Source organism: Chlorobaculum parvum NCIB 8327, from assembly GCF_000020505.1.
In the GTDB taxonomy this organism is placed as follows: Bacteria; Bacteroidota; Chlorobiia; order Chlorobiales; family Chlorobiaceae; genus Chlorobaculum; species Chlorobaculum parvum_A.
Genome location: NC_011027.1, coordinates 1 through 110,000, shown reverse-complemented (window position 1 = coordinate 110,000; position 110,000 = coordinate 1). Strand labels below are relative to the sequence as shown.

Here is a 110,000-nt window from a genome sequence, read left to right as displayed (position 1 = left end):
TAGCCCGAGCTCTTGGCCAGAATAACCTGATGGTCGCCGTCGGTCAAGCGCGCCTCGATCAGTTCATCGCCCTCCTCGATCGTAATGGCGTTGATGCCGGTACGTCGCGGATTGGAGTACTGCTTGAGATCGGTCTTCTTGACGATGCCGTTGGCCGTAGCCATGATGATGAAGTGCGGATCGTCGAAGTTCCGGATGTTGATGTAGGTGCGGATCTTCTCGCCGGGCGGCAGCTCCATGATGTTGGCCAGCGAACGGCCACGCGCCGAACGTCCCGCCTCCGGAATTTCGTACACCTTGAGCCAGTAGCAACGACCAGCCGTGGTGAAGAAGAGGATATAGTTGTGCGTCGAAGCGATGAACATGTGCTCGATGAAATCCTCGTTCTTCGCCTGCGCTCCGGCAACGCCGCGTCCACCGCGATGCTGACGGCGATAGCCCGAAACCGGGAAGCGCTTGATGAAGCCGTCGTGGGTGATGGTAATGACCACATCCTCCTGGGCGATCATGTCCTCGATCGAGAAGTCGCCCTCCTGAGGACGCATCTCGGTGCGGCGTTCGTCGCCGTAAACCTCGCTGACCTTGAGCAGCTCCTCCTTGATAATTTCCATCTGCTTGGCCGGGCTCGCGAGAATCGATTTCAGCTCTTCGATAAGCGCCATCGTCTGCTTGTACTCGTCGTCGATTTTCTGGCGCTCCATGCCGGTCAGGCGCTGCAAGCGCATTTCGAGAATCGCCTTGGCCTGCACTTCGGTCAAGCCGAAACGGTCGATCAGGCGGCTCTGCGCAGTAGGAGTATCGGGAGACTGGCGAATGGTGGTGATCACCTCGTCGAGATTGTCGAGGCAGATCTTGAGACCTTCGAGGATGTGCGCACGCTTTTCGGCTGCGTTGAGATCGTATTGCGTACGGCGCAGCACGATTTCGTTGCGATGCCGGATGTAGTACTGCATCATCTCCTTGAGATTGAGCACTCTCGGCACACCATCGACCAGAGCCAGCATGATAACGCCGAAGGTATCCTGCATCGGAGTGTGCTTGTAGAGGTGATTCAGCACCACCTTCGGCACGGCGTCGCGCTTCAGCTCGATCACCAGACGCATACCTTCACGGTCGGACTCGTCGCGGATGTCGGCGATGCCCTCGATCTTCTTGTCGTGCACCAGCTCGACAATCTTCTCGATAAGCCTGACCTTGTTGACCTGATAGGGAAGTTCGGTAACGATGATCGACTCGCGACCATTCTTCTGCGTCACCTCGACGACGGCCCTGGCCCGGATAACCACCTTGCCGCGACCGGTCAGGTAGGCCTGACGAACACCTTCGTAGCCGTAGATGATGCCTCCGGTCGGGAAGTCGGGCGCAGTCACATATTTCATGAGATCGGTGATCTCGATCTCCGGATCGTCGATCATGGCGATCAGTCCGCTGACCACCTCGCGCATGTTATGCGGCGGAATATTGGTTGCCATGCCGACCGCGATACCCGAAGCACCGTTCACCAGCAGATTCGGAATCGCCGAGGGAAGCACCGTCGGCTCTTCGAGCGAATCGTCGAAGTTCAGCGCGAAATCGACCGTCTCCTTGTCGAGATCCTTGAGCATTTCGCCTGCGATCGCCTTCATGCGCACCTCGGTGTAACGCATCGCCGCCGGAGAGTCGCCATCGACCGAACCGAAGTTACCCTGGCCGTCGATCAGAGGATAGCGCAGCGAGAAGTCCTGCACCATGCGAACAAGGCTGTCGTAAACAGCCGAGTCACCATGCGGATGATACTTACCGAGCACCTCACCGACCACGCGAGCCGATTTCTTGTGAGGCTTGTTTGACTGGAGACCAAGCTCGTGCATACCGTACAGCACACGGCGATGCACCGGCTTCAGGCCGTCGCGCACATCAGGCAGCGCTCGACTGACGATGACCGACATTGAATAATCGAGATAGGCATCCCGCATTTCCTCTTCAATGCTGATCGGCAATATCTTTTCGCGCTGCATAATCGATACCCTGACTTTGATTTACCGTGACAAACAACGGCTTAATGTATGAAATAGCTCGTAAAAACATAAAGCTCTTTCCCTCCGGCAAGCGATCGCTTCAGCCTTCGGACGGCTCTGAAAATTCATTGGACTCCGGCAGTGTGACCGTGCTCACCTTGGCATCCGACCAGAGCGACTCCAGATCATAAAAACGGCGATCGTCCGGCTGAAAAACATGCACGACCACATCGATGTAGTCGATCAGCACCCAGTGAAGCGTATCGAGCCCCTCGACGTGCGCCGGGCGCTCGTCCTCTTCGCGAAGCTCATCGACAATGAACTCGGCAATAGCTTTGCTCTTTCGCTCCGAGTCGGCGGTAATAATGACAAAAAAATCGGTGACACTCGTCAGGCCCCGAACATCAAGAATCTTGACCTCTTCACCTTTCTTTTCAAGCGACAATTCAGCAACTCTCCTGGCAAGCAGTTCACTCATAGCCACTTCGCGGGCTTCAACCCCGGAAGAGGCGGCATGTTCCGAACGGGACATAAACATCCGTTTTGATGATAAAAAATCGTTCTGGCGAGAAGCATTCCCGCGTCATAATATAGTCAATAATGGGCTCGTTTGAACACCTTTATTTATGGGCAAATGAGAAATTGAAATGCTTTTTTACAAAATAGTTACATCGGACGATACGTTCTTTTGAAACCATGCAAGTCAAAGAAAAAACACAGGTTGCATCATGAGCGCGCCTGTTTGGGCACAAACGCCTGGCGATACTCGGGCGTCGCATCGGTGCTCGATTCGCCACCGCCTGCCGCGAACGCCTGTTCGGCAAAAGGCAACAGCGCAGATGCGGTGAAAAACGAAGCCTCGATGCAGCGGGAAGCAAGCTGCGGAACCTCATCGGCAAGCGTTTGGACACCCCGCCCGACAATGACGAACGCTCCGCCAAGCGAAGCCAGACGACCGGGCAATTTGGCGGCATCGCAACGGAAGTTCTCGATCTCGGTCAGCGCTTTGCCGTCGCGCCGGTAGATCGCCGCGAAATACTCGCCTGCCCTGGATGGAATAACCGGCACGAGGTTGGCAGCCTCGGTATGCGGCAGGGCTGCGGAAGCCAGCGCGATCATGGTAGGAACCGGCAAGAGCGGCAAATCCGCACCGAAAGCGATTCCCTTAGCCACCGACATGCCGATGCGCAGGGCGGTGAACGAACCGGGACCGGAGGAGACCGCGACGCCATCGAGTTCAGCGGCGGACGGAATCCCCGCCTCCGCCATAACCTGCATCACCAGCGGCACCAGCGCTTCGGCGGTTTTCTGCCACTCGGCGAGGCGCTGTTCAACAATGGTGCCGTCTCGGCTGACCGCGACGCTGGCAAATCCGTGGGTGCACTCGATGGCAAGAATCTTCATGGACTCAACTCAACTGATGACGATTTTCCGCTGCTCGTCGCCGGTAATGAGCAGCTCCACCCGACGGGTGTAGCGCCGGTCGAGCGACGAAAAACGCTCGCCCCACTCGACCACCGACAGAAACGGCCCCGAAAGATAGTCGTCGAACCCCGCCGCGTCAAGCTCCTTTTCCGATTCGATCCGATACAGGTCGAAATGGTGTAGTTCGACCGGGCGGCCACGCATCGAGCCCTCGTAGATATTCATCAGCGAAAAGGTGGGGCTGGAGAGCTGCTCCTCGCAGCCGAACACTTCGGCGATGCCCCGCATGAACTCGGTCTTGCCCGCGCCAAGCGTCCCGGTCAGGCAAACCGTCTGGCCCGGCCCGAGCCCGGAAGCGAACCGCCGCGCATACTCGCGGGTCTCGTCAGCCGAATGCGACAGAAACTCGCCCCTCATCTCCTGAGCCATCATGCATCCCCCTCCAGAGAGCGGAACACCATGCCGGTCATCACCTTGGGATAGAACCATGTCGATTTCTGCGGCATCGCCTCACCCGACTGCGAGACCGACATCACCTGCTCGGCTCCGGTTGGTCGAAGCACGATGCCGACCTGCGCCTTGCCCGACGCAACGGCGTCAAACACCTCATCCATACGGTTGGCGTAGGTCAGGTTGCTCTCCTTCTCGACCGCCTCGGCCTCGATGCCAAGCATCTGGCCAAGTACGAGGTCGTGCAGCACCACCACATCGAGCCCCTGCAACGCCTCGGGCACCGGCCCCGACAACACTTCCGAAGGCTTCGCATCGAGCGAAACGCCGAGCACCATCTCCGGCAGCACAATTCCGTAGCACGGCTGCTGTCCGCCGGTGGCGAGAAACTCGTCGAGCGCCCCCCTGCCGGGCAGCTCCCAGACGGTAAACGCGCGATCGAGACTCGCGATGAAAGCTTCGGGATCGAACGATTCCAGTCCGTGCACCAGGCGATGAATCGGCAGGATCAGCAGCCCCTCGTCGTAGATGTTCGACAAATAGGCCATGATATAGTTATAAGGCTCACGCCCCGTATGGCCGGGATTGGCGGCAGCCCGTTCGTTCCTGTACGCCAGCCCGGTTTCATAGCGATGATGCCCGTCGGCGATGTACACCTTCAGCGCATCGAGTTTGGCGGCGAACCGGGCGATCAGCGCCGGATCGCTCATGCGCCACATGCGACTCCGCACCCCGTCGAACTCGGCATCGAGAACCGGCTCGCGCCCTTCGACGAACTCATATAGCAGCTTGTCGGTGCGTTGGGACTGATCGGCATACAGCCCGAAAATGCTGCTGAGGTTCGCCTTGGTCTCACGAAACATCTTCAGCCGGTCGGCCTTCGGCCCGGAAAGCGTCCGCTCGTGCGGCAGCACCTTCTGCTCGGAGGGCTCATACAGTCGCAGCGCAGCGAACAGCCCCTTGCGCGTGCGGCTTACGCCCTGCTCGTCCTCGAAGGTCTGAAAGCAGGGGTAGAGCGCGGGCTCATCGTCCTGCACAAGGACCGATGCGGCAAGCCATTCGTGGAGCCGGGCTGCCGCAGCGGCATAGCGGTCGGCTTCGGCAGGCAACTCCAGACGAACCGCATTGTAATCCGAACTCTCGTACAGCGCTCGCTGCAGGTCGGCAGATATGGCGTCGTAAGGCGGGCAGATAAGCTTCGAGGCTTCGCTGGCGACATCGGGGCCGTAAACAATCCCCTTGAACGGCACAATCTCGGGCATGGGCTTATGGGTTTAGGCGGTTAATCGACGGGCTCTCGCTGTGAAATCCAGAAATCGTTGACCCCCTCCTTGATGATGACGGAAATTTTATTGTTCCGACACAATTCGAGCACGGCCAGAAAGGTGACGACAATCACAATCGCCTCGCGCAGTTCATCGAACAGGGAGGTGAAGGAAACCTGCACCCGCTCACCGAGGCGCGTCATGATGAGGGCGCTCTGCTGCTCGATGGTCACCGGCGCGTCTGAAACGTTCTGCGTCCTCGTTTTCGGCATGTTGTCGATCACCGACTGGTAGGCCAGCATGAGGTGGTACAGCGTCGGACGGTTGACCGGTTCGTCCATCTCGTCGATCACCTCCGGTTCCAGCTCCTCGAACACGCCGCGCGGAAACATCCGCTCACGATCCAGACCCAGCAACTCAAGCTCGGAAGCCCCCTCTTTGATGCGCTTGTATTCGAGGAGCCGCTGCACCAGCTCGGTTCTCGGGTCGAACTCGCCATCGTCGCCAGCCTCGGGCTCCGGACGAGGAAGCAGCATTCGCGCCTTGATGCTCATGAGCATCGAGGCCATGTAGATGAACTCGGCGGCGACCTCAAGATTCAGCCGCTGCATGGCATGGATGTAGGCGATGAAGTCGCCGGTAATCTTTGAAACCGGAATATTGTAGATGTCAAGCTCGTCACGCTTGATAAAAAACAGGAGAAGGTCGAGCGGGCCTTCGAACTCTTCCAGACTGATGCGGAACATGCAGTACCTGTTGATTTCGAATTGAGATGTGGGCAGACAACGATGCCTTCTGAAGAGCTTTCAGTAAGGCGATGCTACCGTTTTCAAGAGATCGCCATACAGCGCCGGCCTTGACGGAAGGCCAATCCGAAGCGCCGCAGCTCTCCGCGTACCCCTACAAGGTAAAGACTTTCCGTTTAAATTTTTGAACCACGATCGGTATTTTTACCCCGACGGCCCTCGTTTGCCGCAATAACGCCGAACTCTCCCGCGCCACTTGACGCTCAGGAAGTTCGACAGCAAAGCAAACGGAGCACGGAAACCGGAATCCCCGACAAACCGGGATGCGAACTTGTTGCCACCCGATGCCGTTATCGGTGTTCGGAACCAATCCATAAAACACCCTCCATTCATTCGATCACTTCCTTATGAAGCGCCGTGCTGCTACACCCATGCTTGCCTTCGCCATCCTGGCCTCGCTCGCCTCGCCGTGCGCGGCACAATCGGCCGAGGAGTACTACAACCAGGCGCTCTCAAAGCAAAAAGCTGGAGAGCTGGAAGAGGCAGTGCGCCTTTACACCAAAGCCATCAACAAAGATGATCGCATGATCATGGCCTACCAGATGCGGGGTGCGGCATGGCAGAAAATGCGGCAATTACAGCAGGCCTTCGACGATTACACCATCCTTATCGAGCAGGACGATCCCTACTTCCGGGCCGTCGGCTACTTCAATCGCGGCATCGTCAACGACATCGCAGGCCGTCACACCGAAGCGATCAGCGACTTCACTGGAGCCTTGAAGATCGACTGGAAAATGGGAGCAGCCTATTTCCACAGAGCCGTCGCCCGCCTCAAGAGCAGAGACAGCACCGGTGCTTTCAAAGATTTACACCAGGCCGCCCGGCGCGGTGACACCGATGCAAAAAAATGGCTCGACCTCCTTTCGCCCAGCTGGCGAGAAGCGAAACCATGAACACCGCCAAGCCTGAACGCATTTGAGCTGAAAAGCAGAAGCCGCCGGAGAACGTCTGTCTCCCGGCGGCTTCTGCTTTCATTAGATAATCGGTGCACGAACCGTGCTGAATCAAGGCTCAGATAGCGCTTCCTCCGCGCTCGTCAGTCCTGATCCTGATGCACTGCTCCAGCGGCGTAACGAAAATCTTGCCGTCGCCGATTTTGCCAGCGGCATGCCGCGCGGCTTCGATGATGGTATCGATGGTGGTATCGACATATTGATCGTTGACGGCGATATCCAGACGCACCTTCGGAATAAGGTTCGGAGCGATTTTCTGGCCACGATAATACTCGATATCCTCCTGGCGGCCGTGGCCGCTCACGCGGCTGACCGTAATTCTGGTAATATCGGCCTGTATCAGCGCTTCGCGAACGTGGTCAAGCCTGTCCGGAGGAATGATAGCGGTAATAAGTTTCATACTGTTTTCTATCAGTTAGGATTGATAAGGCCGTATCCCTGCTCACCGTGCATGCTGTGGTCAAGGCCGGACATTTCATCGCTTTCGCCGATACGCAAACCGACGGTTTTTTCCACAATCACCAGCAGCACCAGCGAAACGACAGCGGCAAACACCACCGTAACGCCCACCGCCGTAGCCTGAACACCGAGCTGCTGCCACACCGTCCAGGAACCGCCGGCAGCTTCAGCAGCCTCGGCCATCCAGGAGGGACGAATGAAAAAGGTGAGGAAAAGAGCGCCGACAATACCACCGACACCGTGCACGCCGAACGCATCGAGGCTGTCATCGTAACCGAGCTTGTTTTTGAGCGTAATGGCCATGTAGCAGATCAGAGCAGCAATGGCGCCCAGCGCGAATGCACCGAAAGGCGGCACAACCCCGGCGGCCGGAGTGATTGCAACCAGACCGGCAAGAATGCCCGATGCCACGCCAAGACTGGTGGCCTTGCCGTAGTGAACGAGCTCAACCATCATCCAGGTGAACGCACCGGCAGCGGCGGCCATCTGGGTCACGGTCAGGGCACGGGCGGTGGCAAGATCGCTCGAAATGGCGCTGCCGGCGTTGAAGCCGAACCAGCCAACCCAAAGCAGACCGGCGCCCATCAGGGTCATGACCAGATTGTTCGGATGCATCACATTCCTCGGGTAACCACGGCGGGCGCCGAGGTACAGCGCGGCAACCAGCGCCGTAACACCGGACGAAATATGAACCACCGTGCCACCTGCGAAGTCGATCGCACCGGCAGCACCGAGGTTGAACAGAAAGCCGTCAGCAGCCCACACCCAGTGGCAGATCGGCGTATAGACCACGATGCTCCAGAGCGCGATGAACAGAAGGTAGCCCTTGAAATTGACACGCTCGGCAAACGCACCGGCAATCAGCGCCGGAGTGATGATGGCAAACTTGCCCTGGAACATGGCGAATACATATTCAGGAATATGGCTGTCCATAATCGCGTTATCGATACCCTGCAACATGAAATAGTCGCTGTTCCAGCCAACCAGTCCACCAAGAATATTGGGGCCAAAGCTCAGCGCATAACCCACCGCAGGCCAGATCACGCCGATAATCACCATAGCGGCAAAGCTGTGCATCATGGTACCAAGAACGTTTTTCGTCCGGACAAGGCCACCATAGAACATGGCCAGACCTGGCACCATCAGCAACACCAGTGCCGTGGAAGTCAGCATCCATGACGTCGTACCGGTATCCGAAGTCACACTTTCGGCAGCCCATCCGGTATTGTGAGCCATCATCAGCGCAAACAGAACAAGCAGTGATGATCTCAGTTTGTTACCCATAAACATCCCGTCTTATTCGATTAATAAATCCTAAAAATTTTATGAATGAGTGTTGATAATAACGATTCATTTAAGGCGAAACAAGAATTACAAGCAACTTTCTTACGAAATAGTAGAAAAAGGCGGAAAAACCGACATTCAGGAATTTTTCTGGCCGAAGAAGATGAAATGAAAAAAGAGGCTTGAAGAGAGAGAAAGGGAACGCAAAAGGAGAAAAAAGAGAACTTGTCCGGCTTAAAAAACATCAAGAATTAATCAAGCCGAAACGTTTTTCTTTTTGAAAAGGATAGTTTATTGAGGTAAATTGCATCTTAATTAATTAGCCAGTGGTTGGCTGATCGCTTGACGGATGATTGGTGCTTTGGTTATCCGATGGCGAAATTCTCTATCGAAGCACATGTTTCTACCGTCCCACAATGAATATTTACATTGGCAATCTGCCGTACAGCGTTTCGGAAGATGACTTACGCGATGCGTTCTCTGAGTTCGGGCAGGTGCACAGCGCCAACATCATTACCGACAAGTTTTCAGGCCGTTCCAAAGGCTTCGGATTTGTCGATATGCCGAACGACGGCGAGGCTCGTGAAGCGATCGACGCCATGAACGACAAAGACTTCAAAGGCCGCACCATAAAAGTCAACGAGGCAAGGCCGCGCGAAGAGAGGCCGATGAGAAGAGAGCGCTACTAATAGCGGTTTTTCTCTCGTCAAAAAGCTCATGCGGGCAGGCTCACAAGGCCTGGCCCGCTTTTTTTATGCCTCTCCGGAACTTCAAATCTTTCTGGAAATGAGATCGGCAAGCGCATCATGCAGGTGGGCCCAGGCAAACGAAAAGCCATGCTGCTGAAGAAACTCGGGCTTGACGTTCTGCCCTTTGACGGCATACTCCGCACCCTCACCCATGAGTACCTGAACAGCCAGTTTAGGCACCGGAAAAAGTGATGGCCGATGCATCACCGAACCGAGCGCATCCGCAAAGTCTTTCATGTTCACCGGATCGGGAGCAACGGCATTGATCGGGCCGTGAAACTCTTCCTTGTCAAGCGCTTCGAGAATGATTTCCACCTCGTCATCGAGATGAATCCACGAAATGCACTGCTGGCCTGAACCGATCGATCCGCCGATAAAAAAGTCGAACGGCGTCATCATCTTCTGTAACATCCCCCCCTTGCTGGAAAGCACGATGCCCGTCCTCAGGCGTATTACCCGAATACCGAGTTGCTCAGCCGGAAGCGCTTCCTTTTCCCAGTCGAAACAGATTTGGGCCAGAAAATCCTTTCCTGGAGCCCCAGATTCGCCAAGCTGCGGCGTATCCTGACACCGCTCGAACGAGCCGTAGTAACCGATGGCCGAGGATGAGAGAAAAACCTTCGGCTTGGCCGAAGCGGCCGTCATAGCTGCAACCAGCGCCCGGGTACCGTCGATGCGGGAATCGTAACAGGCCTTCTTGTGCTCTTCGGTCCACCGCGCCTCAAGCAACGGCTTGCCTGCAAGATGAATTACGCCGTACGCACCGTCGATCCATTTGGTCCACTCGCCCGTCGCCATGTCAGAATCCCAGTGCACATAAGCTGCGGCGCCAGGCACCTTGGCTTTCGCCGCCTCTGTGGAACGCGCAAACACAACAACCTTGCGTCCTGAAGTGATGAGCCGCTTCGCAACCTCTTTGCCGATAACACCGGTCGCTCCCGTAATGACGATATGGCCGTCCATAACTGTATGATTTAAATGAAAATCCGGCAACAGGATTGTATGCCTATTCGTCAGTTAACCGGAGGAGGAAAGGAAATAATTCCCGAAGGGAGGAAATGGGAGTGACTTCCGGGAAACCACAGCCTTATCGAAAGCACTGCGGTTTCCCGGTGTGGGATGAAAATAAAGTCAGTAACTTTGCCCCGCTGTAAGGCAGAAAATTCAGGGGGTCGAAATCTTTGGAAATAAATAAAGTTGGTAACTTTCTGGCGCCTGACCACAGAACACCACCAATTCTCTGCAAATAGAGTTGGTAACTTTCTGCCAAAAACATCGAGAGACTGTATAAAGCCACCGAAACGCCTCCAACCCTGAGTTATTATAAATGGGGCATGTTTGTCAATTGATCGCCTTGACCATGCCGAACCCTTGGGCATTCTTCTCGCCGAAGCCGCATTCGTAGCCGACCTCGATCAATTCCGTTGGAGCTACCAAACGAAACGGCGCAAGCGTACCCTTTACCTTTGACTCGTCGCTCCGCCCCTCTTTCAGGGTAATCAGCTTCTGCACCTTGCCATGTACCTTAGCCACATAATCCCGATCAAGCTCGAACATGACATCATTTTCGTCGCAGGCAATCGGCTTGCCGTGCAGAACCTCGTACTTCCGGCAAAGGTTGGCTACCAGCACCCGCTTGAAATCAGGATCGCCCGGAAACAGATATTGGGGATACTGATCCGCTTCGCTCTTTGTCGCACACACCAGCGGCGAAAGCATCACGAATCGCATATCGCCTGAAAACAGAGGCGCATCGAGCTTCCTGACCGTCTCCACTCTGAAGCGCTCCTTGCCCACTGAAACAAACGGCTCGTGCAGCAGGCCAAGAATCAGATGCTCGATGAACTCTTCTTTCGGTGAGGAGATTGTCAGATAGAGCCTCTTTTCACCGGTACTCATCGTCCCGTTTTCGTGCATCACCCATTTACGGTGATGCCCCGGATTCAGCGGCGAAAAGGTAAACAACTTGAACGCCCGATTCTCCAACCGGTATCCCTGCTCATGCAACCGCTCCGCATACTCGCTCGAACTCCTGTCGATGACGTTATAGATCAGGGAAGAGATCAGGGAGGAGTGATTGATCGGCACCGTCACAAACGAACGGCGATGCGAAAGTTCGAGGGTTATGCGCATGGGTGAGGGCGCTTTTCAGCGATTGGTTAAGGCTTGTAAAGCTCAAGATTTTCGTTAAGCGAGCAAAAGGATAGAGATTGCTTATACTCATTGATTAACCCTTCTGCTAAACCGTGTTTATTTACAAACAAAAAGAATAATTCATCAACAACTTCACGCATGCATTCAGCATCGATTTTGATATCTGAATTTTCACTTGAAGAGATGCAATTATAATGAGCGATTGCATTTCTAGCCTTATTTACATTTTCATTGAGGCGTTCACCAAAGCCTGGAGCATTAAAATAAAATGGGTTGTCTTTAAAAAGAACGCGCCTTAGGTCTCCAAGCATTTTTATGCCTTTACAATTCCTTTTCTGCTTGAGCTCATTCCAATCTTTTTTGCAGCAGAAGCGTAACAATATCTCGACAGACTGCGCATAGCAGAGGATAGCTGTGCTATGCTTTTCATGCTCATATGCATCAGACCCACGACGGTATCTATCAATTGCCAAAGCCAACGCAAGTTGAGCGCTTTGTTGGTTATTGATGTTTTGATCGGCTTCTAAAGTAGAGCACTTGGCAAGCTCTTCAAGAACATTGCTGTGGTGTTTATCGCATCCTTTAAAAGGCTTATCCTTAGCTTTTTGGTAATCAAATATTCGCCACTCTGTGTAACACTCAGCTGCTTTTTTCACTAATTCAAGCTGATTAATTTTTTCAGTAAGGCGGTACTTTTTTGCAATCTCTGGTTTTAGCTTGTCTATGCATAGTTTAATAAACTTTACAACAGCAGGGAAATCAGCTTTATCCCAAAACTCTTTAATAAGCTTCTCTTCACGCACACCGAACACTTTGTAAGGATTTTCCAGCTTGTTTAGGAATTCTGACCCCCAAACAGGAAAGCCTTTATCAGTGTCATAGCTTGCATAATCAACATAGTAGATTGCGACCTTTTCAAAGAGTGAGGCTGCAAGAAAAGCGGATGCATCCATAGACTTTTTCCCGCCGGTAACGTCTATGGCGACTCGTTCAGGTGAAGAGGCTTTCGTGATTGCATCGCGCACGACTGAAAAAACGTGAGGCGCATCGGCAACTTCGAGAATTTCTTGATCGATTTTGGGATTGTAACCATCGCCATGACAAGCGATAAGTGCTTGAAGACGATCAAAAGCGTTCACATCTTTACTTCCTATCAAAGAGCTCTCTTTCGAGAAAAGGAAAAGCAAGTTTTTCGGTCTGAGAGTCAATACTGTGTGCATGATAGGCTCCAGCGAAAAACCTACAATCGACATCAAAAGGTCACAAGAGTCACCTTCGTCTGTTGGATAATCGATTGAGTATAGAGCACGAAAGGCCTTTAGCGATTTACTAAAGGGTGATTTGAAAAAGGTTTTGTTATCTGGATGAAACTCAGCATTAACGCCAAAATATTTAGTAATCCTTTTTTCTGAATCTGCATGGTTAGATATATTATCTTGGTCATCGCTAAGGTTTCTAAGTAAGTTCCGCCATTGAACCTTTTCAGGTTCGTTTTTTGAAAGCTTTTCAACTCGCCTATTGATATATATAGCGTCAATCATGGTTTGCCTCTGTAGGTTGCATTCCTAAGTGATTTCTTGCCTTTTTTCCCTTGTTGTTCATTAAGTTGCACAAACACAACCACACCTTTTTTGAATTGAGTGTTCTGGAGATCCTGAAGCTCCATGATTTTCAGATTGGTGTTAGAGTTCTGATACTCACCTTCTTCAATTTTGATCTTAATTGGAAAACTTTCGTCATCCATTATAGTTGCACGAACGCAACCGGGTGGTGCAGGTTCTGTTGCTTGCCGTTTGGCTTCAGCGTTGGCCGACGCATCTTTAGCTTTAGCTATGTTGCTTCCGAGATAACGGAGCGTGCACCAGCCTAATGGGTGAAGAGCTTTATCCTCTTGATTTCTGTTGTTATTCCCATTTACCTTTTCGGTCTGCAAGCATCTCGATTGTGGTGCAACCGTTTCATCACGAGGGTTCATCAAGTCTCTGGATCGTTTTCTGTCTTTCTCATCGAGATGGAGAAATTGGGTTTTCGTCATCATCCCACCGCCCCAACCCAGACGAAACAGCTGAGCCCCCTCTTGTCCCTCAAGCTCCGCAGAACGCAGTAACTCTTCGTACCACTTTTTCACAGCATGCACAGGACCAACGTGAGTTGCTTTTCCATAAAAGTCGAGTTCCTCTCTCGCTACCGCATAAAAGAACTCGCTCACTGTTTTCAAGATATTTTCAATTGATTGGAGATATGTCGGAATGCTATTTCCAAAAAATTCTCTCGCAAGATCGTGATCAAGAGTAATTCTGAACCAAGCTTTTGTTGTTTTATCAGTAGCCTCAAGTTTGGCAAATGTATTATCTCTTTTCTGAAACCTTTCACCCCTTAAATTGTATGTTGCTATATCGATTTTTTTCCATTTAGCTCTTTCGATAAAGTTAGCATCCGTAATTCTGATGATACGGGAAAGATCTCGATGAATGTCGGTTGCTTTTCCCCACTGCTCATTATATTCCTTGATATACTTTGGCGTGACTAATGCTTTATTGCCTGCAAACTCTGGAGAGAAAGCTGCCAAGGTTATAGAATCGAGCGATGCCTGTGCCAAGGAAGTTGGTGCGTCGTCATCTTTTCGAGAAAAGCGGGAAGCAAACTCTCTCGGCTTCTTTTTCTTATATCTTTCTTTTTCCTCCTCTTGTTTTTGAGGGGATAGCCCTGATAGGCCATTTATATATTCTAATACTTTGGCTTGAGTCCACTCCTCACACCATTGAAACTTATCGTAAGCAAATTTTGAGAATTTGAGTTTTAATCCCATATCAGCATTGAGCATTTTCCATAAAAGTGCATTTCTTATTGCTCCTTTGATGGAGCTGCCTGGCAGGAAACGCTCACCACATCCATTCTGAATAAACTTTTTGTTCTTGTTTGATAAGTGGAGTGTAGTAACCCCCCTGGAAAGACGCTCGATCTCGGATTTTTTATTTTTTTCTAACAAGTCAAGATTGTCAAGAAAATACTGAATAGACTTACCCTTCAAACGTTCTTTATCTTGCTTAGGAATATCGTCTAAACTAGAATCTATCTTTGAGCCTGGAACCGAGAAAATTTATCATACAAACCAGCAATCTCTTTTTCGCCACCTTCATTCGCCAATAATTCACTATACAATGCAACATAATCTTTTCCATCCACTAAGATATTACCATCTTTATCATACGTTTTATCATAAATAAATTTACACAACTTATCGTTATCGAGGAGATAGGCTTTGTTTTCATTTGGGAAAAAATACATTCCCTCGCCATAGTCGGGGTCTTTGCCTTTAATGAAGAGAGGGGTGAGCGTTTCCAGCTCGATAATGGCAGTTTCTTTAGATTTTGTTGTCTTATCCATCTCAATCCTCGAAGGTGATCTTGATTGGTACTGAGAACGCATATCCGTAACGATAAACCGGATGTTGGCCTGTCCAATCAGGTGTTTTTGTGGAGGCGGGGGTAATGGTCGCCATTTGTCCTTGCTCTTCAACGGAAAGAACAGTTCCTTCCGAAAGCATGTAAAGGGTTTGGCGTTTGCGTTGCAGGCTCGCCGTCAAGGAGCCTGTCCACCCTTTGCGGAGTACGGTGTCATAGGCAACCAATTTGGTGCTGATGGTTTTTGGGTCGCTCGGCAAACAGAGTGAGAGCAGGCAACGGGCATTTGCACCATCACACTCACGCAGAAAAGCCCATTTTTTGTCATTGCTGCCAATAAGCTCTATCGAATAGTTGACCAACTCGCCACATCCTGAGCTGATGTCTCCGCCAAGTCCACCGGCATCGCGGATAACATCGAGCACCTCTTCCAGCGCTTCCTTGACGCGCTCATCGGATGTTTTCACAAGAACGTACAGCCCTTCGTCATTGTCGTTGGGATTGAGGTAGGAGATGCCGCTATGAAAGAGATTCGATTGGCTTGTTATCCTGTCAAGAGAGGACTGGGGACGAACGTTGTTTTTGCCTGTGGAGCTGAAATCCTTTTCGTTGCCTACTTCGTACCCAACCTGATGCTCAAAAGCTTGCCAATTGGTGAAAGTTTTGTCCGAGAGAAGTCGAGCCTGTTTCAACGCTTTGCCGTAGTTCTCTCTCTCTGAATCTCTCGACTCTTTAGAGTTGCTCGTGGAGAGGTCAAACGGAACGGAGAGGGGTTTAGGCAGCCAATAGCGGCGCATTCCTGAACTTCTGGCAAACGGAAATACTGACGAAATAGTAAAGAGTGGCGGCACGCCAGAAGATGCGCCAGAGCTAGTACTCCCTACGCGAAAGCCTTCGAGAAACTCAGCAAATGAGATGCCTCCGGCAGAGCCAAGAAGCGCCCAGTAGTTTGCAAGCGCTGCCCAAAAGGAGTCCGAATGGATGTAGTCTTGAGATGCCTCTATGCCTACGCCAGAACGGGCTGCTCCCACGCGAAGGGCGTTCTTGAAATAGAGGCGAATGAGGTAGGTTTTTTCGGTATTCATTGCGTTGATGATCTCATGTAGTTGGAGCTTTCGATGGTGCAGGCCCAAACTCCCCGGCTACCTTCGCACCCTTGGTTGCCATCTTTTTGAGGTCATAAAAGCCTTTCGCATCAGGATTCTCACCCAGAATTTCTGATGATTGCTGCTTTGGTTCCAACACGGTAACCTGCAACGGCTTCAGGTGAAATTTTACCTGGCCATGTCCCCGTGCGGTGTTGCCTCCAAGTCCGTCAAACTCTTCAATATCTTTGAGCGCTTCAAGAATATTCTTCAAGTCTTTTTCGAGAGTATCGGTCGGGTTTGGGTGATTTTCGTCCTGCTGAACCCTGTACACCATTGAAAAATCAAACCGCGCTCCTGATGGAACCCGCTCGATGGTTCGGGGCAATGCCTGGGCAGTTATCCTGTCAACGGCAATCTCCATCTTTGCTTCCGTTACCGGTAGATCGGACTCGATGTAACCGTTATTTTTTGTCTCTTCTGTATAAAGTGCGTCCCGAACAATCAAAATAGAAGGGAGTCCTGTGTGCGCATTGCCAAAAACGCGGCACACCTCTGAGTCTTTTGCCTTCTTTTTGTTGCCATCCTCAGCATCTTCTTTCTTGTCATCTTCATAAATCTCCATCCAGATGCCTTTTGTCATCTCTGTCAATGGTTTCCCATTTTTCTTCTCAAGCAGGGAGCGCATTCGTCCTCTGAGCGAGCTGCCCGGGATGTATGGTTCATTTGTTATCGGATTTTTGATGACAGGTGAATCGATTCCTCCCTTGTCGATAGCGTCAGCGGTTCCGCCGATATGCAGGCCGGTGACTGCTTCGATCTCACCATATATTTTGACATAGCCCAAGAGCTTGATCGTTTTTGGCTGTTTTGGATCGCTCATCACTAACTCTCCTGATTAGTTGTGGTTTACACTCTTTTCTATTGAGGCATGATAGTCAAGAATCGCCTCAAAAAATTCAACGAAGAGACGAAGATCAGCTACAGTCTTGATTTTGCCTCCATTGTTATTTGAAAGACATACCTTCATGACATCGTACAACGATTCTAATTTCTTCCTTTCGCTGCTTCCTGCAATTTTTGGCAGAAGAAAGCTCAGCTTGTACTTGTCAATTATTTGAGGAGCATCATCTTTTTGATCTCTGTTGACTAATTCAATTGACTTGATATAGCTGTAATAACGTCGCAACTGAGTTGGAGTGACATCTGCACTCATCTGTTTGGCAATGGCTGCAGCATAGAGATACAAGCTTTCTTTTATCTCTGAAGAGGCAGAGGAAAAGGTGTTTACTCTTTCCAGCCTTTTCTTTACTTCGTCCAGTTTTGGCAACTCTCCCAACTCTTTAATGAAATCAAACTCTTTTCCTGCCATTATACTTTTCTCCTGAGATAGGTTAGCCAGTTGAGTGCGATATGCAAGTGAGATATCCAGTTTCTTTTGTTCTCTTCTGTTGTGTAGAGATAGGAAACCAGATTTTTGAACAGCTCAGCTTTGTCGTCTTTATCGTCTTTGTCGTCGTCAGAAAATTCTCGTTCGACATCTTTCATAACCCGAGCCATTGTAGGCAGGTAGAGTTGATTGCTTTGCTGATATTTTTTGATAACGGCAAACCACTTTTCAATGGTGCCGTAGCTGAATTTTTCAATTTCAATTCCCTTTCTCTCTTCGCTCTGAAATGCAGTTTGTTTAAAGCAGCGTTGATACACCTTCATCAACGAGCGGAGAAACGCATTGGCCAGCCCCCACTGCATAGAGAGCATATACCGCTGCGACAGCTCTCTGTCCCCAAGCCGCCTCTTTCGGTTCACTTTTGAGTGGTCGTAAAAGAGCGAAATACGGTTTTTCTTTGGCTTAAGCTCTTCGGCGTCACGATCACCCTTTGCGTACGCTTCGGCTTCGGCTGAGAGGCGGGCCATCTGATAAAGCGGGAACTTCGGCTGGTGGAGCGTCAAGCCGCCGCTGATTCCATTCGCTCCCTTGGGAAGGGCGGCAGTGAAACACTCAAACTCCTCCTGAATATCAAAGGCCAACTCAACGGTCTCATCCCACGCCCCCACAATGAAGAGGTCGTCACCACCGGCGTAGATGATCGAGACATTGCGCCCCGGTTTACCCCACTCTTCGTGCTCTGCTTGATTTTTTTTGAGAAGATCAAAAGAGCGGTTTGCGCAGATGTGGTTGAGATGGAGCTTGAAGAAAAGGTTCAGCATTCGTGAGCGTGCTGAGAGCTGGGCAATGTTGCTGATGCTGCTGAAGAGCTTCCCGAGATTATCGACATCCATGCGGAGTGCGCCAATGAGGTCGGCACCGCAGGAGCTCGCGGCAAGACCGGCAAAGGAGGCGGTGTCGTCAGCCTTGACAGACCTCCTACCCTCTTCGAGTAACTGCTCTTTCTCCTCCTGCCTTGCGTAGGCTGAGAGCTCACCATGCTTTCTGACATAGTTGGCGTAGAGGAAGAGTCTCTGGCCATCCCATGAGTTGATCGACCATTGAGTCGCCGGAGTGGCGTCGGCGACCTCTTCGACAGTGTAAGAGACCATCCCGCCAGAAGCGCTGGGCAGCACGAGGGTGCCGGGGTTTTTTGAGCGGTCAATGGCGGTTGTGTATCTGAAGATGCCGGTGGCTCCAACCAGCTTGTCGCCAAGCTTAAACTGGTGGTAGCAGCTTTCCGAGACCCAGAGGTAGTCGTCGCTGTCACGCTTGTCGGCATCCACTGATGCCATGGAGACGCACTTTTTTAGCTCGTTGAGGTCGAACATCTCATCATCGGTCAGATCGTCCCGATGGGTTATCTGGCACTCTTTCTTTACCGTTACTTGTTCCGGCATTGACGGAGTGAAGAGCGTCTCAAGATGGTCACTGAATTTGCGCCGTTTGAGGCGATCAAGCGCGTCGGCTTGGGATTGACGTATCTCCTGGAACGATGCCTGGTCGCGAAGCTTTTCTTTATCAAAAGGCTTTGCGTCGAGAGCGATGAAGAGCCGCCCTTCAAACTCTTTCAACGCCCACTTGTTGATGGTCTCTCTGTACTCCTCGATTTTTTCGATGATCCCCCCATCGCTGTCGTGCGATTGTTCGATGTTGGGCAACAATAGGCTGAAGCCTCCACCACCGGAATAGATGACAGCGTGACGGTCAGAGCGTGCCATGTGAAGAATTTCGTAGATCAGGTGTTCGCAGAGCAGCTCAAGCATGAACGAGCGCGCCCGCAGGGTTTTGAGCGCACCTTTGGAGGTGATGGTGTACACGGTGTCCTGAATGCCTGAAAAGTCGCAACTCACCATAAGGCATGGTGTTTCAGGAGTGCCCTGTTTGAGGCAGTCGTAGAGGGCGGCAAGGCTTTTGAAGAGGTCGAAAAGGGGAGTTGAGGCGTGAGCAGAGGTGGCAATGAAACTGCCGTAGTGTTCCAGCTCTGTCAACGGATCGGAAAAAGCCGCCTCTCCATTGCCGGTTTGGCGGAGGCCCTGGAGGGTGTTTCGGAGAGTGAGTTGGTCGGGTTCTGGGGTTTCAACGAGAGCGGGAAGTGGTCCGGCTTTGAGTTCGCAAGGCTTAAACCACATTGGCGCAGCCTCCGGAGAGTTCTCTTCCAGAAAGACAGATTGCAGCGCTTGAAGCGTCAGAGGCTCATCAAGCTTGATGTTCAGCAGTGAGCAGGCTTCCGCAAGCTCTTTGCCGCCCTGCTCTGTCCATCCGGTTTTGAGTTCTCCTTCTGGTGATTTCAGAAGCCGGATTCCACATTCGATGACTGGATGCTGACTCGACATAACGGTACAGAATAATGCGCTTACAAAAAGGCAAAAAGTCGTTCTACCGAAAATCGCAGATCAGGGTCGGGGATACTCATACCCTTTGGGGAGTTACCATCGAGGCATAGCTGAAAGGCTGAGCGGGGATTGCGCGTACTTGGTCATCATCTCATCAGAGGTCGAACATAAGCACTCTTATCAGCTTACGCTTTTTTCCCGGCTTAATCAACACTAAAAAATGCTGACCATCACCGTTTTCCCCTCGAATCGTGCCGCAATTGTTGCAGGGGCATGATTTCGGCAACTTCGTAGCGCACTCCGTCAACCGGGTCGACGCGTCGGAGCCGGACGACGTCGGGAAAGTGGCCGAGCCTGCCGTGCAGGATTGACTGAATAGCCGAGCAAGCGGGCGGGTAGCCTGCCGGGATGACTACTATCGGCTGTTCCCACTCCTTCGAGGTCAGGCCGAGCCGGTCAATCGCTTTTTCGATTGACGGAACGAAATGCCGGTCTTCGGGCACGTTGCCCAGCTCGACATCGAGCACTTCGGCGTCCTGCCAGTGCATCAGTTTTTCGATGGCGCTTTTCTGCGCGGGGTGAACCGGGTGTCCGGAGCAATTGAGTATCAGGGTCCGCACTCCCGTTAAACGACCTCGCACGAGGCGTTTTAACCAGCGCCAGCCTTTTTGCAGCAACCGGATGAGCCACGGAATATTTCTGGTAAAGATGAGTTCAAGCGCTTGTTGAAACACCACGGCAATAGTACTGATACCAGAGATGATGATCGCCCACTCTGAAATGGTCAGTTGGCTCAACAATTCCTGCATTTTGGAAAAGTCGTTGGTTATTATTGGCTGTTCATTGCCCAGCGATACAAAACTAAGATATATCAATAAGCAACCCAAAAATCCGCAATTCCCGCACCCTTATTCGCAAACGCCGGGCTATGGCATGGGAGCATAACGGCGAACTGAAAGAGCGGTTCGATAACCATCTTGGCGCTTTGAGTGCGCTGGCCGGACATGCGCAGAGGTGCGAAAGCATGGATGCGTTGAGAGGCTTTGAGGGAAAAGCTGCCGCGCTGTACTTCGAGTTGTTTGGACTCCTGTTCAAAAAAGAGCTTCCGTTTTATACCGAAGCGTTCCGCCGTGTTCGCAGGCCTCCGACCGACCCGGTCAACAGCTTGCTCAGTTTTGGTTATTCACTGCTGCACACCAACATGTTTTCTCTCGTGCGGATGAAAGGCATGAACCCTTACATCGGCTTTCTTCATGCTGAAGACAAAGGAAATCCAGCGCTCATCAACGATCTTGTCGAAGAGTTCAGAACCATTATCGATTCGTTGGCGCTGTACATGCTCAACAAGGGAATTCTGAGGAACAAGGATTTTTATTATCATAAAGACAGACTCGGTTGTTTTTTGACAGACAAGGCAAGGAAAACGTTTCTGACCGTTTTCGAGCGGCGGATGTGGGAAAATGCCGTCGATCAGGAAACCGGAAAGGCGATGAACATCCGGCGGCACATGGAACACCAGGTGCACAAGCTCAAGGAGGTCCTTGAAGGGAAGCGCCCGGTGTACGAGCCATACCGGGTCAGCAGATAATGCGGAGGATAATTCTGAGCATCGCTGAAAACACCTGAAAAGCGCCTTAAGTTGTTATTCAGTAAAAGGATATGGCAGATAAGCGGCTGGCTGATTGTCCGCAGACTACTTAACCAACGATAATAATTGGAGATACGGCTGTTAAAAATATGTGATAACAAGCCTCATGTTCATTGGCATCGCTGAAAATCGGAGATCCTACGCACAAGGCTCCGTAAAGCCGCACCAGTCAAGGATTTTCAAGGGGACTATTTCATTTCATTGCACGCTTTAGCGTATTGCGACATGCCTACCGATATAAGCGCGAGGCGAAATGCGTAGGCGATTTCATTTCATTGCACGCTTTAGCGTATTGCGACTATCCGGGTGGTTTGGTGCGTTCGGATATGGTGGAGTGATTTCATTTCATTGCACGCTTTAGCGTATTACAGCGCAGGAAAAAGAGAGTGGCGATGTTCATTTTTTTCATTATTTCATTTCATTGCACGCTTTAGCGTATTACAGCAGCCAAATGCAGACGATATTCGGCGTTCTGCAGACAGGGGATTTCATTTCATTGCACGCTTTAGCGTATTGCGACATGACTGGAATTACCGGACAATCGTCAGGGTTAGGCAAGGGATTTCATTTCATTGCACGCTTTAGCGTATTGCGACCCTTTCGTCAGGCCGCCCATGAGCGTGCCGATCTCGATAATTTCATTTCATTGCACGCTTTAGCGTATTGCGACCCTTTCGAGCCGCCTCGTCAGTTCGAAATACCACGATTTCATTTCATTGCACGCTTTAGCGTATTGCGACCAGTGCCGACCACGTGGATGCGGTAATTGACATACGGATTTCATTTCATTGCACGCTTTAGCGTATTGCGACATGAAGATTGGCCAATACTGCGTTCCATCATCACCGACGATTTCATTTCATTGCACGCTTTAGCGTATTGCGACTTGTCGGACGCTATCTATCGATGCTATCGATAGCATTCTGATTTCATTTCATTGCACGCTTTAGCGTATTGCGACCGTCCTCTGACACCGTACCTGACGGAATCACAAACCCGAAAATTTCATTTCATTGCACGCTTTAGCGTATTGCGACAGCTCCCTCTGAAGCTCCGGCAGCGACACATCAGCATACATTTCATTTCATTGCACGCTTTAGCGTATTGCGACATCGGTATTCCCGCCCCCTGATAGTTACGTATCCAATGATTTCATTTCATTGCACGCTTTTGCGTATTGCGACCCTTCGACGGAAAAGCCGTCTCGCCACGCCTGCAACATTTCATTTCATTGCACGCTTTAGCGTATTGCGACAACTTTGCGTATCGTTTGAGTGATTCAAGTACTGGTTTCTATTTCATTTCATTGCACGCCTTAGCGTATTGCGACAAGTCATAGTTCGTCGCCTGGGCCTTTGCATGGTACACGTATTTCATTTCATTGCACGCTTTTGCGTATCGAAGCATCTTCGAACAGCGAAAAAAGCCAAGAACTATTAAATCTGCCGGAGTTAAAGGGCAAGCAATTCAGAATGAACCCGTTCTGCCCAATGATGGAGAGCATCTCGTTCTACTAACGAGTTGTTTGAAGAGGAGGATTTGGGGTGGGAAATGCGCCTATAGTCATTCCGAAAAGTCTTTTCAAGAAATGACGTAGGCCACACTAATGAGTGCCTTATTACAATTACAGATCATTCATGCATCAATAAAATGCCGTATCCTCGTCATTGCCGCGCAGGCGGGAATCCAGAATCTGGAAAAAGCACATGGATTCCCGCTTTCGCGGGAATGACGGACTGACATGCCACAAGCCCGATGATGATGCATAGTTGTTTTAGAAATGGAATTACAAGCTCATGGAGCTGTCGCTCCCAGCCAATTGCCGAAACCCGCAGTTTCAGCAATAACGTGGACAGATGATTCTGTCGTTCTGAATAAAGCGCAGCGTCATGAAGCATCCATTTTGTTACAGCAACAAAGCGCTCTGGATTCTTCGCTACGCCCAGAATGATCGGCATCAGATTCCTGATCGTGTCCTCGACCTCCAGCTCCGGAGTGGCCAAGGGGCCAGGCAAAGCCCCGCTCCTGTGAGCAAGAAATCAAGCCGGTACCTTTTCGGCGATTTTAAACCGCCAAATGCATGTGATTGTCAATTTTTTTTTTGCTCTCTCGATACTGGCCTGATGCCCGCGCTTCGCCATCTGCGGAGCCGGCTTTATTTCAGGCCTGAGCAAATAACAGCCAGTCGCCCTACTCCACCGTCACCGATTTGGCGAGGTTACGGGGGCGGTCAACGTTGCAACCGCGCATGGTGGCCACGTGGTAGGAGAGCAGCTGCAACGGAATGACCGTCAGGAGCGGCAGCAGCGCGGCGGATGCTTGGGGAATGTAGATCACGTCGGGCGTGAGTTCGGCGATCTCGCGGTCGCCCTCGCTGGCGATGGCGATAACGCGGCCTTTGCGGCTTCGCACCTCCTCGATGTTGCTCAGAATCTTGGCGTAGGTGTTGTCGCGGGTGGCAATGACGATCACCGGCATATCTTCGTCAATCAGCGCAATCGGCCCGTGCTTCATCTCGGCGGCGGGATAGCCTTCCGCGTGGATGTAGGATATCTCTTTGAGCTTCAGCGCTCCTTCGAGCGCAACCGGGAAGTTGTAGCCACGGCCAAGATAGAGCGCGTTGCGTGCATCCTTGAGTTTGGCGGCAAGCTCTTTGATAACGTCGTTCTGTTCCAGAATCCGCGCAACCTTTTCCGGCACATCGGCCAGATCACGCAGATTGAGCTTGATCTCCTCCTGCGAAATGGTGCGCCCCTTGCTGAGCGCCATGGCGAGCATGAAAAGCACGATCACCTGGGCCGTGAAGGCTTTGGTCGAGGCCACGCCCACCTCCGGCCCTGCATGGGTGTACATGCCGCACAGGGTCTCGCGGGCGATCGTCGAGCCAACCACGTTGCAGATGCCCATCACCAGCGCGCCCTTCTCTTTGGCAAGGCGAAGCGCGGCCAGCGTATCGGCGGTTTCGCCGGACTGGGAGATGACGATCACCACATCGTCGGCGGTCACAATCGGGTTGCGGTACCGGAATTCCGACGCGTAATCGACCTCCACCGGAATGCGGGCGTACTCCTCGATCAGGTACTCGCCGATCAGCCCCGCGTGCCAGCTCGTACCGCAGGCGCAGATCACGATACGCTTGGCCTGCTTGAGCCTGTCGAGGTAATCTTCGATGCCGCCAAGCTGCACCCGCCCCTCATCGACGCGAATGCGGCCGCGCATGACGTCGCGCATCACCTCGGGCTGCTCGAAAATCTCCTTGAGCATGAAGTGTTCGAATCCGCCCTTCTCGATCTTTTCAAGGCTGAAATCAAGTTCGGTGACCCGTTTCTCCTGCTCGACATTCTCGATAGTCTTGACCGTGTAGTTTTCGTGGGTCACCACAGCCATTTCGCCATCAAGCAGATAGACCACTTTGTTGGTGTGCTCCACGATCGGCGCTGCGTCGGAGGCGATAAAATATTCGCCGTCGCCCAGGCCAATCACCAGCGGGCTTCCCTTGCGGGCCACCACAATCTTGTCGGGCTCCCGGGAAGAGACCACGCAGATGCCGTACGCACCTTCTACATGCCGAAGCGCCTGGCGGACGGCTCCCTCCAGCCCGATCGACGGATCGGCTTTCCAGACGCGGTCGATCAGATGCACCAGCACCTCGGAATCGGTATCGCTCTCGAACTCGTACCCCTGAGAGATCAGCTCTTTTTTCAGGGTCGTATAGTTCTCGATGATGCCGTTGTGAATCAGGGCGATGTCGTCGGAGATGTTCATGTGGGGGTGAGCGTTCCGGTCACTCGGGTCGCCATGCGTCGCCCATCGGGTATGCGCGATGCCGATGGTAGCCCCGAGCATGACCGAGCCCGAAACGTTCAGCAGCTCTTCGAGATTACCGACGCTGCCCTTCTGCTTGAGCACCTGCATCGAACCGTTCATGACCGCCATGCCGGCGGAATCATATCCTCTGTATTCAAGACGTTTCAAACCATTCAGAAGCAGCGGAGCCGCTTCACGCTTACCGATATAGCCGATAATGCCACACATATTCCAATTCCTTGATTACGTTTTCATGCAGACAAGACGCCGGTATCAACCGGAGGCTTGCCCAATATATCTATGTTATTGCACACTAAAATCACAACATACCTATCATACTTTCATGCAGCTTCCCGGCTTCCCGGTTCACCGCCGCCTCGAACTGCTCGACGCTGCTGAACTCGCCATCCGGAAAGATGAGGGCGCGGCTCACATTGACCACGGCACTCCGGCCTTCCGGATCAGCCCCGTGCGAAACCGCCTCCTGCATCGAACCGCCCTGCGCGCCAACCCCCGGAATGAGGAAAAACAGGTCGGGCGCGTCTCGACGGAGCTCCTGCAACAGGCCAGGCTTGGTGGCTCCAACCACGACACCTGCGTTCCCGTTGCGCTGCCAGGCGCTGACCCGCTCAAGCACAGAACGATAAAGAGGACGACCATCCTCGACAATCCGCTCCTCGAAATCGCGCGAACCGGGATTGGAGGTCAGGCAGAGCACGAACACCAGCTTGTCCTCGTACTCGAAAAAGGGTTCGAGCGAATCGAAGCCCATGTAGGGCGCCACCGTAATGGCATCGAACGGCCACGCCTCGAAAAAGGCCTTCGCGTACTGTCGACTGGTGTTGCCGATGTCGGCGCGCTTGGCATCGGCAATGCTCAGGCACTCCGGCGGAAGCGCCTGCAGCGTCTCTTCGAGATCGCGCATTCCAGCAAGCCCTCGCGACTCGTAGAATGCGGTATTGACTTTGTAGGCAGCCGCATGATCGCGCGTCGCTCTGATCACGGCGCGGTTGAACTCCTGCACCGGATGCTGCATCGACTGAAAAAGAGCGGGAATTTTCGCCGGATCGCTATCAAGCCCTACACAGAGCATCGAGCGCAGCGAAGCAATTCTTTCGTTTGCCTTGTTCCTTGATGAATTCATACCTGGAATAAAAACCCAAAAAATAGTTAACCCTGACGCTGTTTTGTCATGGCAATATACATGATGCAACATGATAGACGAAGCGAAGAAACTGCGCTGCACAAGACCGGTCGACCCGGACTACGGGAAACTATTAGCAGAGGGAGCACATTTATCACTGTCAGTTATGTATCTTGTAAATCCGAAGAATAGTATATTGAGATTCACATCAGATCCGGCGGAGTTCGTCGACAAGGCAGCCGCCTCCGCAAATTCAGCGCCGGTCAACAGTGAACGATGGCTATGCCTTTTTTAATCATGAGTGCTTTCGATGGCAAACAATCCTTTCAAGCTGAACAATCCATACGATAACGAGCAGGATAACGGGCCACGCAAACCCCGTTTTTCGATATTCTACTACATGGCAGTGATTCTGCTGCTCATCGGCTTCCAACTCGCATTTTTCTGGTCAGGCTCGACCAAAGAGATTCCGTACAGCGAATTTCGTCAACTGATCCTCCAGAACAAGGTCGAATCGGTCAAAATCGCACCTGAGAAGATCTACGTCAACCTCAAAAAGGACGGGACTGTTCCCGCTGCTGACAAGCAACAGGAGCAACCAAAGCTCACGCTCCCGGGCGCATCAACCAATGAGCCGGAGACAGAGGTAACGGTCAATCCCGTGCGGGACGAAGGCCTGATTCCGCTGCTCGAGTCGAGCGGCATCAAGTACGAAGCAATTCCCGGAAACTCGTGGATCGGCGAACTGCTGCAGTGGATTCTGCCGTTCGGTCTCTTGATCGGCATCTACTTCTTCATGTTCCGCCGCATGGGCGGCCCCGGTTCGCAGTTCATGAACATCAGCAAGAACAAGGCCGCGCTGTATGAAAACCTCGACGAGCACACCCGCATCAGCTTCAAGGATGTGGCCGGACTTGACGAGGCAAAGGGCGAGGTCATGGAGGTCGTGGACTTCCTGAAAGATCCGAAAAAATATACCAAGCTCGGCGGCAAGCTCCCCAAGGGCGTGTTGCTGGTCGGCCCTCCCGGCACCGGCAAGACCCTGCTCGCCAAAGCGGTGGCGGGTGAAGCGGACGTGCCGTTCTTCAGCATCAGCGGCTCGGACTTCGTCGAAATGTTCGTCGGCGTCGGCGCGGCGCGAGTGCGCGACCTGTTCAAGCAGGCCAAGGAGAAAGCCCCCTGCATCATTTTCATCGACGAGATCGACGCCGTAGGCCGCAGCCGTGGCAAGGGCTTCATGATGGGCGCCAATGACGAACGCGAGAACACCCTGAACCAGCTTCTGGTCGAGATGGACGGCTTTGCCACCGACAAGGGTGTAATCCTCATGGCCGCGACCAACCGCGCAGACGTGCTCGATACGGCACTGCTCCGTCCTGGTCGCTTCGACCGCCAGATCGTGGTGGACAAACCCGATCTGAAAGGCCGTATCGACATCTTCAAGGTGCACACCAAAGAGCTCTCGCTCTCCGGTGACGTCAACCTCAAGGCGCTGGCTTCGCAGACACCGGGCTTTGCAGGCGCTGAAATAGCCAACGCAGCCAACGAAGCAGCCCTGCTCGCCTCGCGCCGTGGTAAACAGAGCATCGAGATGAGGGATTTTGAGGATGCCATTGAGCGCGTGATCGCCGGTCTTGAAAAGAAGAACAAGGTGATCAATCCGAAAGAAAAAGAGATCGTGGCCTACCACGAAGCGGGACACGCCATCGTAAGCTGGCTGATGCCGGAGAACGATCCCGTCCAGAAAATATCGATCGTGCCGCGCGGCGTCAGCGCGCTTGGTTACACGCTGAACATTCCGCTCGAAGACCGCTACCTGATGACCAAAGCCGAGCTGATTGCCAGGATCTGCGGCCTGCTCGGTGGCAGGATCGCCGAAGAGGTGGTGTTCGGAGAGATCTCGACCGGTGCGCAGAACGACCTTGAACGCGTTACCGAAATCGCCTACAACATGGTGATGGTCTACGGCATGAGCGACAAGATCGGCTACCTGTCGTTTGTTGACAGCAATAATCCCTATACAGGCGGGCCCAGCCTCGACAAGAAATATGGCGATGAAACGGCCCGGATGATCGACCTTGAGGTCAAATCGATTGTTGAGGAAGCCCGGAACAAGGTCTTCAAGATGCTCAGCGAAAACCGCGAGCAACTCGAAACTCTCGCCAAAGAACTGCTCTCCAAGGAGATCGTGCAGTACTGCCGCATCGAGGAGATTCTCGGCAAACGCCCGGCCGGCAAGTTCAGCGAGCACCTCGAGTGCCAGAACAACATCGAACTTCCGGCAGCCGACCCCACCGCGGAACCGGCAACCGACGCACCGCAGACAAAACCGGAATCGGCCACGCTGTCCGACAGGGAACTTGAAGAGCTCGAGGCCGCCGTTCAGCGCCTCAAGGAGTCGAGAAACCTCTCGTCGAACTGAGCAGTGTGACGGAAAAAAGGGTACACATCATCGTGCGGGGGCTGGTGCAGGGCGTCGGTTTCCGCATGTTCGTCCATCGCGAAGCCTCCGCCAGAAATCTGGCTGGCTGGACAAGAAATCTGCCGGACGGCACGGTCGAAATTGAAGCGCAAGGCAACGCCGGCATGGTGGATGAGCTGGTCAAACAGGCCCGCATCGGCCCGTCACGCTCGCAGGTCAACTCGATTGCCGTGCGCGAAATCGCTCCCGACAACGCCGAAAACGATTTTTCGATCCGCTACTGAGCAATCCGGCGCCCACAGGCAAGTCGCGAGCGACGCAACAGCGCCACAAACATGGGACGCGCATGAAACGGGGATCGGGGATAATTGGTACGGGAAGGAAAGCGGAAGAAGCGAGTGGGCCCCGAGGGATTCGAACCCCCGACCTACTGGGTGTAAACCAGTTGCTCTAACCAACTGAGCTAGAGGCCCATCGAAAAGGGCTGACAGTATAACACATTTTCAACAGATAACAAACCGGATCGGCCATTTTCCCCGCCGCCAGGGAACGCTTTGTTTGTACGGCGCGCCGAAAAAGCATAAATTCAGGCCGTCTCAAATTCAGGGTGCCGCCCCGAAATGGGATAATCCTGACTTATCAGGACCATCCGTTTTCAGCGGTGCATTTTGTCCCTCTTCACGCCAATGTCATTGACCATGAAATCGTTATCCATTCTCGGCAGTACAGGTTCCATTGGACTCAGCACGCTCGACGTCGTCAGGCGGCATCCCGGCAGGTTTTCTGTTGCCGCGCTTGCCGAAGGCCACGATGTCGAACTGCTCAGCCAGCAGATCGCGGAGTTCAGGCCCTCCCTGGTTTCGGTGCGTGATGAGGAATCTCGCGAGCGCCTGAAAGGTCTGCTCGGCGAGCACAAGCCCGAAATCCTCTGCGGCCTCGACGGCGCTGCCGAAGTTGCGTCCGTCGATGGTGCCGACATGGTGGTTTCGGCCATCGTGGGAGCGGCAGGTCTGGTTCCGACCGTCAGGGCTATCGAAGCCGGAAAAGACATCGCGCTGGCCAACAAGGAGACCCTCGTGGTTGCCGGTCAGCTCGTCTCCGACCTCGTCAAAAAGCACGGCGTCAAGCTGCTGCCGGTGGACAGCGAGCACTCGGCAATCTTCCAGTCGCTGGTCGGCCATCGCACGGAGGACATCGATCGCATCATCCTGACCGCTTCCGGCGGCCCGTTCCGCAAGACCCCGGCTGAAGAGCTGAAAAACGTCGGCCCCGAGCAGGCCCTCAAGCACCCGCAGTGGTCAATGGGCGCGAAGATCACCATCGACTCGGCCACGCTGATGAACAAAGGCCTCGAAGTGATCGAAGCGCACTGGCTGTTCAACATGCCCGCTGAAAAGATCGGCGTGGTGGTGCATCCGCAGAGCATCATCCACTCAATGGTGGAGTACCTCGACGGCTGCGTCATCGCCCAGCTCGGCGTTCCGGACATGCGCGCCCCCATCGCTTACGCCCTCTCGTACCCCGAGCGCTGCGAAACCGGCATCGGCAAACTCGACCTCGCCAAAGTCGGCACGCTCACCTTCGAAGAGCCCGACATGGAGCGCTTCCCAGCCCTGCGCCTTGCTTTCGACGCGCTCAAAGCGGGCCAGACCTATCCGGCGGTGCTGAACGCTGCGAACGAAATTGCCGTTGCAGCCTTCCTTGACAAGAAGATCGGCTTCACCGCCATTGCCGACACGGTGGACAAAACCATGCAGGCGCACGAAGCCTGGACACCGGTCACGCTGGACGAGTATATTCAGGCGGACAAATGGGCCCGCGAAACAGCAAAGCAGCTTATCGGCTGACCCCGTACAGCTCAAAATCACAGGCACCGCAACCATGCGACGGGCGGAACCCCCTGGCGAAAGTTCCGCCTTGCCTCCTCCGTAAGCGCCATTTCAGTCGCTTACGGATCGCCTGACGTTTGCAACGAAACGCCATCACGAATTAACCGGTTGAACCGAACCAATCATGGATCTACTGAGCACGATATTTTACTTTATCATCGCGATTTTCATTCTTGTCACAGCGCATGAATTCGGCCATTTCATCACGGCCCGGATTTTCGGCATGAGGGTTGACCGGTTTTTCATCGGCTTTGACTTTTTCGGCACGACACTCTGGAAGAAAAAGATCGGTGAAACCGAATACGGTATCGGCGCCTTTCCTCTTGGCGGCTACGTCAAGATCGCAGGAATGGTTGACGAAAGCATGGATACCGATTACGTCCAGAGTGAAGCCAAACCCTGGGAGTTCCGGGCCAAGCCAGTCTGGCAGCGTCTGATCGTGCTGGCGGGTGGCGTCGCAATGAACATGGTGCTTGCCGCGGTCATCTTCATCAGCATCACGGCAATGTTCGGTGAATCGCAAACCTCCATCAAAACCCCGTCCTACGTCGAGCCAAACTCGGTCTTCGCCTCGATGGGCTTCAGAGATGGCGACCGCCTGATTTCGATCAACGGCACGAAGCTTCAGTACTGGGAAGATGCACTCGATCCGGAAAAGCTCAGTTCTTCATCTGTCCGCTTCACCGTGATGCGCGATGGGCAGGAATTGACTTTCACAGCCCCAAAAGACTTCATGAGCCAGCTCAATGAAAGCCGGTCGCTCGGCATCGGGCCTGCCATGCCTCCAGTTATCGGCGAGGTACTTCCGAACAACCCGGCAGAAAAAGCTGGAATTCTGCCAGGATCGCTCATCACGGCGATCAACGGTCAACCAATCACCGACTGGAGCCAGGTACTTGACATCGTTTCCAGTAACGCCGGGAAACCGCTCGCGATCACCTGGATGCACCTCGACAAGCATGAAGATTCGCCGCTGAACGCCAATCGCATCAGAAGCGAAGGCAAGAGCTTCACCACCGAGGTCACGCCGAACACGTCGGGCAAGATCGGCATTTCGCTCAAGCAGACCATCGAGAGCGAACGCATCACTGTTCCCTTTCCAGAAGCGGTCGTAAGCGGTATCAACCAAACCTGGAAGGCAAGCGTCATGACGGTTCAGGGCTTTGCCAAAATCTTTACCGGAAAGGAGGATTTCCGCAAATCGGTCGGCGGCCCGATCAAAATCGCCAAGATCGCCAACCAGAGCGCCGAGCAGGGGCCGATCAGCTTCATGTATTTCGTGGCGGTGCTGTCGATCTCGCTGGCCATCATCAACATCCTGCCCATTCCGGCGCTTGACGGCGGCCAGTTCGTGCTCAACGCCATCGAGGGCGTCATGGGACGGGAAATTCCGTTTGAGCTCAAAATGCGCATCCAGCAAGTCGGCATGACCCTGCTGCTGACCCTGTTCGCCTACTTCATGATCAACGATCTCCTGAACCCCTGATCTCCAGCGGCGGCCATCGACCATGTTTGACAAACTTCAGTCCATCAAGGACAAGTACCTGACCATCGAGCAGCAGCTTTCCGACCCGGAAGTTGCTGCCGACCAGAACCGGTTCAGAAAGCTGAACAAAGAGTACAGCGGCCTCCGGGAGATCGTGCGGGCCTACGACAACTGGCGCAGCGCCAAACAGCAGCTCGACGAAACCCTCGCCATGCAGAAAAGCGAGGAAGATCCCGAGATGCGCGCCTTGGCGGCAGCCGAGGCCGAAGAGCTTCAGGAGCGCCTGCCGGAACTCGAACAGAATCTCAAAATCCTGCTGCTTCCGAAGGACGAAGCCGACACCCGCAACGCCATCATCGAAATCCGCGCTGGAACCGGCGGTGACGAAGCTGGCCTGTTCGCCGCAGACCTGATGCGCATGTACCAGCGCTACGCCGAGCGGCAGGGATGGAGCTGCCAGACGCTCGACGTGAGCGAAGGCTCGGTGCCCGGCAGCCTGAAAGAGGTTTCACTCGAAGTGAGCGGCCACGATGTGTACGGCATCCTCAAGTTCGAGAGCGGCGTGCACCGCGTGCAGCGCGTGCCCGAAACGGAAACGCAGGGGCGCATCCATACCTCGGCGGCGAGCGTTGCCGTGCTGCCGGAAGCCGAAGAGGTGGACGTGGAAATCCGCAAGGATGACCTGCAGATGGACACCTTCCGCAGCGGCGGCAAAGGCGGACAGAACGTCAACAAGGTGGAAACCGCCGTGCGCATAACACATGTGCCGTCGGGCATCGTCGTGGCCTGCCAGGAGGAGCGTTCGCAGCTCCAGAACCGCGAGCGCGCCATGAAAATGCTGCGCTCGAAACTGTACGACATCAAGATCACCGAGCAGCTACAGAGCCGCGCCGACCTGCGCCGCTCGATGGTGGCCACCGGCGACCGCAGCGCCAAGATCAGAACCTACAACTTTCCGCAATCGAGGGTCACCGACCATCGCATCGGCTTCACCACCCACGCCCTGCCGCAGGTCATGCAGGGCGAGCTCGAACCGATCATCGATGCCCTTCGGATGCACGACCAGGCGGAGCGCCTCAAGGCAGAAACCAACTGATCCTGCCATCGGTAATGCGCAGCTGAAACGCACAAGTTTAACGCAGAGTCGCTATATTTCAGTTTGTCCGCTTACTGGCGGCAAAACGACCCGAATCGGCAAATCCGGCAACGAGAGCAGTTTTATAAACCATACGATACGACAGAGCCCAGGCGCCATTTTGCACAGGCGTGGGCTGGAGGACATGATATCATGGAAATGGACGCCACAGGCAAAAGCAAAGGGCAATGGGTTTTTCACGGAACCTTCGACCGGACGGTTGACTATCTGTCCGACCATGCAAGGATTCTGGAATTCAACCCCTTCTGCCACAAAGTCGAGCCGCTCGACCGCGACGAGGCGTACCGCTGGCACTTCAGGGTAACCGATCCGCAGAACAACCCGTTCGACGTGATCTTCAACATCCAGCAGGAAACTGAACTCCTGCTTGAACTTCCCGAAGAGCTCGGCACAATGCATCCCGATGAGCTGACCGACGCAATGATCGAGCAGTACACCATCGGTCGCAAAATCTCCTGGCGTCACCTTCCGGCCAGCGAAACCATCGCCATGCCCGAAAAGTACCTGTTCGAGGGAAAAGCCACGGCCGATCTGCTCATTCTACCGCTGCAAGGGGAACGCACCAAGGTCGATTTCGACCTGCGCATCGACGTGCAGTTCATTCTCTATCCGGCCTTCCGCATCATTCCCGAGCAGATCATCCGCACCATGACCAACGCGGGCATGTCGCTGGTCATGCAGACCGCCACCAACAAGATGTTCCAGAGCATCTCCAGCGATTTCGGCACGATTCGCCAGCTCTGAGAGGCCTCCATCAACCCCTATGACTCTCATCGCCGCTTGAGCAAGGACGCACAACAGATTTCCGCCATCCGCCGCTTTTCGGCTTCGATTATCAGCGTGGCGCTGCTGGTCATCTCGGGCACGGTCGGCTACATGTACCTCGAAAACATGAGCCCGCTCGACGCCCTCTACATGACGGTCATCACGGTGGCCACGGTCGGCTTCAGCGAAGTGCGCCCGCTGGACGATGTTGGCAAGATTTTCACGATGACCCTGATCGTCGGCGGTACGGGCATCTTTTTCTTCACCCTGACCAATGTGGCCGTCTTCTTCGTTTCGGGCGAATGGAGGGAGCATTGGGAACAACAACGCAATGAACGCATGCTTCGGAAGCTCAACGACCACTTCATCATCTGCGGCTTCGGACGGCTCGGCAGCAACGTCGCCGAGGAGTTCCGGATCAAGTCGATTCCGTTCATGGTTATCGACAACATGATCGACAACGTGCTCCGCGCCAGGGACGAAGGCTACCTTGCCATCAAGGGCAACGCCGCGGACGAAGGCGTCCTGATCGATGCCGGCCTGCAGCGGGCCAAAGGGCTGATTGCCGCCGCGGGCAATGACGCCGAAAACGTCTTCATCGTGCTCACTGCGCGCAACCTGAAGCCGAGCCTGCACATCGTGGCCAGGGCGGACTGCGAAGAGTCCGAAAACAAGCTGCTCCGCGCCGGGGCACAGAAGGTGGTAATGCTCTACCGTTCGGCGGGCAAGCGCATGGCCAACATCCTGATCGAGCCGGAGCTCGAAGAGTACCTCGACGAGCTGAGCGACGCGAACAACCTGAACCTGCGCATCGCCCAGTTCATTGTGAACGAAAACTCGGCACTGGTCGGCAAATCCTTTCAGGAAGTCGACCTGTACAACAACCACCGCATCAACGTGGTCGGCTACAAGCTGCCCGGCGGAGAGCTGCACACCACACCGCGCCCGGCGGAGATCATCCAGAAAAACGGCACGATCATCGCCATCGGTCAGGGCGGTGACCTTGAAATGCTCAACCATCTGACACAGGGAGAAGCACAGAAATGACGAGTCTGCACGACCTTGTCGAGTCGAGAAAAAGCGTCCGTGGCTATGACCAGAGCCGACCGGTCGCGCCGGAAATTCTCGAACGGGTGCTCAACGCCGGGCGGCTTGCGCCGTCGGCCAAGAACCTCCAGCCGTGGAAGTTCCTCGTCGTCAGCTCCCCCGAGATGCTCGCCAAAGTCCGCCCCACTTACCAGCGCGACTGGTTTGCCGAAGCGCCGCACATCCTCATCGTCACCGGCGACCGCACCGAGGCGTGGGTGCGCCCCTCGGACGGCTGGAACTCGCTTGAAACCGATCTTGGTATCGCGATGGATCACCTGATTCTTGCCGCGCATGACGAAGGGCTCGCCACCTGCTGGATTTCAGCCTTCGATCCGGCAATGCTGCGCGAAGCGCTCGGTCTCGGCCCCACCGAAGAGGTATTCGCCATCACGCCACTCGCCTACGCTTCCGCCGACGCGCAGACCAGACCCAAAACCCGGAAATCACTCGACGAAGTCGTCCGGTATCTGTAAACAGGAATCTCTCATGCTCAACAAACAGCTCGGCACCATCGCGCTCGCCCTGTTGCTCGGCAATCCGGCCACCGCAACGGCCATGTCCCGCCCGCTCGAACCGCCGATTCCGATCTCGGCTGAAAACGTCAATACCGACATGCTCCCGCCTGCAATCATCAAGCTCGGCAAGGTGACCGTCACCCCCGACATCACCTACCTGAAGCTGCCCGGCTTCCGCCCGATGCTGCTCGACCTCTACCGCCCCAAAGGCAAGGCCCTGCGTCCGCTGGTCATCTTCGTACACGGCGGAAGCTGGACAACCGGCTCGAAACGCACGACGGCTCACTTCACCGACTTCCCCCGAGTGCTGGCCCGTCTGGCGGAACGCGGCTTCGTGGTGGCATCGATTGACTACCGGCTCAGTGGCGAGGCGAGCTTTCCAGGCGCCGTGCAGGACATCAAGGCCGCCATCCGCTTCCTGCGCGCCAACGCCGGAAAGTATGGCATCGATCCGGATCATGTCGGAATTTGGGGCGCATCGGCCGGAGCGCATCTCGGCGCCATGACCGCTTTCACCGGCGAGGATATGGAGTTTGATTTGCCAGGCATGGAGAACGCCGGGGAGTCCGACCGCGTGCAGGCCTTTGTCGGCTGGTATGGCCCTTATGAGCTGGAAGCATTGTTCCAGCAGGCCACGGCGCCCGGCAGTACGATCGACCCCAGTGGCCCGATGCGCTTTTTCGGTTGCACCCCCGAAGGCTGCCCGCCCGGCGTATTTGTGAAAGCCAGCCCCGTCAGCCACGTTGACGCCAACGATCCACCGACGCTGCTCATCCACGGCACCGACGACACCACGGTGCCTGCAGAGCAATCCCGTCAGCTCGAAGAGCGGCTGAAAAACGCTGGAGTACGCGCTGAGCTGGTGCTCATCGACGGCGTCAGCCACGACTGGACCGGCAACGATGAACAAGCCACCGCAACCGCCTCACGCAAGGCGATCAACGCCACCTTCGACTGGCTGGAACAGCAGTTGCTCAAAGGGAGATAAGAACTATCGCTGGCGCAAAGCCGCGCAAACTGAGCCTCTTCAGCGCCGGACGCTCAGGCGGAAACAGGCGCGCCCAGCCTTGTGTGACCAGCGCAGAGCCGTGGATTCATCGGACTCCAGCGCGAAAGTTGCGCAAAGCTCATAGCTGTCCGGAGAGAGCCGACGATAACCATAGGGCTTGCCGCTTTCCGGATCAAAAAGCGGAACACGGCTGGCTGGCTGCTTTGCGAGAACATCGAGGTTCTCGGGCAGCTCCTGATGGGTACGATAATAGAACTCGACGGAAGAGACAATCCGCTGAAGATCCGACAGACGCCGCTCATCGAATTTCCTGTTCCGCTGCTCATCGATCGGCCCAATCATAAAAAGGCCGCGAACCACGGCCGCCACCACCAGAAGGGAGACCACGATTCCCAGCACGCCATCCTTTCCGACAGGCTTCATAACTCCTGCTCCTCTTTGCGCAATCCTTTGAGGTAATAGATAAAAACCGTTCCGGCAATGACGGCGACAACCAACGCTTTGAATACGAACCGAACAGTCAGTTCTCCGCCGAGCAGGTTGAACAGCAAAGCCGAAACATCACCGAGAATAATGCAGGCGGCAATGAAAAGGGTAAGGTAGGTCAGCCAGCGCCGGACGCCCGATGAACGCCCCGCAGGAGTGTTCTGCAATTCATTGGCAATTTTCCGCGACAGATAAAGGAACAGTGGAAAAGCAACAATCAGCGCCGATACCGCCCCCCTGATCCGGGAACTGACCCAGTCAACAGAGTGTGCCGTCATCGCCGGATCCGGAAACGCCTGCTCGATGAAAATGAACAGCAGGTTCCCGAAATTGAAGGCGCTGACATACAGCGTCACAAAAAGCAGGAGATAGAAAAAGGTTTCGCGCGCCGAAAGGTATGGCTTGGGTTTCGGCACAGGCAGGGGAAACTCGATTTCCGCATACTCCTCAAGCGCACGATCAACCCGTTCCGCCTGCCACCCTGCCTGGAGCAAAACCTCGCGGATGCGATCACGCGAGACCTCTTTCCTCAAAGCATCACAAACAAAGGCGGAGAGTTCGTTATTCGTTTTTTCCATATGAGAGCCTCCGTGTACATGGACTGGTCAGAGAGAAGCCGATAAACACCAATTAATATCAGTGTACGAAATCCCTCGTTCTTCGCAATTCAGCTCCGTCTGTCAGAGGCTCGGCAAGTTCAGGGTTACAATGAAAAAGCCCTCGACACTTTCGGAATTCTCCGGGGTATCGAGGGCTTCAATGGCGCTTTAAACGTCCAGCGGCAGATCAGGAGTGGCCGCCGGCGACGATGCGGATCATCTTGATGTTCAGGACAAGGAACCTGAAAAGCTGCCACGGCACAAACTTGCGCCAGAACAGCGTAGCCTTGTCCGGCACCGGCGGATAGGCCTCATCGTAATATGCCTTGAATTTATAGTTACCCATGATTCAGGATTTTTATTGGTTCAACATTTTTTCATGCTTCATGCACAGCTTATCGAGCGTCGTGAGGGACCAGAGAGCAAGGCGGACGGAACAGAGAACCCGGAGCGTACATACAGTACGTGAGGATTCCGAGCACCACCCAACGCAGCTATCGTGGCCCGCAACAGCTCGATCACTCGGGAATGAGCCACCAGAACGGGTAGCCCTTCGCCTTGTGGAAGAACAGGTAGTGCAGAATGAACTTCAGCCAGTGGCCCGCAAGACCGGCCTCGCCAACAGAATAGTTCATATCGCGGCCCCACTCGGGATACTTCTCCCAGTCAGGCACGATCGGGAAGACGGTCATCGACGCACCGAGACCGTCGAAGGAGCCGAAGCCGCCGGATACGATACAGGCCGCGCCCATGCGCGCCATCGAGGCGGTATGGTGGTGCTCTTTGTGGCCGCCCTTGACCTGCTCGGCGATGTTGAGCGCGATGATCTTTCCGATAACGCCCGACGGCATTCCGGTGCGCGGCGGAGTCGGGAATATCTGGCGGCCATTCTCGCTTTTCAGGGGCTTGGAGATCGGGTGCGGCGGAGCAAAAGCGATACCCGCAGCGTAGATGTTGTCGTACATCGGCGTCTGGTACTTTGTCGGCCAGTCGGCAGCCGTCCATTCATCGAACGACTTGGGCGTGTAGTCAGCATCAACCTTCATGAACTTGTTGGGCAGGAACATCTGGTCGGTGATGTCGTTACCCTCACGATCGAACGCGGTAAGGCCGACCCCCGAGAACGACGGAATCAGCATCGAGAAATCGAACTCCTGCGAAAGCATTTCGCCATCGAGCGTTTCGTAATGCGCCACGCCCGGCTCGACCTTGTAAACGCCCGCCCGGCGAATCCACTTGATGCCGTACTCGGCAAGCAGCGACTCGGTGAACACCTTGGTCGGGGTGATGTAACCACCGCGCTTGATGAACGCGCCACCCATACCGAAGTCACCCAGCTCGTACTCGTTGGAAATCCAGGTAATCTCCGCCATGTGGCTCAGGCCAAGCGTGGCGATTTCGTGCGCGATATTCAGGATATATTCGAACGCCGCGCCCTGGCAGGTAGCCATCGCATGGCCGGTGCCGATGAGAAAGCGCTGCTTCTGTCCGGCTTTCATCTTCTCGATGCTTTTCTGCAACTCCTCCCACGCATGGGCAGCGTGGCTGTAGGTACAGACCGACATGCTGTTTTTGTCGGGGCCAAGCCCCTCGGTCGCCTCGAAGTTCAGCTTCGGACCGGTAGCGTTGACCAGATAGTCGTAATCGACGATTTCGGTCTGACCGGCGTACTCCGGATCGGTGTATTCGATCGTGACGTACCCTTTGTCGATAGAGGCGTCACCCTCCGGATGGATCGAAACGGCTTTCGCCTGCTTGAAATCGATTCCCCAGCGATCATAAACCTTGTGCAGCTTGAAGCGAACATCGTCGATGGTCATCTGGCCGACACCGACCCAGATGTTCGACGGAATCCACTGATAATAGCTATTGGGCGAAACCACCACCACCTCGTGGTTCTTCCCGAGCTTTTTCTTGAGGAAGGAGGCGCAGGTATGCCCTGAAACGCCAGCTCCCAAAACGACAACCTTTGCCATACTGATTGTGCAGTTTCAATTGTTAAACGAAATGTCCATCACAGGAAGCCAAAACCACCGTCAAGAGGTCGTTCCTCGTAGCCATTTCAACGTTCACGTCCCGGCTGAAGCGGCAGCTCGGCAAAGAGCGGGCACACAACAACAAAACACCGGGAATCATGGACAACCGAATTCAACTATAACCATATAGTCATAATAAACCAAGAATCATCCTGTTTTTACACATGAAAAGTAAGCAATCCCGATCATGTACAACTACTGATTAACCGATTAACGGAAATTTTGCCTCGAAAGTGCCGGAACACGAAAAAGCATCCTTAACCCCCTGACAATCGACGAACCAGCGGCTCTTCCTGGCTGCGCTTTATCGCCCCTGAACACGCACCTGAACTGAATTTTCAAGAGCGCGATCCTGTTAACATTTCTACGATCGGATTCAGGGCAACCCAACCATTCCAGCCATGAGAAACATCGTGTTCACCGGGAAAGGCGGCGTGGGCAAAACCTCCGTCGCTGCGGCAACCGCCGTCAGGGCGGCCTCGCAGGGCTACAAAACACTCGTGATCTCCACCGACCCGGCGCACAGCCTCGGAGACTCCTTCGACATCGAACTCGGCCCATCACCGGTCAAGATCGCCGACAATCTCTGGGGCCAGGAGGTCAGCGTATACGGCGACCTTTCGCTCAACTGGGAGGTGGTACGCGAGCACTTCGCCCACCTGATGGAGGTGCAGGGCATCGAAGGCATTTACGTCGAGGAGATGGGTGTGCTGCCCGGCATGGAGGAGCTCTTCTCGCTCTCCTACATCAAGCGCTACAACGACTCCAACGAATACGACCTGCTCGTTGTGGACTGCGCACCAACCGGCGAAACCCTGCGTCTGCTCTCTATTCCGGAGACCTTCGGCTGGATGCTCAAGCTCATGCGCAACATGGAAAAATATGTGGTCAAACCGGTCATCCGCCCGCTCTCCAAGCGCATCGGCCGCCTGCACGACTTCGTGCCGGAAACGGAAGTCTATGACCAGGTCGACCACCTCTTTTCATCGATCGAAGGAATCATCGAGCTCCTGTCCGACGATTCAAAAACCACCGTCCGGCTCGTCATGAACCCCGAAAAAATGGTCATCAAGGAGTCGATGAGGGCTCTCACCTACCTGAACCTCTACGGCATCACGGTTGACCAGATCATCATCAACCGCGTCTATATGGACGACGTTGACGGCCACTACTTCGAGGGGTGGAAAGAGATTCAGAAAAAGTACATCGAAGAGATCGAGACCTCATTCGCACCGATTCCCATAACCAAAGTGCCGCTCTACCGCAAGGAGGTGCTCGGCATGGAGATGCTCAAAAAGGTGGGTGAAACGGTCTACGGCGAGCGCAACCCGCTGGACATCTTCTACCACGAAGAGCATGTGGATATTCACAAAGTCAGTGAAGGCCACTACATCATGAAGCTCCGCCTGCCTTTCGTCTTCGACAACCGCATGGCCGCCAACGTCACGCAGGTCGGCGACTCGCTGACGGTCAGAATCGGTAACTACCAGAAGGGCGTCATCCTTCCCACGTTCCTCGCCGGGATGAAGGTTGCGCACGCCGGTTATGAGGAGAAGTGGCTGGCAATCGAGTTCAAGAAGAAGGAGATGGAGACGGCGACAAATTAATCGCCAACCCAGCCACCCCATAAAAGACGAAACCCCCGACATCGCCGGGGGTTTCGTCTTTATCGTCATGCTGACTTACTTCTGCTGCATCTGCTGCATCATCTGGCGGCCAAACTCTTCCATCTCTTTCATCTTCTCTTCGCTCATCCCCTGCGGGCCGTCTGGCATTGTGGGGATTTCCAGCTTCGTGCAGTTGGCCGGAACTTCGAAAAGGGCGCTGTCCGGAGTGGTGCGCTCAGCCTTGACCAGCTCGGTGACCACGCCTTCCGGAGAAATCAGCGTCTTGACGGGGAAGCCGTCGAGACCGGCAGCCTTGAGTTTTTCGGCGAGCTGCTCATATTTGCGATCTTCCGAACCCTGCATGCGCGCGTAGGCGAAGTAGTCGAGAATATCCTTGCTCACCCAGAGATCAACGGTGTTCTGTTTGTCAGGCCATGAAATCCGGACATGGTTACAGTCGAAGCCGTTCACCTCCTCCTTGCCGAGCTTTTCGATCTTCGCATCCAGATATGGATCGTCGGGCGCCTCCTCTTTGACTTTTGACACATCCAGCTCCATGCAGGAACCGGCCGCTTCGTTGATCATGTAGATTTTATCGGGCTTATCCGTAAGCGACAGCACGGTCATTGAAATCGTACCGGCACCGCCAACGGCGGTCTTGCTCTCTGCGCGCATTCCTTTCGGGCCGATATAGAGCTTCATGTCGCTCGTGCCTGCGTTCGGCATGGTGGTTTTCATGGTCAGGACGCCGGTAAACGGACCTGCAATCGCGGGTGAGGCCTGCTCAACGGCGGCTGAACCGGGCGCATTGGCCTCTTTTTTGTCGCCACATGCCGAGAGCAAGAGACCCGGCACCAGCACAGCGGCAAACAATCGACGGGAGATAGCTTTCATGATCTTTTTGATTTAGGGGTTGGCGTTGTTTCAAAAGAACCGGAAGCAACGATAAGACTGAAAAAAAGAAGCATATGGGTTAATGTAAGCAAATCCTTGCTCACCCCGCCCCGTACCGCTTGCGAATTCCCAGCTTGTCGATGCGGGAATAGAGCGTCTTGGCGTTGAGCCTGAGCAGCTCGGCCGCGCCACCCTGACCGCTGACCTTGCCTCCGGCGCGGTCGAGGGCATCGAGAATGAGCTTGCGCTCCATGTTCCGCGCCTGCTCCTCGAACTCCTGCATCGTCATGACCTCCGCCTGCGCCTCCATGCCAGGCTCACCCCTCGGAGGCAGGGCTGAGGAGAGGTCGAGCGTGTCACCTTCGGAGACAATCACCGCCTGCTCAATGGTGTGGGAGAGTTCACGGATGTTGCCCCGCCACTCTCGCGAGACCAGCTCGTTCATATCGTGCTCACGGATGGCGCGTTCCGGCTTGCCGAACTCGCGAGCGAATTTGCGGGCAAAGTACATGGCGAGCACGGGGATGTCGTCGCGGCGTTCGCGAAGCGGCGGCACCGATAGGGGAAAGGCGTTGAGCCGGAAGTAGAGATCCTGACGGAAGCGACCGGTGGCGACCTCCTTTTCAAGGTCGCGGTTGGTGGCGGCGATGACCCGCACATCGACCGGAATCACGCTCCGCCCGCCGATGCGTTCGAGCTCCTTCTCCTGAAGCACCCGCAGCAGCTTGGCCTGAAGCTCCAGCGGAAGCTCGCCTATTTCGTCGAGGAAGATCGTGCCGCCGTCGGCCAGCTCGAACTTGCCGATGCGCCGTTCAGTCGCGCCGGTGAAGCTCCCCTTTTCGTGGCCGAACAGCTCGGACTCGATCAGCGATGCGGGCAGGGCGGCGCAGTTGACCTTCACCAGCACCCGCTCCTTGCGCGGCGAAAGGTTGTGGATCGCGCGGGCGATCAGCTCCTTGCCGGTGCCGGTTTCGCCCTCGATAAGCACCGTGGCATCGGTCGGAGCAACCAGGCTGACTCGCCGCAGCACCTCGGCCAGCGGTGCGCTGTTGCCGACGATCTCTTCGAAGTTGTGTGCAGCGCGGATCTCCTCGACGAGGTAGGTGCGCTCCCCTTCGAGCTTGCGGCGCAGCCGGTCGATCTCGTCGAAAGCGAGGTAGTTCTGCAATGCCAGCGCGAGCTGTGGCACAATGAGGCTGACCGTGCGCGCCTCCTCGTCGCCCAGCGTAACGCCGACGCCTGAAATGATCAGCCCCGCGCGGCTGCCGGGCAAATCCCAAAGCTGCACGACGATGATCGAGCTGATGCCGAAGCGATCGCGCACCAGTTCGAGAATGCGAAAATCCCGGCACAGCTCTTCAAAGCGCTCGCCGGAATAGATGCCGGGCCGCGAAATCACCTCAATGCTCTCCCGCGCAACGGGGTCGTCGGGCAACATTTCAAGATGTTCGAGTGGCGAAAAGGGCGCGAAACTGCTGCCCGACCCGCGCATGAAGTTATCGTAAATACGGAACCGCCCGTCCGAACCAACCACGCGGATGCCAAGAAACGAGCAGGGCACGAGGCGGCTGATCTGCTCGCAGACAGTCAGCAGCATCTGGCTTCGATCCTTGGTGGTGAAGAGTGCATTGTTGATCGCAAGCTGCATGGCGGTTTCCGCCTCGCGCTGGCGCAGCTCGTCGTAGGCCAGCGCATTGCTCACCGCGATGGCGATGGAGGAGCTGACCCCGGAAAGCAGCGATTTATCGCCATCGCTCCACAGCTTCTCCTCTGCAGAAACAAAGCTGAGAAAACCGATCACCCGCCCACCGGAACGAAGCGGCGAAAGCACAATCTGCCGCATTCCCAACTCGTGCAGCGTCCGGAGCAGCGGAGCATCCTCCTCGCCAAACGCAGGAATATCGTGAGCGATGGAGGCGACGGTCACCCCGCGGTCGTCGAGATGCGCCTCAAGCCAGGTGCCGGTAATGGGGCGCCGCTGCACCCGCAGATGGTCGGGCAACTCGAAGCGCAGCATCTCGAAAAAAACACTCACGCGGCGGCGGTCCCGGTCGAGGGTGATGATCACCGCCGAATCGAACGGAAAGATGAGGCGAAGCTTGTCGGTGACCGTGCGGAACAGCTCCTGCGGGTCACGGATGGTGCCGATGGCGTCGCCGATATACTGCATGAGCCGAAGCGCCTCGGGCAAGTGCGTGGTTGTCATAGCTGATTTTCTGATTTATTCAGAAGGAAGTTAAGAGAATTTTCTGAAATTTTCAGAAAAACAAGAAATAAATAACAAGCTCAAAGCCTTGAAAAGCAGGGCCTACAGGCAAAATCGACAACTGGCACGATAATTGATGAATAAACCTTGATACCATGCTGATCGAGGCTGCCCGGCAAAGAAGCGGCACTGCCTCAGAAGACTACACGATGAAAATGCAAAACGAACGATGAAAGAATCGAAATCGGGATCGGCGCCGGACCAGAACCATGTCGATCCCGATAACGGTTCCAATGAAAAGAGAACATTTGACCGACCAACACAGGAATTGTTCAAATCTATGAAGCACAACAAATCCATTGCCACCCTCCTCCTGATCGCCGCAGTGATGACGACGGCGCAGCCGCTCCGCGCTGAGGAGATAGCCCCGGCAACATCTGAACCGATCACGCTGGACGAGGCGCTGCGCATGACCCGCGAGCACAATCCGCGAGCCTTGCAGGCTGTCGAGGAGGTCAAGGCTGCCGATGCGCAGGTCACCCGGGGACGCAGCGGCTACTTCCCGCATCTGTCCGCAAGCGCCGGCTACCGCTACCTGGATCCGGTCGCCGAGGCAAATTTCGGCGGCGCCACCATCCAGTTCGTACCGAACGACAACTACGACGCGCGCGTCACCGCCGAAATGATGCTGTACGATTTCGGACGCACAGGCCGCACGGTCGATCTGGCCAAGGCCGGACGCAACTCGGCGGGCATCCGGCAGGAGATCACCCTGCGCGATCTTTCGCTGGCCACCATCCGGGCCTTCTACTCGGTGCTGTTCCTCCAGGAGGCGGTCAGCGTGCAGCAGAAGGAGATCGACGCCCTGCAGAAAAACCTCGATCACATGCAGAAACGCTACGATGAAGGGGCCGCGACCCGTTTCGACCTGCTGACCACCCAGGTGCGTCTCGCCGCTGCCGGAAATCGCAAGATCGATTACGAAACGCAGCTGCACAATCAGGAAATTGCCTTGCGCCGTCTTTGCGGCCTCGACGAGCAGGCTCCGCTGAACCTGAGCGGCTCGTTCGACATCACGGTGGCCGACAAGGACGCCAACCGCCTTGCAGCCGCAGCGCTGGAGCAGCGTCCGGAGCTGATGCTCGCCCGCGAAAACCTCAAGGCGGCCTCATACAAAAAATCGCTGGCCGGCAAGGAGTTCCTGCCGAAAATCGTAGGCAGCGCCTCGTGGGGCACGGCCAACGGCTACATGCCCGATATCGACAAGATGCGCACCAACGTTGCCGCCGGAGTTGAATTGCAGGTACCGATCTTCGACGGCTTCGGCAGAAGCGCCGCGCTGAGGGAAGCCGCCGCCATGAAACGCTCCGCCGAGCAACAGCAGCTCGATACCGAGCAGATGGCGCAGGCCGAAATTCGCCAGTCGCTCAACGACCTGAAAAGCAGCGAACAGAAAATCGAAACGACCTGCCTTCAGGTTTCACAGGCCGACCTCGCTGCGCAACACGCGCGAATCCGCTACGACAACGGCCTTGCCACCACGCTCGACCTGCTCGATGCCGAAGCGGCACTGGCCGAAGCCGAGCTGGCCCACCTGCAGGCCCGTTATGAATATGTACTGAACGCCTATGACGTCAGGCGCGCCTCTGGCGATCTGATCGCCCAAAAACAGGAGAAAGGATCATGACAAATACCGTTGCGAAATCATCCAGAACCATTCTCTGCCCGACCGACTTCTCTGTCGCCTCGACACAGGCCCTGCTTCATGCCGCAGGGCAGTGCGGAGGCAACGCGGAGCTGATCGTGCTGCATATCGGAGCCTCCGGCTCAGGCGATCACGGCACAATGCTCAAGGAGCACCTCCATAACTTCTCAGGCTACTCCGACCTGCTTTCGGGCTACGGATGCCGCGTACGTTTCGCCGTCGAGTACGGCACGCCGTCCGCAGCCATCATCGAATACGCCGAAAAAGCCGATGCCGACCTCATCGTGATGGGCTCGCACGGCGCAAGCGATTTCCGACGGCTCCTGGTCGGCAGCACGGCCGAAGCGGTGATGCGCCAGGCAACGCGCCCGGTACTCGTGCTCAGGTCGCCGAAGCGCGATGGAGAAAAAACCTCGCATCAGAAAGAGCAAACCGAAGTATTGACCAACTCCAACGATTGAACATCAATGTCAGAACAGCAGCAATCAAACCACGAAAAACCGGCGAATGCCCTCGACAAACGACCGCAGGGGCAATCATGGCCTCGGCTGGCCATCTTCGGTGTCCTGCTCGCCATCGGCCTCGGCTGGGGCGGCATGGAATTCGTTCACTCGCTCAGCCATGAGGAGACCGACGACGCCCAGATCACCGGAGACATCTACCCGGTCAGCCCCCGCGTGCCCGGAAACGTGCTCGACGTGATGGTTGATTCAAACCAGATGGTCAAGGCTGGCGACACGCTTCTGACCATCGACCAGTCTGACTATCTGGTCAAGCGCGACATGGCTCAGGCCCAGCTCCTCCGGGCGCGCGCCGCAGTGTCGGCGGCAAAGGCGGAAATCGTGGCTGCAGGCGCAAACCAGACCAAGCTCAATGCCGACCTTCGCCGCAGCCGGAACCTCCAGAAGCAGGATGTGATCTCCCGCGCCGAACTCGATGCTGTCACGGCGGGCGCCACAGCCTCGACAGCCCAGCACTCCGCAGCCGGAGACCAGTACAAAGCCGCACTTGCGCAGGAAAAGCTTGCCGAGGCCGAGCTGAAGAACGCCGAGCTCATGCTTTCGTGGACAACCGTCACCGCACCGGCTGACGGACAGGTCGCCAAAAAGAATGTGCAACCGGGCCAGTTCGTCTCGCCCGGCCAGCAGCTCATCGCCATTGTCGGCAGCGACGAACTCTGGGTGGTGGCCAACTTCAAGGAAACCCAGCTCGAACATATGCGCCCCGGCCAGAAGGTGATCATCAAAGTCGATGCCTTCCCCGGCAAGGAGCTGAAAGGCCATATCGACTCAATTTCTGCGGGAACCGGCGCGCAGTTCGCCCTGCTCCCGCCCGATAACGCCAGCGGCAACTTCGTGAAAGTGGCCCAGCGGGTTCCGGTCAAGATCGTCTTCGACGAAAAGCCCGAACTGCCGCTTGCCGCCGGAATGAATGTGATCGCAGAAGTGAAGGTGAAGTGATGTCAAGTACCGCAACAGCCATACCGGGCGCGCGCGCGCCGGAGCACCATTACGAAACCGGGGCCAGAAAATGGATCATCACGGTAACGGTTATCGTGGCGGCGATGCTCGAACTGATCGACACCACCATCGTCAACGTGGCCATCAACCACATCAGCGGCAACCTCGGCGCGAGCATCGAGGATGTCTCCTACGTGGTCACGAGCTACGCCATCGCCAACGTGATTGTCATTCCGCTGTCGGGATTTCTCGGCAACCTGTTCGGACGCCGCAACTACTTCGTGGCCTCGATCGTGCTCTTCACGGTCGCCTCGTTTTTGTGCGGCATCTCGACCAACATCTGGATGCTGGTCTTCTTCCGCTTCATCCAAGGCATAGGCGGAGGAGGACTGCTGCCCACCTCACAGGCGATCCTTTACGAAACCTTCAGGCCGGAGGATCGCGGCGCGGCGACAGGCATCTTTTCGATGGGGCTGGTGCTCGGCCCGACCATCGGGCCGCTGCTTGGCGGTTACCTCGTGGACTATTTCGCCTGGGAATGGTGCTTCTTCGTGAACATCCCGATCGGCATCGCGGCGGCGTGGGCGGCGCTCACCTTCGTTACCGAACCGAAGGTCAAGCACGCCGTGCAGAAGATCGACTGGTCGGGCATCGGACTGCTTGCCATCGGTATCGGCTCACTCCAGTTCGTACTCGAACGGGGCGAACAGAAAGACTGGTTCGAGACCGATTATATCGTCTGGTTCACCATCATCGCGGTGGTATCACTGATAGCTTTTGTCTGGCAGGAGCTGCACACCGACCATCCGGCGGTTGACCTCTCCGTGCTGGCGCGAAGCAAAAACCTGGCCATCGCCGCCGTTCTGACTTTCATCGTCGGCTTCGGGCTGTACGGTTCACTGTTCGTCTTTCCGGTCTTCGTGCAACGCCTGCTGGGCTTCACGGCAATGCTGACCGGCCTGGTGCTCTTTCCCAGCGCCATGCTCACCGGCATCATTTCTATGCCGCTCGGCATAGCTTTGCAGAAAGGAGCATCGCCGAAGCTGATGATGACGGTTGGCATGGCCACATTCTTTTTGTTCTGCTGGGAACTGGGCAACCAGACGCTCATGTCGGGTGCAGAAAACTTCTTTCTGATACTGCTCCTCCGTGGGCTCTCGCTCGGATTCATCTTCATTCCGGTCACCCTGCTCGCCGTCACGGGACTGCACGGCAAGGATATTGGGCAGGCGACCGGCCTGAACAACATGGTACGGCAGCTCGGCGGTTCGTTCGGCATCGCCATCACCAACACCTACGTCGCCCAGCGAGTGGCTGCGCACCGCCTTGACATTCTCAGCCACCTCTCGCCCTACGACCCCGCCGCCGTCCAGCGATTGCAGGGTATGAAGCAGGCGCTTGGCCAGTACATGAGTTCGCCAGTCGAAGCAGGACAGGCCGCGATGGCTGCGCTCGAAGGCATCGTCGTCCGCCAGAGCTACCACCTGGCATACATGGACGCCTTCAAGATGATCGCCATCCTGTTTGCAATATGCCTGCCACTGTTGCTCTTCATCAGGGTTGACAAAAAGCAGAAAGCCGACATCTCGTCGGCGCACTGAGATTGGGGCAGCATTCCCTCCATTCTTCGTAGGGGCAGGGCTCGCGCCTGCCCCTATTGCATCAGCCGACCGCTTTATACAACTCGCCGTAACATTCCGGCACACCATAAGGGCGGGCGTGAAACCCGCCCCTGCAAATAGTGTCGTTGAACAGCGCGGACGAGTTGGATAACGGACGAAACCCGTGCTCGGCCTTTTCAATTATCCATTATCAACTGTCAATGATCAATTGCTGTCCGGCTCAAAGTCCAGCGAGACCGAGTTCATGCAGAAGCGTTTGCCAGTGGGCGGCGGGCCATCGTCAAAAACGTGGCCGAGATGGGCATCGCACCTTCCGCAGAGCACTTCGGTGCGCATCATGCCGTAGGAGTTGTCTTCCCGATATTCGACGCTGCCGGGACGCACGGTCTCGAAAAAGCTCGGCCAGCCGCAGGTGCTGGCAAACTTGGCGTCGGAGCGGAAAAGTGCGTTCCCACAGGCCGCGCAGTAGTAGGTGCCGAGCCCCTCGTAATTCCAATACTTGCCGGTGAATGCCCGCTCGGTCTCGCCCTTGCGCGCCACGGCGTACAGTTCGGGCGAGAGCACCTTTTTCCAAACCTCGTCCGGGAGATCGAGCTTGGTAGTGTCGGTACGCGAGTAGTAGGGATTCTGCGAATGGTTGCTGCTCATGGCGGCTCCGGATTGGGTTACCGTCGATCCTTGCGGCGCAGCCTGGCAAGCGGCAAGCGCAAACAGGATCAGCGGAACATGTAAAATGATTCGTTTCATGGCGGTGCCTTTCCCACCATAACGAAGCCACAGAGCCTTACGTTCCGCTCGAAGCCCGATACGCATCCCAGGCTTTTGAAATCTCTTTTCGGTAGGTAAAGAGTGAAACGGCAGCAACCATCGAAACCAGCGCGCCGCCCCGCAACGCGAGCGCCGTGCCGAGATGCTCCGAGACAAAGCCCATCAAGAGGTTGCCGAACGGCATCAGGCCGAGCAGCACCATCAGGTAGATGCTCATGACGCGACCACGAAAGCGGTCTTCGACGAGGCGCTGCACGGTGCCGGTCATGGTTGCGAAAGCGGTCAGCATCCCGAGCCCGGAGATGAAGAGAAACGAGAGCGCCACCGGCAGCACGGTGGTGAAGGTGAAGGCCAGCAGCCCCGAAGCGAAGGTGAGAATCCCGCCAATCACCATCTTGCCGCTGTGCACTCTACCACTTGAAGCCGACACCACCACCGTACCGCACAGCGAACCGAAGCCAAAGGCCGAGTAGAGGTAGCCCATGCCGTCAGCACCGATGCCGAAGGTTCGCTTGGCCACCACCGGCAACATCGACATGAACGACCATCCGAACACGGAGACCACCGCCACAAAGAGCACGATCGCCCGGATAATCGGGTGCCGCCACGCATAAGCGATGCCGTCCCGGATCGACTGGATCGGATGTTCGGTAGTTTTCGGTCGTGGGGTCGCATCGCTGAGCTTGATGGCAAGCAGCGCGGCAATCACGGCAATGAAGCTGAGGCCGTTGACCAAGTAAGCGCCGCCCGTACCGATCCAGGTGATCAGGATACCGGCAAGCACCGGCCCGATCACGCGTGAGGCGTTGAAGATCGAGGAGTTCAGCGCCACCGCCGACGCAAGGTGCTTTCGCTCCACGATTTCGCTGATGAAAGCCTGAATGGCAGGCGTGGCCACCGCGCTGACGCTGCCGATCAGGAAAGCAAGGAAGAGAATGACCGGGATGGTCGCCAGACCGGCAAGAATGATTGCGCCAAAAGCGAACGACAGCATCATCAGAAGCACCTGGGTCAGAAGCAGCACCATTTTGCGGGGATAGCGGTCAACGATCATACCCCCCAGAAGCGACAACAGCAACGTCGGTACGGTCGAAGCCGCCGCGGCCACGCCAACCCAGAATGCCGAGCCGGTCATTTCAAGCACCAGCCAACCCTGCGCCACCATCTCGATCCAGGTGCCGATCATGGAAATGATCTGACCAACAAAATAGAGCCGGAAGTTCCGGCCCGCAAACGGCGGAAACGCCTGGAGAAACCTCGACTTCAGCCCTTCGGTTTGCCGGGCGGGACCGTCGGCAACGTTTGGTTCAGGAGACGGCTCTTCAGCAACAGCGCTCATGGAATAACATTCATTCGTACACGTAAATCAACTGAGGCAAAAGGTAGGAAAAAGAACCGTCACTTCAATCAGCAGCTGAATCTGCAAGGAAATTATCCTGCATGATCTCTGCAGCCGTTCATGATTATGGCTGCATCGTAGCCACAGTACCGGACTCTGGGGCGTGAAGTATCAGCAAACCGCTCATGAACGAACGGAGGCACAATGGAGGCAAAAAAGAAAATGCACTTGTCGCATGATCGAACGAGACGTCAAAACTGACGACAGAGCACTTCGCCACGCAAAAGGGGGCGTGACGGGTCAACGGAGAATGGGGGCGTTCAAGCGATGTCGGAAAACGAGCTCACTCGCTATCGGCTCGTCCGGCGCTTGAACCGCGCTCGGGGAAGTCGGCTGATTCGTGACGGTCGCGGTCGCAGTCGCTTCCGCTTTCATCGGAACATGCGCGCTTGACGGATGCCGATGAGCGGGTGGATTCATTGCCGACATCCGCTTCATTGCGCGACGCCTTGACGCGGCATCGGTAGAAAAAGGGTGAAGTGTTCTCTGGTTCCATGATTCAGTCGTTTGGTTAAGTCATCATTTATCGACCGGCTGCCACGATACCGCTGGCGGCAACCACAAGCACGAGAAACTGCCCGAGGGCGATGGTGAAAAACAGCGGCTTCTTTTCCCTGAAATAGACGGTAACGGCAACAGCAAGGCAGAACAGCGTGGCCAGCGCAAGCAAAATGACCGACATGTAGCTGACGATGTCGCCCTGCAGCAACCCGCCGGGATTGGTCAGAAAGCTCCAACCACTCGGCTGATGCAACCTGGCCTGCATGTCGGCCGCACTCAGATTCCAGTTCGCGGCCAGCGTCTCGATAGGAATCCCCAGCGGAAGCAACTCGGTCAGGTAGAGCACGTAGCCGATGCTCATCGTCACGATCACCGCATGAGAGACCAGGTCGAGGGTTTTGGCATAGAGAACGTGTACCCGATCCGCATAGCTCCCCTCTTTTTTGGCGCCACCCGGCTGGAGATTGTTGGCTGGAGCCTCTGTAGCGTTATTCATATTCCCAATCCTTTGAGCAGTGATCGAATGCCGGACAGCGCGAGAATGGCGATAACCGTCATCCTGATGGTTTTCGTATTGACCTTCGGCAGCAGTTTCGCGCCGATTTTCGAGCCGATCATCATGCCGGCGATCGAGGGTACGGTAATCAGCGGAAGCACTGCGCCGTTAAAGATATAGACCCACGCAGCCGCGGAGCCGTTGATGGAGAGCACCAGGCCGCTGGTGGCAACGGAAACCTTGAGCGGCACCCCCATGAGCAGGTTATAGACCGGCACGTTGGCGAACCCGGCGCCGAGGCCGAACATGCCGCCGATAAAGCCAATCGCAAAAAAGAGCAGCATGGCCACCGGCGTGCGATGCGCCTGCCATGAGACTTCGTGCCTGGAAAACTCCTCGTAATAGATGCCCGAAAGCTGCAGAATGCTGGAAAGGCGATCCTGCTTGCGAACGGCAGGATAGCCCGATTTTCCGGAGGTGATCATGATGACCGTAACGCCAAGCACCACGATGCCGAGCATCAACTGGATTTCACGCGCCGGAAGCAGGAGGCCGACGATCGCGCCCGCAATCGAGCTGACCGAACCGATCAGGGCCATCGGCAGGCCGAGTTTCAGATCTGCCAGCCCTTTACGCAGCAGCGGCGGCCCGGCAGCCAGAGAGCCGGCAAGTGCCACCAAAAGCCCCGCCCCGCGAACATAATCGAGATGAAACGGGAAAAAACTGCTGACGATCGGCACGAACAAGACGCCGCCCCCGACACCGCCAAGCACAGCGACAATTCCGAGAATGAACGAAAACACAAACAGACCAACGACCCATATCCACCATGGAGCGCCCGCAGACGTAGGAGCGGCAGCGCAGAACGCCTCTGCAGGCGTCATGAGCGTAACCATGCCAAGCACAATCAACGCTGGAAGCATCTGGTGAACAATGGAAGCGCTATGCTTCATACCACGAAATCCGGTAGTTGAAGGGTTAATGCCTGGGTATCCCACAATACCGCAAAAAGCACACTATATAACGATACAATTAATCAGTTATATTATAAGGCGTGGCATTCAAACTCCCAAATAAAATCGAACGTTCCTGAAAGAAGCGTTTACGCATCAGGGAGCCTGCGCTGATGCATAAGTTTTGCAGACACGACAACCGATCACCCCCTCCCATCGACTGGACGGTTGCGCTATTCCGAACCCATTTTCCACAAAAAAAGCGTCAGGGGGAATTATTTTCGTGCCGAGAAGCCTATTTTCAGGTATGGTTGCCTTCAAAACCTTCGGAGGTCAATCGTTAGCATCTCTTAATCCTCATAACCACGCACCGCTATGAGCGCACACGTTTATAAAAAAATTGAAATTGTAGGCTCCTCGACCAGCAGCATCGAAGAGGCCGTGAACAACGCCATGGCCAAAGCCGCCGAAAGCATCAGGAACATCCGTTGGGTTGAGCTGGTTGAAACCCGCTGCCACGTCGAAGACCAGAAAATCGCCTACTGGCAGGTCACCTGCAAAATCGGTTTCACGCTCGACGAAAACTGATCTGACTCCTGCAGAATCGCACATCGTCAACCGACGAGGCTGCTCGGGCTCCAACGCCAGGGCAGCCTTTTGCGTTTCTGCTCAAACAGCTCAACCTACGCTGTCCGAGACCTGATTAAAGCTCATGCACCAGATTCAGCGCCCAGTTGGTCTGGCTGTGCGAAATCACGGTCTGATCGCCATTGGTCTCCTCGACTCTCGGAGCCCAGCTGAACGCCACGCCAACCTTGGTGGCATCGTTGACTTTGTAACCGAATCCGCAAGTGTAATGGTTGGTGGTGATGGCCGGGAAGAGCGGATTGAGGAACTGGTCCGGCACCGGATTGTTGGCAAAGCTGGCGCCAGCGCGCAACGCGAGCTTTTCGGTCGCCTTGTACTGCACGCCAACCGACCAGACGGTCTGGTCGCGCCAGTCCTGATCCAGACTGACATCGAGCGTCTGCCCGCCGAAGTAAGGATCGGAGGCATCCGCCGTGAAGGTGGTCGAGAAGGTATCCATCACCGCAGACCAGTCGATGAATTTGACATCACCAACGATCAGCCAGCGGTCGTTCGGCTGGAACGCCAAACCGGCGGCAATCGTGGCAGGCCACTCGAAATTGTGAATCTTGATCTTGCCGTTCACCGAAACAGCTCCGCCGGCAAATGCCGGACCCTCACCGTCAAACGAGAGCTTCGCCTGGTTGGTTTCGAGGTCGGAAAGACGCGTCTGCGTGTGATAGCTCGCGCCAAAGGTCAGCTGTTTGCTGAACTTGTGCGTGATGCCGAATTTCAGGCCGGTACCAAAGCCCCTGGCCTTGCCGGTGAACGGGTTGTCGTTGGAGAAATCAAACCGGGTGTAATTGATGTCGGAAACCATGGTGGGCATCATAGACTGCAACGTCCCGGCCATCGATCCGCCAACCGAGCCGCCGACCCCGCCCATCATTTGCGCAAAATGCGCGCCGTCCATGTCCATCTGCAAATCCATGTTGGCGATCACCACGTCGAACGATGCGCCGATGGTCGTGTCATCGGTCAGATGGTAGGCCACCGGAAACATGATGCGCCCGACGCCGACCTCGCTCCGGATGTCCTTGCCACTCAGGGCAACGCCGGGAGTGCCCATCATCGAGGTGCCGAAAGCGAACATTGGCGAATCGTCCCCGTACTCGGTGCCCATACCGCCCTGAGCAAGCATGGCCGCGCCCCAGGTGATGCGCCCGTCGCGGCGCATGTAGGAAATAGAGGGCATGAAAAAGGAGGTGGCATCAGACTTGTCGGAAATGCCGCCGTTCTCGATTTCGATGTGCGGATGCAGCCCCCGCAGGCCGAGTCCGATCTCCTCAACCCCCTCTTTCATGAAGCCGAGGGTGGCCGGATTGTTCATGACGGCTGAGTTGCCCGTATCGAAAGCCATGCCGGCACCGCCCAGCGCCATCGACTTGGCGCCATAGCCTTCGAGGTTCATGCCGTTGGTGGCAAAAGCGGGAGTGGCTCCGGCAAGGGCGAGCAATGCCGCAACCGAACATGCGGATTTACGAATCATGATGTTATTGAACTTGAGGTTAGCTTGATGCGTACGGCGCACCGTGCCCTTGACGCAACAGCCTCCTGCAGGGGCAGACGACCGTTGCATGATCATGAAAGGAAACGGAAAGAGCCGGTACCGATTTAATCCGGAAGAGTTCAACCCCTCCAGGAAACACTATGCGCTCTGTCCAGCGGGCGCCAAAAAGGCAACTCCGCAGAGAGAGGTACAACATCTATTCCGGCATCAGTACCGGCTCAAATAAGAGAAGGGGTAAAGGGGAGCGAAATCGTCAATCAAATTCTGTTGGCACAAAAAGCTGCAATACAACTCATATCATTGCCAACCACCAGACAAAAATCGTCGATACAACTATATAACTAATTGAATATATGGTAACATTAACAATTGTGCAACAGCAAAAACAAAAACAGTTGAGGAAAATACGCCACAAAAAAAAGCTGCCCCGGAAACGAGACCGGGGCAGCTTTTTTGATTGTATGAAACGCTTGGCCGCTCAGTGATAGATGGCGTAGCGCTCAGGAGCCATTTCCCAGTGCTCGGGAGACATCCAGAGCGTTGAAAGCATCAGCTCGCGGATATGGGTAAACTCTTTCGGCAGCTTGTCGTAGAGCTTCTCAAGCAGCTCCTCGTGCGAGAAGAGCTCCTGCTTCCAAGCTTCACGGTCAACCGACATGAGTTTGGTGAACTTTTCGATGGTGAAATCGTCGAGCCCGCGCCAGTCGATCGATTCGTAGCGAGGCATCCAGCCAAGTGGGCTTTCGACGCCACCGGCGCGGCCATGCACCCGACCAATAATCCACTTCAGCACGCGCATGTTCTCGCCGAATCCGGGCCAGAGGAACTTGCCGTTTTCATCCTTGCGGAACCAGTTGACGCCGAAAATTCGCGGCGGATCGGTGAGCGTGCGGCCAACGTGCAGCCAGTGGTTGAAGTAGTCGCCCATGTGGTAGCCACAGAAGGGCAGCATGGCGAAGGGGTCGCGGCGCACGTCGCCGATCTTGCCGGCGGCGGCGGCGGTCTTCTCCGAGCCCATCGTGGCGGCAAGATAGACGCCGTAGTACCAGTTGGCCGACTGGTAGACCAGCGGAATGGTATCGCCGCGCCGTCCGCCGAAAATGAAGGCTGAAATCGGCACGCCGTCCGGGTTTTCCCAGTTCTCGTCGATGACCGGGCACTGATGGGCCGGAGCCGTGAAGCGGGCGTTCGGATGGGCGGCAGGACGGTCGCACCCCGGTACCCAGGGCTTGCCCTGCCAATCGGTCAGGTAATCGGGTGGCGTATCGGTCATCCCCTCCCACCACACATCACCGTCGGGGGTCATCGCCACGTTGGTAAAGATGCAGTTGGCGTGCAACGACGCCATCGCGTTCGGATTGCTCTTCTCCGAGGTGCCCGGTGCGACGCCGAAAAAGCCGTACTCGGGGTTGATGGCGTGCAGCTTGCCATCCTTACCCTGTTTGATCCAGGCGATATCGTCGCCAACGGTGGTGATCTTCCACCCCTCCATTTCGCCTGGCGGAATCATCATGGCGAAGTTGGTCTTGCCGCAGGCGCTCGGGAAGGCAGCCCCGACGTAATCCTTTTCCCCCTCCGGCGACTCGACGCCGAGAATGAGCATGTGCTCGGCAAGCCACCCCTCGTCACGCGCCATCGAGGAGGCGATGCGCAGGGCGAAGCATTTTTTGCCGAGCAAGGCGTTGCCGCCATAGCCACTGCCGAAGGAGACGATGGCGCGCTCTTCCGGGAAGTGGACGATGTACTTGGTATCGTTGCAGGGCCACGGCACATCCTGCTGGCCCGGTTCGAGTGGCGCACCGACCGAGTGCAGGCACGGCACGAACTCATCCTCCTCGCTGAGCAGTTCGAGCACCTTGCGGCCCATGCGGGTCATGATGCGCATGTTGGTCACCACGTAGGGCGAGTCGGTGATTTCGACGCCGATGTGGGCGATATGCGAGCCGAGCGGCCCCATGCTGAAGGGAATGACGTACATGGTGCGCCCCTTCATGCAGCCTGCGAAAAGCTTGTTCAGCGTCGCCTTCATCTCCTTCGGTGCGACCCAGTTGTTGGTCGGGCCGGCGTCCTGGCGGCGAATGCTGCAAATAAAGGTTCGATCCTCGACGCGGGCCACGTCGCTGGGGTCGGAGCGGCAGAGGAAGCTGTTCGGCCGCTTCTCTTCAGAGAGTCTGATAAAAGTGCCGCTCTCGACCATTTCATTGCAAAGGCGGTCGTACTCTTCGGTGGAACCGTCACACCAGTAAACCGAATCGGGCTGGCACAGCTCGACGGTCTCTTTGACCCATTGGAGAAGTTTCAGGTTTTTGACGTACTCCGGCGCATTGATTGGGATAGGTTCCATAATGACTGATGATCAATTGAAAAAAGTGTAGATAAAATCCTGTAAAACAGCGCGCCCCGGCAGGAACACTCCTCCGGGGCTGGCGCGGTGAAAAATCTCAAGAAGCAGGGCGAACCCCCTGGCCTCGCAGCACGGTGTCGAATCCGGGCATCACTTGCCAGCTTTCGGCTTAAGAGCCTGGTTGACCATCTGCTCGAACGCCTCCTGGCTCCGTCCTCCGACGACCACGCCGATCAGCTGACCCGAGGAATCAACAACGAACGAGGTTGGGATGCCGGAAATGCCCCCGGCAGCGTAGCCGCTGAACGTCCGGATCAGTTCAGGTGTTGCCATGAGCACCGGATAGGTGATGCCGCTGCTCTTCATGAAATTCTGAACCTTTGGCAGAGTCTCGTTGACCGCTATGCCCACAAAGGTAAAACCTTTCTTCTCATACTTTTTCTGAACCTCGACCATGTCGGGAATCTCGGCACGGCAGGGCGGGCACCAGGTAGCGAAAAAGTTGACGATATAGCCTTTGCCCTTCAGGGACGAAGAGGAGAAGGGCTTGCCGTCAACGGTTTTCCCTGAAAAAGAGGGAGCCGCTACCGATGCGGCGCGGGCGGTTCCGGAAACCGTGGCTTGAACGGCAAAAAGCACAAGCGCCAGACAGATGGCGGCAAACGATGGGGTGAATTTTTTCATAACAATCATTTTGATAACGAATAATACTGCTGGATGAATGATCATAAACGGCTATTCCGCATAAACCGATCCGCGGAATTGTAAATATAGGAAACCTCGATTTTTTCCCCTCAGAAAGGGCCCGGATAATTGCTTTGTGTTTTGAAAACAAATAAACTATATTTCGGCTTGAATTTTCCAGCCTGTAGGCATGGAAAGGCTGTTCAAGCCACCTTAGCTCAGTTGGTAGAGCAACTGTTTCGTAAATAGTAGGTCGTGGGTTCAAGTCCCTCAGGTGGCTCGCTTACCCCCGTGAACCCGAGCCGGGTAACCGGAACAGAGCCTGAATGCGGAGTCAAGCGACTCCTGCTCCAAACGTTTGATTGCAACTAAAATCCTATCCATACCGTAACAATGCAAGAAGGTAAGATTTCTCAGATCATCGGCCCTGTCGTTGACGTTGATTTTCCTGAAGGGCAGCTGCCATCTATCCTCGATGCCCTTACAGTCACCCGCCAGGACGGCTCGAAGCTGGTTCTCGAAACACAACAGCACCTTGGCGAGGAGCGCGTCAGAACGATCTCCATGGAAGGTACAGATGGTCTCGTCAGAGGCATGAGCGTGGCCAATACCGGTCGGCCGATCCAGGCTCCGGTCGGCGCAGAAGTGCTCGGCAGAATGCTTAACGTTGTCGGCGAACCGATCGACGGCAAAGGCCCCGTACCCTCAAAGAAATCGTACCCGATCCACCGTTCCGCTCCGAAGTTCGACGAGCTTTCGACCAAAGCCGAAATGTTCGAAACCGGCATCAAGGTTATCGACCTTCTCGAGCCTTACTCTCGCGGTGGTAAAACCGGTTTGTTCGGTGGTGCAGGCGTTGGCAAGACCGTGCTCATCATGGAGCTGATCAACAATATTGCTAAAGAACAGTCCGGTTACTCCGTGTTTGCCGGTGTCGGTGAGCGTACCCGTGAAGGGAACGACCTCTGGCACGAGATGATGGAGTCCGGCGTTATCGACAAGACCGCTCTTGTATTCGGCCAGATGAACGAGCCTCCGGGTGCCCGTGCCCGCGTTGCGCTGACCGGCCTCAGCATCGCAGAGTACTTCCGTGATGAAGAGGGCCGTGACGTGCTGCTGTTCATTGACAACATCTTCCGCTTCACCCAGGCGGGTGCTGAAGTGTCCGCACTTCTCGGTCGTATGCCGAGCGCTGTGGGTTACCAGCCGACCCTCGGTACTGAAATGGGTGAGCTTCAGGACAGAATCGTTTCGACCAAGAAAGGTTCGGTCACCTCGGTACAGGCTATCTATGTGCCTGCTGATGACCTTACCGACCCGGCTCCGGCCACCGCATTTACCCACCTCGATGCAACGACCGTGCTTTCGCGTCAGATTGCTGAGTTGGGCATCTACCCGGCTGTTGACCCGCTCGACTCCACCTCGCGTATCCTCGACCCGAACATCATCGGTAACGACCACTACGACACCGCGCAGGCCGTCAAGCAGATCCTCCAGCGCTACAAGGATCTTCAGGACATCATCGCCATTCTCGGTATGGACGAACTGAGCGACGAAGACAAGCTCGTGGTTGCCCGCGCTCGTAAGGTGCAGCGCTTCCTGTCGCAGCCGTTCTTCGTGGCTGAAGCATTTACCGGTCTTGCTGGCAAATATGTCAAGCTCGAAGACACCATCAAAGGCTTCAAGGAGATCATCGCAGGTAAACATGACAGCCTGCCTGAAAATGCCTTCTACCTGGTCGGCACCATTGAAGAGGCAGTCGAAAAAGCAAAAAAGCTCTAAACTAACATGGCAAGTTCCGAAAACTTTACGCTCGATATCGTCACGCCGCAGAAGTTGTTCTTTTCCGGCGAGGTTAACAGCGTCATTGCTCCCGGACTGGACGGCCTGTTTCAGGTGCTCAAAGGCCACGCGCCTTTGGTCGCAGCCCTGAAAAACGGTAAAGTGCGCCTGTCCCTGCCTGACAGGTCAGAGAATACGTTCCAGATTTCGGACGGCTTCTTTGAAGTGAGCAACAACAAGGCAATCCTGCTGACCGAGGACGTTTCCTGATTCCCGGCGGCATAACACCGTTAAAAACCATCAGCAGTGCCCCGTGTAGTGCTGATGGTTTTTGCATTCATGAAGATTCTGATCCCGAAGGCCCTCCGCAGGGGAGATGTGATCGGCCTGATCTCTCCCTCGTCAACCTGCGCTGAGCCTGAAAAGATCGAGCAGGCCGTCACCTACCTTGAGCACAACGGCTACAGGGTCAAGACATCCCATTACCTGAACCGCTCGGAACACGACCCCGAGCATACCGACCGTTACAAGCTCCACGACCTTCACGAGATGTTCGCCGACCAGCTTGTCAGCGCTGTGTTCTGCCTGCGCGGCGGTGCGGGAGCCACGCGGATTCTCGACCGGATCGACTACGGCCTGATCGCGGCCAACCCTAAAATTCTCGTCGGCTATTCGGACATCACGGCCCTGTCACTGGCTGTTTTCCGGAAAAGCGGGCTCGTCAACTTCTCCGGACCGATGGCCGCCACGGAGCTGTATGCCCCCAGCAGCTACACCGAAGAGCACTTCTGGGGCATCCTGACCGATCCGGAGTACCCGGCAGCGCTCCGCAATTTTCAGGAACATCCGATCAGTTGCATCAAATCGGGTTCGGTTACCGGCCGACTGATTGGCGGCAACCTCTCGGTACTCTCCTCGCTGGTCGGCACCCCCTACCTGCCCTCGCTCAGCGGCAGCATTCTTTTCACCGAGGACGTCAACGAACCGGCCTACCGCATCGACAGGATGCTCTCGCACCTGTTCAATGCCGGGCTCGTCAGGAAGTGCCGCGGCCTGATGTTCGGGCAGTTCAGTAAAAATCCTGCCGACGAACACCGGGAGTATCGTTTCGACAAGATGTTCGCCTACTACGCGAACCGGATGCACGAAAGTTCGCCGGTGATGACTGGCCTGTCGTACGGGCACATCAAAGAGCTGATGACTCTGCCGGTCGGCGCTCGATGCCGACTGGAGATCACGCCGGATCACTACGCCTTCGGCGTTGCCGAGCAGGTCGTTTCCCGCTGAGGCACGATTTGCCTGAAAGCGTTCAGCTCCATACATTTCATGAAAGATTATTCTCTGAACGCGAGCCCTATGGATATGATCCGTCTTGACGCAGGCAACACCCCCGATACCCGAACCGAAGAGCTTGTTGCCGACATCGATACCCTCGACGCCTGGCGGGTGGTGCTTTTCAATGATGACGAGCACACCTTCGACGAAGTGATCTTCCAGATCATCAAAGCCGTGCGCTGCCCGCGAGCCATCGCCGAAAAAAAGACCTGGGAAGTCCACACCAAAGGCCGCTCCATCGTCTATGCAGGCCCTATGTCCAACTGCATCCAGGTCAGCGCCGTGCTGGAAGAGATCGCCCTCAGAACCGAGATTCAGACAGGGTGAACGACCCCGGGGCCTATTCTGCACCACCGCCTCAAGTCCAGCATTCTAAGTCTCCGCAAACACAACTTTTGCGTTCACCATCGAAACCCTTTTCGACAGAACCTGCAGAACCCACGTGAGCGAAACACTGTGAACAAAAAAAGCTGTCTCGAAATCGCTTTCGAGACAGCTTCAAACTCCTGCCCCTTAAGCTCGAAGCTGAGTACATGCTAAAAAGGGATTTCATCAACGGGACAGCGTTCCGAAATCACCTCTGTATTTACACCAAACAACCAGCCTGAGCGGCGCGCAAACTCTTCAGCTCTTGGGCCTATTATAGTTCAGTGCCATCGTAATTCATGCCGGCGTCCCGCATTGCTGCTTTAGCGCAATCAGGGCACAGTCCATGGGTAAACTGCGTGTTTGTACGCGTACTAATATAGGTCTCCATATAATGCCACTGGCCGTTTTCGTCACAAATCTTCTTGCATTGCGCACAGACAGGAAGAAGCGAATTCAGTGTCCGTATTTGTGCAAGCGCGTCTCTTAGTTGGACAACTATTTGTTCGTTAACGTAGCAAAGTCGCTTCTCTTCCGCATAGGCCGCACGCAACGCATCCTCCGCTTGTTTTCGAGCAGTGACATCAATAGAAAAACCTATAATCCCGATCACATCCCCATGCGCATCGCGATAAGGGATCTTGTCTGTCCGAAGCCATAGCGTCTCCTTATTGGGGAGCGTCACAGGCTCAAGAATATTACGCTTCGGCTGGCCTGACGCCATCACCTCCTTGTCGTCTTTCCAAAATGCTTCCGCCTGTTCCCTGGGGTATAACTCAGACATGGAACGGCCTTCCAATTCTTCTCTGGAAACAGCCATACCATCGCAAAAAGCCTTATTGACTTTCAGAAATCGATTCTCCTTGTCTTTGTAAAATATCCATGCGGGAATAGAATCAAAGATGATCTGAAGCTCCTCTTGCTGCTCCTGGAATGATCTCAACCTCCCACTGATCTGTGTATCGTATCCCTCAGCCATGACCCATTCTTTTACTCAATCTTGATGATTACAGGGTTTCCGTATAAACGCCTGATTCTTGATTTTTTTCCTGAATATAATTTAAGCGAAATAAAAACCTTAAAGCTTTTTATTGCATGGTGTTATACGGTTCAACATAACACTCGTGCAAGTAAAATGCCATCAACGGGACTATGCTGAAGAGGGGGCGATTGAGAACAACCGGTTTTTTAGGGCACAGATCAACGAAAAAAGCAACCTCAGTCCCTGTAATAACCCTGCCCGGCAGGCACATCATCCGGGGCGGCGACTTTATGCACGCAGTAATCGTGGTCAATGATCAGATCGGCTCGGTAACGAAACGCTTTCACATCCTCGCTCTCCTTTTCGAGCACTTTGAGGCGATAGTCGTCGTCTTCCTCTTTACCTCGCAGCGTCTGGTTTTTGCGAGTCTCTCGCCAGCTGAGATCGATATAGACGCTGAGGTCAGCCTCCCTGATGCCGAGCGCATAAAGGCCGTCGACGACAAGTACGTCGACCTTTGAGAAGTCGCTGATGAGCCGGTCAAGCTGGCCGTTGACGACGTCGATGCAGGGCATAAGCGACATGCGTCCGGAGCGGAAATCGTTGATGTTGCTTTTGAGGAGATCCCAGTCGTATTCGGCGGCACCGACATGCTCGAAATTGTCGGCAATTCTTGCCGCGAGCCGCTCGGCCGGGCAGACCCGGTAGTAGTTGTCGGTGTGGAGTATCTTGGGCTGAACCGCCGCTTTCTTCAGATCCTGGGCAATGGCATGGGCGAGCTCTGATTTTCCACTTCCCGATTCACCCGAAATGGCCACAATGAACTTGTGACCGGGGCGGGTTCTGCGAAGAACCGTCATATCTGAAAGGATTCTTTCGCAAATAACCGCAGCTGCGGAAATGTGCTCTTGCCGGATCAGGAGGACATCATTGAGCATACGAAACGATGTTGCACCTCCGGCCAGCCGCATCGGAAAGCGCTAAACCGGCAGGCTATTTCTTCTCTTAGACACCCACAAAAAGCCTGATGAGCCATCCGGGTAAACGGCGGGCGGAAAGCTCCAAAATCAAAGTCCCGACTGGTTAGAATGAGGATTTGCCACTACTCAGCGCGGCAATCGGGGCACGCAATAATTTTTAGAGGTGTCTTTTAGGGGACAGCCTGAATATAAGCAGATTCAGGCTTTTTCCCCATCATCGTCCTGGCCGGGCCGCCAAATCAGGCGCCGAACAGTCTGGAATACTCCTCTCTCGTGTTGGCATCGGCAGGAGCGACCGTGATACGGGCCGGAATCTCGCCGTACAGTTCGCGGAATTTCCGGACGCAAGCCGGGGAGGCGAAATAGATTTCGTCGATGAAATCGAGGTCGATCGCATCACCCTTGTCCTGCGCACCGTGCACATAGACGGTCAGCGGCGTGACGCTGTTGCCCGCAGACTTCAGTTCGGCAGAAACGGCCTCATCGACGTTCTCTGCACCGGGCAGGAGAATGTTCTGGCCGGTGAGCCCCTCCTTGCCAAGTAGTCCGGAAATGGTCGATGACCCCTCCGATTCGAGGCAGCAATCGGGAATGATACCGTATTCGAGCAGCTCGCTGGCCGCCGTGCGGCTGGAGGTACAGATGGTCATGTGAGCCAGGTGGCGCACATCCTTGCCGTGCTCGAAGAGGTACTTGAAAAAGTAGGTGACGGCGAAACGGTTCTGGAAAAAGAGCATCGAGAAGTCGTCGATCTTGCCCATGCAGCGCTTCACCGCGTCGAGGTCGGCCCCAGCCACCTGACGGCACGGGAAGTGCACCGTGATCCAGTTTGCCGGGTCGTACTTTTTGACGTCGCCGCCGGTCATCAGCACCTTCTTCTTGCGCGAATACCAGGTCTGTTCGATGTACTGGTTGATGTTCTGGCCGATGATGAGCAGCGCCGGTGAATAGACCGCCCGCTCGCGCTTGCGGAACTCGTCGAGCGTACCGGTGAAGACGCGCTGGTTGTAGCGGGTGGCGTTCTGCACCACAGCCACCATCGTCTCACCGCTGCGGCCTGACGCGGCCACCTTGTCGAGCACGTCGTGCACGTTCGAGGCCACCATGTAATAGACGATCGTATCTGTATCGGGCACCTGAATCTTGTTGACCGGATGGCCGGTACAGAAGGCCACCGACGAGGAGACCTTGCGCATGGTGAGCGGAATTTCGCTGTACGCGCTCGCCCCGTGCGCGGCAGTGATGCCGGGGATGATTTCGTAGTCGATGCCGTGCTGCCGGAGCGTCTCGATCTCCTCGCCGCCGCGCCCGAAGATGAACGGATCGCCGCCCTTGAGCCGCACCACCGTCTTGCCGAGCAGCGCGTGGCGCACGATCTCCTGGTTGATTTCGTCCTGCGCGAAGTGGTGCGCATCCTTGCGCTTGCCGGTATAGATCTTCTCGGCCTTGTAGGCTTCGAGCATCTGCGGAAGCACCAGATCGTCGAACAGAATCACGTCCGCCTCGCGAAGCGCCCGGTCGGCCTTGATGGTCATCAGCTCGGGATCGCCCGGCCCCGCGCCAGCGATATAAACGTAGCCTTTTCGCGGAGCCTGCTCCGCTGGAGTTCTATCGGTCATGATCGGAATAGTGAAATTACTGATTGGTCTCCGGCCACTCCTCGTCGATCATCTCGCGGAGCCGGTTGCGCCACGCGACGGACTTCTTGACGTTCTGGCCGTTTGATGAGACCGCGACGGTCATCTCGCCCTTCTTGATGATCGCCGGGGAGATGAAGTCCGAAAGCTCGCGATTGTCCACCACATTGACGATGATCCCCCGCGCCTCGGCGTCGTCGCGCACCTGCCGGTTCACCTCCTCGATGTTCGTGCTCGCATAGACGAGAAACGCCCCGTCCAGATCGCTCGGCTCATAGGTTTTATAGATTTCGGTGAATCCCTTGCCCTTCAGCTCGTCGATAATCTCCGGCGAAACGATCGTGATGTTGCGGGTGTACTTCTCGATGGTCTGAATCTTGTGCAGAGCAATCTTGCCCCCGCCGACAAAGAGGATTTTCTTGTTGTCCACCCGGACGTTGAGCGGCAGAAATACTTTCATGGAACGTGTGGTTTGGTCATGAAAATCAACCCGCGGAAGAGCAATGCCGTTCCGCAGGATGAAGAAGATAATGAAGATCAGGCGTAAATAAGCACAAAGGCCGCGGTTTCATGCCGCGGCCTCTGGATGGAAGGAAAAACCCTTTCAGGTGGGTTACGCCTCCTGCGTCTTGACCGCGATGGCGACCTTGAGCAGCATGGTGAGCACCAGCAAACCGATGGCCCAGATGCCGAGCGTGACCGAAATTTCGGTGAAGGTCGGGATGTAATCGACAATCGCTTCGAGCGGCGTGGGGTTGAAGCCGCCGATGATGAGGCCGACGCCCTTGTCGATCCAGATAGAGACAACCAGACCGATACAGGCGGCGATCAACCAGCCGTTCTGGCGGCGCAGCGGCGGAGAGAGCAGCACGCCAACCGAGATGATTCCGGCGATCAGCGAGAACCACATGTACGGCACGAGCGGGCCGTGGCCGTCAAGGCCGAAGTAGAGGTACTGCAAGCTGTGCATGTGCGCGGGCACGTTGCTGTAAAAGGCCGTAAAAAACTCCGTACCGAGGAAGAAGAGGTTCGCCACGCCAGCATAGGCGCTCAGCACGGCGAGCTTGGTGCGCGCCTCCGGGCCTGCGTCGAACTTCGCAACACGCTTCAGAATGAAGGTGAGCAGAATCAGGATGGCCGTACCGGCGGCGAACGCCGAGGCCAGGAAGCGCGGGGCGAGCACGGCGGTCAACCAGAGGTGGCGGCCCGGCAGTCCGGCGAACAGGAACGCCGTGACGGTGTGAATGCTGAAGGCCCACGGAATCGAAATGTAGATCAGTGCCTTGACCCACGACGCAGGCTTCACACCCTTGCGCTCAGCGCCGAGCACCGCCCAGCCGCTGATGAGGTTCAGGAAGAGGTAGCCGTTCAGCACCAGCACATCCCAGAACACCATCGAGTGAGGCGAGGGGTGCAGCAGCACGTTCAGCACGCGGTCGGGTCGGCCCATGTCGGCCAGAATGAACAGCATGCACATGAGCGCCGCTGAGACGGCCAGAAACTCACCGACGATAACGATTTTGGAAAAGGCCTTCTGGTTGTGCAAGTAGTAGGGCAGCACCAGCATCACGGCTGAAGCCGCCACGCCGACCAGAAAGGTGAACTGGGCGATATAGACGCCCCAGCTTATGTCACGGCCCATGCCGGTGACGCCGAGGCCGAGGGTCATCTGGCGGGCGTACGCCGTGACGCCGAGGCCGATGACAGCGAGCAGGATGGCTACCCATGTCCAGTAGCCGCGACCCCCTTTGAGCGCTTTCTCGATCATGGTTTCAGGTTAGATGATGTAAAAGACTGACGGCAGCGTGCCCAGTTCCGGCTTGCGCTGCATGGTTTCGTTGGCGGCGATCATCCGGCGGATCTCCGAGTTCGGATCGTTCAGGTCGCCGAAGATGAGCGCTTTCTGCGGACAGCTGTCGACGCACGCCGGAAGCTCGCCCTTGACCAGGCGCTCGGAGCAGAAGTTGCACTTCTCCACCACGCCGCGCATTCGCGTCGGATAGGTATTGCTCAGCTCGGCGACATGCGGGCGCGGATCCACCCAGTTGAAGCTGCGCGAACCGTACGGGCAGGCGGCCATGCAGAAGCGGCAGCCGATGCAGCGGTGGTAGTCCATCGACACGATGCCGTCCCAGCGCTTGAAGGTCGCCTCGGTCGGGCAGGCCCGTGTGCAGGGCGGCTCCTCGCAGTGGTTGCAGAGCGTGAGCACCTTGCGGTGCTTGACCTCGTCGGTCTGGAACTGCTGGCTCGCCGTCGGTAAGGCCTCTTCATACCCGCTCTTCCATATCCACTTGACCTCGTTCTTGGTGCCGCTCAGATCGGGCACGTTGTGGTCGTGATGGCAGCGGACAACGCACTCGGTGCAGTTGCCGAGGCACTTGCGGGTATCGACCAGCATCCCCCAGCGCACCTTGCCGGGCGTCGGCTTTTTGGTGAAATTAGAGGTATCGGTCGGTTCGAGGGCGAACGCCGGGAACAACCCCGCCGCCGCACCGAGACCGGCAAGCGCGCCGAGTCCGGCCTTTTTCAGGAACTCTCTACGGTTTTGGTTCATGGTCATTGCGGCACCTCCATAGGCGACAGATGGCAGTCCCAGCAGGTCGGCTTGACGTCGGCGTACTGATGGCACATAAAGCAGAACATCGGATTGTTGTTGTGGCAGCCGAGGCAGGTGTTCAGGCTCTTTTCAAAGTGCTCGCCTTCGGGATTGACATAGACGCGGTTGCCTTCGCGCACCGAATCGTGACGCCACTTGTTGAGAATCTGCATGTGGTGCGCCCGCATGTACTCGGTCGGCAGGATGCACTTCGAGCTGTCGATGGGCGCGCCGCCCGGCTGGACGGTTGCGGCAGCGACGGCGGGGTCTTCGGCGTGAGCCGGGATGGAGCCTCCGTGGCCAGCGTGGATGAAGAACCAGGCCGCGATGAACACGACGAGGCCCGCAGCGAAAGCACCGAGGATATGACTGATTTTATTCATCGTCGTCCTCCTCGAATCCAACCATGTCATCCTCCCTCAGGTCTTCGGTTCGTTTCTTCTCTCCCTCCATGATGAGCGCGTTGCCCACCAGCTCGTGCAGGCCGTAGACCGACACACCGGGATTCCAGTAGCGCATCAGCGGCGTCAGGCTGGCGCGGTCGATGGCGCAGATGGTAACCAGCGAATCGACCTTGTGCTTCTCCTTGACGTGCGCTACGGCGTTGGCTCTCGGGAAGCCGCCGCGCATCCGGATGTCCATGAACTCCTCGGCGTTCAGACCGCTGCCAGAGCCGCAGCAGAAGGTCTGCTCGCGGATGGTGTTTTCGGGCATTTCGTGGAAGGTGTTGCACACCTTGTTCAGGATGTAACGCGGCTCCTCGAACATACCCATGCCGCGCGCCACGTTGCACGAATCGTGGAACGTCGTACGCAGGTGGTCGTTGCGCTTCGGATCGAGCTTCAGCTTGTTGTGCTTGATGAGATCGGCCGTAAACTCGGCGATGTGCACCATTTTGGTCTCTTTGGCGTTGGTGAACTTCGTGCCGGTGATCGGCGAAACCGGCTCCTGCAGGAAATCCGCCGGGCCGTTCATCGTGCTCATGTACTGATGCACCACGCGCCACATGTGCCCGCACTCGCCGCCGAGAATCCATTTCACCCCGAGCCGCTTGGCTTCGTGGTACATCTTGGCGTTCAGCTTCTTCATCATCTCGTTCGAGGTGAAGGTACCGAAGTTGCCTCCCTCGGAAGCGTAGGTGCTGATGGTGTAGTCCAAGCCGATGTGGTGGAACAACAACAGGTAGCCCATCATCGTATAGACACCGGGGTCGCCGAACACGTCGCCCGATGGCGTAATGAAGAGGATTTCGGCCCCCTTGCGATTGAAGGTCGGGTTCACCTTCACGCCGGTGACATCCTCGATGTCATCGACCAGCGACATGATGTTCTGCTTGAAAGTGTGAGGCTCGATACCGAGGTGGTTGCCCGTGCGGTTGCAGTTGGCCACCGGCGCAAGAATCCAGTTGTTGTTCACGCCGATCAGATTGAGCAGCTCGCGGGCCATCATGGTGATTTCGGCGGTGTCGATGCCCATCGGGCAGAAGACCGAACAGCGGCGGCACTCGGTGCACTGGTTGAAGTACATGTGCCACTCTTTGATCACCTCCGGCGTGAGCTTGCGCGATCCCGAGAACTTGGTCAGCACACGGGCAAAAGCGTTCACATCCTGGCGGTAGATCGAGCGGACGAGTTCGGCACGCATCACCGGCATGTTCTTGGGGTCACCGGTGCCGAGAAAGAAGTGGCACTTGTCGGCGCAAGCGCCGCAGCGCACGCAGCTGTCCATGAACACTTTGAACGAGCGGAACCGCTTAAGGCGATCCTTCATGCCGTCGCGGATGGTCTTTTCCCAGTTGGCGGGAAGCTGCCAGTCCTTGTCGGTGGCGGCCCACTTCCTCGGATTGGGAAAGTGGAGATCTTCGAGCACCTCCGGCTTGGCCGGGAAGCACCAGTTGCCGTCGCGGAACTCGACCGGAATATCCCACCAGTCCATGCCGTCGAATTTCCCTTTCAGGAGCCGCGGCTTCTTCTCTTCGAACTCTTTTTTGAGCTCTTCGGTTTTTGGAGCGTATTTGGACATATCGTTATTGCTTATCGACCGGAATGCCAGCTTTTTTCATTTTCTCGCGGAACTCATCCTCGTATTCGGCATAGGAGCGGAACTTGATGTCGGGATTCCACGGATTCTTGTGGCGCTTTGCGCGGCTATCGTTGGGCAGGTTGCGCGTCGGGCTCATGAAGATGCCGCCCATGTGCACCAGCTTGCTGAACGGGATGTAAGCCAGCAGCACGCAGACGAGGAACAGGTGGACGTAGAACAGCGCGCCGATCGGCTCAGGCGCAGTGAAACCGAAGCTTGCGAGCGTCATCCCCAGTCCTTTGACCGGCATGACATTCACCTTGGTCACGTAGCGCATACTGATTCCGGCGGTCACGATCCCCCCGATCAGAAAGAGCGGGAAGTAGTCGGTCGAGAGCGACAGCAGCCGCATCTTCTCGTCCGAAAAACGGCGCAGCACCAGGAAGGTGATGGCGGCAAGCACGATGGCATCGGTGATGAAGAACGCAGGCACGGTCACATCGAGGAAGCGGTCGAAGGTTTCGATCATCTCGATAGGCGCGGGCGTGGTCATAAAGAAAAAGCGCGCATGACGCAGAACAATGATCAGCAGCGACCAGTGGAACGCAAGGCCACCCAGCCACAGCCACTTGTGCGAACCGTATGCGAGCTTCGGCCCACCGTGCAGTTCAGCCTTGGTGTTGCGGAAGAGCGAGCGGAACAGGAACACCTCGGAGAGCACCCGCATAGCCGCCATGAAGGGGTTCGAGGGGCTTTCGAGCGGATTGGTTTTGACCCAGTCCAGCGACTTCTCCTGACCGCAGGTGGTCGGGATGCGGAACGGCACCGGGCGGCGAACCCAATCAATCAACCGCCAAAGCATACCGAGCACCAGAATGGCGACGGCCGTGTAGGGAATAATGATACCGAACAGGTAGTCGAGCTTGCCGTAGGTGACGCCGACATACGGAATCAGGGCGAGCACGAGCACCAGCAGCAGCGGTTGCAGCACTTTTCTCATGCCTCGGCCCTCCTGAGCGCCATGTGCATTTTGCGACGGCCCTCATCGAATTTGAGCTGATAGATGGTTTCGCGATGCTTCATGTAGCTGTCGAACGCTTGCAGCGTCAGCTCTTCGAGGCGGTCGCGGCACGGGTGATCGCATTCGACCGGCAACGCTTCGATCAATCCACGAAGCTGGAAAAGAATCGAAAGGGCTTTCGATGGAGGAATCTCCTGCACGGCAAGGATACGGGTGATGCGCACGATCGATTCTGCCGCCGAAGCGGAGTGATCGGTGACGGCATCCAGCAGCCCGCCAAGCTCGGCCGCAATGGCCGAAGCAACAAGCGAACCACCGCTCTTCGATCCGGGCAGCATCGCCACGATGGACGACACCCACCGATCGAGCACGACCTCCCGGTTTTCGTTAACTTTCTGTTCCCACGCTCTGGTCATAAGAGTGCTGAATAAAGAGTTTTAGCAGAGCCGCAAACCGCCGGACTTTGTGGACCGGCGGTAGAGCGTCGTTCTCAAGACAGCATGAAAAACTGTCATGAGCAATTCGAGTGCAGGGCGAAAGAGGCACAAAAATTGATTTTACATTCAGGAGGGTTTTAACCCTCCTGACATTCAAACCTCTTACATCCATGTTGCCCCGTCCCGAAAGCTTTCGGGACGGGTTCAGGCGCATTTGGCCCGGAAGGCCTCGTACACCGGATGCCATGTATGGGCATCCTTCTCGAACGGAATTTCGAGATACTGGCAAAGATACAGGGCATTATCCGCTCCCGCAAGGTCGCCATTTTTCAGCGCTTCGAGCGCCTTCTTTCCAGCTTCGGCAGTATCGTGACCGGTCAGGCGCGCCTGACGCCAGTAGTTGATCGCCTCCTCGCGATAGACGGCGTTGCGCGGCAGGGCCTCAGCCGCCTTGAGATTGTTGACCTCGACATTGCGCACGCCAAAGGTCGCCGGCCAGCCGGTATCCGGCCAGTGCGACGAGGTTTCGATGGCCTGTTCGACCATTTTGATCACATCTTCCATCATATTCGTTGCGACCGTTTCGGTTGACGAAAAGCTTCGGCTGGAGGCTCAGAGCCCGTCGCCCATGCCCATCTGGATGTACCCGCAGGGGCAGACCAGGGAGCAGAGATGACAGCCGACGCACTTCGCATAGTTGGTATAGACTTTTTCACCTGCCGGATTGTCGCGGAAGCGCGTGATGGCCTCCTGCGGACAGAACGAGACGCACTGCTTGCAGTCGAAACAGAAGCCGCAGCTCATGCAGCGCTCCGACTCGGACTTGGCCTCTTCGTGCGTCAGCGCTTCGAGCAGCTCGTCGTGATTGCCCACAACCTCTTCCGGCTCGATGGTGGTGCGCTTTGCCTGCGGGGTGTGCAGAAAGTAGAGCAGATCCTGCTTGTGCGCCTTGGTGATTTCGCTGTAGGGCGTTTCGGGCATCGGCTCGCCTTTCAGGAAAGCGTCGATCGATGCTGCGGCCTTGCGACCGTGGCCGACCGCCGTAGTGATAAGATCGACCTTCAGAGCGTCGCCGCCGCTGAAGAGCTTGTCGTGGCCCGGAATGCGGAAGTTGCGATCAACCTTCATCCAGGGGCCTTTGGTGCCTGCGTCGCCGAGGCCTGCAAAGTCGGTCGCCTGGCCGATAGCCGCAACCACCATGTCGGCTTCGATCTCGAAAGTCTCGCCGCTCGGTTTGTAGCGCAGGAAAGGAATCGGAGAGTTCCAGCCCTCTTCGCCCTTCTCTTTTTTGACCATTTTGGTGCAGCGCAGGCCGGTGACGCCCGAAGCGCCGCCGAGAATCTCCGCCGTGCCGGTCTGGAAGTACATGGTCGTGCCTTCGTTGGCCGCGTCGTCAAATTCATTGTCGAAGCAGGCCATCTCCTCGCGCGGAACGCCCGAAATGACGGTTGCCTTGGATCCGAGGCGAAGAGCGAGGCGCGCCACGTCCATAGCCACGTTGCCGTCTCCGATGATGACGACATTTTTACCTACGGGCACATCGTCGCCCATAACCTCGTAATTCCTGAGAAACTCGATGGCGTTGGTCGCGCCCGGCGTTCCCTCGAAACCGGGAACCGGCAGGCCGCGCCCTTTCTGCGCGCCGACGCCGAGGAAAACCGCGTCGTACTCCTGTTCGAGCTGTTCGAGGGTAACATCTTCACCGACGCGAACGCCCATTTTCGTTTCGACGCCGAGGTCGATGATGCGGCCGATTTCAGCTTCGAGCACCTTGCGATCCACGCGGTAGCCCATGATGCCGTAGAGCACCATGCCGCCGAGCTTCTCGTTGGCGTCGTAAATCGTGACCGCGTGCCCCTTGCGGCGAAGCTGATAAGCTGCCGAAAGGCCAGCCGGGCCACCGCCGATCACCGCAACTTTCTTGCCCGTGTCAGGGCCGGGGGCGGGCAATTTGAGCCCGTTCTCGATACCGTAGTTGCCGATCACCTGCTCGACCGCGTTGATAGCCACGCTCTCGTCGTGCTTGCCGCGGTTGCAGCCACCCTGGCACGGATGCGGGCAGATGCGGCCCATCACTGCCGGGAAGGGGTTGGTGTTCACCGCCGTCTCCCAGGCCGCTTTCAGCGGATCGTCGGACTGATCGATGCCGCTGATGTAGCGGTTGATGGCGCGGATGTCCTCCCCGGCCGGGCACTCCGCCGAGCAGGGCGGGGTCTGCCGGACATAGACCGGACATTTATGACTTTGATCCCCGAAGGCGACAATCTTGTCGGTTCCCGTCAATTCGCTGAATTCCGGGAAGACATACTCGGTCGCAAAATCGAGAATCGGATTTGATTCTGCATTCATGAGATTCTCCATAGGTTAATGTTGCGCCGCTGTTGATCGTCGTGAGAAGTCCGGGGACAAGGCGGCTGGAGCGCAGAAACCGGAGTTCTTCCAGAACTCTTCCATTCACATTGCCCCGGCTTTCAAGCCGGGGAGCGTGAGGATTTCGAGCACCACCCAACGCAGTCATCGGGCTTCGCAACAGATCAACAGTGACGCACAATTCAGCTTAGAAACGGACGTGTGCCGACTGGTTGAAGGTCGTGCGGGCGTGACGATAGCTGTCGATCATGTTCTCGTCAAAGGTCAGGCCGGTCTCCTCGAAGAAGCGCTTCCAGCCGATGCGGTCGATCCACTCGCCGACGCGCTCCCACGGGCGTCCGCCAGCCTTGTAGGCCTTCAGGATGCGGCCAACCACCTCGGTCACTTCCGGCCAGCGCGGCGGGTTGTTCGGGAGGTTGTGCGCCACGAGGCTCATGGTCGAAGGCTTCACGCGGGCGTTGCTGTTTTTGCCGCCAACCCAGATGGCGAATTTCGAGTGCTCGGGATGGTTGATCTCCATGGCGGGGCAGGCGCCGAAGCAGGCGCCGCAGCAGATGCACTTGGCCTCATCGACCATGAGCGTCTTCTTGCCATCGACCACCGTCGGGCGGATAGCCGCAACCGGGCAGCGCGCCACGGCTTTCGGCAGCTCGCAGGTGGTGACCAGATGATCGTGGTTGATGCGCGGCGGACGGGTGTGCTTGACCACCACGGCGATGTCGGCCTGGCCACCACAGTTGATAGCGCAGCAGGAGGTCGAAAGACGCACCTTGTTGGGCATCTGCATATCCTTGAACTCGTTGTAGAGCGAGTCCATCATCGACTTCACCACGCCCGAAGCGTCGGTAGCCGGAATGTCGCAGTGCAGCCAGCCCTGGGTGTGCGAAACCGACGAGACACACATGCCGGTGCCGCCGACCGGGAAGCCCATCGATTCGAGCTCGGCGATCATCGGCTCGACGTTTTCGGCGTTCGGCGTCAGGAACTCGACGTTGTTGCGCACCGTAAAGCGAAGGAAGCCGTCACAGTACTTGTCGGCCACGTCGCACAGGCTGCGAAGCATGTCAACGGTATCCTGCCGCTGCGTACCGGCCCTGACCGTCCAGATGGTGTCACCGCTCTCGGCCACGTGCTTGAGCACGCCCGGCTTGGGGATCTCGTGATATTTCCACTTTCCGTAATTCTTCCTGACCACGGGATGCAGCGCCTCCTCGTAGGTATGAGGACCGGACTCTATGGTCTTCCAGGTTCTTTCCTGACTGCTCATGCTCTTTCCTGTAGGTTGGGACGCACCAGCCTTTTTGACAGGACTGGCGCGACAGTGAATGTTCTGTTGATCTTATCTGACTCTCGATTCCGCAGAATGAGATATCTATCAATACTTTGCCTTGAAGTAGGGGTTATCGCGCGGGCGCGTCACCTGGTTGATGTCATGCTCGATGCCGACGCCTTCGAGGAACTGCTTCAGGCCGACGCGTTCGATGGTTTCACCGATGCGCTCGTGGTCGAGTCCGGCGTCATCCCACCAGTCGATGATCTCCTCGATCTGCTCGATGAAGGCCTCGCGATCCTCGTCGGTCTCCATTTTCATGAAGGGGATGATGAGCGAACCCATGTTGACGCCAACCTTGAGGGTGTTCTTGCCGCCCATGAGCAGCGAGATGCCACGTTCCTTGCCGGGCGAGAGCGCCTTCGGCATGGCGTTGATGCAGTGCATGCAGCGCACGCAGTCGCGGGTGGCGATGTCGATGCCGCCATCCTTGAGCGTGATCGCCTTGGTGGGGCAGCGGCTGATGACGTTGTTGACCAGCGCATCCATGCCACGCTCCTCGATCCACGCCTTGACCTCGTCCTGATCGATCTGGATCGCATCCTTCCAGGTACCGACAACGGCAAGGTCGGAGCGCATGATCGAGTTGGTGCAGTCGTTGGGGCAACCCGAGAATTTGAACTTGAGCTTGTAGTTCCATTCCGGACGGTGAACCTGGCCGGAGAAGTGTTTGAGTGCCGTAAGGTGCAACTTGAGGTTGTCGTAGCAGGCGTTTTCGCAACGGCCGGGGCCGATGCAGGATACACCGGTACGCATACCGGCGCCAGCGCCGCCGAGGTCCCATCCCGCCTGGTTCAGCTCGTCGAAACACTCCTGAACCTTGTCCTGCTCGATACCCTGAAGCATGATGTCACCGGTCTGGCCGTGCAGGGCGATGATGCCGCTGCCGTGTTTTTCCCAGATGTCGCACAGCTCGCGGAGCATGTCGGTGTTGTAATGCAGGCCCGGCGCGGGCTGAATGCGCATGGTGTGGAATTCGGCTGCCTCGGGGAACTTGTCCTTGATCATCGAGTAGCGGGTGATGATGCCGGCGCCGTAGCCATCGACCGTCACCAGACCGCCCTTCCAGTACCCCATGCGGGTCTTGTAAGAATACTCGAGCTGGTCGAGCACACCGCGCAGCATCGGCTTTTTCGTTCTTTCAGCCAGCTCCTTGAAGCCGGTAATAAAGCTTGGCCAGGGACCGCTTTCCAGCTGGTCGAGCATAGGGGTTTCGTGCAGAAATTTGCCGTTGCCATCCGAGCTGCCGCACCCGCCGCAATGACACCCGCCGTTCATAGCGCTGTCGTTAGCACCACTCATGTTGCCTCCTTTGGTTCTCGATACTTTGGAGGCCGGCTTGCGCCGGCCTGGTTTCTGTGGGTAGCCGTCGTCTTAAACGCAGCCGGTCGGTTTGGGGAGTCCGGCAATTTTGCAAGCCTGCAGAGCCGGGCCTTTGGGGAAAAGACCGTACAGGAACTCCGAAGCCTCTTTCTTGTCCAGGCCCTTCTCGGAAGCGACAGCCTTGGTAAGCACCTTCACGGCCGGAGCGATCTGGTACTCCTGGTAGTAGTTCCTCAGGAACTTCACGAGGTCCCAGTGCCCCTCTTCCATCGAGATCTCCTCGCCTTCAGCGAGCTTTACCGCTACATCCTCGTTCCAGTCTTCGAGGTTTACAAGGTAGCCGTTCTCGTCGGTCTCGTAGCTCATGCCGTTGACTTCAATTGCCATGATAGTTCTCCTTTTTGGTGTGGTGTTGAGGTTGTCGGCAGGCGCTCGCCGTTCTGGCAAAGCCCTGCAGCTGACAATTAATATCGTTATATGGTTATATAGTTAAGAAATTGATTTCAATTTTTCAAAACAATTGTGAAACTTTTTCTCTTAACGATGGCTCGCCCCTGACGAACCGGAATTGCTGAATGGGCATCATTTATGAATGAACATAAAACAATTCAACCACATAGTTATATAGTTAGCAAAATATTTTTAATCGAACAAGAGCTTGTGATAAAAAAATCAGCGGGAAAAACAAGACCTTTTTAGTCTTTTTTAGGCCGGGATTAGGACTTGAAGCTTACAGCAAGCTCGACAAAGCGCTTTGCCCAGTGCGGGTTTGCGGCTGCGTGAAGGTGCGCGTAGGAGGCGAAAAGGTTCTTGTGGAGAATGCCGTCCTCATGGCCGGTCAGACCGAACCCCCTCGCCACATCGAACTGACAGGCCAGCTCAGGCGAGCCTTCGGCAGGCTTGGAGTAGTGGAATTCATGGGCGCGGATGCGTTCGCCATCACCGAACCACGCCGATCCGGCGCGGCTTTCGAGTTCGAGATAGCCACACCCGGCGGGCTTGCGCTGGTAGCCAATGTCGATCGGCAGCACGCCGCACAGCGGCCATGTCTGCCCCTGCCAGGTGGCGCTGCGGCACAGATAGATAAGGCCGCCGCACTCCGCCCATGCGGGCATCCCCGCCTCGATCCGCTCTCGCACGTCGCGCATGAGCCCGGTGTTCGCGCTCAACTGCTCGAAGAACGATTCCGGAAATCCGCCGCCAAGATAGAGGCCGTCAATCTCCGGTAGCGATGTGGTCTTGAAGGTGTCGATGAAGACTAGCTCCGCGCCGCTCGCCCGAAGAGCCTCCAGATTGTCGGGGTAGTAAAAACAGAAGGCGTCGTCGCGGAACACGCCGATTCGCGCTTTTGCGCTCGTTTCTGGCGTCGGGATCGTGATCGGCTCCGGCGCGTCGAACGGTGGCGCGGAATCGAAGAGCACCTTGATCGCATCGATATCGCAATGCTTCGAGACCTGCTCGGCGGCGGCATCGATGAAAGCCTCGGCATCCGGGGACTCGCCAACCGTCACGAGACCGAGATGCCGCTCGGGCAGCACTAGCGAGGCGCTCGACGGAACCGCGCCAAGCACCGGCACCTTACAATAGGTCTCGATCGCCTCCCGCTGCTTTGCCTCTTGCCGGGCGCTGGCGACATGGTTCAAGATGACGCCAGCGATGTTCACCTTCGGTGGCATCGCCATCAGCCCGAGCACCTGCGCCGCCACGCCACGATTGACCCGGCGGCCGTCGATTACCAGCACCACCGGCGTATCGAGCAGGGCCGCCAGCCCTGCGCTGCTGTCCGAACCAGCCATGTCGAGGCCGTCGTGCAGTCCGTGGTTCCCCTCGATCAGCGCCAGCCCACCGGGATATTTCAACGAAGCGCGGACGAACGACTCGCGGCAGATCTCCGCGCCCATCATCCACGGATCGAGGTTGTAGCACTCCCCGCCGCTGGCCACGCGATGCCACATCGGATCGATGTAATCGGGCCCCTTCTTGAAGCTCACCACCGGGCCCTCGCGCCCGAGCAGACGCAGCAGCCCCAGCGCCACCGTGGTCTTCCCGGCGCTCTTCCAAGAAGCCGAAATCATCAGCCTCGGAATGGTGATAGCACTCAACTCGATACCTCCGGAAAAGCGCTCAGGGCTTCGGTTTCAGCTGATCAGGCCGAACCTTCGAGGTGAAAAAGTCGTCCGCGAACTCCTCGCCCACCGTCTCGCCCGCGCTGTTCACCAGTGGCTCCTCGTAATCGTTCCAGCCACGAAGCCCCGTCTTCAGCGACACCACGTTTGTGAAGCCCAACTCCTGCATGGTTTTGGCGGCAAACGCGCTCCGGCGGCCAGAGCGGCACACCACCACAATCTCCTTGTCGCGGCCCGTCACCAGCGCAGGAACGGTATCGTCGTAATCCCACTCGCACGCCGACTCCAGCACGCCACGCGGCACATGGATCGAGCCCTCGATGTGCAACGTCTCGAACTCCTTTGGCTCGCGAACATCAAGGATAATCAGCTCTGGATTCTCCGCCATCCGGTCAACCAGATTCCACGGCATAATCTCCCGAATCTCGGAAAGAGTCTTCTCCAGCAAGTCGTTCAAACGGCTCATCTTTATGAAAATCAACAGGTTACAGATTTTATTACCATCCGTGAACGCGGACGGACAAACGCAGCCCAAAGCCGCAAAAATCAATTATATAACTATTCAGTAATATAAAAATAAGGATGGAGAATGCAATTGAGGGTTGGGAAAATGCGAGGGGAGCAAAAACCGTCAAGTGAAAAGCCTTGTGTATCGCAGGAAATACACAACAACTTTTGTGTATCGAAAAGACGCATTCACGATACACAAAAGAATTTGAGAATGCCAAACAATACACAACAGCAACTGCTATTTAAAGCAGCAGTTGTTGTTCGGTAATCGTCAATAACGCTGGGAAACAGAGCACTGCGGGCCGCCTGCCACTTCCTGCCTGCAATTCCTTAAGCACCCTGTCGCCATACGTCGCCCGATCAGCACCGTTAAGCTCATATTCAGCAATATGACAACCAATCAACCAGTTACGCAGAGTCAAACTGACATTAACCGCACGACAAGCATGAGCAGCCAGCTCAGAATGCGTCTGCCTGATTTCCGACACATGCTGATTGAAATCCAATGAATGTATCGATGGGGACATGAGAACCTTGGATGCTCTTATCCCTGAATGCTTTAGAACGGATAAAATACATTATCATAAGTAAACACTCACAATTCTCGCTAACGTGACCATTCGATCATTTCAGGTTCATCAAAAAATGAAGCTTCCGGCAAAGCTCTACAAATACGAGCCATTCAGCACGCAATCGCTTGAGAACCTTAAAGCACAAGCCATCTACTTTGGCTCACCACTGGGCTTCAACAATCCATACGACTGCGCGACCAACCCAGTCGTGTTGAAACCGTCAGCTCAAGAGGCTGAGTCTGCCCGACAGCATTACCTCTCCGACAAGACAACACCACAGGAGGCAAAGTTGAAATTCGAGCAGATGCCAGTTAATGATTTGCAAGAAATGCTTTATCGTATTGGCACTGAAGCAATATCGTCAAATGTTGAGCGCTTTGGCAAAGAGCGAGGAGTATCGTGTTTTTCAGAGATCAACGACGATCTTCTGATGTGGGGCCACTATGGTGGAAAGTATAAAGGCTTTTGCCTGGAATTTTCAACAGAACACAATCCTTTCTCTCAGGCTCATCAAGTCAAATACGTCGATCGTGTGCCCGAAGCCTCTGTAATTCCTTTTCTAACGGGCTCCGAGTTAGAGCTCGACAATGCAGCCAAAGACCTTTATCTCATCAAGTCGAAATCGTGGTATTATGAGAAGGAATGGCGCATCGTTCACAAGGATGTTGGTACACGCTATCACTATGAGCCCAACGCGTTAACAGGCGTTTACTTTGGCCCCGAAATACCCAATGAGGCACTTGAAATCATTGCCCTGATTCTTCGCGGCCAGAATCCACACGTCAAGCTATTCCGTGGTGAACGGAGTAAATCCGAATTCAAAGTTGACTTTACTGAGATCGGATATCTCACACACCTTGAAGCCAAGAACCGAGGGTTACGATAGATCATTTTACAAAAGCAGCCCTCCCGACGCCCCCCAAACCCCCGGCACGTTAAATCCTCCTTGTTTGTTATATTCGAGGTTTGTGCCCCGCCCGGCAGGTGGCGGCCTCTGAAATTTTCAAACTGTCAGATCAAACGATGAGCAATTCCGATCAGTCGCGGGTGCAGACGCAGAGTCTGTCGCCTGATAAAGTGATGAACAAACTGGTTTCGCTGGCCAAGCGGCGAGGCTTCATTTTCCCGTCGTCGGAGATTTACGGCGGCCTGTCGTCGTGCTTCGATTACGGCCCGCTCGGCAGCGAGATGAAGAAAAATATCAAGGATTTGTGGTGGAACGCAATGACGCGCCGCCATCAGAACATCGTGGGCCTCGATGCGTCGATCATGATGAACCCGACCGTGTGGGAGGCTTCGGGTCATGTGGCGAGCTTCAACGATCCGCTGATCGACGACAAGACCACCAAGCGCCGCTACCGCGCCGATCACCTGATCGAGAACCATATCGAGAAGCTCCATCGCGAAGGCAAGGAGGCCGAGGCGGCTGCCGTCAAGGTGGCGTACGAGGCCGCTGAGGGCACCGAAGACCCGAACCGCACACTGTACAATATCATTATCGAATCGGGCATCAAGGCCCCCGACACCGGTTCGGCGGACTGGACGGAGGTTCGTCAGTTCAACCTGATGTTCCAGTGCAACATGGGCGCGATCGCCGGTTCGGGCGGCGTGGTCTATCTTCGTCCCGAAACAGCGCAGGGCATCTTCGTGAACTTCCACAACGTCCGCGAAGCGTCGCGCATGAAGGTGCCGTTCGGCATCGCGCAGATCGGCAAGGCGTTCCGCAACGAAATCGTGAAGGGCAACTTCATCTTCCGCATGGTGGAGTTCGAGCAGATGGAGATGCAGTATTTCGTCAAGCCCGGCACGCAGCTTGAAGCGTTCGAGGCGTGGCGCGAGGAGCGCTTCCGCTGGTACTCCGAGACGCTCGGCATGACCAAGGAAAAGCTGCACTGGTACAAGCACGACAAGCTGGCCCACTACGCCGACCTGGCCTACGACATCAAGTTCGAGTTCCCGTTTGGCACCGAGGAGATCGAGGGCATCCACTCGCGCACCGATTTCGACCTGACCCAGCATCAGGAGTACTCCGGCAAGAGCATGGAGTACATCGACCAGACCACCAACGAGCGCTACATCCCCTACGTCGTCGAGACCTCGTCGGGCTGCGACCGTACTTTTCTTGCGCTGCTGTCGGACGCCTATCAGGAGGACGTGGTCGATGGCGAACCACGCGTGATGCTGAAGCTCGCGCCGAAGGTCGCTCCAGTGAAGGCCGCCGTGCTGCCGCTGATGAAGAAGGGCGAGATGGCTGAAAAAGCCCGCCAGCTCTGCGCGGCGCTTTCAGAGAGCTTCATGGTGCAGTACGACGACGCGGCCTCGATCGGCAAGCGCTACCGCCGCCAGGACGAGATCGGCACGCCCTTCTGCTTCACGGTCGATCACGATACGCTGGAGAACGGCACCATCACCGTGCGCTACCGCGACACGGCGGCGCAGGAGCGGATCGAGATGTCGAAAGCCGCTGAGTTCCTGGCCTCGAAGCTGGTTTAAGAAAAACGTCTATTGATACAATGCTTTACGATGTCGCAATCATAGGAGGAGGCCCGTCGGGCGCTGCCGCAGCGGAGATTCTGGCCAAGGCTGGTCACTCGACCATCCTCATCGAACGCAATCTTGCCAACGTCAAGCCGTGCGGAGGCGCGATTCCGCTTGGCCTGATCGAGGAGTTCGATATTCCCGACGAGCTGGTCGAGAAGAAGCTGACCCGCATGAGCGTGCGCTCGCCAAAGGGCGAAACCATCTTCATGCACATGCCGAACGGCTACGTCGGCATGGTGCGCCGCGAGCGGTTCGACAGCTACCTTCGCGAGAAGGCTCAAAAGGCTGGCGCGGAGCTGGTCGAGGCCTTGGTGAAGAAAATCGACCGCGCGTCAGACCGCTTCACGATCCACCTCTTCAACAAGGAGGGCGAGGCGCTGCCGCCAGTCGAGGCTTCGTACGTCATTGGCGCGGATGGCGCGAACTCGAAAACCGCCGAAGAGCTGGGCTTTCCGCCGAACGACCTCAAGGTGATCGCCATGCAGCAGCGCTTCCACTACTGCGACGAGCTGAAGCCCTACGAAGAGCTGGTTGAGATCTGGTTCGACGGCGAGGTCTCGCCCGATTTCTACGGCTGGATCTTCCCGAAAACCGACCACATCGCCATCGGCACGGGAACCGAGGAGCACCGCCGCGACATCAAGGAATTGCAAAAGCGCTTCGTCGAGAAGATCGGCATCACCGAAAAGCCTTACCTCAACGAGGCGGCCAAGATTCCGATGAAGCCGCGCCGTTCCTTCACGCAAGAGCGGGCTATTCTCGTCGGCGACGCTGCGGGGCTGGTGACCCCGGCCAACGGCGAGGGGATCTTCTTCGCCATGCGCTCCGGCAAACTCGGCGCGGAAGCGATGATCGAGCGCATCCGCAATAACACGCCGCTTTCGAGCTACGAAAAGAAATTCCGCAAGCTCTACTCGCCCATATTCTTCGGCTTGCAGGTGCTGCAATCGGTCTACTACAAGAGCGACCGCCTGCGCGAAAGTTTCGTAGCGATCTGCCGAGACAAGGATGTTCAGGGCATCACCTTCGACTCGTACCTCTACAAAAAGATGGTACCCGCGCCGTGGAGCGTGCAGATGAAGATCATGGCCAAAAACGTCTATCATTTGGCCAAGGGTTCGTAATGCTGCTCTCTCCGCTGAACTGGCTGATTCATCTCTCCTCGTCGCTCGAATGGGGCGTGGCGCTCATCATGCTCTACCGCTACGGGCAATTCATCGGGCGGAAGGATGTACGACGCTTTGCGCTCTTCATGCTGCCGCACTGGATCGGGAGCTGGTTCGTACTCCTCTACCACATTTCGGGTGACGCCATCATGCGGTTCCTTGAAATGTCCGAAGTGATCAACCTGGTAGGCAGCATCGCGCTGCTCTACGCGACGATAAAGATTCTGAAGGGGGATGAAAAACGGGCGGCCAAACCGGCAAAAGCCTGGATGGGCTCGCTCTTCGGCGGCGTGATGCTGGTGGCTGGAGGTTCGACACCCTACTCGTTCATGATGGGCAGCTCCTGGTTCGACGCCGTTTTGCAGGTGTCGAGCATCGTCTATCTGACCTTTCTGGTGCTGCTGCTGAAGGTGCGAAAAAAAGACCCCGAGGTGTTCTCGGGGCTTACCGTGGCGGGATTCTGGTTCGTGCTGGTCTTCATTTCGGTGACGGTCGTCTGCATGTACATCGCCATGCACGTGCTCGGATATCAGTCGCTTTCACACGATGATTTTCTGCACGGCTTTGCCGAGAGCCTGTTGAGCGTCAGCAACCTGATGATCGTCATCGGTATCCACAAACAGCGCAAGCTCGCCGAACAGCGGCTCAGGGGTTGAGTATCGCGCTTGCAGCTTGGGCTTCGCGCCTACGGCTTGAGCAGCTTCTGATAACTCACCGGATCAGCGAGCAGCGCAAAAGCTTTTGCAGCGACCGGATCGAGCTCGATGCCTTTTCTCCAGGCCGCCTTCTCATCGTAATGGCGAATGATTTCACGCTGAACGGCGGTTGTGATGCGAAGTGAATCGCGCTGGATGCCTTGCTTTGTCCAGCTGGCGAGCGCCTCGTCGAATGCCTGAAGCCTGACCGAAAGCAGACTGTCCTTTTCGCCGCCATCCTTACCGATCATCGTTTTCAGGCTGTCGAGCTGCCGCTGTGGTGCTGAACGATAGACAAACGTCTTATCGTCAACAAACTCCCTGAACTCTTTGAGCACCGGCGTGGCAGCTATCTTCGGCAAGGAGATATCGCGATGCTTCCGGTGAAAATTCGTGGCATAGGTGAACAGGAGTCCCTCCTTGTCCTGCGCCTTTTCGTACTCCGACGGCTCCGCAGCGCTGACCGAAAAGTCCGGCTTGATACCGCCACCGCCATACACTTTGCGATGGTTGAGGGTGTAATAGACTTTCGTGGAATCATACGTCTCCGGAGAGAGAAGCACCTTGCGCTGAGGGTTCTGACAAGAGGCGCCGCCATGAACCAGCGGCTTCTGGATCAGTCGCCCTGAAGGGGTGTAGTATTTGGCCGTCGTGATCTTGAGCGAGTGGTCGTAGGGCAGCTCAATGACCGACTGCACCAGCCCCTTGCCGAACGAATTTTCACCGACGATAAGGCCACGGTCAAGCTCCTGAATGGCCCCGGCCACGATTTCCGCAGCCGATGCGCTCTGGCCATCGATCAGTACAACCAGCGGCAGCGAAGGCAACAGCGGATCGATGTTGGTCACATAGCGCTGTTCGCTGTCGGCAGCCCGCCCTTTGGTGGAGACCACGCGACTGCCCTTTTCGACGAACAGCGCGGCAACGTCAACCGCCGAGTTCAGGAGGCCGCCCGGATTGCCGCGCAGATCGAACACGAGGCCGCTCATGGTGCGATTCTCCCTGGCAGCCTGTTGCTGCAAGGCACGGATCGCGTCAACCATTTCAGCGCGCGAGTGCCGGGCAAAGCTGGTCATGCGGATGTACGCCACCGAGCCGAACAGCCCGGAATAGGAAACCGTGCTGACCCGGACTTCGCCCCTTGCAATGCGGTACTGCTTCCGGGCGCCCCATCCATCCTTGCGCACGGTGAGCCTGACGGTCGTGCCGGCTCGGCCCTTGATGGATTCCCGAATTTCTTCGATCGGCCGGTCACCAACCCGGACACCGTTCACGGCCACAATCTTGTCGCCCACCTGCAATCCAGCCTTCGCGGCGGCCTGCCCTTCAAAAATCGAGGTCACGTACAGATCACCGGCAATGGTGCCGATAGTAACGCCGATGCCCGCATACTGGCCGCTGGTCAGCTCGTCGAGCTCGCCGGACTGCTCCTTGTCGAGAAGAACGGTGTACGGATCGAGCTGGCCGAGCATGCCATCGATGCCCGAGTACATGAACTCGCTGACATCGATGGGCTCGACATAATTCTGCGACACCTCTTGATAGACATCGCCGAGCAGCTCGATGCTTTTGTTGACTTCAAAGAAGTTCGAGGAGGCCTCGGTCTTCGCCAGTACAGGCTCGGTGGTCAGTACGACCGACATGGCAGCAACCGAAGCGACGGCGACAAACCGCGGCCAGCGGGCGACACGCCTGAAGAGAGCGGTGCGTAAAAGGCTCACGGAAAACCTCACCTGAGAGCGCTTTCGAGGGCGGTGGCGCTGTCGGTACGCTCGTCGCGGTATTTGACGATGAGCGGCGTGTAGATCGACAGGCCATGTTCGGCGGCGAACTCGCCCTTAACCTGGCGGGAGCCGGCCACCACGACCGCGCCTTCCGGAATGACGAGCGGCCCGTCGGCGCTCTTGCGCAGGACGGTGCCGTTGACCAGGTCATAGACCGGCGTGGAGCCGTTCAGGATGACGCCGGTGCCGATCACGGCGCGCTTTTTGACGATGGTGCCTTCGTAAATGCCGCAATTGCCGCCGACCATCACTTCGTCCTCGACGATCACCGGCATCGCACCGATCGGTTCGAGCACACCGCCGATCTGCACGGCGGCGGAGAGATGCACCTTCTTGCCGATCTGCGCGCAGCTGCCCACCAGCGCGTGCGAGTCGATCATCGAACCTTCATCAACGTAGCCGCCGACGTTGACGTAGGCGGGCGGCATCATCACCACCGACGGAGCCAGGTACGCGCCGTCGCGCACCGAAGAGCCGCCAGGCACAATACGGACGCCATCTGCGACGGTAAACTCGCGAAGCGGGTAGGTGTCTTTATCGATGAACGAAATGCTGCCGAGGCCAGCAAGATCAACGTGGCTCTCGATCAGCACACCGAGCTTCATACCGACCAGAATACCCTGCTTGACCCACTGGTTGACCGTCCATCCGTTAGCCGATGATGCATCGGGTTCGGCGGCGCGGATCCGCCCGTCGTTGAGCAGCTTCTTGAACTTTGCAAAGACGGCTCTCGACTCCGGATCGGCTTTGAGCTGGTCGACGCTCAGTGAAGAATATGTGGCAATCTGATTCCTGATCTCTTGATACTGTTCCATTGGGTCGGTTGATCGTTTTACGGTTTCAATTGTACTCGGAAGTGATGTCAGCCCCAGTCTTGCGATTGTAGAAGCGGAAATCATCGCTGCGCAGGCTTTCGTCAGACTTGATCCTGACGAACACCATGTGTTGCAGGAACCACTTCATTTCGGTTTTCATATCACTTTCGCGCATCGGTTCGAGCACGGTCGGGCTGACGTGCAGGTCGAGCTGCTGGAAAGGCATCTTCTGCTGAAGCGCAAATTTGCGCAGCCAGCGCTCGACCTGGTTGATGGTGGTGAAGCGCGCCTGCACCACGCCGGTGCCGCCGCACGCGGGGCACTGGTCGCCCATGCGCTGCATGAGGCTCGGGCGGATGCGCTCGCGGGTGATCTGCATGATGCCGAAGTCCGAGAGCGGCAGGATGTTCGACTTGGCGCGGTCGTTGCGCAGCTCGGTCTTCATAGCGTCGTACACCTTCTTGGAGTTCTTCGCGTCGATCATGTCGATGAAGTCCACCACGATGATGCCGCCGATGTCGCGCAGCCTGAGCTGGCGGACGATTTCACGGGCCGCTTCGAGGTTGGTCTTGAGCGAGTTCTCCTCCTGCTCGCGCTTGGCGGCGTAGCGACCGCTGTTGACGTCGACCACCACCATCGCCTCGGTGTGCTCGATGATGATGTAGCCGCCGGACTTGAGCCACACCTTGCGCGAAAAGATCGACTCCACATCCTTGGCGATGCCGTACCCCTCGAAAAGCGGCAACTTGCCCTCGTGAAGCGAGACGTTCTTGACCATATCGGGCGCGGCCCACTGGATGTAGTTGAGCGTCTCGGTGTAGATCGAGTTCGAGTTGGCCACGATTTCGGTCACGTCAGTAGTGAGCGAATCGCGCAGCACGCTCGAAATGATGGTGTCCTCCTTGAAGATGAGCTGCGGAGGCTTGGCGTCCTGCAGCTTCTCCTCGATCTGCTTCCACTTGACCAGCAGCTTTTCGAGATCCTGCTTCAAGAGCGTCTCGTCCTGCATTTCGGCCACCGTGCGGATGATGGCGCCGAACCCTTCGGGCAGCATCGAGCGCACGAGCTTTTTGAGACGACCACGCTCCTTGCGCGAAACCACGCGGCGCGACACGGCGATCTGGCCGCCGCCGAAAGGCAGCAGCACCATGAAGCGGCCTGCAATGGTGATGTCAGAGGTCAGACGCGAGCCCTTGGTACCGATCGGCTCCTTGATGACCTGCACCAGAATAGAATCGTTGGGCTTGAGCTTCTGGGCAATCATCTGGGTGTAGGATTGGCGGCGCTCGCGGGCATCGGCAGCAGACTCCTGGCGCCCATCACTCTTCTGCTGATTACCGGGTCTCGAAGCCTCTCGCGACGGCGCCGATGCTTCGGATGAGGCTTCGGCTTCGCCTTCATCCTCTTCGTCCTCGCCGCCGTTCTCGTCATCGTCGTCATCCTCGACAAGCGCACGGTAATCCTCGCTGGTCGTTCCGACGTCGGAGAAGTGGAGGAATCCGTCAGACTTCTGGCCAATATCAACAAAGGCCGCTTTGAGCCCCTCTACCACCTTGTGCACCCGGCCAAGGTAGATATCGCCGATGCTTCTCATGCTCTCCGGGCGCTCTATGATCAACTCGGCAAGCCGCCCCTCCTCGACAAGCGCGACCTGGATCTCATCTCCGGTCTTGTTCATCAGGAGCTGCTTTTTCACATTTTTCTTCATTAAAAAATTCAAGGTTATGGGCCGCTCATTCTACGGCAAAGTGGCCAGCCTTGCGGCTACGACCTCATTGCCGGAAAAGATGCCCTCTGATAAATTTCTTCCGGCCCGCTGCGCACGGCAGCACGCCGTTCTTGCATTAAGATTTGACTTTAAATATAACACTTCTGACGCTACTAACACTTCAAGCCGGTGCACGGTGCCCGATTCATCGAACATTTTTGTGAGGTTCCCCGATTTTCGCACCTTGAGAAGGAAAGAGCTTCGCCAATCGCTACCGCCGCCATGCTGTCAACTGAATTTGAAACACCCCTCTGGGAGAACCTGTCGCGAGTCTGCGGCATCGATGAAGCCGGCAGGGGGCCGCTGGCCGGGCCGGTCGTGGCCGCTGCGGTGGCCTTTCCCCGCCATTTCAAACCGACAGGCATTCTTGAAAAGCTCGACGACTCGAAAAAGCTGACCGCCGAACTGCGCGAAGAGCTCGCCCCGGCCATTCGCGAAAGCGCTGAAGCGTGGGCGGTTGCGGTGGTGGACGCCGAGATCATCGACCGGATCAACATCCTCCAGGCGACGATGCTGGCAATGAACCAGGCGGTCGAGTCGCTCGCTGCAACGCCCGAACTGCTGCTCGTTGATGGAAATCGCTTCCGCCCCGTGCTGCCAATTCCGTACCAGACCATCGTCAAGGGAGACTCGAAGGTCTTTTCCATCGCCGCGGCTTCGGTGCTGGCAAAAACCCGCCGGGACGAACTGATGGTCGCCTACGCTGCAGAATACCCGGCATATGGCTTCGACCTGCATTTCGGCTACCCGACCGCCCGGCACGTCGAAGCGATCGCTCGGCACGGGCGATGCGCCATCCACCGAAAAAGCTTTAAGTTACGGAAACTGGGTGAAAAATAGTCCCTTAGCCATGCACGCACCACAATGGCTCGGCGCCGAAGGAGAAACCATCGCCGCGAAGTATCTCGCCGCACAGGGTTATCGAATCTTGGACCGCAATTACCGCTTCCACCGCAACGAAATCGACATTATCGCCCTCGATGGCGGTGTACTCTGTTTCATCGAGGTGAAGACCAGAACCTCCATCGGCAAAGGGCACCCTGCAGAATCGGTCACGCCGCGCAAGCAGAAGGAGATCATACGAGCCGCAACCGGTTATCTGGCAGGCCTCGACGACCCTTGGGTCACCTGCCGTTTCGACGTCATCGCCGTGCTCGCCGGAAGCCTCGACGAGCGCTCCATCCGGGAGTACGAAATCGAGCACCTCAAGGCCGCATTCATAGTCGCCGACGAGGGCTGACAGGTAGTATATCAGCGGTTTTTTATTATCTTTAAAGTCAAACATTTTACTGATTCATCCCGCACGACGATCCCATGCAAGAAACCGATATCCAGACCGCGCAGAACGCTGCAAACGATTACGGAGCGACCAATATTCAGGTTCTCGACGGCATCGAGCATGTCCGCAAAAGACCTGCGATGTACATCGGCGATATTCACAGCCGCGGGCTGCACCACCTGGTTTATGAAATCGTCGACAACTCGATCGACGAAACGCTTGCGGGCTTCAACGACTACATCCATGTAGCCATGAACCCCGACGGCTCGGTGACGGTCACAGATCGTGGTCGAGGCATTCCGGTGGACATTCACCCTGTCAAGAAAAAATCGGCGCTTGAGCTGGTCATGACGGTCATCGGCGCGGGCGGCAAGTTCGACAAGGGCGCCTACAAAGTTTCCGGCGGTCTGCATGGCGTCGGTGCGTCGGTAGTCAACGCGCTCTCGGAGTGGTGCGAAGCGGAGGTTTACCGCGACGGCAAAATCTTCCGTCAGACCTACAAACGCGGTGTGCCGCAGGGTGGAGTCGAAGAGGTCGGAACCACCGATCAGAAAGGCACGAAGGTCACCTTCAAGCCTGATCCGGACATCTTCAAGATCACCGAGTTCCGCAAGGATATTATCATCGACCGGATGAGGGAGCTGGCGTTCCTGAACAGCAACCTGCGCATCATCGTGCAGGATGCCGAAGGGTTCGAGGAGACTTTCCACTTCGAGGGCGGCCTCAGGGAGTTCGTGCGCTTTACCGACGCCAACCGCCTCAGCCTGCTCAAGGAGCCGATCTTCCTTTCGGGCGAGCGTGAATCGACGATGGTCGAAATCGCCTTGCAGTACAACGACTCCTATCAGGAGAACGTCTTCAGCTACGTCAACAACATCAACACGCACGAGGGCGGCACGCACGTCACCGGCTTCCGCAAGGCGCTGACCCGCACGCTCAACGCTTACGCGCAGAAGAACGACCTGCTGAAGAATGTCAAGATCACCCTGACCGGCGACGACTTCAAAGAGGGGCTTACCGCCGTCATTTCGGTGAAGGTACCGGAGCCGCAGTTCGAGGGTCAGACCAAGACCAAGCTCGGCAACTCCGAGACGCAGAGCATCGTCGAGACCATCGTCAACGAGCAGCTCGCCGAGTTCGCCGAAAGCAACCCCGGTACGCTGAAACTCATCATCGAGAAGGTGAAGGGCGCGGCCATTTCGCGCGAGGCTGCCCGCAAAGCCAAGGAGCTGACCCGGCGCAAGTCTGTGCTCGAAAGCTCCGGGCTGCCCGGCAAGCTGGCAGACTGCTCGATCAACGATCCCGACCACTGCGAGCTGTACATCGTCGAGGGCGACTCGGCAGGTGGCAGCGCCAAGCAGGGGCGCGACCGCAGCTTCCAGGCGATTTTGCCGCTGAAGGGTAAAATTCTGAACGTGGAGAAGGCGCGGCTGCACAAGATGCTCGAAAACGAGGAGATCAAGACCATCATTCTCGCGCTCGGCACCAGTATCGGCGAGGAGGAGTTTTCGCCTGAAAAGCTGCGCTACGGCAAGATCATCATCATGACTGACGCCGACGTTGACGGCGCGCACATCCGCACGCTGCTCCTGACTTTTTTCTTCCGCTACATGCGCTCGCTCATCGAGGCAGGCAAGGTGTTCATCGCCCAGCCGCCGCTCTATCTGGTGAAAGCCGGGCGGGAGCAGCAGTATGCATGGGACGAGGAGGAACGGGCAAGTATTACCGAGCAGATGAAGAAGCTCCAGAAAGGCAAAGCGAACGTCTCGATCCAGCGCTACAAAGGTCTCGGTGAAATGAACCCGGAACAGCTCTGGAGCACCACGATGGACCCGGAGCATCGTTCACTGCTCCAGGTCACGGTGGAAAACGCTATGGAGGCCGACCAGGTCTTCTCGACGCTGATGGGCGACAAGGTCGAACCCCGCCGCAACTTCATCGAGCAGAACGCCAAGTATGTCAGACGCTTAGACGTCTGACATAACCCGCACCACAACCTCTTTCTTCAGCTTCTCGATCCAGGCCTCGAACTGCTCCTGACGCTTCTGGTTAGCCGCCATCTCTTCGAGTCTGGTGAAATCGCGCTCCGGCGACAACTGGTGCGCGGGAAGCCTTTCGTCAAGCCTAAACAGGGCATAGAAGAAGGGGCCGCGCTCCGGCTCGATCTTCACAGGCTGGCTTATGTCGCCCGCATGCTTCAACCCGCCGACAATCTTCTGCAGATCAGGGCGCAGTGAATCGAACACCAAAAAGGGCTCTCCTGTCGCGCTCGAGATGACCTGACCGCCAGTACCTTTGGAGGCAGGGTCTTCCGAATACTTTTCAGCCATCTCGGCAAACGAAGCCTTGCCGGCAAGAATGTCGGCACGGATGGCCTCCAGCATACGAACCGTTTTGGGCAGATCGGTCTTGTTGCGATCAAACGCGGCCAGAATGTGCCGAACATGAATGCTTTGATCCTCCTTGTCGATCAGCTGGATCAGGTGGTAGCCGAAGCGGCTCTCGACAACACCGGAAATCTGTCCCGGCTTGAGCGCATAGGCCGCCTCCTCGAAGCTCGGCACCAGCTCGCCTTTGTGGACAAAGCCCAGGTCACCGCCAAGCTCGCGAGAACCGGGGTCATCGGAGGTTTCGCGGGCAAGCGTGGCGAAATCAGCGCCATTCTGCAACTGCTGGCTGATCGCCTGGATTTTGCTCATGGCCCGCTGCTTTTCGCTATCGGCAATCTCCGGATACCTGATGAGCTGGGAGACCGAAACCATTTCAGGCACCTTTGGCAGGTTGTTCCGCTCCTTGCCGTAGAAAGCCATCACCTCATCGTAGGAGACCGTCACATCATGAAAGTGCTTCCGCCTGAGAGCGTCCACCATCTGCTGATTCCTGATGTCGTCACGAATGTCCTGCTTGAGCCGGTTGACCGGAAGGCTGAACCGCTCCTCCATGGCGCTGACTGACGGAAACTGCGAACGCAGCGCGTTGTATTTGGCGTTCGCCATCTCATCGATACCCTGCTCATTGACACTGATGCTGTCGATCCGGGCTTTGGTCAAAAGGATCTTCTGATCGATCATATTCTTCAGGATCTTCTGCCGCAGCCCGGGGTCGTTTTTAGACTCGCGATACTGAAGATGGTACATCAGCTCCTGTTCGTTGATCTGGGATTTGAGAATGATCTCCCGACCGACAATGGCCACGATTTTATCCGGAGCGCTGGAAGCAATCGCATCCGACAAACCTGCAAGGGCGACGATCAGAACAGCAAAAAAAGCAAAGACTGTTTTTTTCATAACATCGAAATTTTCTTGTGGTGAGCGGACTATGGGGCTCCGAAGCGGCACTCCTCCATCCCGATACATCGGCAAGCGGGGCCACAACCTGTTCAGCAAAAGCCTCTTGCGCCCGGACATCCGAGTTGCAACATACAGAGAATCTCTGTCACGGACAAGAGGGCTGAAAAGGAGTTGAGAATGGAAGAAAAAAGGTTGGCTGCCGAAGCCTTTTGCAAAGGCTCCGGCAGCAAGGCAGGGGAGATTATGCGCCTTTGAGTTTGATGGGATTTTTTGATCGGCGCTGCCAGTCGAACACAATCGGAGCAGCGACGAAAATCGAGGAGTAGGTACCGATCAGAATGCCAGCGAACATGGCGAACGCGAAGCCACGGATTGCCGGACCAGCGAAGAAGAAGAGCACCAACACCGTGAGCATGGTCGTGCCCGAGGTGATGACGGTTCTTGAGAGCGTCTGGTTCAGGCTCTCGTTGAAAATCCGCTCGTAATCCGAAGGCTTCTGGCCGCGCAGGCGCTCGCGGATACGGTCATAGACCACGACCGTATCGGTGATCGAGTAACCGGCAATAGTCAGGAACGCCGCAATAATGCTCTGGTCAACTTCGAGTGGCATATAGTCGAACAGGCCGCCGAGCAGACTGAACAGGCCCAGTACGGTCAGCACGTCGTGGAAAATGGCCACCACGCCCGCCACAGCGAACTTGAACTCGAACCGGATGCTCACATAGAGCAGAATGCCGATCAGTGCGGCCGCCAGCGCCTTGAGGGCCGACATCTTCATGTCGGAAGCGATGCTTGGCCCAACGGCCTGAATGCTCAGGATTTCGGCAGGATTCGAGGCCAGGTTGGTAGCCAGCGAGTTGGAAATCAGCGATTTGAGGGTAGCGGTATTGCCCTGAAAATCGGTCTTGAGCAACAGCGAACGATCCATGCCGTACTGCTTGACCATACCGCTCACGTTAGCCTGACGCATGATAGAACGCACCGTAGCGACATCCACCGGTTTTTCGAAGCGGATGACCACTTCCGAACCACCCTTGAAATCGATACCGTAGTTCAGGCCTCTGACGAAAAGGGAGACCAGACCAGCAACAAGCAGGACAGTTGAGATTACATAGGCGATCTTGCGATGGCCCATGAAATTGATATTGGATTTCTGAAAAAGCCGCATTTCAGCAGAGTATTGTAATTATCCGAAACTTTTTTCATTCATGAGCTTGCTCTCGAAGAACAGGTCGAAGAGCACCTTGGTCACCACGATCGCCGTAAAGAGACTTGCCGCCGTACCGATCATCAGGGTAACAGCGAAACCCTGCACCGGACCGACACCATAGACGTACAGCAGGAAGGCCGCCGCAAGCGTGGTCACGTGAGAGTCGAGAATCGAAGAGAAAGCCTTGTTGTAACCGGTGTCGATAGCCATCCGAAGGCTTTTGCCATCGGCAAGCTCCTCCCGGATGCGCTCGTAAATCAGCACGTTGGCGTCAACAGCCATACCCATCGTCAGCACGATACCGGCGATACCGGGCAGGGTCAGGGCTGCGCTGAATCCGGCAAGCACCGAAATGACAATCAGGATATTGAGCACCAGCGCAAGATCAGCGGCGATGCCGGCCTTGTGATAGTAGAAGATCATGAACAGAGCCACGGCCGTGAAACCCCAGGTCACCGACAGAAGACCGTCGCGGATGTAGTCCGAACCCAGCGATGGACCGACGGTACGCTCTTCGAGAATCCGGACAGGAGCGGGCAACGAGCCGGCTTTCAGGATGATTTCGAGATCCTTGGCCTCATCAAGACTGCCGATGCCGTTGATCACCGAATTGCCGCTCGGAATTCGCGACTGCACAACCGGTGCGCTATAGACCGAACCGTCAAGCACGATGGCAATCTGCTTGCCGATATTGGCGCCAGTGATGCGGGCCCATTTCGACGTGCCCTCGTCGTTCATCGACATGAGCACCTCCGGCTGGGAGTCCTGCGAACTGAAAGTCGCCTTCGCCTCGGTAATCACGCCGCCGGTCAGTTCGGGGGTTTTCTGAACCAGATAGAGCAGGTAATACTTCTCGCCCTTTGCCGTCTGCTCGGGCTTGGCCGAGAGCAGCAACTGGGTATCCTGCGGAAGCAATGCATTCACATCATCGCGCTTCAGGGCTGCGGCAACCAGGTCATGGGCATAAGCCGGCGTAAACACCTGGCCATTCGGCATCACGCCAATCACCTCGGAGAGCTTTTTGGCGACAACCCCGCCAGCAGAGACCTGAGCTGAATCTGCCTGCACAGGCCTTGACGGCGCCTGCAGCGACACCGTTCCAGCGCGTTCAACCGCACGAAGCAGTTGCTGCGGCTCTTTGACCAGCTTGAACTCAAGCTTTGCCGTACCCATCAGAAGTCTGCGCACGCGAGCCTCATCGGTCACGCCCGAAAGCTCGATAATCAGGCGACGCGAACCCTGGGTCTGGATCACCGGCTCGGCCACACCGTACTGGTCGATACGGTTACGGATAATCTCCTTGGCCCTAATCAGTGCGTCCTGCGCCTCGGCATTCAGCTTGGAAATAACCTCCTGATCCGAGTCACGAAGGTCATAGAAGTAACGGCTGAGCTTGATATTCTCCTTTCTGAACTCGGCAGCCAGAATATTGACCACATTGTCGTTGGACTCGCCAGCCTGTCGGCGAACGTTGTCCATAATGCGGTTGAACTTGTCATCCTTGTTCCAGGCTTTCTGCTCGATCAGATCAAGAATATCAACCTCCATCACCAGGTGCATACCGCCCTTCAGATCGAGGCCGAGTTTCAGACTTTTGTCGTGAGCCTGCTCGATTTCTTGACGATGGTCGAGAGCAAACTTCAGGCTATCGGCACGGGAATCAAAGCTGTTGAGCTTTTTTGTCAGAGCATAATCCCGGTACGTAGGCCAGATCGACCATACCGAAACCAGCGCGACCACGGCAATCAGGATGAGTTTAAAGGTGTTGTTTTTCATGAAAAAAAGCCGTTACGCACGATTGATAAAGAAAAGCCAATATAAAGAACCGGCTCTGGATTAACAATTGAGCACGCAAGGCCATAACAGAGGTTGGAAAAGAGGGCGCAATGGGTGAAAAACCATCAAAACAAATGCCGCGATGATGATGGTCATCGCGGCATTTGCAGTGACGGCGAAGCGTGACGATCACGCCTCAATGTTTTCCGGGTCACCCCCAGATATCTTTGCTGATATTGGTGTACCACCCTTCAGCGAACATCGCCTCCTGTGCTAGCTGATCGTCGCTGGCGTCGGCAGGAGTGAGACCTCCGGAACCCGGAATGCTGACGATTCCCTTGTCGGACAGCTCATACACCGCGGCGACCGAGACGCCGTAATTCGTTCCGATGAGGCTGTAGCAGGTATTCACCAGCGATGGAGGCACCGGCTTGTGACCGTTCAGCAGGTTGATAATCGCCGCCGCAGCAACCTTGCCCTGGCTGCTGGCTGCAAATCCGGACTTGGGCATCGCGCCGGCAATACAGGAGTCGCCGATGACGTGAATGCCGGGATGAATCGTGGATTCGAACGAAGAGGGATCAACCGGACACCAGCCGCTTTCGTTGGTCAGCCCTGCGTCAAAGGCCAGTTTTCCGGCCTTCTGTGGCGGGATGACGTTGATCACATCACCCTTAACCGGCCCGAAATCGGTCTCGACAGTCATTGCCTTGGCATCAACACCGAGCACCTTGCCACCGCTCGATGCTGCGTGCCACTCGATCATGCCCGGATAGAGCCGCTCCCAGCCCTTCGTGAACAGGCCCTGCTTTGAGAACTTGTCCTTGGCATCGAGGATCACGACCTTCGACTTCGGCTTGTGCTGTTTCAGGTAATGGGCAATAAGGCTTGCGCGCTCGTAAGGGCCGGGAGGGCAGCGGAACGGATTTCCGGGCGGACAGAGCAGCACGGTGCCGCCGTTTTTCATCGCCTGAAGCTGCTTGTGGAGAAGAACAGTCTGAGCGCCGGCCTGCCATGCGTGCGGCATAGACGATTCAGCAATTTGCTGACTGTAGCCCGGAATGGCTTCCCACTTGAAATCGATACCGGGTGAAACGACAAGCCGGTCATACCCTAACCGCTTGCCACTGCCGAGCATGATTTCGTGCTTGCCCGGATTGATCGACACAACCTTGTCGGCAATCACCGTAACGCCGTAGGTGTTTTGAAGCGCATTGAAGTTATGGGTAATATCGGCCATCGTCCTCAAGCCGCCCAGCACCCAGTTGCTGAAGGGGCAGGTAACGAAAGCCGCCTTCGGCTCGACCAGCGTGACTGAAATCGAAGGATCGAGTTTTCGGAGATATTTGGCTGTGGAGGCGCCACCGAAACCGCCGCCGACCACCACAACCCGTTTCGTGCCGGCAAACGCCTTGCCACTGGCACCCAACAGGCCAAACATGGAACCGGCCGCACCGGAAAGAAGCAGTTTATTGAAATCGCGTCGTGAAATACTCATAGCTGCCTCCCCGGATTAATTGTTCATGGTTGAAAGCGATCCAAAGTACTCGGCGATCTGGTGAATCTCCTCGTCGGAATACCCTTTGGCATGACGCCCCATCACGGTAGACGGGCGAGCGCCAGACTTGAAATCGAGCAGCGCGGATTCGATGTACTCAGCCGACCTGCCGTAGATCGTCGGAATGATGCTTTCGCTTTTACCATCGGTGCCATGACATCCGGCGCAGGAGAGCGACAAGATCTCACCACGCGGAATGCTCTTTGACTGCTCAGGAGCCTGAGCCCGCGCCATTCCGGCAGGCAACAATGGCAATACGGCAAGCGCCGCAATCACTACGCCTTTCGATGTAAGCCTCATAATGGATCCTCCGTGTTTACATGGGCAAAAAATGAGGGACGGGTTTATCAGCTATTCCATAGGAAATAGCGTAAGAAAAAAATACGAGCTGAAGCATACAGCTTGTCAAGCCAACAACAGCAGCGATAAAAAAGCTAAGGATAACGCCGGGCCAAAACCTCGGCGAGAAAAGATCAGCATTTGAGCACCGCTTGAAGCAAGCCGCGCAAGCATTCGTTGGGTCAATTCAGCAATCGGGACATTCAAAAAGGCCAGAAAACTGATGAAATGTCGCCTTAAAAGGAGATTAAAAAGGCTCCGTTCCGCCGTCACCGACTTTCAGAGAAAGAACGGCCTGACCGTGCTCCCAAATGCCCCATCACAAAAAGTGACTGATTGCTGACACCAAACCACAAACAGAACTATATGTAACAATTGTTAATATACAAGAAAAGAAATAATTGAACAAGCAAAATTTCACATGATCGCCAACGCAGACGGCAGAAAAAACAAATTCAGGAAAAAGCTAGCATCGGGAACACGCGCGCATTCTGCGCCAACACAACCCGGCTGAAGCCACACAGAGCAAAAAACGACGCCCAAAAGCGATGAAAGGTAACAGGACGCCCCTCACAATCCCGCGACAAAGTGTGCGAGCGGCCAGAAACCCAAACAACCCGAGAAGAGCGGACAAAAAACCTCAAGCAAAAATGTTACAACATAAAAAACTCAATTCTGAAGAATAAAGGCAAAAGCTATCTTCGTCATTTAAGCATTGCGCCCCCACAAAACCTCGTCATCATGGATACAAGAAAACTGAAGGTACTGATACTCTGCTCGGGAAATTCAGCTCGAAGCCAGATGGCTGAAGCCTTCCTTCGCCACTTGGCAGGGGATCGTTTTAAGGTCATGAGCGCAGGGACAGAACCAGCGTCAACCATCAATCCTTACGCGATTGAGGCCATGAACGAGATCGGTATCGACATTTCTACGCAGTGCCCTAAAGACCTATCACTCTATCTTGGGCAAATCTTCATCAATTATCTTATCATCGTCTGCAGTAAAGCCAACGACAGCTGCCCGCGGGTCTGGCCAGGACTTGCCAATCAAAACAATCGCCTTTACTGGCCCGTTGATGATCCTGCAGAAGCGACAGGAAGTGATAAGGAAAAGCTTGCCGCCTTCAGAAAAGCCAGAAATGAAATAAAGGAAAAACTCGAAGCCTGGCTCGCCACGAACCCTTAATAAGGGCAATGCCTGCTAATGCTCACTTCCAAGTTGGGAATAATGCGGCTGAGAACCTCAAAAGCAGTAACACGAACAGCAAGACGTTACTTCCCCATAAGAGCAAGAAGACAGCATTCAACTTTCTGACAGAGCGCCGTCATGCCCCTCCGGCCATGCACTTCTGAGTTCAATTCAAGAAAACGTTATTCAGAGCCGCACTATCATAGCGCCCCCCCATTTCCGCCAGAGTACGCAAGATCACCGCTGGCCTCTTCCACCATTTTTAGCTATTATGTGTCTCCTGTCGAATGATCGATAGCGATACCGGAGACCATGAAATCCTTTAGTGAAGCAGCAATGTTTCACGTGAAACAATTTCTCATTCATGTACGATGTTATAGTTGTCGGCGCTGGCCACGCCGGCTGTGAAGCTGCGCTGGCTGTTGCTCGAAGCGGGCTTGAGTGCCTTCTCATCACCTCTGATCTCTCTGCCGTTGCGCGCATGTCGTGTAATCCGGCCATCGGAGGCGTTGCCAAGGGGCAGATGACCCGCGAAATCGATGCGCTCGGTGGCGAAATGGCCAAAGCCATTGACGCCACTGGCATCCAGTTCCGCCTGCTTAACCGCAGCAAAGGCGCAGCCCTGCATTCGCCACGCGCTCAGGCAGACAAGACACTGTACAGCCTTTACATGCGCTCGGTCATCGAACATGAACCAAATATCGATATTCTGCAGGACACGGTCATCGGAGTCTCTGCGCCAAAAGGGACGTTCAAATCTGTCACGGTCATGTCAGGCAGAGCGATCAAGGCAAAGGCGGCAATCCTTGCCTGCGGCACCTTTCTGAATGGGTTGATCCACATCGGTATGGATCACTATCCAGGAGGCCGTAGCGTCGCTGAACCACCTGTGACCGGGCTTACCGAGTCGCTAGCGGCCCTTGGCTTTTCATTCGGAAGGCTGAAAACCGGCACCCCGCCTCGCATCGACTCAAGAAGTGTGAACTACGACCTGGTCACGGAACAGCCCGGGGACGACGATCCGGTCGCGTTTTCATTCTCAACGGAAAGCGTTGCGCACAGAAACCTTGTGTGCTGCCACCTCACCAAAACGACCGAAAAGACGCACGAGATTCTCCGCTCCGGCTTCGACCGCTCTCCGCTCTTTACCGGCAAGGTGCAAGGCGTCGGGCCGCGCTATTGCCCATCGATCGAAGACAAGATCTATCGCTTTCCGGAGAAGCTGAGCCAGCATATCTTCCTCGAACCGGAGGGAGCCGATACCATCGAAATGTACGTAAACGGCTTTTCCACCTCACTCCCAGAAGACATCCAGCTTGCCGGGCTTCGCTCCATTCCAGGGCTGGAAGAGGCTAAAATGATTCGACCTGGCTACGCAATCGAGTACGATTACTTCCATCCCTGGCAAATCAGATCAACCATGGAAACCCGGCCCGTCGAGAACCTCTACTTTGCAGGCCAGATCAACGGCACATCAGGGTACGAAGAGGCCGCCGGGCAAGGTCTGATGGCAGGCATCAATGCCGTTCGCAAGATTCTTGGCAAAGAGCCGATTGTACTCGGCCGCGATCAGGCCTATATCGGCGTGCTGATCGACGATCTGATCACCAAGGAGACCAACGAGCCCTACCGCATGTTCACCTCATCGGCTGAACATCGTCTGATTCTGCGCCATGACAATGCCGATCTTCGCCTCAGCACGGTAGGTTATGAATGCGGGCTCGTTTCAGAACATCAGCTTGAAAAAACAAAAGCGATCACTGATCTTGCTGGAGAGTGTATCGAGCGTCTAAAATCACTCAAGCTGAAACCAGATGAGATCAACCAACTTCTTGCAAATAAAGGCGCGCAGGAACTCAAATCCCCCGCCAGTGCGTTGAGTGTCCTGAAAAGACCCGGTATCGAGCTGGCCGATCTGTTACGCCACTCCGCCGCTGTTCAAGCCGCAATCGGAGAGACGTGCGAAGACGTTCGTGTTGCTGAGCAGGTTCAGATCGAAATCAAGTATGAAGGGTACATCAAGCGTGAAAAGCTTGTTGCTGAAAGAATTGCGCGCCTCGATGCCTTGCACATTCCCGACAATTTCAAGTACGAATCGCTGAACTCGCTATCAAACGAAGGACGGGAAAAACTTATAAAACATCGCCCGTCAACGATTGGGCAGGCCTCAAGGATTCTTGGCGTCTCCCCTTCGGACGTGTCCATCCTCATGATCAGGCTCGGCCGATAACCATGTTTCACGTGAAACATTTTTCTCAATACGCATGCTCTCGCAGTCCTCATGAATCATCTTGTCGATTTCTCACACGGTAACGATCTGCTTTTCGGAAAAGACCCTGAAGAGAACATCGTGGGCTGTTATCAGCTCAACGACTCGCAGATTCGCCTGTTTTTCCGAACGCCTGATGGCGTCGTTCAGCGTGACGATCCATTCTTTCCGTTCTTTTTTCTTTCCGACGGAGAGCTTCTGGATGGCTTCACGCCATTCAACAAAGAGAAATATTGGCTGATTCAGCTGGAGGGCGCCAACTATTACCGGCATCTTGGCATCTTCAGAAGCTGGAAGAATTATCGCGCGGCGCTTGACCATGTCAACAGCAGCTTACCGGACGGCGCGTCTGAAAATGATTACCAAAACACTTCCGGGCAGAACAGCCACCTGACGTACAGCAGAGGTGACGCGATCACGCAATACCTGCTCCAGACCGGTAAAACGTTGTTCAAGGGAATGCTGTTTGACGACCTTCATCGCCTGCAGCTCGATATCGAGACCTACTATCAGCCCGACAAGAAGCGAAAAGGAAAAGGTATCGGCGAAGACCCGATCATCATCGTCTCGCTCAGCGACAACCGTTCCTGGGAGCATGTCATTCATTCTAAAGGCAGAGCTGAAAAGGATTTACTCGAAGAGCTCGTACACATCATCCGTCAGAAAGATCCGGATGTGATCGAGGGGCACAACATCTTCGGATTCGATCTCCCCTACCTTCAGCGCCGCTGTGAACTGAACGGTGTGCGATTCGCTATCGGCCGCAACGGCCTGGTGCCGCGCTCCTATCCTGCGACGATCCGCTTTGCCGAGCGATCGGCCGATTTCCAGTTCTGCGACATTCCCGGAAGGCATGTAATCGACACCTACTTCCTTGCCCAGAATTACGATACCTCGAAACGCACGCTTCCGAGCTACGGTTTGAAAGCGGTCGCCAAATTCTTCGGTTTCGCCTCGCCCAACCGTACCTATGTCGACTACAAAGACATCGCCAGCACCTGGGACGACAATCCCGAAACCCTTCTGGCCTACGCGCTCGACGATGTGCGAGAAACCCGTGAACTGGCGGCGCTGCTTTCCGGCAGCAACTTCAGCATGACCAGTATGGTGCCATACAGCTACGCCAATACAGCGAGGCTCGGACCGGCAGCAAAGATCGAGGCCCTCATAATCCGGGAGTATCTGAAGCGCAAAGTTTCCATCCCTCGTCCATCGATCGGGCAGCAGCAGACTGGCGGCTTTACCGAAGTGTTTGTCAAAGGCATTCTCGGGCCAATCGTTTATGCAGACGTCGAATCGCTCTATCCCTCGATCATGCTCACCTTCGATGTGTGCCCAAAATCCGATTCGCTCAAAGCCTTTCCAACTATCCTGAAGGATCTGAAAGAGTTGCGCTTTGCAGCAAAAAAGCGCGCTGAAGAGGAAAAGGAACGCGGCAACACCTCGCTGTCGTACAATTTCGATGCCATGCAATCCTCCTTCAAGATCATCATCAATGCCATGTACGGCTATCTCGGCTTCGGCAGCGGCATGTTCAACGATTTTGAGGAAGCTGACCGCGTCACAACCAAAGGACAAGAGATCGCTAAAAAAATGATCCGCGAGTTCGAATCACGTGGCGCCAAAGTGATCGAAGTCGATACCGATGGCATCTTTCTCGTGCCCCCACCCGACGTGGTTACCGAAGAGGAGGAGCGGCAGCTGGTCAGTGAAGTCTCATCCACCATGCCGCAGGGAATAAGAATCGGTTTTGACGGCCGCTTCAAGAAAATGATTTCCTACATGAAGAAGAACTACGTCCTTCTCGATTACAACGAAAAACTGAAGCTGAAAGGATCGGCATTCGTGAGCAGAAGCGGTGAGAAATTCGGCCGGGACTTCGTAAGAGAGGGATTTATCCTGCTGCTCAATGATGATATTCAAGGCCTTCACGACCTCTACGTCAAGTATCGCAACGATCTGATGGATCATCGACTTCATATCAGCGATTTTTCCAGAACAGAATCGATGAAAACCACGCTCGATCAGTATGCCACCGATGTACGGGCCGGCAAGCGCTCCAAATCGATCACCTACGAGATTGCGCTTCGCCAAGGGTTGGAAATTGCGAAAGGTGATCGAATCACCTATTATGTTGCCGGAACCGGCAATCCGGCATCATTCGTTGATAACGGGCGACTCGCCGAAGAGTGGAACAAGGAACAACCAGACGAGAACACCGGTTTTTATCTGAAAAGGCTCGATGAATACGCTCAGAAATTCCTCCCATTCTTCAAGCCTCAGGATTTCAGCTCAATCTTTTCAGCAGATACACTTTTTGCGTTTTCTCCTGAAGGAATCGAAGTGGTAAAAGAGATTCGACATCATGAAACCGGTGATCTGTATCGTGAGGATTCACCCTTTTAAAAATTATTTTTTAAACTTTTTATCCTCATAAAGCATTAAAATTCAGGCTTTTCACAACATAAACAAAAATAAATTATGACCGATAATAAAATTCTTCCAATTACCGACGATGTGTCCTGGATTGGCGTTCTGGATCCGGGTCTGATCACCTTCGATATCGTCATGGAGACCAAATACGGTACGACCTATAACTCTTACTTCATCAATGCAGAGAAAAAGACGGTTGTTGAAACCACCAAGGTGAAGTTCTGGCCGACCTACCTCGAAAAGCTGAAGCAGGTGGTCGATCCCGAGGAGATCGAGTATATCATCGTCGATCACACCGAGCCCGATCACTCCGGAAACGTGCACAATCTGCTTTCCGTCGCCCCAAATGCAACCGTGGTCGGCAGCGGCAACGCTATCAAGTTCCTGCGTGACCAGACCGGACACGATTTCAAGCACATCGTTGTCAAGAATGGTGACACGCTCGACTTAGGTAACAAAACCATTCACTTCATCGGCGCTTCGAACCTGCACTGGCCCGACACGATCTACTCATGGCTTGAAGAGGACGGCGTGCTCTTTACCTGCGACTCGTTTGGCTGCCATTACTGCAACGAAGCGATGTATGATGACCTGTGCGGCGACTTCGACGACTCATTCAAGTACTATTTTGACGCAATTCTGAGGCCGTTCAGCAAGTACATGATTCAGGCGATCGAAAAAATACGCCCGCTCGATATTAAAGTCATCTGCCCCGGCCATGGACCGATCCTGCGCTCGGACTGGAAGAAATATGTCGATCTTTCGGAGCGATACGCTAAAAGCGCCATTGCCATGCCAAATGAGAAGAGCATTCTCATCGCCTATGTCTCTGCTTATGAAAACACCTCTGTGCTGGCACACAAGATTGCTGATGGCCTGAAGATGGCTTGCGATTTCAACGTTGATGTTTGTGATATCGAAAACATGTCGACAGAGAAACTCGAGGAGAAGATTGCGCATTCGATGGGCATCATCATCGGTTCACCAACCATCAACCAGAATATTGTTCATCAGATCTACAGTATCTTCGCTGTTCTTAATCCGTTACGAGACCGTGGCAAACTGGCGGCGGCATTTGGCTCTTATGGGTGGAGCGGTGAAGGGGTCAATATCATCGAAGGCAATCTGGCAAACCTGAAACTGAAGGTTTTTGATCAGAACCTCAGGATCAAATTCCAGCCTCACGAACCGGAATTCGAGCAATGCCGAGAGTTTGGAAAAGCTTTCGCGGAAAGGATGATCGAGATGTACAACCTTACATGCAATATTAAATAGTTCTTTTTTTATAGCATAGAAGGTAAAAAAACAACCCGGAATACTATCTAGTAATGATCAGTATTCCGGGTTGTTCTTTTCTGATAATTCTTTTATTCAATTCTGTCTCAAGATTACTATTTTATCTTATTTAAAGATAATCGTTCGTATCATTTCATATCCAACAGCTTTATTGAGTCGTGTCGTTATATCTCTTTTTCTGAAGTTGAGTTCCATTCTCCACGAAGGGCTCTTTACCTTCACATAGAGATTTCCATCCTTCATTTTCTCTACTGATGTCACCTTCGCAATAGTTTCTCCGACCACGTTTTCCCAAGCGTGAAGTGTCTTGTATTCATCATAGGCTTCCGTCATGCCGATCTTGCGGCAAACATCGGCCATGATCCCGCCAAGTTCTCTCGGTGGTTTTGCTTTACTCATGATCAAGGCTCCTCACTACTCTTGTAATCATCAACAGAAAAACAACTTATCCCCTTCCCCTCTTTTTTCCCCGTTGAGGTGATAATCACCTGTCCTTTGGTTGCAAGCGTCTCGACCATGGTACCGGAAACCACCTCATCAAGCTCACTGAACAGATCGTCAAGAAGGGTAATCGGTATCTCGCCCGATGCTTCATAAAGATAGCCTTGCAGGGTCATTTTCATAGCGACAAGAAATGCACGCTGTTGCCCCTGAGAGGCATATTTTCGTATTTCTCTTTTATTGAGATAGAATTGCAAATCGTCTCGATGTGGTCCAGCAAGCGTTTGTCTTCGTTGTAACTCCTGCTGCTTTAACGTTTCAAAACGCTCTCTGAAAACCTGCTGTATTTTATCTTTTTCATACAGATTTTCGTGATGGCCAAGAGAACTTTGATATAAAATTGATGGCTCAGCTCCTTCGGGGATCCATTGATAGACATCACCAAGCATGGAAGTAAAATGCTCGATAAATCGCTTTCTGACCAGAACAATTTCCGTTGCTGTAGCAACGAGTTGATCGGTTAGAACATCGAGAGCTGAATCAATAAAACGCGGATCCTGCTCCGAAGAAAGCAGGGCATTACGTTGCTGTAAAATACGCCGATACAGCAATAAATCGGATAAGTACTTCCGATCATACTGACAGATTGCCGTATCGATGAATCGACGACGCTCCGCCGGTGCGCCGTTGATGATTACCATCTCACGTGGCGTAAAGGTCACGCACGGAATGGTTCCGATATGGCTGGAAAAGGTTTGAAGCTCCTGTTCATTAACCAGGATTCTCTTCTCCCTCTTCGGTGAATAGGCGACCGAAACTTTGGTAGCAATTCCCTGACCACTCGTAAATGAGGAGCGGATGGTAAACAGCTCCTCCCCGAACTTGAGATACTCCCGATCGTTATTTCCAGAAAAGCCTCTTGTCAGAGCGCAGTAATGGATCGCCTCAAGAATCGAGGTTTTTCCCGAACCATTTCTGCCATAAATATTGGTAACGGAGTGGCCTGGCTCGAATTCAAGAAGCGTGTGATTCCTGAAATTGGCGATACTGATGGAGTCGAGTCGCAAGCCTCTCCTGTTCCGTCAATTGTTGATTCTGACCGGCATCACCAGAATGATCAGATCGTCCTGGCGCTCCTCGTATTTCGGTTTGAACAACACGGCCGTTGTCGGGCTGCTCATTTCCATGGAGACCTGCTCGGTTTCGATATGGGACAGGGCGGCTTCGACAAACTTTGCATTAAAACCGATCGTGATCTCTTCACCGGTGAACGTACACGGCAGCTCTTCCTGTGCGGATTCACCCTCGCTGGCATTTTCGGCCATGACCTTCATGAGCTCTCCTTCGGCGCTGATCTTCAGATCACCGATACTTGAGAAACGGCCAACCCTTTTGACCGAATCGTGAATCAAACCGCGATCAACCACCAGTTTTTTCTCGTTTTCAACCGGAATAACCGCTTCATAATTGGGATATGGCTCGACAATCAAAGCCGATTCAAGCTCGACATTTTCCGATTTAAACTTCACATTCCGGCGCTCTTCATCGACGGTCATGCTGACCTCATCGTTCTGCAAAAGACGCTGGATAATGGAAAGAACCCGTGCAGGGACTACGATTTTCTGCTTTTCGGCAATTTCGTTTGTGGTTTGCTTGCGGCACCGGACCAGACGATGGCCATCGGTTGCAACAGCGGTAATGACCGTTCCCTCGAATTCAAACAGCACCCCCATCATGGCCGGGCGCATGCCATCGACGCTGCAGGCAAACAGGGTTTTCTGGATGATATCCTGCAATTCGGAAGGTTGAAGTCCGATGGTGAGGTCGAAATTCCGTTCGAGACTTTCAGGTTTCGAGATGAAGGTGCAGGGAATACGATACCGGCCCTTGTCGGTAGCGATATGAACCGTGCCAAGATCTCCGATCGACTGGCGCTCGATTTCGAAGGTGACTTCGGTATCGTACATGCTGCGCAGAAAATCCTGCAAGGTTCTTGCCCTGATGGCGATGGTTCCCTTGTCGCTGGAGGCCACATCACACTTGGCGGTAATCGAAAGCTCTCCATCGGTGGCAAACATCGTCAGTGTCCCGTTCTCCAGGGTCATGTTGATGTTATCGAACCGGGCATCGAGTGATTTGGTAGGCACAGCAAGGATGACTTTACTCACCGCTTCCTGCAGGCGTTTGATTGTCGTGTTGAATTTCATTTCTTACAACTCTTATTTCTTTATTTAAATAAAAAGATTGTTGTTGTTGTTGAGCGTGTGGAATTCTTGACTGATCCACGAAGACTGCTTTTATCTTCTTTTAATAGAGTGTTTTAACTTTCTCTTTCAGGTACTGTTCGGTGTGGATAGTATGTGTATTTCCTGCCGGTGTTCGTGTTGGCGCTTTGTTGGTGCATTTTCGCTCATTCAGTCAGATGTTGACAAGTGCGCGTTCATCAAGAATCCGCCAACAGGATATAAACAGGTTGTACACATATCCGCTCGTTACATCGACATGATTTCGATTCTCTTCTTCAGCTCTTCGATTTTTTTCCGCTCTTCGTTCGAGGAGGTGATTTTTTTCTCGATGGTGTTCAGTGCGTGAATGACCGTTGAGTGGTCGCGTCCGCCGAAATGCAGGCCGATCGTTTTGAGCGAAGAGTCGGTCATATCCTTTGAGAGGTACATGGCGATCTGCCGCCCGACGGCGATCTCTTTTTTCTTCGACTTGCCTTTCAGGTCGTTCGGTGTGATCGAGAAGAAGGAGCAGACCGCTTTTTCGATGGTTTCAAGGGTAAGCTGCTTGGTGTTGTAGCGGATGATATCCTTGAGCGTCGATTTGGTGAACTGGAGGTCTATCTCCTGATTGTCGAGCGAATGGGCGGCGAGCAGCTTGACGATGCACCCTTCGAGCTCGCGGACGTTGTTGGTGACGTTGGTCGCAATGAATTCGATCACCGCCGGATCGAGATTGACGCCGTTCTGCTTGAGCTTGCTCTGGATGATCGCCTTGCGGGTTTCGTAATCGGGCGCCTGGATGTCGGTCGAAAGCCCCCAGTTGAAGCGCGAAATGAGGCGGTCTTCGATCCCCTTGATCTCCTTGATCGGCCGGTCAGCCGACAGAATGATCTGCTTGTTGGCCTGATGCAGGGTGTTGAAGATGTGGAAGATCTCCTCCTGGGTCTTCTCTTTGCCGGCAAAGAACTGGATATCGTCGATAATCAGCACGTCGATGTTCCGGTAGAAAGCCGAAAACTCCTGAATGTTGCCGTTCTGGATTGCATTGACGAAGTCGATGGCGAACTTTTCGCTCGACACGTACAGCACCGCTCCGCTGATCCGGTTTTCCAGCACGGAGTTGCCGATTGCCTGCATCATGTGAGTTTTCCCCAACCCTACGCCGCCGTAAATGACCAGCGGGTTGAAAGCGTTCTGGCCGGGATTCTGGGCGATGGACTTGGCGGCAGCGAACGCCAGGGAGTTGCAATCGCCCCTGATCAGGGTCGAAAAGGTGTATTTCGGGTTGAGATTGCTCTCGAATTTTGTCCTGTTCCGCTCGAAACGCTCGCGTTCCGCGGAAACAGGCTCTTGGGCTCGCTCGGGTTTGGTATCAGATTCTGTCGGTGCGTGAGCATTCTGGTGGGGCAGTTCGATGGTCACGGGCTGGCCTTGCGACTTGTCCATGACAATCGAGTACATCAGCTTCGCTTCCGGTCCGATGACCTGTCGCAACGCCTGCTTGACGTGCACCGAGTAGTTCTCTTCGATCCACTCATAGAAAAACTGGCTCGGTACCTCGATGGTCAGCTCGCTTCCCGAAAACGACAAGGGGCGGATCGGCAGAAACCAGGTCTTGAAGGCCAGGCTGTTGATGTTCTCCTGAATAAGTTCAAGACAGGCGTTCCAGACCTTTTCGGCAAATGAACCGCTTTGGGAGTGGGTTGCTTGAAGGTTACCGGTCGGAGCCTGCTGGATCAGTTCGGGCATGAGAGTCGTGCGGGAGAGGCGTTTTTAAGGAGGTTCATCCACATTTTCTGTTCACAAGTTACAGTTTTCAGTGGATAAAAAACAATTCCAGTTTCGAAATCGGGGGGAAGTTTCAAGAGACGCGACGGTGCGTTTTTCAACAGGCTAAGTTGTTTTTTTAGGTGTT

The 110,000-nt window shown here is 55.4% G+C and carries 101 protein-coding genes, 2 tRNA genes and 1 CRISPR repeat array (1 of these 104 running past the window's edge); of the genes, 35 read left to right on the top strand and 68 right to left on the bottom strand.

Annotated elements, in window-relative coordinates:
- The 6 genes from gyrA to CPAR_RS00470 all read right to left on the bottom strand — a co-directional run.
- Positions 1 to 1,997, bottom strand: the 5' portion of a protein-coding gene (gyrA, locus tag CPAR_RS00495) for a DNA gyrase subunit A (protein WP_012501359.1). It extends 484 nt beyond the left edge of the window; 1,997 of the gene's 2,481 nt are visible here — the first part of the coding sequence; the start codon lies at positions 1,995 to 1,997; the stop codon falls past the left edge of the window.
- 100 nt (positions 1,998 to 2,097) lie between these two features.
- Entirely contained in the window at positions 2,098 to 2,535 is a 438-nt protein-coding gene (rsfS, locus tag CPAR_RS00490) for a ribosome silencing factor (protein WP_012501358.1), read from the bottom strand.
- Between the two features lie 188 nt (positions 2,536 to 2,723).
- A complete protein-coding gene (gene tsaB / locus CPAR_RS00485; protein ID WP_012501357.1) occupies positions 2,724 to 3,401 on the bottom strand; it encodes a tRNA (adenosine(37)-N6)-threonylcarbamoyltransferase complex dimerization subunit type 1 TsaB in 678 nt (225 codons plus the stop codon).
- A gap of 9 nt (positions 3,402 to 3,410) precedes the next feature.
- Positions 3,411 to 3,854 carry a tRNA (adenosine(37)-N6)-threonylcarbamoyltransferase complex ATPase subunit type 1 TsaE gene (gene tsaE, locus CPAR_RS00480; protein WP_012501356.1) on the bottom strand — a complete coding sequence of 148 codons (444 nt, stop codon included), beginning with the start codon at positions 3,852 to 3,854 and terminating at the stop codon, positions 3,411 to 3,413.
- On the bottom strand, positions 3,851 to 5,134 hold the full coding sequence (locus CPAR_RS00475; protein ID WP_012501355.1) for a DUF1015 domain-containing protein: 1,284 nt from the start codon (positions 5,132 to 5,134) through the stop codon (positions 3,851 to 3,853). The genes tsaE and CPAR_RS00475 overlap by 4 nt, the downstream gene beginning before the upstream one ends.
- 20 nt (positions 5,135 to 5,154) lie before the next feature.
- Positions 5,155 to 5,883: a segregation and condensation protein A gene (locus CPAR_RS00470; RefSeq protein ID WP_012501354.1), complete on the bottom strand. Its 729-nt coding sequence runs from the start codon at positions 5,881 to 5,883 to the stop codon at positions 5,155 to 5,157.
- 407 nt (positions 5,884 to 6,290) lie between these two features.
- Between CPAR_RS00470 and CPAR_RS00465 the strand changes: the two genes are divergently transcribed.
- Complete coding sequence (locus tag CPAR_RS00465; RefSeq protein ID WP_041466079.1) at positions 6,291 to 6,836, top strand: tetratricopeptide repeat protein; 546 nt, start codon at positions 6,291 to 6,293, stop codon at positions 6,834 to 6,836.
- Positions 6,837 to 6,954: 118 nt separating this feature from the next.
- Here the strand turns inward: CPAR_RS00465 and CPAR_RS00460 are convergent, their stop codons facing one another.
- Positions 6,955 to 7,296, bottom strand: a complete 342-nt coding sequence (locus tag CPAR_RS00460) for a P-II family nitrogen regulator (protein WP_012501352.1) — start codon at positions 7,294 to 7,296, stop codon at positions 6,955 to 6,957.
- A gap of 11 nt (positions 7,297 to 7,307) precedes the next feature.
- On the bottom strand, positions 7,308 to 8,639 hold the full coding sequence (locus CPAR_RS00455; protein WP_041466210.1) for an ammonium transporter: 1,332 nt from the start codon (positions 8,637 to 8,639) through the stop codon (positions 7,308 to 7,310).
- A gap of 45 nt (positions 8,640 to 8,684) precedes the next feature.
- Here CPAR_RS00455 and CPAR_RS10875 point away from each other — a divergent pair, with 45 nt between their 5' ends.
- Both CPAR_RS10875 and CPAR_RS00450 read left to right on the top strand, forming a co-directional pair.
- The gene (locus CPAR_RS10875) at positions 8,685 to 8,825 is read left to right on the top strand and encodes a hypothetical protein (RefSeq protein ID WP_156773331.1); all 141 of its coding nucleotides are present in this window, start codon (positions 8,685 to 8,687) and stop codon (positions 8,823 to 8,825) included.
- A gap of 230 nt (positions 8,826 to 9,055) precedes the next feature.
- Positions 9,056 to 9,328 (top strand): RNA recognition motif domain-containing protein, encoded by a 273-nt coding sequence (locus CPAR_RS00450; RefSeq protein ID WP_012501350.1) that lies wholly within the window; start codon positions 9,056 to 9,058, stop codon positions 9,326 to 9,328.
- A gap of 81 nt (positions 9,329 to 9,409) precedes the next feature.
- Here the strand turns inward: CPAR_RS00450 and CPAR_RS00445 are convergent, their stop codons facing one another.
- From CPAR_RS00445 to csx15, 10 genes are all read right to left on the bottom strand, one after another.
- Complete coding sequence (locus tag CPAR_RS00445) at positions 9,410 to 10,351, bottom strand: TIGR01777 family oxidoreductase (protein ID WP_012501349.1); 942 nt, start codon at positions 10,349 to 10,351, stop codon at positions 9,410 to 9,412.
- Between the two features lie 378 nt (positions 10,352 to 10,729).
- Complete coding sequence (gene cas6, locus CPAR_RS00440) at positions 10,730 to 11,521, bottom strand: CRISPR-associated endoribonuclease Cas6 (protein WP_012501348.1); 792 nt, start codon at positions 11,519 to 11,521, stop codon at positions 10,730 to 10,732.
- Between the two features lie 26 nt (positions 11,522 to 11,547).
- Positions 11,548 to 13,083, bottom strand: a complete 1,536-nt coding sequence (locus CPAR_RS00435) for a hypothetical protein (protein ID WP_012501347.1) — start codon at positions 13,081 to 13,083, stop codon at positions 11,548 to 11,550.
- Complete coding sequence (locus CPAR_RS00430) at positions 13,080 to 14,573, bottom strand: RAMP superfamily CRISPR-associated protein (RefSeq protein ID WP_012501346.1); 1,494 nt, start codon at positions 14,571 to 14,573, stop codon at positions 13,080 to 13,082. Before CPAR_RS00430 ends, CPAR_RS00435 begins: the two co-directional genes overlap by 4 nt.
- A 41-nt stretch (positions 14,574 to 14,614) precedes the next feature.
- On the bottom strand, positions 14,615 to 14,929 hold the full coding sequence (locus CPAR_RS00425) for a hypothetical protein (RefSeq protein ID WP_012501345.1): 315 nt from the start codon (positions 14,927 to 14,929) through the stop codon (positions 14,615 to 14,617).
- 1 nt (position 14,930) lies between these two features.
- Positions 14,931 to 16,031 (bottom strand): type III-A CRISPR-associated RAMP protein Csm4, encoded by a 1,101-nt coding sequence (csm4, locus tag CPAR_RS00420; protein WP_012501344.1) that lies wholly within the window; start codon positions 16,029 to 16,031, stop codon positions 14,931 to 14,933.
- A 13-nt stretch (positions 16,032 to 16,044) separates the two neighbouring features.
- Positions 16,045 to 16,914, bottom strand: coding sequence for a type III-A CRISPR-associated RAMP protein Csm3 (gene csm3, locus CPAR_RS00415; RefSeq protein ID WP_012501343.1), 870 nt, complete (start codon positions 16,912 to 16,914; stop codon positions 16,045 to 16,047).
- A gap of 15 nt (positions 16,915 to 16,929) precedes the next feature.
- Positions 16,930 to 17,403: a type III-A CRISPR-associated protein Csm2 gene (csm2, locus tag CPAR_RS00410; protein ID WP_012501342.1), complete on the bottom strand. Its 474-nt coding sequence runs from the start codon at positions 17,401 to 17,403 to the stop codon at positions 16,930 to 16,932.
- Entirely contained in the window at positions 17,403 to 19,796 is a 2,394-nt protein-coding gene (gene cas10, locus CPAR_RS00405) for a type III-A CRISPR-associated protein Cas10/Csm1 (RefSeq protein ID WP_012501341.1), read from the bottom strand. The genes csm2 and cas10 overlap by 1 nt, the downstream gene beginning before the upstream one ends.
- A gap of 230 nt (positions 19,797 to 20,026) precedes the next feature.
- Positions 20,027 to 20,605 (bottom strand): CRISPR-associated protein Csx15, encoded by a 579-nt coding sequence (gene csx15, locus CPAR_RS00400; RefSeq protein ID WP_012501340.1) that lies wholly within the window; start codon positions 20,603 to 20,605, stop codon positions 20,027 to 20,029.
- A 59-nt stretch (positions 20,606 to 20,664) separates the two neighbouring features.
- On the opposite strand from csx15, the gene cas1 reads away from it, so the two are divergent.
- A complete protein-coding gene (gene cas1, locus CPAR_RS00395; protein ID WP_083762327.1) occupies positions 20,665 to 21,384 on the top strand; it encodes a CRISPR-associated endonuclease Cas1 in 720 nt (239 codons plus the stop codon).
- Positions 21,385 to 21,633: 249 nt separating this feature from the next.
- A CRISPR array of direct repeats spans positions 21,634 to 22,849; the repeat unit is 36 nt; unit sequence GATTTCATTTCATTGCACGCTTTAGCGTATTGCGAC.
- 46 nt (positions 22,850 to 22,895) lie between these two features.
- Here cas1 and CPAR_RS11400 read toward each other — a convergent pair.
- The 4 genes from CPAR_RS11400 to pyrF all read right to left on the bottom strand — a co-directional run bounded on the left by CPAR_RS11400 (position 22,896) and on the right by pyrF (position 26,395).
- Complete coding sequence (locus CPAR_RS11400; protein ID WP_408610141.1) at positions 22,896 to 23,063, bottom strand: Tn7-like element transposition protein TnsE; 168 nt, start codon at positions 23,061 to 23,063, stop codon at positions 22,896 to 22,898.
- 45 nt (positions 23,064 to 23,108) lie between these two features.
- On the bottom strand, positions 23,109 to 23,402 hold the full coding sequence (locus CPAR_RS00390) for a hypothetical protein (protein WP_156773330.1): 294 nt from the start codon (positions 23,400 to 23,402) through the stop codon (positions 23,109 to 23,111).
- Between the two features lie 232 nt (positions 23,403 to 23,634).
- On the bottom strand, positions 23,635 to 25,479 hold the full coding sequence (gene glmS, locus CPAR_RS00385; protein WP_012501338.1) for a glutamine--fructose-6-phosphate transaminase (isomerizing): 1,845 nt from the start codon (positions 25,477 to 25,479) through the stop codon (positions 23,635 to 23,637).
- A 91-nt stretch (positions 25,480 to 25,570) separates the two neighbouring features.
- On the bottom strand, positions 25,571 to 26,395 hold the full coding sequence (gene pyrF / locus CPAR_RS00380; protein WP_012501337.1) for an orotidine-5'-phosphate decarboxylase: 825 nt from the start codon (positions 26,393 to 26,395) through the stop codon (positions 25,571 to 25,573).
- Between the two features lie 310 nt (positions 26,396 to 26,705).
- Between pyrF and ftsH the strand changes: the two genes are divergently transcribed.
- Together ftsH and CPAR_RS00370 are read left to right on the top strand one after the other, a co-directional pair.
- Positions 26,706 to 28,817, top strand: coding sequence for an ATP-dependent zinc metalloprotease FtsH (gene ftsH / locus CPAR_RS00375; protein ID WP_012501336.1), 2,112 nt, complete (start codon positions 26,706 to 26,708; stop codon positions 28,815 to 28,817).
- Between the two features lie 5 nt (positions 28,818 to 28,822).
- Positions 28,823 to 29,101, top strand: coding sequence for an acylphosphatase (locus CPAR_RS00370; RefSeq protein WP_012501335.1), 279 nt, complete (start codon positions 28,823 to 28,825; stop codon positions 29,099 to 29,101).
- A 115-nt stretch (positions 29,102 to 29,216) separates the two neighbouring features.
- Here CPAR_RS00370 and CPAR_RS00365 read toward each other — a convergent pair.
- A tRNA-Val gene (locus CPAR_RS00365) sits at positions 29,217 to 29,290 on the bottom strand.
- A gap of 225 nt (positions 29,291 to 29,515) precedes the next feature.
- Between CPAR_RS00365 and CPAR_RS00360 the strand changes: the two genes are divergently transcribed.
- From CPAR_RS00360 to CPAR_RS00330, 7 genes are all read left to right on the top strand, one after another.
- On the top strand, positions 29,516 to 30,664 hold the full coding sequence (locus tag CPAR_RS00360) for a 1-deoxy-D-xylulose-5-phosphate reductoisomerase (RefSeq protein ID WP_041466077.1): 1,149 nt from the start codon (positions 29,516 to 29,518) through the stop codon (positions 30,662 to 30,664).
- Positions 30,665 to 30,830: 166 nt separating this feature from the next.
- On the top strand, positions 30,831 to 32,192 hold the full coding sequence (gene rseP, locus CPAR_RS00355) for an RIP metalloprotease RseP (RefSeq protein WP_012501333.1): 1,362 nt from the start codon (positions 30,831 to 30,833) through the stop codon (positions 32,190 to 32,192).
- A gap of 22 nt (positions 32,193 to 32,214) precedes the next feature.
- Positions 32,215 to 33,288 carry a peptide chain release factor 1 gene (prfA, locus tag CPAR_RS00350; protein ID WP_012501332.1) on the top strand — a complete coding sequence of 358 codons (1,074 nt, stop codon included), beginning with the start codon at positions 32,215 to 32,217 and terminating at the stop codon, positions 33,286 to 33,288.
- Between the two features lie 192 nt (positions 33,289 to 33,480).
- A complete protein-coding gene (locus CPAR_RS00345; protein ID WP_012501331.1) occupies positions 33,481 to 34,092 on the top strand; it encodes a DUF1997 domain-containing protein in 612 nt (203 codons plus the stop codon).
- A gap of 36 nt (positions 34,093 to 34,128) precedes the next feature.
- Positions 34,129 to 35,160 (top strand): potassium channel family protein, encoded by a 1,032-nt coding sequence (locus tag CPAR_RS00340; RefSeq protein WP_012501330.1) that lies wholly within the window; start codon positions 34,129 to 34,131, stop codon positions 35,158 to 35,160.
- On the top strand, positions 35,157 to 35,675 hold the full coding sequence (locus CPAR_RS00335; protein ID WP_012501329.1) for a nitroreductase family protein: 519 nt from the start codon (positions 35,157 to 35,159) through the stop codon (positions 35,673 to 35,675). The genes CPAR_RS00340 and CPAR_RS00335 overlap by 4 nt, the downstream gene beginning before the upstream one ends.
- A gap of 13 nt (positions 35,676 to 35,688) precedes the next feature.
- Positions 35,689 to 36,705 (top strand): alpha/beta hydrolase, encoded by a 1,017-nt coding sequence (locus CPAR_RS00330; RefSeq protein ID WP_012501328.1) that lies wholly within the window; start codon positions 35,689 to 35,691, stop codon positions 36,703 to 36,705.
- A gap of 39 nt (positions 36,706 to 36,744) precedes the next feature.
- Here the strand turns inward: CPAR_RS00330 and CPAR_RS00325 are convergent, their stop codons facing one another.
- The 4 genes from CPAR_RS00325 to CPAR_RS00315 form a co-directional block, all read right to left on the bottom strand.
- Positions 36,745 to 37,149, bottom strand: a complete 405-nt coding sequence (locus tag CPAR_RS00325) for a hypothetical protein (protein ID WP_012501327.1) — start codon at positions 37,147 to 37,149, stop codon at positions 36,745 to 36,747.
- Positions 37,146 to 37,790 carry a DUF5671 domain-containing protein gene (locus tag CPAR_RS00320; protein ID WP_012501326.1) on the bottom strand — a complete coding sequence of 215 codons (645 nt, stop codon included), beginning with the start codon at positions 37,788 to 37,790 and terminating at the stop codon, positions 37,146 to 37,148. The genes CPAR_RS00325 and CPAR_RS00320 overlap by 4 nt, the downstream gene beginning before the upstream one ends.
- 208 nt (positions 37,791 to 37,998) lie before the next feature.
- Positions 37,999 to 38,157: a hypothetical protein gene (locus CPAR_RS10870; RefSeq protein WP_012501325.1), complete on the bottom strand. Its 159-nt coding sequence runs from the start codon at positions 38,155 to 38,157 to the stop codon at positions 37,999 to 38,001.
- A 172-nt stretch (positions 38,158 to 38,329) separates the two neighbouring features.
- Positions 38,330 to 39,787 carry an NAD(P)/FAD-dependent oxidoreductase gene (locus tag CPAR_RS00315; RefSeq protein ID WP_012501324.1) on the bottom strand — a complete coding sequence of 486 codons (1,458 nt, stop codon included), beginning with the start codon at positions 39,785 to 39,787 and terminating at the stop codon, positions 38,330 to 38,332.
- A gap of 461 nt (positions 39,788 to 40,248) precedes the next feature.
- On the opposite strand from CPAR_RS00315, the gene CPAR_RS00310 reads away from it, so the two are divergent.
- The gene (locus CPAR_RS00310) at positions 40,249 to 41,454 is read left to right on the top strand and encodes an ArsA family ATPase (protein WP_012501323.1); all 1,206 of its coding nucleotides are present in this window, start codon (positions 40,249 to 40,251) and stop codon (positions 41,452 to 41,454) included.
- Positions 41,455 to 41,529: 75 nt separating this feature from the next.
- On the opposite strand, the gene CPAR_RS00305 is transcribed toward CPAR_RS00310, so the two are convergent.
- Positions 41,530 to 42,348, bottom strand: coding sequence for a DUF4412 domain-containing protein (locus CPAR_RS00305; RefSeq protein WP_012501322.1), 819 nt, complete (start codon positions 42,346 to 42,348; stop codon positions 41,530 to 41,532).
- 100 nt (positions 42,349 to 42,448) lie between these two features.
- Positions 42,449 to 44,554, bottom strand: a complete 2,106-nt coding sequence (locus CPAR_RS00300) for a sigma-54-dependent Fis family transcriptional regulator (RefSeq protein ID WP_012501321.1) — start codon at positions 44,552 to 44,554, stop codon at positions 42,449 to 42,451.
- A 229-nt stretch (positions 44,555 to 44,783) separates the two neighbouring features.
- On the opposite strand from CPAR_RS00300, the gene CPAR_RS00295 reads away from it, so the two are divergent.
- Genes CPAR_RS00295 through CPAR_RS00280 form a run of 4 tightly spaced genes read left to right on the top strand, consistent with a single transcriptional unit; the run spans position 44,784 to position 49,320 of the window.
- On the top strand, positions 44,784 to 46,241 hold the full coding sequence (locus CPAR_RS00295) for a TolC family protein (protein WP_232203913.1): 1,458 nt from the start codon (positions 44,784 to 44,786) through the stop codon (positions 46,239 to 46,241).
- Positions 46,238 to 46,720 (top strand): universal stress protein, encoded by a 483-nt coding sequence (locus CPAR_RS00290; protein WP_012501319.1) that lies wholly within the window; start codon positions 46,238 to 46,240, stop codon positions 46,718 to 46,720. Before CPAR_RS00295 ends, CPAR_RS00290 begins: the two co-directional genes overlap by 4 nt.
- A gap of 6 nt (positions 46,721 to 46,726) precedes the next feature.
- Complete coding sequence (locus CPAR_RS00285) at positions 46,727 to 47,719, top strand: HlyD family secretion protein (RefSeq protein WP_012501318.1); 993 nt, start codon at positions 46,727 to 46,729, stop codon at positions 47,717 to 47,719.
- Complete coding sequence (locus tag CPAR_RS00280) at positions 47,719 to 49,320, top strand: DHA2 family efflux MFS transporter permease subunit (protein WP_012501317.1); 1,602 nt, start codon at positions 47,719 to 47,721, stop codon at positions 49,318 to 49,320. The genes CPAR_RS00285 and CPAR_RS00280 overlap by 1 nt, the downstream gene beginning before the upstream one ends.
- A gap of 225 nt (positions 49,321 to 49,545) precedes the next feature.
- On the opposite strand, the gene msrB is transcribed toward CPAR_RS00280, so the two are convergent.
- From msrB to CPAR_RS00255, 5 genes are all read right to left on the bottom strand, one after another.
- Positions 49,546 to 50,088 (bottom strand): peptide-methionine (R)-S-oxide reductase MsrB, encoded by a 543-nt coding sequence (gene msrB / locus CPAR_RS00275; protein ID WP_041466205.1) that lies wholly within the window; start codon positions 50,086 to 50,088, stop codon positions 49,546 to 49,548.
- Positions 50,089 to 50,125: 37 nt separating this feature from the next.
- A complete protein-coding gene (locus CPAR_RS00270; protein ID WP_012501315.1) occupies positions 50,126 to 51,448 on the bottom strand; it encodes an MFS transporter in 1,323 nt (440 codons plus the stop codon).
- Positions 51,449 to 51,791: 343 nt separating this feature from the next.
- On the bottom strand, positions 51,792 to 52,004 hold the full coding sequence (locus tag CPAR_RS00265) for a hypothetical protein (protein ID WP_041466076.1): 213 nt from the start codon (positions 52,002 to 52,004) through the stop codon (positions 51,792 to 51,794).
- Between the two features lie 27 nt (positions 52,005 to 52,031).
- Positions 52,032 to 52,505, bottom strand: coding sequence for a hypothetical protein (locus tag CPAR_RS00260; RefSeq protein WP_012501314.1), 474 nt, complete (start codon positions 52,503 to 52,505; stop codon positions 52,032 to 52,034).
- Positions 52,502 to 53,458 (bottom strand): sulfite exporter TauE/SafE family protein, encoded by a 957-nt coding sequence (locus CPAR_RS00255; RefSeq protein ID WP_012501313.1) that lies wholly within the window; start codon positions 53,456 to 53,458, stop codon positions 52,502 to 52,504. Before CPAR_RS00255 ends, CPAR_RS00260 begins: the two co-directional genes overlap by 4 nt.
- Before the next feature lie 375 nt (positions 53,459 to 53,833).
- On the opposite strand from CPAR_RS00255, the gene CPAR_RS00250 reads away from it, so the two are divergent.
- On the top strand, positions 53,834 to 54,046 hold the full coding sequence (locus tag CPAR_RS00250) for a dodecin (protein ID WP_012501312.1): 213 nt from the start codon (positions 53,834 to 53,836) through the stop codon (positions 54,044 to 54,046).
- A gap of 115 nt (positions 54,047 to 54,161) precedes the next feature.
- Here CPAR_RS00250 and CPAR_RS00245 read toward each other — a convergent pair whose 3' ends face one another.
- From CPAR_RS00245 to CPAR_RS00235, 3 genes are all read right to left on the bottom strand, one after another.
- Positions 54,162 to 55,574 (bottom strand): OmpP1/FadL family transporter, encoded by a 1,413-nt coding sequence (locus tag CPAR_RS00245; protein WP_012501311.1) that lies wholly within the window; start codon positions 55,572 to 55,574, stop codon positions 54,162 to 54,164.
- A 499-nt stretch (positions 55,575 to 56,073) separates the two neighbouring features.
- Positions 56,074 to 57,939 carry a phosphoenolpyruvate carboxykinase (GTP) gene (locus CPAR_RS00240; protein WP_012501310.1) on the bottom strand — a complete coding sequence of 622 codons (1,866 nt, stop codon included), beginning with the start codon at positions 57,937 to 57,939 and terminating at the stop codon, positions 56,074 to 56,076.
- Between the two features lie 150 nt (positions 57,940 to 58,089).
- A complete protein-coding gene (locus tag CPAR_RS00235) occupies positions 58,090 to 58,623 on the bottom strand; it encodes a TlpA family protein disulfide reductase (protein ID WP_041466075.1) in 534 nt (177 codons plus the stop codon).
- A 207-nt stretch (positions 58,624 to 58,830) separates the two neighbouring features.
- Here CPAR_RS00235 and CPAR_RS00230 point away from each other — a divergent pair.
- The 5 genes from CPAR_RS00230 (at position 58,831) to CPAR_RS00210 (ending at position 62,067) form a co-directional block, all read left to right on the top strand.
- A tRNA-Thr gene (locus CPAR_RS00230) sits at positions 58,831 to 58,903 on the top strand.
- A gap of 113 nt (positions 58,904 to 59,016) precedes the next feature.
- Positions 59,017 to 60,405 (top strand): F0F1 ATP synthase subunit beta, encoded by a 1,389-nt coding sequence (atpD, locus tag CPAR_RS00225; protein WP_012501308.1) that lies wholly within the window; start codon positions 59,017 to 59,019, stop codon positions 60,403 to 60,405.
- Positions 60,406 to 60,411: 6 nt separating this feature from the next.
- Entirely contained in the window at positions 60,412 to 60,675 is a 264-nt protein-coding gene (atpC, locus tag CPAR_RS00220) for an ATP synthase F1 subunit epsilon (protein ID WP_012501307.1), read from the top strand.
- A 69-nt stretch (positions 60,676 to 60,744) separates the two neighbouring features.
- Positions 60,745 to 61,692 carry a S66 peptidase family protein gene (locus CPAR_RS00215; protein WP_041466203.1) on the top strand — a complete coding sequence of 316 codons (948 nt, stop codon included), beginning with the start codon at positions 60,745 to 60,747 and terminating at the stop codon, positions 61,690 to 61,692.
- Between the two features lie 39 nt (positions 61,693 to 61,731).
- On the top strand, positions 61,732 to 62,067 hold the full coding sequence (locus CPAR_RS00210; RefSeq protein ID WP_012501305.1) for an ATP-dependent Clp protease adaptor ClpS: 336 nt from the start codon (positions 61,732 to 61,734) through the stop codon (positions 62,065 to 62,067).
- A 313-nt stretch (positions 62,068 to 62,380) separates the two neighbouring features.
- On the opposite strand, the gene CPAR_RS00205 is transcribed toward CPAR_RS00210, so the two are convergent.
- The 18 genes from CPAR_RS00205 to CPAR_RS11110 form a co-directional block, all read right to left on the bottom strand.
- Positions 62,381 to 63,085 carry a PAS domain-containing protein gene (locus tag CPAR_RS00205; RefSeq protein ID WP_012501304.1) on the bottom strand — a complete coding sequence of 235 codons (705 nt, stop codon included), beginning with the start codon at positions 63,083 to 63,085 and terminating at the stop codon, positions 62,381 to 62,383.
- A gap of 239 nt (positions 63,086 to 63,324) precedes the next feature.
- Entirely contained in the window at positions 63,325 to 64,026 is a 702-nt protein-coding gene (locus CPAR_RS00200; protein ID WP_012501303.1) for a uridine kinase family protein, read from the bottom strand.
- A gap of 281 nt (positions 64,027 to 64,307) precedes the next feature.
- The gene (cobA, locus tag CPAR_RS00195; RefSeq protein WP_012501302.1) at positions 64,308 to 65,687 is read right to left on the bottom strand and encodes a uroporphyrinogen-III C-methyltransferase; all 1,380 of its coding nucleotides are present in this window, start codon (positions 65,685 to 65,687) and stop codon (positions 64,308 to 64,310) included.
- A 16-nt stretch (positions 65,688 to 65,703) separates the two neighbouring features.
- Positions 65,704 to 66,165 carry a precorrin-2 dehydrogenase/sirohydrochlorin ferrochelatase family protein gene (locus tag CPAR_RS00190; RefSeq protein ID WP_012501301.1) on the bottom strand — a complete coding sequence of 154 codons (462 nt, stop codon included), beginning with the start codon at positions 66,163 to 66,165 and terminating at the stop codon, positions 65,704 to 65,706.
- A 153-nt stretch (positions 66,166 to 66,318) separates the two neighbouring features.
- A complete protein-coding gene (gene dsrP, locus CPAR_RS00185) occupies positions 66,319 to 67,473 on the bottom strand; it encodes a sulfate reduction electron transfer complex DsrMKJOP subunit DsrP (RefSeq protein WP_012501300.1) in 1,155 nt (384 codons plus the stop codon).
- Positions 67,474 to 67,482: 9 nt separating this feature from the next.
- Positions 67,483 to 68,259, bottom strand: a complete 777-nt coding sequence (gene dsrO / locus CPAR_RS00180) for a sulfate reduction electron transfer complex DsrMKJOP subunit DsrO (protein ID WP_041466073.1) — start codon at positions 68,257 to 68,259, stop codon at positions 67,483 to 67,485.
- Positions 68,260 to 68,261: 2 nt separating this feature from the next.
- Positions 68,262 to 68,684 carry a sulfate reduction electron transfer complex DsrMKJOP subunit DsrJ gene (dsrJ, locus tag CPAR_RS00175; protein ID WP_012501298.1) on the bottom strand — a complete coding sequence of 141 codons (423 nt, stop codon included), beginning with the start codon at positions 68,682 to 68,684 and terminating at the stop codon, positions 68,262 to 68,264.
- Positions 68,677 to 70,323 carry a sulfate reduction electron transfer complex DsrMKJOP subunit DsrK gene (dsrK, locus tag CPAR_RS00170; protein WP_012501297.1) on the bottom strand — a complete coding sequence of 549 codons (1,647 nt, stop codon included), beginning with the start codon at positions 70,321 to 70,323 and terminating at the stop codon, positions 68,677 to 68,679. Before dsrK ends, dsrJ begins: the two co-directional genes overlap by 8 nt.
- A 4-nt stretch (positions 70,324 to 70,327) precedes the next feature.
- On the bottom strand, positions 70,328 to 71,323 hold the full coding sequence (gene dsrM, locus CPAR_RS00165; RefSeq protein WP_012501296.1) for a sulfate reduction electron transfer complex DsrMKJOP subunit DsrM: 996 nt from the start codon (positions 71,321 to 71,323) through the stop codon (positions 70,328 to 70,330).
- Positions 71,320 to 71,760, bottom strand: a complete 441-nt coding sequence (locus CPAR_RS00160) for an RsbRD N-terminal domain-containing protein (RefSeq protein WP_012501295.1) — start codon at positions 71,758 to 71,760, stop codon at positions 71,320 to 71,322. Before CPAR_RS00160 ends, dsrM begins: the two co-directional genes overlap by 4 nt.
- Before the next feature lie 225 nt (positions 71,761 to 71,985).
- Positions 71,986 to 72,348 carry a hypothetical protein gene (locus tag CPAR_RS00155; RefSeq protein ID WP_012501294.1) on the bottom strand — a complete coding sequence of 121 codons (363 nt, stop codon included), beginning with the start codon at positions 72,346 to 72,348 and terminating at the stop codon, positions 71,986 to 71,988.
- A gap of 45 nt (positions 72,349 to 72,393) precedes the next feature.
- Entirely contained in the window at positions 72,394 to 74,130 is a 1,737-nt protein-coding gene (locus tag CPAR_RS00150) for an NAD(P)-binding protein (protein WP_012501293.1), read from the bottom strand.
- A gap of 208 nt (positions 74,131 to 74,338) precedes the next feature.
- Complete coding sequence (dsrB, locus tag CPAR_RS00145; RefSeq protein WP_012501292.1) at positions 74,339 to 75,418, bottom strand: dissimilatory-type sulfite reductase subunit beta; 1,080 nt, start codon at positions 75,416 to 75,418, stop codon at positions 74,339 to 74,341.
- A gap of 108 nt (positions 75,419 to 75,526) precedes the next feature.
- Positions 75,527 to 76,783: a dissimilatory-type sulfite reductase subunit alpha gene (gene dsrA / locus CPAR_RS00140; protein WP_012501291.1), complete on the bottom strand. Its 1,257-nt coding sequence runs from the start codon at positions 76,781 to 76,783 to the stop codon at positions 75,527 to 75,529.
- A gap of 72 nt (positions 76,784 to 76,855) precedes the next feature.
- The gene (locus CPAR_RS00135; protein WP_012501290.1) at positions 76,856 to 77,191 is read right to left on the bottom strand and encodes a TusE/DsrC/DsvC family sulfur relay protein; all 336 of its coding nucleotides are present in this window, start codon (positions 77,189 to 77,191) and stop codon (positions 76,856 to 76,858) included.
- A 329-nt stretch (positions 77,192 to 77,520) separates the two neighbouring features.
- Complete coding sequence (locus tag CPAR_RS00130) at positions 77,521 to 78,879, bottom strand: cobyrinate a,c-diamide synthase (protein ID WP_012501289.1); 1,359 nt, start codon at positions 78,877 to 78,879, stop codon at positions 77,521 to 77,523.
- Between the two features lie 49 nt (positions 78,880 to 78,928).
- Entirely contained in the window at positions 78,929 to 79,396 is a 468-nt protein-coding gene (locus CPAR_RS00125) for a rhodanese-like domain-containing protein (protein WP_012501288.1), read from the bottom strand.
- Between the two features lie 286 nt (positions 79,397 to 79,682).
- A complete protein-coding gene (locus CPAR_RS11110; RefSeq protein WP_083762325.1) occupies positions 79,683 to 79,967 on the bottom strand; it encodes a DUF1016 N-terminal domain-containing protein in 285 nt (94 codons plus the stop codon).
- Between the two features lie 85 nt (positions 79,968 to 80,052).
- On the opposite strand from CPAR_RS11110, the gene CPAR_RS00120 reads away from it, so the two are divergent.
- The 4 genes from CPAR_RS00120 to CPAR_RS00105 all read left to right on the top strand — a co-directional run bounded on the left by CPAR_RS00120 (position 80,053) and on the right by CPAR_RS00105 (position 84,375).
- The gene (locus CPAR_RS00120) at positions 80,053 to 80,898 is read left to right on the top strand and encodes a DUF2971 domain-containing protein (protein WP_156773329.1); all 846 of its coding nucleotides are present in this window, start codon (positions 80,053 to 80,055) and stop codon (positions 80,896 to 80,898) included.
- A 137-nt stretch (positions 80,899 to 81,035) separates the two neighbouring features.
- Positions 81,036 to 82,505, top strand: a complete 1,470-nt coding sequence (locus CPAR_RS00115; RefSeq protein WP_012501286.1) for a glycine--tRNA ligase — start codon at positions 81,036 to 81,038, stop codon at positions 82,503 to 82,505.
- A gap of 20 nt (positions 82,506 to 82,525) precedes the next feature.
- The gene (locus tag CPAR_RS00110; RefSeq protein WP_012501285.1) at positions 82,526 to 83,677 is read left to right on the top strand and encodes a geranylgeranyl diphosphate reductase; all 1,152 of its coding nucleotides are present in this window, start codon (positions 82,526 to 82,528) and stop codon (positions 83,675 to 83,677) included.
- Complete coding sequence (locus CPAR_RS00105; protein ID WP_012501284.1) at positions 83,677 to 84,375, top strand: DUF3593 domain-containing protein; 699 nt, start codon at positions 83,677 to 83,679, stop codon at positions 84,373 to 84,375. Before CPAR_RS00110 ends, CPAR_RS00105 begins: the two co-directional genes overlap by 1 nt.
- 29 nt (positions 84,376 to 84,404) lie before the next feature.
- Here CPAR_RS00105 and CPAR_RS00100 read toward each other — a convergent pair whose 3' ends face one another.
- The 3 genes from CPAR_RS00100 to CPAR_RS00090 are packed head-to-tail and all read right to left on the bottom strand — an operon-like array spanning position 84,405 to position 88,721.
- The gene (locus CPAR_RS00100; RefSeq protein ID WP_232203910.1) at positions 84,405 to 86,135 is read right to left on the bottom strand and encodes a S41 family peptidase; all 1,731 of its coding nucleotides are present in this window, start codon (positions 86,133 to 86,135) and stop codon (positions 84,405 to 84,407) included.
- A gap of 8 nt (positions 86,136 to 86,143) precedes the next feature.
- Positions 86,144 to 87,013 (bottom strand): 2,3,4,5-tetrahydropyridine-2,6-dicarboxylate N-succinyltransferase, encoded by an 870-nt coding sequence (locus tag CPAR_RS00095; RefSeq protein ID WP_012501282.1) that lies wholly within the window; start codon positions 87,011 to 87,013, stop codon positions 86,144 to 86,146.
- 25 nt (positions 87,014 to 87,038) lie between these two features.
- Entirely contained in the window at positions 87,039 to 88,721 is a 1,683-nt protein-coding gene (locus CPAR_RS00090) for an Rne/Rng family ribonuclease (protein ID WP_012501281.1), read from the bottom strand.
- Between the two features lie 282 nt (positions 88,722 to 89,003).
- On the opposite strand from CPAR_RS00090, the gene CPAR_RS00085 reads away from it, so the two are divergent.
- From CPAR_RS00085 to gyrB, 3 genes are all read left to right on the top strand, one after another.
- Entirely contained in the window at positions 89,004 to 89,621 is a 618-nt protein-coding gene (locus CPAR_RS00085) for a ribonuclease HII (protein ID WP_012501280.1), read from the top strand.
- Positions 89,622 to 89,631: 10 nt separating this feature from the next.
- A complete protein-coding gene (locus CPAR_RS00080) occupies positions 89,632 to 90,021 on the top strand; it encodes a YraN family protein (RefSeq protein WP_012501279.1) in 390 nt (129 codons plus the stop codon).
- Positions 90,022 to 90,095: 74 nt separating this feature from the next.
- The gene (gene gyrB / locus CPAR_RS00075) at positions 90,096 to 92,039 is read left to right on the top strand and encodes a DNA topoisomerase (ATP-hydrolyzing) subunit B (protein WP_012501278.1); all 1,944 of its coding nucleotides are present in this window, start codon (positions 90,096 to 90,098) and stop codon (positions 92,037 to 92,039) included.
- On the opposite strand, the gene CPAR_RS00070 is transcribed toward gyrB, so the two are convergent.
- From CPAR_RS00070 to CPAR_RS00050, 5 genes are all read right to left on the bottom strand, one after another.
- Complete coding sequence (locus CPAR_RS00070) at positions 92,028 to 93,347, bottom strand: peptidylprolyl isomerase (protein ID WP_012501277.1); 1,320 nt, start codon at positions 93,345 to 93,347, stop codon at positions 92,028 to 92,030. The genes gyrB and CPAR_RS00070 overlap by 12 nt on opposite strands.
- 244 nt (positions 93,348 to 93,591) lie before the next feature.
- The gene (secF, locus tag CPAR_RS00065; protein WP_012501276.1) at positions 93,592 to 94,518 is read right to left on the bottom strand and encodes a protein translocase subunit SecF; all 927 of its coding nucleotides are present in this window, start codon (positions 94,516 to 94,518) and stop codon (positions 93,592 to 93,594) included.
- Between the two features lie 18 nt (positions 94,519 to 94,536).
- Positions 94,537 to 96,336 (bottom strand): protein translocase subunit SecD, encoded by a 1,800-nt coding sequence (gene secD / locus CPAR_RS00060; protein WP_012501275.1) that lies wholly within the window; start codon positions 96,334 to 96,336, stop codon positions 94,537 to 94,539.
- A 211-nt stretch (positions 96,337 to 96,547) separates the two neighbouring features.
- A complete protein-coding gene (locus CPAR_RS00055) occupies positions 96,548 to 97,834 on the bottom strand; it encodes an NAD(P)/FAD-dependent oxidoreductase (protein WP_012501274.1) in 1,287 nt (428 codons plus the stop codon).
- Positions 97,835 to 97,849: 15 nt separating this feature from the next.
- Positions 97,850 to 98,194, bottom strand: a complete 345-nt coding sequence (locus tag CPAR_RS00050) for a c-type cytochrome (protein WP_012501273.1) — start codon at positions 98,192 to 98,194, stop codon at positions 97,850 to 97,852.
- 780 nt (positions 98,195 to 98,974) lie between these two features.
- On the opposite strand from CPAR_RS00050, the gene CPAR_RS00045 reads away from it, so the two are divergent.
- From CPAR_RS00045 to CPAR_RS00030, 4 genes are all read left to right on the top strand, one after another.
- On the top strand, positions 98,975 to 99,418 hold the full coding sequence (locus CPAR_RS00045; RefSeq protein WP_012501272.1) for an arsenate reductase ArsC: 444 nt from the start codon (positions 98,975 to 98,977) through the stop codon (positions 99,416 to 99,418).
- Between the two features lie 367 nt (positions 99,419 to 99,785).
- Entirely contained in the window at positions 99,786 to 101,651 is a 1,866-nt protein-coding gene (gene mnmG / locus CPAR_RS00040; protein ID WP_012501271.1) for a tRNA uridine-5-carboxymethylaminomethyl(34) synthesis enzyme MnmG, read from the top strand.
- Positions 101,652 to 101,702: 51 nt separating this feature from the next.
- Positions 101,703 to 104,096, top strand: a complete 2,394-nt coding sequence (locus tag CPAR_RS00035) for a DNA polymerase domain-containing protein (RefSeq protein ID WP_012501270.1) — start codon at positions 101,703 to 101,705, stop codon at positions 104,094 to 104,096.
- Positions 104,097 to 104,171: 75 nt separating this feature from the next.
- The gene (locus tag CPAR_RS00030) at positions 104,172 to 105,398 is read left to right on the top strand and encodes an FprA family A-type flavoprotein (protein ID WP_012501269.1); all 1,227 of its coding nucleotides are present in this window, start codon (positions 104,172 to 104,174) and stop codon (positions 105,396 to 105,398) included.
- 126 nt (positions 105,399 to 105,524) lie between these two features.
- Here CPAR_RS00030 and CPAR_RS00025 read toward each other — a convergent pair whose 3' ends face one another.
- The 5 genes from CPAR_RS00025 to dnaA form a co-directional block, all read right to left on the bottom strand.
- Positions 105,525 to 105,818 (bottom strand): DUF721 domain-containing protein, encoded by a 294-nt coding sequence (locus tag CPAR_RS00025; RefSeq protein ID WP_012501268.1) that lies wholly within the window; start codon positions 105,816 to 105,818, stop codon positions 105,525 to 105,527.
- Between the two features lie 2 nt (positions 105,819 to 105,820).
- Complete coding sequence (gene recF / locus CPAR_RS00020; protein WP_012501267.1) at positions 105,821 to 106,927, bottom strand: DNA replication/repair protein RecF; 1,107 nt, start codon at positions 106,925 to 106,927, stop codon at positions 105,821 to 105,823.
- 15 nt (positions 106,928 to 106,942) lie between these two features.
- Entirely contained in the window at positions 106,943 to 108,067 is a 1,125-nt protein-coding gene (dnaN, locus tag CPAR_RS00015) for a DNA polymerase III subunit beta (RefSeq protein ID WP_012501266.1), read from the bottom strand.
- Positions 108,021 to 108,146 carry a hypothetical protein gene (locus tag CPAR_RS11325; RefSeq protein WP_269478996.1) on the bottom strand — a complete coding sequence of 42 codons (126 nt, stop codon included), beginning with the start codon at positions 108,144 to 108,146 and terminating at the stop codon, positions 108,021 to 108,023. The genes dnaN and CPAR_RS11325 overlap by 47 nt, the downstream gene beginning before the upstream one ends.
- A gap of 206 nt (positions 108,147 to 108,352) precedes the next feature.
- Positions 108,353 to 109,834, bottom strand: coding sequence for a chromosomal replication initiator protein DnaA (gene dnaA, locus CPAR_RS00010; protein ID WP_012501265.1), 1,482 nt, complete (start codon positions 109,832 to 109,834; stop codon positions 108,353 to 108,355).
- Between the last annotated feature and the right edge of the window lie 166 nt (positions 109,835 to 110,000).

Bases quoted from the DNA above. Each gene is read 5' to 3' on its own strand.
- CPAR_RS00070 (WP_012501277.1), bottom strand. From the start codon at position 93,347: ATGAAAAAAACAGTCTTTGCTTTTTTTGCTGTTCTGATCGTCGCCCTT.
- CPAR_RS00265 (WP_041466076.1), bottom strand. From the start codon at position 52,004: ATGGAACCAGAGAACACTTCACCCTTTTTCTACCGATGCCGCGTCAAG.
- CPAR_RS00390 (WP_156773330.1), bottom strand. From the start codon at position 23,402: ATGCCGATCATTCTGGGCGTAGCGAAGAATCCAGAGCGCTTTGTTGCT.
- CPAR_RS00050 (WP_012501273.1), bottom strand. From the start codon at position 98,194: ATGAGGCTTACATCGAAAGGCGTAGTGATTGCGGCGCTTGCCGTATTG.
- CPAR_RS00210 (WP_012501305.1), top strand. From the start codon at position 61,732: ATGAAAGATTATTCTCTGAACGCGAGCCCTATGGATATGATCCGTCTT.
- CPAR_RS00115 (WP_012501286.1), top strand. From the start codon at position 81,036: ATGAGCAATTCCGATCAGTCGCGGGTGCAGACGCAGAGTCTGTCGCCT.
- CPAR_RS00300 (WP_012501321.1), bottom strand. From the start codon at position 44,554: ATGACAACCACGCACTTGCCCGAGGCGCTTCGGCTCATGCAGTATATC.
- msrB (WP_041466205.1), bottom strand. From the start codon at position 50,088: ATGAAACGAATCATTTTACATGTTCCGCTGATCCTGTTTGCGCTTGCC.
- CPAR_RS00095 (WP_012501282.1), bottom strand. From the start codon at position 87,013: ATGGAACAGTATCAAGAGATCAGGAATCAGATTGCCACATATTCTTCA.
- CPAR_RS10875 (WP_156773331.1), top strand. From the start codon at position 8,685: ATGAGTGTTGATAATAACGATTCATTTAAGGCGAAACAAGAATTACAA.
- CPAR_RS00325 (WP_012501327.1), bottom strand. From the start codon at position 37,149: ATGAAGCCTGTCGGAAAGGATGGCGTGCTGGGAATCGTGGTCTCCCTT.
- CPAR_RS00105 (WP_012501284.1), top strand. From the start codon at position 83,677: ATGCTGCTCTCTCCGCTGAACTGGCTGATTCATCTCTCCTCGTCGCTC.
- tsaB (WP_012501357.1), bottom strand. From the start codon at position 3,401: ATGAAGATTCTTGCCATCGAGTGCACCCACGGATTTGCCAGCGTCGCG.
- CPAR_RS00295 (WP_232203913.1), top strand. From the start codon at position 44,784: ATGAAAGAATCGAAATCGGGATCGGCGCCGGACCAGAACCATGTCGAT.
- ftsH (WP_012501336.1), top strand. From the start codon at position 26,706: ATGGCAAACAATCCTTTCAAGCTGAACAATCCATACGATAACGAGCAG.
- CPAR_RS00305 (WP_012501322.1), bottom strand. From the start codon at position 42,348: ATGAAAGCTATCTCCCGTCGATTGTTTGCCGCTGTGCTGGTGCCGGGT.
- CPAR_RS00245 (WP_012501311.1), bottom strand. From the start codon at position 55,574: ATGATTCGTAAATCCGCATGTTCGGTTGCGGCATTGCTCGCCCTTGCC.
- prfA (WP_012501332.1), top strand. From the start codon at position 32,215: ATGTTTGACAAACTTCAGTCCATCAAGGACAAGTACCTGACCATCGAG.
- CPAR_RS00285 (WP_012501318.1), top strand. From the start codon at position 46,727: ATGTCAGAACAGCAGCAATCAAACCACGAAAAACCGGCGAATGCCCTC.
- cas6 (WP_012501348.1), bottom strand. From the start codon at position 11,521: ATGCGCATAACCCTCGAACTTTCGCATCGCCGTTCGTTTGTGACGGTG.
- tsaE (WP_012501356.1), bottom strand. From the start codon at position 3,854: ATGATGGCTCAGGAGATGAGGGGCGAGTTTCTGTCGCATTCGGCTGAC.
- dsrP (WP_012501300.1), bottom strand. From the start codon at position 67,473: ATGATCGAGAAAGCGCTCAAAGGGGGTCGCGGCTACTGGACATGGGTA.
- CPAR_RS00345 (WP_012501331.1), top strand. From the start codon at position 33,481: ATGGAAATGGACGCCACAGGCAAAAGCAAAGGGCAATGGGTTTTTCAC.
- CPAR_RS00080 (WP_012501279.1), top strand. From the start codon at position 89,632: ATGCACGCACCACAATGGCTCGGCGCCGAAGGAGAAACCATCGCCGCG.
- CPAR_RS00160 (WP_012501295.1), bottom strand. From the start codon at position 71,760: ATGACCAGAGCGTGGGAACAGAAAGTTAACGAAAACCGGGAGGTCGTG.
- dsrJ (WP_012501298.1), bottom strand. From the start codon at position 68,684: ATGAATAAAATCAGTCATATCCTCGGTGCTTTCGCTGCGGGCCTCGTC.
- csm4 (WP_012501344.1), bottom strand. From the start codon at position 16,031: ATGAATACCGAAAAAACCTACCTCATTCGCCTCTATTTCAAGAACGCC.
- CPAR_RS00250 (WP_012501312.1), top strand. From the start codon at position 53,834: ATGAGCGCACACGTTTATAAAAAAATTGAAATTGTAGGCTCCTCGACC.
- CPAR_RS00190 (WP_012501301.1), bottom strand. From the start codon at position 66,165: ATGAAAGTATTTCTGCCGCTCAACGTCCGGGTGGACAACAAGAAAATC.
- CPAR_RS00470 (WP_012501354.1), bottom strand. From the start codon at position 5,883: ATGTTCCGCATCAGTCTGGAAGAGTTCGAAGGCCCGCTCGACCTTCTC.
- CPAR_RS10870 (WP_012501325.1), bottom strand. From the start codon at position 38,157: ATGGGTAACTATAAATTCAAGGCATATTACGATGAGGCCTATCCGCCG.
- CPAR_RS00090 (WP_012501281.1), bottom strand. From the start codon at position 88,721: ATGAAGAAAAATGTGAAAAAGCAGCTCCTGATGAACAAGACCGGAGAT.
- dnaA (WP_012501265.1), bottom strand. From the start codon at position 109,834: ATGCCCGAACTGATCCAGCAGGCTCCGACCGGTAACCTTCAAGCAACC.
- rseP (WP_012501333.1), top strand. From the start codon at position 30,831: ATGGATCTACTGAGCACGATATTTTACTTTATCATCGCGATTTTCATT.
- CPAR_RS00315 (WP_012501324.1), bottom strand. From the start codon at position 39,787: ATGGCAAAGGTTGTCGTTTTGGGAGCTGGCGTTTCAGGGCATACCTGC.
- mnmG (WP_012501271.1), top strand. From the start codon at position 99,786: ATGTACGATGTTATAGTTGTCGGCGCTGGCCACGCCGGCTGTGAAGCT.
- CPAR_RS11110 (WP_083762325.1), bottom strand. From the start codon at position 79,967: ATGTCCCCATCGATACATTCATTGGATTTCAATCAGCATGTGTCGGAA.
- csx15 (WP_012501340.1), bottom strand. From the start codon at position 20,605: ATGCAGGAATTGTTGAGCCAACTGACCATTTCAGAGTGGGCGATCATC.
- CPAR_RS00110 (WP_012501285.1), top strand. From the start codon at position 82,526: ATGCTTTACGATGTCGCAATCATAGGAGGAGGCCCGTCGGGCGCTGCC.
- dsrB (WP_012501292.1), bottom strand. From the start codon at position 75,418: ATGAGCAGTCAGGAAAGAACCTGGAAGACCATAGAGTCCGGTCCTCAT.
- CPAR_RS00045 (WP_012501272.1), top strand. From the start codon at position 98,975: ATGGATACAAGAAAACTGAAGGTACTGATACTCTGCTCGGGAAATTCA.
- CPAR_RS00320 (WP_012501326.1), bottom strand. From the start codon at position 37,790: ATGGAAAAAACGAATAACGAACTCTCCGCCTTTGTTTGTGATGCTTTG.
- CPAR_RS00260 (WP_012501314.1), bottom strand. From the start codon at position 52,505: ATGAATAACGCTACAGAGGCTCCAGCCAACAATCTCCAGCCGGGTGGC.
- CPAR_RS00085 (WP_012501280.1), top strand. From the start codon at position 89,004: ATGCTGTCAACTGAATTTGAAACACCCCTCTGGGAGAACCTGTCGCGA.
- CPAR_RS00135 (WP_012501290.1), bottom strand. From the start codon at position 77,191: ATGGCAATTGAAGTCAACGGCATGAGCTACGAGACCGACGAGAACGGC.
- CPAR_RS00215 (WP_041466203.1), top strand. From the start codon at position 60,745: ATGAAGATTCTGATCCCGAAGGCCCTCCGCAGGGGAGATGTGATCGGC.
- CPAR_RS00445 (WP_012501349.1), bottom strand. From the start codon at position 10,351: ATGGACGGCCATATCGTCATTACGGGAGCGACCGGTGTTATCGGCAAA.
- CPAR_RS00055 (WP_012501274.1), bottom strand. From the start codon at position 97,834: ATGAGTATTTCACGACGCGATTTCAATAAACTGCTTCTTTCCGGTGCG.
- CPAR_RS00125 (WP_012501288.1), bottom strand. From the start codon at position 79,396: ATGAGCCGTTTGAACGACTTGCTGGAGAAGACTCTTTCCGAGATTCGG.
- CPAR_RS00130 (WP_012501289.1), bottom strand. From the start codon at position 78,879: ATGATTTCGGCTTCTTGGAAGAGCGCCGGGAAGACCACGGTGGCGCTG.
- cas10 (WP_012501341.1), bottom strand. From the start codon at position 19,796: ATGTCGAGTCAGCATCCAGTCATCGAATGTGGAATCCGGCTTCTGAAA.
- cobA (WP_012501302.1), bottom strand. From the start codon at position 65,687: ATGACCGATAGAACTCCAGCGGAGCAGGCTCCGCGAAAAGGCTACGTT.
- CPAR_RS00150 (WP_012501293.1), bottom strand. From the start codon at position 74,130: ATGAATGCAGAATCAAATCCGATTCTCGATTTTGCGACCGAGTATGTC.
- CPAR_RS00460 (WP_012501352.1), bottom strand. From the start codon at position 7,296: ATGAAACTTATTACCGCTATCATTCCTCCGGACAGGCTTGACCACGTT.
- CPAR_RS00270 (WP_012501315.1), bottom strand. From the start codon at position 51,448: ATGAGCGCTGTTGCTGAAGAGCCGTCTCCTGAACCAAACGTTGCCGAC.
- secD (WP_012501275.1), bottom strand. From the start codon at position 96,336: ATGAAAAACAACACCTTTAAACTCATCCTGATTGCCGTGGTCGCGCTG.
- dsrA (WP_012501291.1), bottom strand. From the start codon at position 76,783: ATGAGTGGTGCTAACGACAGCGCTATGAACGGCGGGTGTCATTGCGGC.
- CPAR_RS00360 (WP_041466077.1), top strand. From the start codon at position 29,516: ATGAAATCGTTATCCATTCTCGGCAGTACAGGTTCCATTGGACTCAGC.
- CPAR_RS00330 (WP_012501328.1), top strand. From the start codon at position 35,689: ATGCTCAACAAACAGCTCGGCACCATCGCGCTCGCCCTGTTGCTCGGC.
- CPAR_RS00475 (WP_012501355.1), bottom strand. From the start codon at position 5,134: ATGCCCGAGATTGTGCCGTTCAAGGGGATTGTTTACGGCCCCGATGTC.
- CPAR_RS00450 (WP_012501350.1), top strand. From the start codon at position 9,056: ATGAATATTTACATTGGCAATCTGCCGTACAGCGTTTCGGAAGATGAC.
- secF (WP_012501276.1), bottom strand. From the start codon at position 94,518: ATGCGGCTTTTTCAGAAATCCAATATCAATTTCATGGGCCATCGCAAG.
- dnaN (WP_012501266.1), bottom strand. From the start codon at position 108,067: ATGAAATTCAACACGACAATCAAACGCCTGCAGGAAGCGGTGAGTAAA.
- glmS (WP_012501338.1), bottom strand. From the start codon at position 25,479: ATGTGTGGCATTATCGGCTATATCGGTAAGCGTGAAGCGGCTCCGCTG.
- CPAR_RS00425 (WP_012501345.1), bottom strand. From the start codon at position 14,929: ATGGATAAGACAACAAAATCTAAAGAAACTGCCATTATCGAGCTGGAA.
- dsrO (WP_041466073.1), bottom strand. From the start codon at position 68,259: ATGAACCAAAACCGTAGAGAGTTCCTGAAAAAGGCCGGACTCGGCGCG.
- csm3 (WP_012501343.1), bottom strand. From the start codon at position 16,914: ATGAGCGATCCAAAACAGCCAAAAACGATCAAGCTCTTGGGCTATGTC.
- CPAR_RS00030 (WP_012501269.1), top strand. From the start codon at position 104,172: ATGACCGATAATAAAATTCTTCCAATTACCGACGATGTGTCCTGGATT.
- CPAR_RS00290 (WP_012501319.1), top strand. From the start codon at position 46,238: ATGACAAATACCGTTGCGAAATCATCCAGAACCATTCTCTGCCCGACC.
- pyrF (WP_012501337.1), bottom strand. From the start codon at position 26,395: ATGAATTCATCAAGGAACAAGGCAAACGAAAGAATTGCTTCGCTGCGC.
- CPAR_RS00155 (WP_012501294.1), bottom strand. From the start codon at position 72,348: ATGATGGAAGATGTGATCAAAATGGTCGAACAGGCCATCGAAACCTCG.
- rsfS (WP_012501358.1), bottom strand. From the start codon at position 2,535: ATGTTTATGTCCCGTTCGGAACATGCCGCCTCTTCCGGGGTTGAAGCC.
- CPAR_RS00310 (WP_012501323.1), top strand. From the start codon at position 40,249: ATGAGAAACATCGTGTTCACCGGGAAAGGCGGCGTGGGCAAAACCTCC.
- atpD (WP_012501308.1), top strand. From the start codon at position 59,017: ATGCAAGAAGGTAAGATTTCTCAGATCATCGGCCCTGTCGTTGACGTT.
- CPAR_RS00280 (WP_012501317.1), top strand. From the start codon at position 47,719: ATGTCAAGTACCGCAACAGCCATACCGGGCGCGCGCGCGCCGGAGCAC.
- dsrK (WP_012501297.1), bottom strand. From the start codon at position 70,323: ATGTCCAAATACGCTCCAAAAACCGAAGAGCTCAAAAAAGAGTTCGAA.
- CPAR_RS00255 (WP_012501313.1), bottom strand. From the start codon at position 53,458: ATGAAGCATAGCGCTTCCATTGTTCACCAGATGCTTCCAGCGTTGATT.
- dsrM (WP_012501296.1), bottom strand. From the start codon at position 71,323: ATGAGAAAAGTGCTGCAACCGCTGCTGCTGGTGCTCGTGCTCGCCCTG.
- csm2 (WP_012501342.1), bottom strand. From the start codon at position 17,403: ATGGCAGGAAAAGAGTTTGATTTCATTAAAGAGTTGGGAGAGTTGCCA.
- gyrB (WP_012501278.1), top strand. From the start codon at position 90,096: ATGCAAGAAACCGATATCCAGACCGCGCAGAACGCTGCAAACGATTAC.
- CPAR_RS00335 (WP_012501329.1), top strand. From the start codon at position 35,157: ATGACGAGTCTGCACGACCTTGTCGAGTCGAGAAAAAGCGTCCGTGGC.
- CPAR_RS00025 (WP_012501268.1), bottom strand. From the start codon at position 105,818: ATGAGTAAAGCAAAACCACCGAGAGAACTTGGCGGGATCATGGCCGAT.
- CPAR_RS00235 (WP_041466075.1), bottom strand. From the start codon at position 58,623: ATGAAAAAATTCACCCCATCGTTTGCCGCCATCTGTCTGGCGCTTGTG.
- CPAR_RS00465 (WP_041466079.1), top strand. From the start codon at position 6,291: ATGAAGCGCCGTGCTGCTACACCCATGCTTGCCTTCGCCATCCTGGCC.
- CPAR_RS00240 (WP_012501310.1), bottom strand. From the start codon at position 57,939: ATGGAACCTATCCCAATCAATGCGCCGGAGTACGTCAAAAACCTGAAA.
- CPAR_RS00035 (WP_012501270.1), top strand. From the start codon at position 101,703: ATGAATCATCTTGTCGATTTCTCACACGGTAACGATCTGCTTTTCGGA.
- atpC (WP_012501307.1), top strand. From the start codon at position 60,412: ATGGCAAGTTCCGAAAACTTTACGCTCGATATCGTCACGCCGCAGAAG.
- CPAR_RS00200 (WP_012501303.1), bottom strand. From the start codon at position 64,026: ATGCTCAATGATGTCCTCCTGATCCGGCAAGAGCACATTTCCGCAGCT.
- CPAR_RS00435 (WP_012501347.1), bottom strand. From the start codon at position 13,083: ATGATTGACGCTATATATATCAATAGGCGAGTTGAAAAGCTTTCAAAA.
- CPAR_RS00205 (WP_012501304.1), bottom strand. From the start codon at position 63,085: ATGGCTGAGGGATACGATACACAGATCAGTGGGAGGTTGAGATCATTC.
- CPAR_RS00455 (WP_041466210.1), bottom strand. From the start codon at position 8,639: ATGGGTAACAAACTGAGATCATCACTGCTTGTTCTGTTTGCGCTGATG.